At 33.5% G+C, this 115343-nt stretch carries 113 protein-coding genes, 7 tRNA genes, 2 other RNA genes and 12 pseudogenes (1 of these 134 cut by a window edge); 73 read left to right on the top strand and 61 right to left on the bottom strand.

The features are described 5' to 3' along the window. From wTpre_RS07530 to wTpre_RS04305, 5 genes and pseudogenes are all read right to left on the bottom strand, one after another. Positions 1 to 718, bottom strand: a pseudogene (locus wTpre_RS07530) (IS5 family transposase) (it extends 242 nt beyond the left edge of the window). Between the two features lie 122 nt (positions 719 to 840). Next, positions 841 to 1368, bottom strand: coding sequence for a hypothetical protein (locus tag wTpre_RS04320; RefSeq protein WP_068652244.1), 528 nt, complete (start codon positions 1366 to 1368; stop codon positions 841 to 843). A gap of 118 nt (positions 1369 to 1486) precedes the next feature. After that, positions 1487 to 2497, bottom strand: coding sequence for a tRNA (adenosine(37)-N6)-threonylcarbamoyltransferase complex transferase subunit TsaD (tsaD, locus tag wTpre_RS04315; RefSeq protein WP_068652242.1), 1011 nt, complete (start codon positions 2495 to 2497; stop codon positions 1487 to 1489). 71 nt (positions 2498 to 2568) lie between these two features. Further along, the gene (locus wTpre_RS04310) at positions 2569 to 3306 is read right to left on the bottom strand and encodes a WD_0702 family putative metalloprotease (RefSeq protein WP_068652240.1); all 738 of its coding nucleotides are present in this window, start codon (positions 3304 to 3306) and stop codon (positions 2569 to 2571) included. Between the two features lie 176 nt (positions 3307 to 3482). Continuing rightward, entirely contained in the window at positions 3483 to 4910 is a 1428-nt protein-coding gene (locus tag wTpre_RS04305) for a sensor histidine kinase (RefSeq protein WP_068652238.1), read from the bottom strand. A gap of 64 nt (positions 4911 to 4974) precedes the next feature. Here wTpre_RS04305 and wTpre_RS04300 point away from each other — a divergent pair, with 64 nt between their 5' ends. Further along, positions 4975 to 6144 (top strand): aspartate aminotransferase family protein, encoded by a 1170-nt coding sequence (locus wTpre_RS04300; protein ID WP_068652236.1) that lies wholly within the window; start codon positions 4975 to 4977, stop codon positions 6142 to 6144. A 133-nt stretch (positions 6145 to 6277) separates the two neighbouring features. On the opposite strand, the pseudogene wTpre_RS04295 reads toward wTpre_RS04300, so the two are convergent. After that, positions 6278 to 7608: pseudogene (locus wTpre_RS04295) on the bottom strand (IS4 family transposase). Positions 7609 to 7938: 330 nt separating this feature from the next. Here wTpre_RS04295 and wTpre_RS04290 point away from each other — a divergent pair. Together wTpre_RS04290 and wTpre_RS04285 are read left to right on the top strand one after the other, a co-directional pair. Then, positions 7939 to 8118, top strand: coding sequence for a hypothetical protein (locus tag wTpre_RS04290; protein ID WP_068652234.1), 180 nt, complete (start codon positions 7939 to 7941; stop codon positions 8116 to 8118). Positions 8119 to 8148: 30 nt separating this feature from the next. Next, a complete protein-coding gene (locus tag wTpre_RS04285) occupies positions 8149 to 9621 on the top strand; it encodes a hypothetical protein (RefSeq protein ID WP_068652232.1) in 1473 nt (490 codons plus the stop codon). A 44-nt stretch (positions 9622 to 9665) separates the two neighbouring features. On the opposite strand, the gene wTpre_RS04280 is transcribed toward wTpre_RS04285, so the two are convergent. From wTpre_RS04280 to wTpre_RS07525, 7 genes and pseudogenes are all read right to left on the bottom strand, one after another. Further along, the gene (locus wTpre_RS04280) at positions 9666 to 10907 is read right to left on the bottom strand and encodes a citrate synthase (RefSeq protein WP_068652230.1); all 1242 of its coding nucleotides are present in this window, start codon (positions 10905 to 10907) and stop codon (positions 9666 to 9668) included. Positions 10908 to 10986: 79 nt separating this feature from the next. Beyond that, positions 10987 to 11256, bottom strand: coding sequence for a 30S ribosomal protein S20 (rpsT, locus tag wTpre_RS04275; RefSeq protein ID WP_068652228.1), 270 nt, complete (start codon positions 11254 to 11256; stop codon positions 10987 to 10989). Between the two features lie 43 nt (positions 11257 to 11299). Beyond that, positions 11300 to 12025, bottom strand: a complete 726-nt coding sequence (locus tag wTpre_RS04270; protein WP_083495783.1) for a lysophospholipid acyltransferase family protein — start codon at positions 12023 to 12025, stop codon at positions 11300 to 11302. Between the two features lie 56 nt (positions 12026 to 12081). Continuing rightward, a complete protein-coding gene (locus wTpre_RS04265; protein WP_068652224.1) occupies positions 12082 to 13068 on the bottom strand; it encodes a tyrosine-type recombinase/integrase in 987 nt (328 codons plus the stop codon). A gap of 373 nt (positions 13069 to 13441) precedes the next feature. Continuing rightward, complete coding sequence (locus wTpre_RS04260; RefSeq protein WP_068652222.1) at positions 13442 to 14077, bottom strand: HdaA/DnaA family protein; 636 nt, start codon at positions 14075 to 14077, stop codon at positions 13442 to 13444. Positions 14078 to 14182: 105 nt separating this feature from the next. Beyond that, positions 14183 to 15256: an AI-2E family transporter gene (locus tag wTpre_RS04255; RefSeq protein WP_068652220.1), complete on the bottom strand. Its 1074-nt coding sequence runs from the start codon at positions 15254 to 15256 to the stop codon at positions 14183 to 14185. Between the two features lie 50 nt (positions 15257 to 15306). Further along, positions 15307 to 16192: pseudogene (locus tag wTpre_RS07525) on the bottom strand (alpha/beta hydrolase family protein). A 101-nt stretch (positions 16193 to 16293) separates the two neighbouring features. On the opposite strand from wTpre_RS07525, the gene wTpre_RS04245 reads away from it, so the two are divergent. After that, a complete protein-coding gene (locus wTpre_RS04245) occupies positions 16294 to 17499 on the top strand; it encodes a bifunctional 2-C-methyl-D-erythritol 4-phosphate cytidylyltransferase/2-C-methyl-D-erythritol 2,4-cyclodiphosphate synthase (protein WP_068652217.1) in 1206 nt (401 codons plus the stop codon). A gap of 82 nt (positions 17500 to 17581) precedes the next feature. Here the strand turns inward: wTpre_RS04245 and wTpre_RS04240 are convergent, their stop codons facing one another. The 3 genes from wTpre_RS04240 to wTpre_RS04230 form a co-directional block, all read right to left on the bottom strand. Continuing rightward, entirely contained in the window at positions 17582 to 18448 is an 867-nt protein-coding gene (locus tag wTpre_RS04240; protein WP_068652215.1) for a ParB/RepB/Spo0J family partition protein, read from the bottom strand. Next, positions 18445 to 19287 (bottom strand): ParA family protein, encoded by an 843-nt coding sequence (locus wTpre_RS04235; protein ID WP_068652213.1) that lies wholly within the window; start codon positions 19285 to 19287, stop codon positions 18445 to 18447. The genes wTpre_RS04240 and wTpre_RS04235 overlap by 4 nt, the downstream gene beginning before the upstream one ends. An 87-nt stretch (positions 19288 to 19374) precedes the next feature. Next, entirely contained in the window at positions 19375 to 21855 is a 2481-nt protein-coding gene (locus tag wTpre_RS04230) for a response regulator (protein ID WP_068652211.1), read from the bottom strand. A 159-nt stretch (positions 21856 to 22014) separates the two neighbouring features. Between wTpre_RS04230 and hemF the strand changes: the two genes are divergently transcribed. The 8 genes from hemF to sucD all read left to right on the top strand — a co-directional run bounded on the left by hemF (position 22015) and on the right by sucD (position 27165). Next, positions 22015 to 22839 carry an oxygen-dependent coproporphyrinogen oxidase gene (hemF, locus tag wTpre_RS04225; RefSeq protein WP_068652209.1) on the top strand — a complete coding sequence of 275 codons (825 nt, stop codon included), beginning with the start codon at positions 22015 to 22017 and terminating at the stop codon, positions 22837 to 22839. Between the two features lie 234 nt (positions 22840 to 23073). After that, positions 23074 to 23274: a hypothetical protein gene (locus wTpre_RS07405; protein WP_410543215.1), complete on the top strand. Its 201-nt coding sequence runs from the start codon at positions 23074 to 23076 to the stop codon at positions 23272 to 23274. 418 nt (positions 23275 to 23692) lie between these two features. Then, a tRNA-Glu gene (locus wTpre_RS04210) sits at positions 23693 to 23764 on the top strand. Positions 23765 to 23796: 32 nt separating this feature from the next. Beyond that, entirely contained in the window at positions 23797 to 24492 is a 696-nt protein-coding gene (locus wTpre_RS04205) for a 16S rRNA (uracil(1498)-N(3))-methyltransferase (RefSeq protein ID WP_068652207.1), read from the top strand. Positions 24493 to 24615: 123 nt separating this feature from the next. Further along, positions 24616 to 24689 (top strand) — tRNA-Pro (locus wTpre_RS04200). Between the two features lie 199 nt (positions 24690 to 24888). Continuing rightward, complete coding sequence (gene rpsU, locus wTpre_RS04195; protein WP_068652205.1) at positions 24889 to 25089, top strand: 30S ribosomal protein S21; 201 nt, start codon at positions 24889 to 24891, stop codon at positions 25087 to 25089. Between the two features lie 30 nt (positions 25090 to 25119). Then, positions 25120 to 26280: an ADP-forming succinate--CoA ligase subunit beta gene (gene sucC / locus wTpre_RS04190; protein ID WP_068652203.1), complete on the top strand. Its 1161-nt coding sequence runs from the start codon at positions 25120 to 25122 to the stop codon at positions 26278 to 26280. Positions 26281 to 26283: 3 nt separating this feature from the next. Next, entirely contained in the window at positions 26284 to 27165 is an 882-nt protein-coding gene (sucD, locus tag wTpre_RS04185) for a succinate--CoA ligase subunit alpha (protein ID WP_068652201.1), read from the top strand. Positions 27166 to 27171: 6 nt separating this feature from the next. Here the strand turns inward: sucD and dapF are convergent, their stop codons facing one another. Next, the gene (gene dapF / locus wTpre_RS04180) at positions 27172 to 27966 is read right to left on the bottom strand and encodes a diaminopimelate epimerase (protein WP_068652199.1); all 795 of its coding nucleotides are present in this window, start codon (positions 27964 to 27966) and stop codon (positions 27172 to 27174) included. Positions 27967 to 28037: 71 nt separating this feature from the next. Here dapF and wTpre_RS06925 point away from each other — a divergent pair, with 71 nt between their 5' ends. Together wTpre_RS06925 and wTpre_RS06920 are read left to right on the top strand one after the other, a co-directional pair. Continuing rightward, positions 28038 to 28304: a hypothetical protein gene (locus tag wTpre_RS06925; protein WP_245609386.1), complete on the top strand. Its 267-nt coding sequence runs from the start codon at positions 28038 to 28040 to the stop codon at positions 28302 to 28304. 345 nt (positions 28305 to 28649) lie between these two features. Further along, positions 28650 to 29033 (top strand): hypothetical protein, encoded by a 384-nt coding sequence (locus tag wTpre_RS06920; RefSeq protein WP_245609385.1) that lies wholly within the window; start codon positions 28650 to 28652, stop codon positions 29031 to 29033. Positions 29034 to 29151: 118 nt separating this feature from the next. Here the strand turns inward: wTpre_RS06920 and wTpre_RS04170 are convergent, their stop codons facing one another. Beyond that, entirely contained in the window at positions 29152 to 29724 is a 573-nt protein-coding gene (locus tag wTpre_RS04170) for a nitroreductase family protein (protein ID WP_068652197.1), read from the bottom strand. Between the two features lie 96 nt (positions 29725 to 29820). On the opposite strand from wTpre_RS04170, the gene wTpre_RS04165 reads away from it, so the two are divergent. The 8 genes from wTpre_RS04165 to wTpre_RS05850 all read left to right on the top strand — a co-directional run bounded on the left by wTpre_RS04165 (position 29821) and on the right by wTpre_RS05850 (position 35888). Next, positions 29821 to 30348, top strand: a complete 528-nt coding sequence (locus wTpre_RS04165) for a biotin transporter BioY (protein ID WP_068652195.1) — start codon at positions 29821 to 29823, stop codon at positions 30346 to 30348. Continuing rightward, positions 30345 to 30779 carry a DUF1284 domain-containing protein gene (locus wTpre_RS04160; protein ID WP_068652193.1) on the top strand — a complete coding sequence of 145 codons (435 nt, stop codon included), beginning with the start codon at positions 30345 to 30347 and terminating at the stop codon, positions 30777 to 30779. Before wTpre_RS04165 ends, wTpre_RS04160 begins: the two co-directional genes overlap by 4 nt. A 32-nt stretch (positions 30780 to 30811) precedes the next feature. Continuing rightward, complete coding sequence (locus tag wTpre_RS04155; protein WP_068652192.1) at positions 30812 to 31678, top strand: tetratricopeptide repeat protein; 867 nt, start codon at positions 30812 to 30814, stop codon at positions 31676 to 31678. A gap of 64 nt (positions 31679 to 31742) precedes the next feature. Further along, positions 31743 to 31815, top strand: a tRNA-Val gene (locus wTpre_RS04150). Between the two features lie 51 nt (positions 31816 to 31866). Then, entirely contained in the window at positions 31867 to 34569 is a 2703-nt protein-coding gene (gene gyrA, locus wTpre_RS04145; RefSeq protein WP_068652190.1) for a DNA topoisomerase (ATP-hydrolyzing) subunit A, read from the top strand. A 94-nt stretch (positions 34570 to 34663) separates the two neighbouring features. Next, on the top strand, positions 34664 to 35263 hold the full coding sequence (gene petA / locus wTpre_RS04140; protein ID WP_068652187.1) for a ubiquinol-cytochrome c reductase iron-sulfur subunit: 600 nt from the start codon (positions 34664 to 34666) through the stop codon (positions 35261 to 35263). Positions 35264 to 35455: 192 nt separating this feature from the next. Then, positions 35456 to 35653 carry a hypothetical protein gene (locus wTpre_RS05855; RefSeq protein WP_068652185.1) on the top strand — a complete coding sequence of 66 codons (198 nt, stop codon included), beginning with the start codon at positions 35456 to 35458 and terminating at the stop codon, positions 35651 to 35653. Beyond that, the gene (locus wTpre_RS05850; RefSeq protein ID WP_179945503.1) at positions 35631 to 35888 is read left to right on the top strand and encodes a hypothetical protein; all 258 of its coding nucleotides are present in this window, start codon (positions 35631 to 35633) and stop codon (positions 35886 to 35888) included. Before wTpre_RS05855 ends, wTpre_RS05850 begins: the two co-directional genes overlap by 23 nt. 337 nt (positions 35889 to 36225) lie before the next feature. Here wTpre_RS05850 and tldD read toward each other — a convergent pair whose 3' ends face one another. Beyond that, the gene (gene tldD / locus wTpre_RS04125; protein ID WP_068652181.1) at positions 36226 to 37656 is read right to left on the bottom strand and encodes a metalloprotease TldD; all 1431 of its coding nucleotides are present in this window, start codon (positions 37654 to 37656) and stop codon (positions 36226 to 36228) included. 62 nt (positions 37657 to 37718) lie between these two features. Here tldD and wTpre_RS04120 point away from each other — a divergent pair. Together wTpre_RS04120 and wTpre_RS04115 are read left to right on the top strand one after the other, a co-directional pair. After that, positions 37719 to 37803, top strand: a tRNA-Leu gene (locus tag wTpre_RS04120). Positions 37804 to 37864: 61 nt separating this feature from the next. Next, a pseudogene (locus wTpre_RS04115) lies at positions 37865 to 38370 on the top strand (hypothetical protein). A gap of 228 nt (positions 38371 to 38598) precedes the next feature. Here the strand turns inward: wTpre_RS04115 and wTpre_RS05705 are convergent. Continuing rightward, complete coding sequence (locus tag wTpre_RS05705; protein WP_157055017.1) at positions 38599 to 38739, bottom strand: hypothetical protein; 141 nt, start codon at positions 38737 to 38739, stop codon at positions 38599 to 38601. 912 nt (positions 38740 to 39651) lie between these two features. Here wTpre_RS05705 and wTpre_RS04105 point away from each other — a divergent pair. Beyond that, a complete protein-coding gene (locus tag wTpre_RS04105) occupies positions 39652 to 40047 on the top strand; it encodes a hypothetical protein (RefSeq protein ID WP_245609384.1) in 396 nt (131 codons plus the stop codon). Here the strand turns inward: wTpre_RS04105 and wTpre_RS04100 are convergent. Together wTpre_RS04100 and wTpre_RS04095 are read right to left on the bottom strand one after the other, a co-directional pair. After that, positions 40035 to 41333 carry a bifunctional folylpolyglutamate synthase/dihydrofolate synthase gene (locus tag wTpre_RS04100; protein WP_068652177.1) on the bottom strand — a complete coding sequence of 433 codons (1299 nt, stop codon included), beginning with the start codon at positions 41331 to 41333 and terminating at the stop codon, positions 40035 to 40037. The genes wTpre_RS04105 and wTpre_RS04100 overlap by 13 nt on opposite strands. Next, positions 41330 to 41914 (bottom strand): MlaC/ttg2D family ABC transporter substrate-binding protein, encoded by a 585-nt coding sequence (locus wTpre_RS04095; RefSeq protein ID WP_179945508.1) that lies wholly within the window; start codon positions 41912 to 41914, stop codon positions 41330 to 41332. Before wTpre_RS04095 ends, wTpre_RS04100 begins: the two co-directional genes overlap by 4 nt. A 115-nt stretch (positions 41915 to 42029) precedes the next feature. Between wTpre_RS04095 and ssrS the strand changes: the two genes are divergently transcribed. From ssrS to wTpre_RS04080, 3 genes are all read left to right on the top strand, one after another. Then, positions 42030 to 42191: non-coding RNA, 6S RNA (gene ssrS, locus wTpre_RS04090), on the top strand. A 17-nt stretch (positions 42192 to 42208) separates the two neighbouring features. After that, on the top strand, positions 42209 to 42658 hold the full coding sequence (locus wTpre_RS04085) for a type II toxin-antitoxin system RatA family toxin (protein WP_068652175.1): 450 nt from the start codon (positions 42209 to 42211) through the stop codon (positions 42656 to 42658). 64 nt (positions 42659 to 42722) lie between these two features. Beyond that, complete coding sequence (locus wTpre_RS04080; RefSeq protein ID WP_068652172.1) at positions 42723 to 43415, top strand: thioredoxin domain-containing protein; 693 nt, start codon at positions 42723 to 42725, stop codon at positions 43413 to 43415. A 27-nt stretch (positions 43416 to 43442) separates the two neighbouring features. Here wTpre_RS04080 and wTpre_RS04075 read toward each other — a convergent pair whose 3' ends face one another. After that, on the bottom strand, positions 43443 to 43721 hold the full coding sequence (locus tag wTpre_RS04075) for a DUF2671 domain-containing protein (RefSeq protein ID WP_068652170.1): 279 nt from the start codon (positions 43719 to 43721) through the stop codon (positions 43443 to 43445). A 248-nt stretch (positions 43722 to 43969) separates the two neighbouring features. Between wTpre_RS04075 and wTpre_RS04070 the strand changes: the two genes are divergently transcribed. Continuing rightward, the gene (locus wTpre_RS04070; protein WP_068652168.1) at positions 43970 to 44647 is read left to right on the top strand and encodes an O-methyltransferase; all 678 of its coding nucleotides are present in this window, start codon (positions 43970 to 43972) and stop codon (positions 44645 to 44647) included. Here wTpre_RS04070 and wTpre_RS04065 read toward each other — a convergent pair. Both wTpre_RS04065 and wTpre_RS07520 read right to left on the bottom strand, forming a co-directional pair. After that, positions 44619 to 45272 carry a glutathione S-transferase family protein gene (locus tag wTpre_RS04065; RefSeq protein WP_068652166.1) on the bottom strand — a complete coding sequence of 218 codons (654 nt, stop codon included), beginning with the start codon at positions 45270 to 45272 and terminating at the stop codon, positions 44619 to 44621. The genes wTpre_RS04070 and wTpre_RS04065 overlap by 29 nt on opposite strands. 35 nt (positions 45273 to 45307) lie before the next feature. Beyond that, a pseudogene (locus tag wTpre_RS07520) lies at positions 45308 to 45427 on the bottom strand (WPE palindromic element domain-containing protein); the annotation flags it as partial. 109 nt (positions 45428 to 45536) lie between these two features. Between wTpre_RS07520 and ffs the strand changes: the two are divergent. The 7 genes from ffs (at position 45537) to dnaN (ending at position 51522) form a co-directional block, all read left to right on the top strand. After that, positions 45537 to 45635, top strand: an RNA gene (gene ffs, locus wTpre_RS04055) — signal recognition particle sRNA small type. Positions 45636 to 45651: 16 nt separating this feature from the next. Beyond that, positions 45652 to 47235 (top strand): DNA polymerase III subunit gamma/tau, encoded by a 1584-nt coding sequence (gene dnaX, locus wTpre_RS04050; RefSeq protein WP_068652164.1) that lies wholly within the window; start codon positions 45652 to 45654, stop codon positions 47233 to 47235. A gap of 21 nt (positions 47236 to 47256) precedes the next feature. Then, a complete protein-coding gene (locus wTpre_RS04045; RefSeq protein WP_179945537.1) occupies positions 47257 to 47571 on the top strand; it encodes a YbaB/EbfC family nucleoid-associated protein in 315 nt (104 codons plus the stop codon). 341 nt (positions 47572 to 47912) lie between these two features. Then, positions 47913 to 48596: a P44/Msp2 family outer membrane protein gene (locus wTpre_RS04040; protein ID WP_068652160.1), complete on the top strand. Its 684-nt coding sequence runs from the start codon at positions 47913 to 47915 to the stop codon at positions 48594 to 48596. Positions 48597 to 48875: 279 nt separating this feature from the next. Continuing rightward, positions 48876 to 49769: an RNA polymerase factor sigma-32 gene (locus wTpre_RS04035; RefSeq protein ID WP_068652158.1), complete on the top strand. Its 894-nt coding sequence runs from the start codon at positions 48876 to 48878 to the stop codon at positions 49767 to 49769. Continuing rightward, positions 49762 to 50259, top strand: coding sequence for an invasion associated locus B family protein (locus wTpre_RS04030; protein WP_068652156.1), 498 nt, complete (start codon positions 49762 to 49764; stop codon positions 50257 to 50259). Before wTpre_RS04035 ends, wTpre_RS04030 begins: the two co-directional genes overlap by 8 nt. Positions 50260 to 50370: 111 nt before the next feature. Further along, positions 50371 to 51522 (top strand): DNA polymerase III subunit beta, encoded by a 1152-nt coding sequence (gene dnaN, locus wTpre_RS04025; protein WP_068652154.1) that lies wholly within the window; start codon positions 50371 to 50373, stop codon positions 51520 to 51522. A 1-nt stretch (position 51523) separates the two neighbouring features. Here the strand turns inward: dnaN and truA are convergent, their stop codons facing one another. After that, positions 51524 to 52261 carry a tRNA pseudouridine(38-40) synthase TruA gene (gene truA, locus wTpre_RS04020; protein ID WP_068652152.1) on the bottom strand — a complete coding sequence of 246 codons (738 nt, stop codon included), beginning with the start codon at positions 52259 to 52261 and terminating at the stop codon, positions 51524 to 51526. Between the two features lie 114 nt (positions 52262 to 52375). Here truA and recA point away from each other — a divergent pair, with 114 nt between their 5' ends. Beyond that, positions 52376 to 53443, top strand: a complete 1068-nt coding sequence (recA, locus tag wTpre_RS04015) for a recombinase RecA (protein WP_068652151.1) — start codon at positions 52376 to 52378, stop codon at positions 53441 to 53443. A 34-nt stretch (positions 53444 to 53477) separates the two neighbouring features. Here recA and pth read toward each other — a convergent pair whose 3' ends face one another. Continuing rightward, entirely contained in the window at positions 53478 to 54041 is a 564-nt protein-coding gene (pth, locus tag wTpre_RS04010) for an aminoacyl-tRNA hydrolase (protein WP_068652149.1), read from the bottom strand. Next, positions 54041 to 54652 carry a 50S ribosomal protein L25/general stress protein Ctc gene (locus wTpre_RS04005; protein ID WP_068652147.1) on the bottom strand — a complete coding sequence of 204 codons (612 nt, stop codon included), beginning with the start codon at positions 54650 to 54652 and terminating at the stop codon, positions 54041 to 54043. The genes pth and wTpre_RS04005 overlap by 1 nt, the downstream gene beginning before the upstream one ends. A gap of 141 nt (positions 54653 to 54793) precedes the next feature. Between wTpre_RS04005 and wTpre_RS04000 the strand changes: the two genes are divergently transcribed. Next, positions 54794 to 55093 carry an NADH dehydrogenase ubiquinone Fe-S protein 4 gene (locus tag wTpre_RS04000; protein ID WP_068652145.1) on the top strand — a complete coding sequence of 100 codons (300 nt, stop codon included), beginning with the start codon at positions 54794 to 54796 and terminating at the stop codon, positions 55091 to 55093. An 828-nt stretch (positions 55094 to 55921) separates the two neighbouring features. On the opposite strand, the gene rsmH is transcribed toward wTpre_RS04000, so the two are convergent. Beyond that, the gene (rsmH, locus tag wTpre_RS03990) at positions 55922 to 56806 is read right to left on the bottom strand and encodes a 16S rRNA (cytosine(1402)-N(4))-methyltransferase RsmH (protein WP_068652144.1); all 885 of its coding nucleotides are present in this window, start codon (positions 56804 to 56806) and stop codon (positions 55922 to 55924) included. A gap of 391 nt (positions 56807 to 57197) precedes the next feature. Here rsmH and wTpre_RS06915 point away from each other — a divergent pair, with 391 nt between their 5' ends. Further along, on the top strand, positions 57198 to 57629 hold the full coding sequence (locus tag wTpre_RS06915) for an MFS transporter (protein WP_245609383.1): 432 nt from the start codon (positions 57198 to 57200) through the stop codon (positions 57627 to 57629). Positions 57630 to 57932: 303 nt separating this feature from the next. Here the strand turns inward: wTpre_RS06915 and wTpre_RS06910 are convergent, their stop codons facing one another. The 3 genes and pseudogenes from wTpre_RS06910 to ftsA form a co-directional block, all read right to left on the bottom strand. Continuing rightward, the gene (locus wTpre_RS06910; RefSeq protein ID WP_245609382.1) at positions 57933 to 58133 is read right to left on the bottom strand and encodes a hypothetical protein; all 201 of its coding nucleotides are present in this window, start codon (positions 58131 to 58133) and stop codon (positions 57933 to 57935) included. A 119-nt stretch (positions 58134 to 58252) separates the two neighbouring features. Beyond that, positions 58253 to 59044: pseudogene (map, locus tag wTpre_RS03980) on the bottom strand (type I methionyl aminopeptidase); the annotation flags it as partial. A 109-nt stretch (positions 59045 to 59153) separates the two neighbouring features. Then, positions 59154 to 60392 (bottom strand): cell division protein FtsA, encoded by a 1239-nt coding sequence (ftsA, locus tag wTpre_RS03975; RefSeq protein ID WP_068652140.1) that lies wholly within the window; start codon positions 60390 to 60392, stop codon positions 59154 to 59156. A gap of 131 nt (positions 60393 to 60523) precedes the next feature. On the opposite strand from ftsA, the gene def reads away from it, so the two are divergent. The 3 genes from def (at position 60524) to wTpre_RS03960 (ending at position 62808) form a co-directional block, all read left to right on the top strand. Beyond that, positions 60524 to 61063, top strand: a complete 540-nt coding sequence (def, locus tag wTpre_RS03970) for a peptide deformylase (RefSeq protein WP_068652138.1) — start codon at positions 60524 to 60526, stop codon at positions 61061 to 61063. Further along, positions 61053 to 61835, top strand: a complete 783-nt coding sequence (locus wTpre_RS03965) for a uracil-DNA glycosylase (RefSeq protein WP_068652136.1) — start codon at positions 61053 to 61055, stop codon at positions 61833 to 61835. Before def ends, wTpre_RS03965 begins: the two co-directional genes overlap by 11 nt. 445 nt (positions 61836 to 62280) lie before the next feature. Beyond that, positions 62281 to 62808, top strand: a complete 528-nt coding sequence (locus wTpre_RS03960) for a demethoxyubiquinone hydroxylase family protein (protein ID WP_068652643.1) — start codon at positions 62281 to 62283, stop codon at positions 62806 to 62808. 131 nt (positions 62809 to 62939) lie between these two features. On the opposite strand, the gene wTpre_RS06905 is transcribed toward wTpre_RS03960, so the two are convergent. The 5 genes from wTpre_RS06905 to wTpre_RS07220 form a co-directional block, all read right to left on the bottom strand. Beyond that, on the bottom strand, positions 62940 to 63107 hold the full coding sequence (locus wTpre_RS06905; protein WP_245609381.1) for a hypothetical protein: 168 nt from the start codon (positions 63105 to 63107) through the stop codon (positions 62940 to 62942). A 205-nt stretch (positions 63108 to 63312) separates the two neighbouring features. Further along, complete coding sequence (locus wTpre_RS06900) at positions 63313 to 63498, bottom strand: hypothetical protein (RefSeq protein WP_245609380.1); 186 nt, start codon at positions 63496 to 63498, stop codon at positions 63313 to 63315. Next, on the bottom strand, positions 63492 to 63695 hold the full coding sequence (locus wTpre_RS06895; protein ID WP_245609379.1) for a hypothetical protein: 204 nt from the start codon (positions 63693 to 63695) through the stop codon (positions 63492 to 63494). Before wTpre_RS06895 ends, wTpre_RS06900 begins: the two co-directional genes overlap by 7 nt. A gap of 101 nt (positions 63696 to 63796) precedes the next feature. Next, positions 63797 to 64030: a hypothetical protein gene (locus wTpre_RS06890; RefSeq protein ID WP_245609378.1), complete on the bottom strand. Its 234-nt coding sequence runs from the start codon at positions 64028 to 64030 to the stop codon at positions 63797 to 63799. 10 nt (positions 64031 to 64040) lie between these two features. Beyond that, positions 64041 to 64166 carry a hypothetical protein gene (locus tag wTpre_RS07220; RefSeq protein WP_256359281.1) on the bottom strand — a complete coding sequence of 42 codons (126 nt, stop codon included), beginning with the start codon at positions 64164 to 64166 and terminating at the stop codon, positions 64041 to 64043. 248 nt (positions 64167 to 64414) lie between these two features. Here wTpre_RS07220 and purF point away from each other — a divergent pair, with 248 nt between their 5' ends. Further along, the gene (purF, locus tag wTpre_RS03950; protein WP_068652134.1) at positions 64415 to 65800 is read left to right on the top strand and encodes an amidophosphoribosyltransferase; all 1386 of its coding nucleotides are present in this window, start codon (positions 64415 to 64417) and stop codon (positions 65798 to 65800) included. Between the two features lie 737 nt (positions 65801 to 66537). Here the strand turns inward: purF and wTpre_RS03945 are convergent. Beyond that, complete coding sequence (locus wTpre_RS03945; RefSeq protein WP_068652132.1) at positions 66538 to 66891, bottom strand: TrbC/VirB2 family protein; 354 nt, start codon at positions 66889 to 66891, stop codon at positions 66538 to 66540. Between the two features lie 129 nt (positions 66892 to 67020). Between wTpre_RS03945 and wTpre_RS03940 the strand changes: the two genes are divergently transcribed. The 4 genes and pseudogenes from wTpre_RS03940 (at position 67021) to wTpre_RS07310 (ending at position 72730) form a co-directional block, all read left to right on the top strand. After that, the gene (locus wTpre_RS03940) at positions 67021 to 67836 is read left to right on the top strand and encodes a YihY/virulence factor BrkB family protein (protein ID WP_068652130.1); all 816 of its coding nucleotides are present in this window, start codon (positions 67021 to 67023) and stop codon (positions 67834 to 67836) included. 11 nt (positions 67837 to 67847) lie between these two features. Beyond that, positions 67848 to 68588, top strand: a complete 741-nt coding sequence (locus tag wTpre_RS03935) for an SDR family NAD(P)-dependent oxidoreductase (protein WP_068652128.1) — start codon at positions 67848 to 67850, stop codon at positions 68586 to 68588. Positions 68589 to 68917: 329 nt separating this feature from the next. After that, the gene (gene carB / locus wTpre_RS03930; RefSeq protein ID WP_068652125.1) at positions 68918 to 72145 is read left to right on the top strand and encodes a carbamoyl-phosphate synthase large subunit; all 3228 of its coding nucleotides are present in this window, start codon (positions 68918 to 68920) and stop codon (positions 72143 to 72145) included. Between the two features lie 271 nt (positions 72146 to 72416). Further along, positions 72417 to 72730, top strand: a pseudogene (locus wTpre_RS07310) (diacylglycerol kinase). Between the two features lie 40 nt (positions 72731 to 72770). Here the strand turns inward: wTpre_RS07310 and wTpre_RS03920 are convergent. The 4 genes and pseudogenes from wTpre_RS03920 to wTpre_RS07305 form a co-directional block, all read right to left on the bottom strand. Next, the gene (locus wTpre_RS03920) at positions 72771 to 73718 is read right to left on the bottom strand and encodes an RluA family pseudouridine synthase (RefSeq protein WP_068652123.1); all 948 of its coding nucleotides are present in this window, start codon (positions 73716 to 73718) and stop codon (positions 72771 to 72773) included. A 2-nt stretch (positions 73719 to 73720) separates the two neighbouring features. After that, on the bottom strand, positions 73721 to 74677 hold the full coding sequence (locus tag wTpre_RS06875; RefSeq protein WP_245609375.1) for a coiled-coil domain-containing protein: 957 nt from the start codon (positions 74675 to 74677) through the stop codon (positions 73721 to 73723). Further along, entirely contained in the window at positions 74674 to 75531 is an 858-nt protein-coding gene (locus wTpre_RS06870) for a hypothetical protein (RefSeq protein ID WP_245609374.1), read from the bottom strand. Before wTpre_RS06870 ends, wTpre_RS06875 begins: the two co-directional genes overlap by 4 nt. Before the next feature lie 69 nt (positions 75532 to 75600). Continuing rightward, a pseudogene (locus tag wTpre_RS07305) lies at positions 75601 to 77599 on the bottom strand (ComEC/Rec2 family competence protein). Positions 77600 to 77695: 96 nt separating this feature from the next. Between wTpre_RS07305 and wTpre_RS03900 the strand changes: the two are divergent. Both wTpre_RS03900 and wTpre_RS03895 read left to right on the top strand, forming a co-directional pair. Next, positions 77696 to 77769, top strand: a tRNA-Met gene (locus wTpre_RS03900). A gap of 81 nt (positions 77770 to 77850) precedes the next feature. After that, positions 77851 to 77924, top strand: a tRNA-Met gene (locus tag wTpre_RS03895). A gap of 133 nt (positions 77925 to 78057) precedes the next feature. Here the strand turns inward: wTpre_RS03895 and tmk are convergent. Further along, positions 78058 to 78675: a dTMP kinase gene (gene tmk, locus wTpre_RS03890; protein WP_068652121.1), complete on the bottom strand. Its 618-nt coding sequence runs from the start codon at positions 78673 to 78675 to the stop codon at positions 78058 to 78060. A 100-nt stretch (positions 78676 to 78775) separates the two neighbouring features. Here tmk and wTpre_RS03885 point away from each other — a divergent pair, with 100 nt between their 5' ends. From wTpre_RS03885 to wTpre_RS03875, 3 genes are all read left to right on the top strand, one after another. Continuing rightward, complete coding sequence (locus tag wTpre_RS03885; RefSeq protein WP_068652119.1) at positions 78776 to 79348, top strand: thioredoxin family protein; 573 nt, start codon at positions 78776 to 78778, stop codon at positions 79346 to 79348. Between the two features lie 5 nt (positions 79349 to 79353). Beyond that, positions 79354 to 81072, top strand: coding sequence for a monovalent cation:proton antiporter-2 (CPA2) family protein (locus wTpre_RS03880; RefSeq protein ID WP_068652117.1), 1719 nt, complete (start codon positions 79354 to 79356; stop codon positions 81070 to 81072). Positions 81073 to 81160: 88 nt separating this feature from the next. After that, entirely contained in the window at positions 81161 to 82321 is a 1161-nt protein-coding gene (locus wTpre_RS03875) for an aspartate kinase (RefSeq protein WP_068652115.1), read from the top strand. 15 nt (positions 82322 to 82336) lie between these two features. Here wTpre_RS03875 and recF read toward each other — a convergent pair whose 3' ends face one another. Then, the gene (recF, locus tag wTpre_RS03870; protein ID WP_068652113.1) at positions 82337 to 83416 is read right to left on the bottom strand and encodes a DNA replication/repair protein RecF; all 1080 of its coding nucleotides are present in this window, start codon (positions 83414 to 83416) and stop codon (positions 82337 to 82339) included. 8 nt (positions 83417 to 83424) lie between these two features. Continuing rightward, positions 83425 to 83892 (bottom strand): thioredoxin-dependent thiol peroxidase, encoded by a 468-nt coding sequence (gene bcp, locus wTpre_RS03865; RefSeq protein ID WP_068652641.1) that lies wholly within the window; start codon positions 83890 to 83892, stop codon positions 83425 to 83427. 63 nt (positions 83893 to 83955) lie between these two features. On the opposite strand from bcp, the gene gshB reads away from it, so the two are divergent. Continuing rightward, the gene (gshB, locus tag wTpre_RS03860; RefSeq protein WP_068652111.1) at positions 83956 to 84882 is read left to right on the top strand and encodes a glutathione synthase; all 927 of its coding nucleotides are present in this window, start codon (positions 83956 to 83958) and stop codon (positions 84880 to 84882) included. Here gshB and wTpre_RS03855 read toward each other — a convergent pair. Continuing rightward, entirely contained in the window at positions 84867 to 85889 is a 1023-nt protein-coding gene (locus wTpre_RS03855) for a UDP-N-acetylglucosamine--N-acetylmuramyl-(pentapeptide) pyrophosphoryl-undecaprenol N-acetylglucosamine transferase (RefSeq protein WP_068652109.1), read from the bottom strand. The two genes, gshB and wTpre_RS03855, sit on opposite strands and share 16 nt — an antisense overlap. 73 nt (positions 85890 to 85962) lie before the next feature. Between wTpre_RS03855 and wTpre_RS03850 the strand changes: the two are divergent. Then, positions 85963 to 86327: pseudogene (locus wTpre_RS03850) on the top strand (hypothetical protein). A 1-nt stretch (position 86328) separates the two neighbouring features. Here the strand turns inward: wTpre_RS03850 and lpdA are convergent. The 5 genes from lpdA to der form a co-directional block, all read right to left on the bottom strand. Continuing rightward, positions 86329 to 87714 carry a dihydrolipoyl dehydrogenase gene (gene lpdA / locus wTpre_RS03845; protein ID WP_068652107.1) on the bottom strand — a complete coding sequence of 462 codons (1386 nt, stop codon included), beginning with the start codon at positions 87712 to 87714 and terminating at the stop codon, positions 86329 to 86331. A gap of 669 nt (positions 87715 to 88383) precedes the next feature. Then, the gene (locus tag wTpre_RS03840; RefSeq protein WP_068652105.1) at positions 88384 to 88872 is read right to left on the bottom strand and encodes a disulfide bond formation protein B; all 489 of its coding nucleotides are present in this window, start codon (positions 88870 to 88872) and stop codon (positions 88384 to 88386) included. Positions 88873 to 89159: 287 nt separating this feature from the next. After that, a complete protein-coding gene (locus wTpre_RS06845) occupies positions 89160 to 89630 on the bottom strand; it encodes a hypothetical protein (protein WP_245609372.1) in 471 nt (156 codons plus the stop codon). Between the two features lie 60 nt (positions 89631 to 89690). Beyond that, positions 89691 to 89954, bottom strand: a complete 264-nt coding sequence (locus wTpre_RS06840) for a hypothetical protein (protein WP_245609371.1) — start codon at positions 89952 to 89954, stop codon at positions 89691 to 89693. 104 nt (positions 89955 to 90058) lie between these two features. Beyond that, complete coding sequence (gene der / locus wTpre_RS03825) at positions 90059 to 91384, bottom strand: ribosome biogenesis GTPase Der (RefSeq protein ID WP_068652104.1); 1326 nt, start codon at positions 91382 to 91384, stop codon at positions 90059 to 90061. Positions 91385 to 91776: 392 nt separating this feature from the next. Here der and wTpre_RS03820 point away from each other — a divergent pair. The 6 genes and pseudogenes from wTpre_RS03820 (at position 91777) to wTpre_RS03800 (ending at position 97593) form a co-directional block, all read left to right on the top strand. Continuing rightward, a pseudogene (locus tag wTpre_RS03820) lies at positions 91777 to 93107 on the top strand (IS4 family transposase). A 211-nt stretch (positions 93108 to 93318) separates the two neighbouring features. Next, positions 93319 to 93561, top strand: coding sequence for a hypothetical protein (locus tag wTpre_RS06835; RefSeq protein WP_083495768.1), 243 nt, complete (start codon positions 93319 to 93321; stop codon positions 93559 to 93561). Between the two features lie 10 nt (positions 93562 to 93571). Then, positions 93572 to 93733 (top strand): hypothetical protein, encoded by a 162-nt coding sequence (locus tag wTpre_RS06830; protein ID WP_245609370.1) that lies wholly within the window; start codon positions 93572 to 93574, stop codon positions 93731 to 93733. 124 nt (positions 93734 to 93857) lie between these two features. Further along, complete coding sequence (locus tag wTpre_RS03810) at positions 93858 to 95384, top strand: acyl-CoA carboxylase subunit beta (protein ID WP_068652102.1); 1527 nt, start codon at positions 93858 to 93860, stop codon at positions 95382 to 95384. A gap of 1215 nt (positions 95385 to 96599) precedes the next feature. Continuing rightward, entirely contained in the window at positions 96600 to 97106 is a 507-nt protein-coding gene (locus tag wTpre_RS06825; protein ID WP_245609369.1) for a hypothetical protein, read from the top strand. A 232-nt stretch (positions 97107 to 97338) separates the two neighbouring features. Further along, the gene (locus wTpre_RS03800; RefSeq protein WP_068652639.1) at positions 97339 to 97593 is read left to right on the top strand and encodes a hypothetical protein; all 255 of its coding nucleotides are present in this window, start codon (positions 97339 to 97341) and stop codon (positions 97591 to 97593) included. Between the two features lie 689 nt (positions 97594 to 98282). Here wTpre_RS03800 and wTpre_RS03790 read toward each other — a convergent pair. Next, positions 98283 to 98355, bottom strand: a tRNA-Thr gene (locus wTpre_RS03790). Positions 98356 to 98483: 128 nt separating this feature from the next. Here wTpre_RS03790 and mutM point away from each other — a divergent pair. Together mutM and pdxH are read left to right on the top strand one after the other, a co-directional pair. Then, a complete protein-coding gene (mutM, locus tag wTpre_RS03785; RefSeq protein WP_068652100.1) occupies positions 98484 to 99299 on the top strand; it encodes a bifunctional DNA-formamidopyrimidine glycosylase/DNA-(apurinic or apyrimidinic site) lyase in 816 nt (271 codons plus the stop codon). A gap of 15 nt (positions 99300 to 99314) precedes the next feature. Continuing rightward, the gene (pdxH, locus tag wTpre_RS03780) at positions 99315 to 99908 is read left to right on the top strand and encodes a pyridoxamine 5'-phosphate oxidase (RefSeq protein WP_068652098.1); all 594 of its coding nucleotides are present in this window, start codon (positions 99315 to 99317) and stop codon (positions 99906 to 99908) included. 113 nt (positions 99909 to 100021) lie between these two features. On the opposite strand, the gene wTpre_RS03775 is transcribed toward pdxH, so the two are convergent. From wTpre_RS03775 to trmD, 4 genes are all read right to left on the bottom strand, one after another. Beyond that, entirely contained in the window at positions 100022 to 100819 is a 798-nt protein-coding gene (locus wTpre_RS03775; protein ID WP_068652097.1) for a phosphoribosylformylglycinamidine synthase subunit PurQ, read from the bottom strand. After that, complete coding sequence (gene pstA / locus wTpre_RS03770; RefSeq protein ID WP_068652095.1) at positions 100816 to 102069, bottom strand: phosphate ABC transporter permease PstA; 1254 nt, start codon at positions 102067 to 102069, stop codon at positions 100816 to 100818. The genes wTpre_RS03775 and pstA overlap by 4 nt, the downstream gene beginning before the upstream one ends. Positions 102070 to 102273: 204 nt before the next feature. Then, positions 102274 to 102651 carry a 50S ribosomal protein L19 gene (gene rplS / locus wTpre_RS03765; RefSeq protein ID WP_068652094.1) on the bottom strand — a complete coding sequence of 126 codons (378 nt, stop codon included), beginning with the start codon at positions 102649 to 102651 and terminating at the stop codon, positions 102274 to 102276. Beyond that, a complete protein-coding gene (trmD, locus tag wTpre_RS03760; protein WP_068652091.1) occupies positions 102648 to 103346 on the bottom strand; it encodes a tRNA (guanosine(37)-N1)-methyltransferase TrmD in 699 nt (232 codons plus the stop codon). Before trmD ends, rplS begins: the two co-directional genes overlap by 4 nt. Before the next feature lie 65 nt (positions 103347 to 103411). On the opposite strand from trmD, the gene purC reads away from it, so the two are divergent. Beyond that, positions 103412 to 104134 carry a phosphoribosylaminoimidazolesuccinocarboxamide synthase gene (gene purC, locus wTpre_RS03755; RefSeq protein ID WP_068652089.1) on the top strand — a complete coding sequence of 241 codons (723 nt, stop codon included), beginning with the start codon at positions 103412 to 103414 and terminating at the stop codon, positions 104132 to 104134. On the opposite strand, the gene purM is transcribed toward purC, so the two are convergent. Continuing rightward, the gene (gene purM, locus wTpre_RS03750) at positions 104131 to 105168 is read right to left on the bottom strand and encodes a phosphoribosylformylglycinamidine cyclo-ligase (RefSeq protein WP_068652087.1); all 1038 of its coding nucleotides are present in this window, start codon (positions 105166 to 105168) and stop codon (positions 104131 to 104133) included. The genes purC and purM overlap by 4 nt on opposite strands. Positions 105169 to 105305: 137 nt before the next feature. Between purM and wTpre_RS03745 the strand changes: the two genes are divergently transcribed. From wTpre_RS03745 to wTpre_RS03735, 3 genes are all read left to right on the top strand, one after another. Continuing rightward, on the top strand, positions 105306 to 105581 hold the full coding sequence (locus wTpre_RS03745; protein ID WP_068652085.1) for a hypothetical protein: 276 nt from the start codon (positions 105306 to 105308) through the stop codon (positions 105579 to 105581). Next, positions 105566 to 105931 carry a histidine phosphotransferase family protein gene (locus tag wTpre_RS03740; RefSeq protein WP_157055015.1) on the top strand — a complete coding sequence of 122 codons (366 nt, stop codon included), beginning with the start codon at positions 105566 to 105568 and terminating at the stop codon, positions 105929 to 105931. Before wTpre_RS03745 ends, wTpre_RS03740 begins: the two co-directional genes overlap by 16 nt. A gap of 533 nt (positions 105932 to 106464) precedes the next feature. After that, positions 106465 to 107250 carry a TrbG/VirB9 family P-type conjugative transfer protein gene (locus wTpre_RS03735; protein WP_068652081.1) on the top strand — a complete coding sequence of 262 codons (786 nt, stop codon included), beginning with the start codon at positions 106465 to 106467 and terminating at the stop codon, positions 107248 to 107250. Between the two features lie 7 nt (positions 107251 to 107257). Here the strand turns inward: wTpre_RS03735 and wTpre_RS03730 are convergent, their stop codons facing one another. Both wTpre_RS03730 and mraY read right to left on the bottom strand, forming a co-directional pair. Then, the gene (locus wTpre_RS03730; RefSeq protein WP_068652079.1) at positions 107258 to 107851 is read right to left on the bottom strand and encodes a ribonuclease HII; all 594 of its coding nucleotides are present in this window, start codon (positions 107849 to 107851) and stop codon (positions 107258 to 107260) included. Positions 107852 to 107856: 5 nt separating this feature from the next. Further along, positions 107857 to 108837 (bottom strand): phospho-N-acetylmuramoyl-pentapeptide-transferase, encoded by a 981-nt coding sequence (gene mraY / locus wTpre_RS03725; RefSeq protein ID WP_068652637.1) that lies wholly within the window; start codon positions 108835 to 108837, stop codon positions 107857 to 107859. A 508-nt stretch (positions 108838 to 109345) separates the two neighbouring features. Here mraY and wTpre_RS03720 point away from each other — a divergent pair. Then, on the top strand, positions 109346 to 109849 hold the full coding sequence (locus wTpre_RS03720) for a DNA-3-methyladenine glycosylase (RefSeq protein WP_068652076.1): 504 nt from the start codon (positions 109346 to 109348) through the stop codon (positions 109847 to 109849). Here the strand turns inward: wTpre_RS03720 and wTpre_RS07515 are convergent. Next, positions 109833 to 110792 (bottom strand): annotated as a pseudogene (locus wTpre_RS07515) (IS5 family transposase). The gene wTpre_RS03720 and the pseudogene wTpre_RS07515 overlap by 17 nt on opposite strands. Positions 110793 to 111189: 397 nt before the next feature. Between wTpre_RS07515 and wTpre_RS05690 the strand changes: the two are divergent. The 6 genes from wTpre_RS05690 (at position 111190) to wTpre_RS03685 (ending at position 115126) form a co-directional block, all read left to right on the top strand. After that, positions 111190 to 111366, top strand: coding sequence for a hypothetical protein (locus wTpre_RS05690; RefSeq protein WP_157055014.1), 177 nt, complete (start codon positions 111190 to 111192; stop codon positions 111364 to 111366). Positions 111367 to 111642: 276 nt separating this feature from the next. After that, positions 111643 to 111837, top strand: coding sequence for a hypothetical protein (locus tag wTpre_RS03705; protein ID WP_179945507.1), 195 nt, complete (start codon positions 111643 to 111645; stop codon positions 111835 to 111837). A gap of 494 nt (positions 111838 to 112331) precedes the next feature. Next, entirely contained in the window at positions 112332 to 112991 is a 660-nt protein-coding gene (locus wTpre_RS03700; RefSeq protein WP_068652072.1) for a CADD family putative folate metabolism protein, read from the top strand. Between the two features lie 22 nt (positions 112992 to 113013). Next, positions 113014 to 113400: a dihydroneopterin aldolase gene (locus tag wTpre_RS03695; protein WP_068652070.1), complete on the top strand. Its 387-nt coding sequence runs from the start codon at positions 113014 to 113016 to the stop codon at positions 113398 to 113400. Then, the gene (folP, locus tag wTpre_RS03690; protein ID WP_068652067.1) at positions 113397 to 114650 is read left to right on the top strand and encodes a dihydropteroate synthase; all 1254 of its coding nucleotides are present in this window, start codon (positions 113397 to 113399) and stop codon (positions 114648 to 114650) included. The genes wTpre_RS03695 and folP overlap by 4 nt, the downstream gene beginning before the upstream one ends. Continuing rightward, positions 114647 to 115126: a dihydrofolate reductase gene (locus wTpre_RS03685; RefSeq protein ID WP_068652065.1), complete on the top strand. Its 480-nt coding sequence runs from the start codon at positions 114647 to 114649 to the stop codon at positions 115124 to 115126. The genes folP and wTpre_RS03685 overlap by 4 nt, the downstream gene beginning before the upstream one ends. 116 nt (positions 115127 to 115242) lie before the next feature. Here wTpre_RS03685 and wTpre_RS07510 read toward each other — a convergent pair. After that, positions 115243 to 115343 (bottom strand): annotated as a pseudogene (locus wTpre_RS07510) (IS5 family transposase); the annotation flags it as partial.

Raw genomic sequence — 115343 nt, 5'->3', positions numbered from 1 at the left:
CGTTTCTTTCTGAGAAGTAATCAGCTAAACAAATTTAAGTATCCTTTCTAGGGGAATAATAGGCACAACATTGTATTTTCTGCATTCTTTATACACACTTTTTATATCATAAGCCACATCTGCTCGAATAGAACAAATATTATATTTATCACTGACTTCTTCTCACATATCACAGACCGGCAAATAGTCTACAGCAACACCACTAGTGTAGTTCATGCTTATTGCTTTCTTATCATTCACGTTTAAAACAACATGTAGTTTTCTTACTTGACCATAACCACTGTATTTTCTTTTTCGAGTATTAAGCCTACTATGCCACCGTTATTATTTTAGATACCAACTCTAGTGCTATCTACGGCAATTTTAATATTTTCAAAATCATCCTTATTGGCTCTATGGTCATCAATCTTCAAATTAAGCTTTTTAAAGCTTCTGGACGCTTGTGTATAGCTGATAATCTTAAGTTTTTTTGCCTATTTGTACCATATAACCTTTTACAGAACCTACAGCTTGTCTCAAGCCAATTCTAAAAAGATGAACTATTATGTGTATTAAAATTACAACCTCATCACTATAAGTGATATTGCCACCTGCAACTTTTGGACTATTTTCATACCAATTTTCTATAGCTTGATTAACAAAATGAAAAATATTTCCTCTTTTTTTTGAGAAATTCGTTATATTCTCTTTGGTTACTTACTCTCATTTTTTGCGGCATAAGTTATACTTGTTTGGAAAATGCCTATTCTACAACTAAATTCGTTAGTAGTCATATATTGAAAAGCTTTTCTTCTTACAATAACCTCTACCAACACTAGCTATTCAACAAAGCCAGCCCGACTAAGTTAAATAATGTAGAAGTGTTTTATCATTACTATCTGCAAAATTCTCCAATTTTATAATCAATTCTCTGCCCATAACAAGAATTAGAGATACAGCTATTTCAATATGAATATCATAATTCCTATTTTTCTTTTGTTCTTTCCCAATTCTTTCAATAGCCACTATTAATAGCGAAGAACCATCATTACTTGTTATATTCCATCCATCTTGACGAAATTTTTCAGCCAATGAATCACTTATATTTTCTGCTAAAATCCTGCTTCTTATACAATCAAGATTATTAGTACGTACATTATAGTTTTCTTCTTGAGTTACTTTATTAATATAATCATATATGATTATTAGGTCTTGCTTATTGACTTTATTTCCTGAATTGCCTTGTAATGAAGAGAGGTCTATCTTGCTAATTGCTCTGACCATACCAACGTTTCCCGCAACAAATAAACCTGAACTGGATGTCTTTTCTCTTGTACTAGATTTAGCTTTGAAAACACTAGTAACTGTGTCAAATTTATTTTTGAACATAATGCACCTCATAAATAATGATGCCGGTAGTGAATAAGGCTTTAGTAGATACCACTGTAATTTCCAATCCTACAAAAACTCACCAGCGGCCGCATTGTATAGTAGATAATTTTTTGTGCTAGTAATATTTTTCTAATTCCCACTTTTGCCTTGGTGCAAAGTCAAGAGAGTCTACATAGTTTCTCTGTAACCTTTCAATCCCTGTCCATCCAACCATCACTGCATTGTCTGTACATAAATTGCTTGGAGGAGAAAGCACGTTCAAGTCTATGTGCTTTTCTAATCTCTCTTTCAGGAAATTATTTGCTGCAACTCCACCAGTAATTACAAAATCATTGATTTTAATATTTAAAGATACAGCGATACCAATAGCATTTCTGACTCTATCGAGTAATATGTCGCTAATACACTCTTGAAACGAAGCACACATATCACACACATCCTGTTCACTCATTACAAATTCTCGTGCTAAGTTTTTTACCGCTGTTTTAATTCCAGAAAATGAAAAGTCACATCCAGAACGTTTTATCATTGCTCTTGGCAGCTTAAATCTCATACCATCACCTTTTTTAGCTAACTCTTCAATTAATGGACCTCCTGGATAGCTTAGACCCAGCATCTTAGCTACTTTGTCAAATGCTTCTCCTAATGAGTCATCAAGCGTTTCTCCAAGTTTGATGTATTTACCTACATCCTGTGCAATTAAAAATTGGCAGTGACCACCTGATATCAGCAGGACTAAAAACGGAAATTTAACCTCATATAGTAGTCTAACAACTAACGCATGTGCTTCTAAGTGATTAACTGCAATAAACGGTTTTTGTGTTACGTGTGCAATTGCTTTAGCTATCATTGTACCAACTATTAATCCACCTATGAGTCCTGGTCCTGATGTTGCTGCAATTGCATCTAAATCACAAAAATCAAGGTTATATTTTTCCATAGCACTTTTTATTAAACCACTTAAATGCTTCATATGAGCACGTGATGCTATTTCAGGTATTACCCCACCGCGTTTTTTGTGCTCTTCCTGAGAAAGAATTTCGTGAGCAAGGACTTGCTTATTACTATTTACAATTGCTGCTGCAGTTTCATCACAGCTTGTTTCAACAGCTAATATAGTTTTCATATATATTTGAACTCTTTAATTGTGAGAACTGTAACTTGAAATGTTTAAGAAGTGAACTTTGTTCTGTTAAGCTAATTATCATCTCCAAATATAGAACCAATTTTTTTACTCCCAGAAGAAAATTTGTTAGTCCAGCTGCTCTGTACTTTGTTTATATCTTTAAAGGCAGTTTTATCGCTATATTCCTTTACTTCTTTATCTATTCTCTCTATTATTTCTAGATTCAGGTAGCTCTTTTTCCATTGTTTGGTAGCAAGAAATACTTTATTTAAATCTTGAGTGCGAATTAGATATTCTTTATCTTTAGGATAAACTTCCTGAGCCCAAGCAAACAGCTCAAAATAGCGTGCGAATAACTCAGACACGTGTGATTTTGGAGTTTGATAAGCTTGTATCTCTTCAAATATAATTTGACCAATAATTTTTTGTACCAGCATATTTGAATGCTTTAAGTTCTGCTCAATATCCTGATAAACTTTATAGAGAAATTCTTGCTCTAAGCTCAAGTTCAGTTCATTTTCAACCATATGTGAAAGTTCATGTACTATGATGTAAGGATTTGACCTTCTTAGCACAATAACATACTTATTTAAACCAGAAGAACGAATTGTCTTACACACTCCCTCTTCCATATTCACTAATCCTTCTTGATATATTTCAAACGAGAGTCTATTTTGCTTTATTAGTGACAAAGTAAGGTTGAATGTATTTCTAAACTTCTCAAATTGATAGAGATATTTGACATATTGTATTACGTTTTCACTATTTCCTACTTGAGTTGCTTGTTTTATTAAGTTCCTGATTAGCATGCTTCATTATTAAAGGAATTCTCTTTATGCTCAAGAATTATAAAGTGTTTTCAGGAAGTACAGCTAAAAAAGTTTAATTTACTTACATTCCGCTACTTATTATTAGCCAAGAGGTATCACATCAGTATGACTTGGGAATGTACTAGATATAAAAGTGCAATATCAAATATATTTTACTAAAAATCAATCAACTTTTCACATGTTTGCTCTTCATAAAAGAAGCTCAATGTTATTGTAGTACCAAGTTTTTCTTTACTTTGAATGTTGAAAGTCCCACCCATTAATTCTACTAGTTTCTTGCTTAGAGGTAATCCGATACCTGTGCCTTCGTTTCTATATCCCGAATCTGCTTGGCCAAAAACGGACATAACTTTATATATGTCCTGCTGCATTATCCCTATTCCATTATCATGAAACTCAATAGTTAATAAATTTTTTTCTATATTCTCTTTAATAATCATTCTTATTAAACCACCTTGAGGAGTGAACTTGATTGCATTTGATAACAAATTTATTATAACTTGCTTCATTCTTTTTGGATCGGCGATAACTAATAATTGTTTATCAGATATATCTTTCTTTAAACTAATACCTGTTTCTTTTAGTTTAGGTGATAACATTTTTAAGCACGAATCTATTATCTTATTCAGATTAAACTTCACTTTTTCTACTGTTAAACTACTTGATTCAGCTTTAGAAAAATCGAGTACATCATTAATCAAAGCAAGTAAATGTGTACCAGCATTATATATATCGTCTACGTATTCCTTGTATTCAGAGTGATCTACCGAACCTAAAGTTTCATTTTTGATCAACTTTGCAAATCCAATAATAGCATTCAGAGGTGTACGCAACTCATGTGTAACACTTGCAAAAAATTTTATCTTATTTGCGTTTTCTTGCTCTAATGCCTCTTTAACCCTTTGTAATTCAATATTAGTTTTATGCTGCTTAGCTAGCATTTGGGTGTTGGAAAAGTGCAAATAAAGCATTATTAGTATTACGATAGCCAGTAATAAGCCAATTAATATTGAAAATAGACTATATACCATAATATAAGAGTCATTATAGCTTTGAATGATCTTCAAAAAAAATGAAGGCTTAATGTCATCTTCATAAAATATAGGGAAAGTAGAGGTTAATGTATTCCCTGTAGCGTAAAATATTTCTTGATTGCTTAGCAATTTATCAATTTCATCATTTGTAAGCAACTGCTCACAGTCATGACCTTGAGTATTAAAACTACTGAAAATTACTCTGGCATTTTGATCATACAGTATTAAGCTAAAATTTCTTATTTTGCTTACTGATTGTAACAATTCAGCACGCAATTTTACCAACTGGTTCATGTAATCAAAACTGCTATACTTAATATGATGTTTTTCTATTAGTAAATAATGATGTTTTTTTATTATACTATTTTCCAATAGATCTTTTAAGTTTGCATTTGAGTCACGGTAAAAAGAAAGAAAATTACTCTTTAATGAATAATTGCGATATGTTGTGCCCAATAAAACCACAAAAATTACTAAGAATAGCGAGATAATTTTTGTATCTCTATTTGTTTTTAGTGTAGTAAACATTAATTTACTTAATTTATACATATTCTTCTCATTGTGAAATAAAGTCTTTTATGGTATTAATAAAAAATTAGCATATCATACTTTTATGACAATTTCTCCTATCTTGCCAGTTTATTCTTCTACTAACATAAATTTTTCTTATGGCAAAGGTATTTACTTGTATGATATCGATAATAAGCGCTATATAGATTTTCACTCTGGAATAGCTGTTAGCAGTTTGGGTCATGCCAACCCACGATTAACTGATGTCCTAAAATTACAAGCAGAAAAACTATGGCATATATCAAATACCTATAATATATCTACTGCCAACAAATTTGCAGAAAATTTAATAAACAACAGCTTTGCTAATACTGTATTTTTTGCAAATTCTGGATCAGAAGCAGTGGAATGTGGACTTAAAATCGCTAGGGCCTATCAAAATGGAAAAGGTAATAAAAATCGCTATAGAATTCTAACATTTCATGGTGCATTTCATGGAAGGACATTTTTAACTTGTGCAACAAACGATAGACAGAAATTTTCTGAATTACTGAATCCTTATATTGACTGGTGTGATAACATAGAGCCCAATATTGAGAGTGTAAAGAAAGCAATTTCTAATGGCATAGGTGTTATATTAATAGAACCAATACAGGGACAAGGTGGTATTAAAGTAATGAGTGAAGTCTTCATGAAAGAGCTAAGAGAACTATGTAACGAAAACGACATACTGCTATTTTTTGATTGCGTTCAGTGCGGTGCTGGCAGGACAGGAAAGTTATTTGCATATGAACACATAGGAATTAAGCCTGACATATGTGCTCTTGCAAAAGGAATAGGAGGAGGTTTCCCTCTGGGGGCTTGTCTTGCAACTGAAAAAGTTGCTAAGTACATGGCGGTTGGTATGCATGGTTCTACTTTTGGTGGTAATCCACTTGCAACTTCAGTAGGTAACGCTGTATTGGATGAATTGCTCAGCCCTGGCTTCTTAGAAAATGTTGAAGTTAGAGGTAAGTATTTAAAAAATAAACTAGAGGACTTAGCAAGCAAGTTTCCAATGATAGAAGAAGTGAGAGGGAAGGGGTTGATGCTAGGAATAAAAGTAAAAATGAATAACCAAAAATTTGCAGAAGAGCTAAGTCAACGTGGTTTACTTACTGTTGGAGTAACATCAGATAATGTTCTAAGAATCTTGCCTCCACTCATTATCACTGAAAAAGAGATTGATGAAGGCATTGAAATGCTCACTCAGTATTTATCTGAAAAGTTCTAGTTAGAAATGAAACCTTCCTGCTCACTAGTTGTTGGCTGTATCAAAATTGCAGATAAAGCAGTAGCTACAACTTTATCAGCTACTTCATTTGTACACTTTGCTTTTTCCTATTCTATAAACCATACGCGTCAAGTTAAGGGAAAATGAGCAAATTTAGTGCACTCAAATTTGATATTCTTGTTTTTCTATATTTGTCTTTTAAGGAGAATTTTGACCAGGTTGAGGCGAGTTTTTTTTTGAGGAAAATTTGTATCTTACTGACTACACAATTTAATGTTAAGAATAGCTCTCTAACTTGCCTTTTAAGCTCAATAAATTCCTTTATTAGACTAAGTTCTGTACCCTTTTTTAGTTCTGTACAACCAACCATTCCATGAAATATAATAATTGCGCGCAATTTAGCGTATAGTTTACATAATACTCTGTATGGTTTTCCTTTAAATTCGTCAAGCCTGATGTGACTCTTATACAATTTAAATAATAATTCAATCTGCCATCTTACTCGGTAAATTATTAATACCTGCTCAGCACTAATTTTATTTTCTAGAACGTTAGTTATGAATATTAACCAATCCAGCAATTTTTGATTCTTTTGAGAAGATGTATATCCATTTGATTTTGCTAACCTATTAGCACTTCTTCTAATTATAGACTGTTCTTCAGTTAATTTTTGACATATAATTCTCACTTTAATTTTTATTTCTTTTCCTAACAGCACCTCATTTTCTAGAAACAATTTATCCTCTAAACATTCTAATAACTCTATTTTTTGATTTGTTTATATACCATATATGGTGGTATCAGATTTATAACGACTTATAAAATAAGCTCCGGCTTCATTGATTTGTTTAAAGGAACTTGGCACAAAATAACCCAAATCAGATATTAGTCAATCGTTGCTCGATATATTGCTTAAATGTCTTCTATACAACTGATCTGACCTTATTCCCTCAGTTATATTAAGCTGCTCTAATGTCTGGGTTAGGTAGTCAAAAACTAATTGTAACTTTATTCCATACTTAGTATTACTTTCATAACTACTGTAGCTATTACCATAACCTTTATATATATTTTCCATACCATTAGGTATGGCTGATATAGCTACTATCCAATAGCTTAACACTTCTAAAGTGCTTCAAAGTTCTGCAATCAACCTTTTAAGCTATTTTTAAATAAAACTAAAGACTCATTATACATTCTTTTCATAAATTCCACTGCTTCCTTGGTAAATCTAAAGTCCAGAACTTGCTTTGTTATATTTATCGAGTCTCCACTCAATAATTAACAAATTATCTCTATACTACAATTATCAATCCCTATATTACCCAAGACTATGGCTTTTACAAACGATGAGCCTTTTAGCTTCCTCTTTCTTTTTATGAATCCTGTTGTGGTTGAGATTTTATCTGCTTTTTCATTAAAAAATTCTTTGAGCTTTTTTGAGATGCAAACTATTCTTTTCATTGTATAAGTTCTCCATTTTGTTTGTTAAATTTAGAAGAATTTATATCTTCTTTTTCTTTTCTTTACACCAACTTTACCTCACTTCTTCTTAACTTTACACGTATGGTCTTGAATGGGAGGCAGTGCCAACGATGTGCCATATTGGAATGTTTGTACAGTTGCGACTTAAGTCAATAAGGAAAGGTGTTATTCCATTACCTCCTCTCTTGTCATCCCAGACTGGAATCCAGGAGTATAAAAATGGTGAATAAAATTTATATAAAAAATTGCTTGTGCTGACAATTGATTCTTAATATATTCGTTACATAATAATTTAATTTAGAGGTTGATATGCATGGTAACAATGATTCAGGAAAAAGAGTATTTGATAATACTGCTCCAGGAGGAGGAAAGATTAATCTGAAAAATTTGAGGGGTGAAAATGTTACAATAGATGATTTTAGAGACAGGATTAAACGTGAAGAGGAAAGAAAGAAAAATCAATCTAGTGGTCAAGCTAGTAGTAAGTAATTATGTTAATTTAATTTAGGGGGTGGTGTTATGCCTAATAAAAGTGAAATAAATCGAGAATTAGTAAGAGCGTTTAACGTTATTCTTCACTATAATAATGCTATTGCTACTAATCTGGTCGTAGAAAAAGGTTCTTGTAGGGATCATATAGTTATCTCATTTGATGAAAACATGAATAAAGAGAAATGCATGAAATACCTGAGTCAGTTGAAAGAAAGTATAGTAGATAAGCATTATGGAGAATATGAAAAAGGCGAGAGGTATGATGTAGCTAGATTGTCTTTTGATATGGATTCTTTTCCTTTTAAAGGTGATAAAAAGCTTCTAAAAAAAGATAAAGGGAGATATAAATTTTCAATACCAATAGATAATAAGGTGGTTTTTAACTTAAAATGTTTGATAGCCAATGAATTTGTACATAGTCGAAAGAACTATTTAGTAGAAAAATATCCAGATTCTATGGATAAGTATTGGGGGGAGGAGTTAGAAGTTAGGGATAGAAAAAATTACCTATATGCTATACGTTTTGATTCCAATGGTAGGGAATTACAAGACATGTTTAAAGATTCATTGTTATCAAAGATAAGAGAGTATAGGAAGCATCCTGAGGAAGCTTTAGAAATCAAGGATAATGAGATACGTATAAAGTCAAACGTTTTTGATGAGATTCAGTTCATTAACAATATTGTAAGAGAAATCTCAATGATTGAGTATCGTGTTTTTGAAATTTCAAATGATGATAATCCACGTTTTGTAGACGGAAAATTTTCGCTCATTGATTTATGTCGCAAAGCAGTCAGGTCAGTTAATACTACAATGCGTGTCCCTTGCTCTGATAAAGAACGCCCTGACTATCTGAGCGAAGGAGAAAAGTCGATTTTAATCCCTGCTTTTCAGTATGATGATGATCATCTTATTCTTTTAGAAAAAGAGGAGGTTGATCATCTTAATAAGATATTTGGCATGGATGTATTAAATAATATGGAAGATTATATTGACGAGAGTGTGCTATCAAAGCTAGATCTTAATGGTAAAGGAATATATGCAATAGATTGTGCTAATCCAGACATTGCTTACTGTGTAATGAATAAAGTCATGGAAAGCTCTGTAATCAATGAGGATTATAAACTTTCCATTGATCCTGCGCGTGTGCCAGCTATGAAACCACAAACTCTTGCCCCTTCTGAAGAAAAAGTAGAGACGGATAAACCAAGTGCAGATACAAGTGTAGATAGTGGTTTTGTTGATTCACCTGATAGTTCAGTTATAGGTAAGTCACATACTGGAAACTCAAGCAAATTCTTTAGGGTCGACCACTATGTTGAAGGTAAAAGTAGGGATGATGCTTCGGATAAAGATAGTGGCTTTCTCCGTTCTTCAGCACGATCTTCTCCTAATAAGCCCAAAACAAAATTTAACCAACCTTCTGTATCACAGCCTGACCAATGTTCTTCAAAAAAGCGGACATCAACTAGTAAAAAATCAGTTTGTTGTGTTTTATAGCCAAAGAAAATTAGACTATTTGAGGACGAATTGTGAATGAAGGTTTATTTGCCAAGGTAGAGCTGCCTTGGCCTACAAATCTTGGTTTCTTTATCGTTTACCATTTCATACCACTGGGCAACCCAACCAGTGGTTCTCGCAAGTGCAAAAATGGGTGTAAACATACTGGAAGGGATACCAATAGCATTCATTATTATTCCTGAATAAAAATCAACGTTTGGATACAACTTACGTGTAATAAAATACTCATCTTTTAAAGCTATCTCTTCAAGTTTTTTTGCAATTTCAAGTAATTCGTTGTTTTGCTCTAGTTTGCTTAAAATCTCATGACAAGCATCCTTTAATATAAGCGCACGCGGATCATAGTTTTTATAAACACGATGCCCAAATCCCATTAGCTTAAATGGATCTTTATCATCTTTAGCTTTCTCAATGAATCTATCTACACTTCCACTTTGCTCTATCTCTTTGAGCATATTTATAACTGCCTCATTAGCTCCACCGTGTGCTGGACCCCAAAGTGTAGCAACTCCTGCAGACAGGCTTGCAAATAGATTAGAACCGGCTGATCCTACCAATCTGACAGCTGCTGTAGAAGCATTCTGTTCATGATCAGCATGGAGAGTAAATATTTTATCCAGTGCTTTTACAAAAAGGGTATTATTAACAGCACTACCAAATATCATATTCAAGAAATTCTCACTATAACTTAATTTATTATTAGCATTTATGAATTCCTGATTGTTGATATGTCTATAAATCATTGCTACAATTGTAGGAACTTTTGCTATTGCAGAAATTCCAAAATCTAAATCTTCACCATTGACATTTTTGCCATGCATTTCATGGTAAGACGCTGACAAATTTGCAAAACATGCAACTAAAATCGACATAGGGTGAGCAGTTTTTGGAAATGCTTTGATTACATTTGTAACTTGCTCTGATACTTTGGATGATTCTTGTATTTTGAGAAGAAATTTTTTGTGTTGCTCTGAACTGGGTAATTCACCATAGAGCAATAAATAAATCACAGCAGTAAAATTATTATCCTCTGCCAAATCAGCTATATTATGTCCCCTATATTTAAGAACTCCTTCATCTCCATCAATAAATGTAATTGAAGAAGAACATGAAGCTGTGGAAACAAATCCTGGATCGTAAGTGAATAATCCTGTCTTCTTATATAAATCCTTAATATTTAACACATCAGGACCTACTGTTCCACTTAATACGGGCAGATCAATCTTTGACCCATTACTCAGTTCCAATAATGCTTTTTTATCCATCACTTGAGTTACTTAATTTTATACAAAATATACAAACTGAAGATTATATATTAATACAGCTAACTTCACATTAACCGTATCAAGCGGTCATCAATGCTTTTACTTTTGCATTTAAGCGACTTATTTTACGCGCAGCAGTATTCCTATGAATGACACCTTTATTTACACATTTGTGTAAATTGGATTCAGCATTCCGAAATGCCAAGACAACATTGTCTTTATCACCAGACTTGATTATATCAACTAATCTTCTAATAGCAGTACGAGTTTTGCTTTTTCGCATCTTATTTACTAAAGTACGCTTTGCTATTACCTTCATCATTTTTTTAGCACTCTTATGATTCGCCATATATTAATACCTGTACTTTTCTCCCAATTATAAAGTTTTTTTGTTAATTTGCAATATCAGTTTTTTCTGCAATTAATCTACTACTTCTTTCTTCAATGATTTTTTCTAAACTTTGCAAGAATGCATTTTTGTTTAACCCAGGATATATGGGAGGTAATATTTCTATTACCGCCTTTCCGGGATTCTTTCTCAGAGAAAGTATGTTTTTTGGCCAAAACAAACCAGTGTTTAAAGCAATCGGTAAAACAGGAACAGATAATACGCTATATAAAGCAGCAACACCCGATTGATATTTTATATTTTGGTTTATAGTTGTTCTTGTACCTTCAGGAAATATTATTATGCCTCTATTTTCTTTTATACACACTTTTGCTAATTTCATGATATGACGCACAGAACTAATACCATCTGAGCGGTTAATAAAAATCATTTTTAACGCCATGAGATGCAAACCAATGAATGGAATCCATTTTAATTCACGTTTTAAAATAAAAACTGCTTTTCTAAAGAGTAGTATAAAAATAAATGTTTCAAATGGAGATTGGTGTTTAGATGCAATTATAAAAGGTTGCTTAGGAATGTTTTCCATTCCCCTCACTTCATATTTAATGCCACATAATAAACGCAACATGAATAATACAACTCTCACCGAGTAAACAAGGAAAATGGTTATTACACACTCAGGAAAGAAAATTACAGGGAGAGTAATTAAAGTATAGAATACTTCCCATAATATAAGGAATAAATTAAACAATAAACTTGCAATCACAAACATACGTAAACTTACTTAAAGTTAACTTTACTACAAAACTAAAAGCAATAAGTTTAATTATTTATCATCTGAGTAATAGGATGAGAATCAGCTAATTTGTCCTTTAACTTTTCGTTAGCAATATGAGTATATATTTGTGTTGTAGAAAGATTAGTATGGCCAAGAATTTTTTGTATCAGCACAATATTTGCTCCGCTATTCAGTAGATGGGTAGCAAGAGAATGCCTGACCACATGTGGAGAGATTTTATTTTCATCAATATCGCACTTTCTCGCTAATTCCTTTATTAATTGACCAACTCTTTGTCTTGTAATTGGTTTATTAGGTTTATCACCTGGGAATAGCCAATCAGATTTTTTGTTGTTAGGGAGCAGATTGTCACGAATTGATAAATAATCTTGAAGGCTTTGCAATGCTTGCTCATTAAAAAAGATTTGCCTTTCTCTACCACTTTTTCCTTTTATTATTATATAGCCTTCTTTACCTTTACTGTTTACTAAATGTGATACTTCACATAACTTCATATTAATTAGTTCAGAAATACGCATCCCGGAAGAGTAAAGGATATCTAAAATTGCACATAGCCTTTTACTGCTTATCTTTTTATTCGATCCTCTTGCTGATTTTTTTACTGTTTCCATGAGCAAAAATATTTCTTGGACACTTAAATGCTTAGGCAAAGGACGGGAAACCTTTGGATTTCTTAACTCATTATCACTAGCCGGTGCTGGATTAAAGTCTATTATTCCATCATTAAATAGGCACTTATAGAAATTTTTGATAGCAGATATTTTTCTTGATATAGAGCTAGTTTTATATTTATTTCGTGTATGTAAAAAGTTTACATAACCTTTAATATCAGCTTTACTTGCACCAACTAGGGTAGTGCCTCCTTCTAATAAAAATTTTTCAAGTTGGTGTAAATCTGAACGATAACTTTCCAAAGTATTTTGTGTAGAAGATTTTTCGGAAACCAAAGTATCTATGTAATACGTTATGTAAAGATTCTCTTTTTTATTTTGTAGTTGTTTATCTTTCATTATCTGCTCCTATATTTATTTCTTTGACTACAATTTGATTGAAAGTATTTTTTGTCTTTTTTATAAGAAAATATGAGATAAGCAAAGCATTTATCAATAAAGCAAGTACTACAAACCTTTGTTTTAACCTTTTTTTTAAATTTGATCTTATCTTTACCATGTTTTAATTATAACATCAAATCTATAAAAAACATCCTATAAAGGAAGTTTTACTATCGTATAAAATATCCCTTAGCTATGTCTGTTTATTCTTATTACATCACAGCATTTATCATAGTTTTAACATAAAAGAAAAAGTGATTTCAACTTCATTATTGTATGGGTACTAATAAATATCCAATATATAGAATAAACACTTTACAAAAAAAAGCAATCAATTGGCACTTTTTTTTAATAAAGTGTTAATAAAAGGAATGGTTAAATTTGATCCCATAGATTCATTGTCTATTTTTTCTATAACTTTATTAATGCTGTGGAAAGAACGTTCTATTCTTGCTAGAATATAATCAATTACCTTTAGATCAATTTTTAACTGTTTATCTGAAAATTGTTTTATTAGCATAATTCTTAATAATTCCTCGCTTGCAGGTAAAATTTTTACGCTGATAGTTGATAATATTCGCGAGCTTAAATCCTTTAGTTTAAAATTAAGCTTTTTCGGTAAAATCGAAGAAGTAATTAGCAGTCTCTTATCATTTTCTTTCATGTAATTATAACAATGTAATAACATTTCCTCATCTTTAATGTTTTGTACATCTTCTAAAATAAACGAATCGCTGTACCTTATTTCGCTTACAAAATTATTTACATCAATGAAAATAGCATCGTTTTTTGATTGCCAGATATGAGCAAGGTGAGTTTTCCCAGAGTTTTTAGGCCCAAACAGAATTAAGCATTTCCAAGATAAATCATTAATTATCGAGTTATATATGTGCTTGTTTTCGTCTAAGACGATATAATTTTGCCAACAGTAATCAACTTGATTATTGTTAAATAAATTTAATTGCATGTAAAGCCTCTTACATTACTACTTTTTGATAATAATTTTTGCATAAAAATTTACTTACATCTCTCAAATGTATCAGAGGTCCTTTTTCTTTTTATCGTGAACTAATTAGCCATTTTTATAAAGATCACTTTCAAAATATTTATTAACTGTATATTCTACTAATACACTGAACATTGCTATTATTGGAATAAAAAATAATATACCTATAAACCCAAAATATGAGGTGCATATGACAACTCCTAAAATAATGATAGTTGGATGTATATGAACTTTTTTTCCTATTAATAAAGGCACTAATATGCTTGAATCTATTAATTGACCAACACTAAATAATAGCAAGACAGCAGCACTTTCAAACCATCCACTAAATTGAGTAATGGCGCTCAAAAATCCGATAATAGTGTATAATAATGGCCCTATATAGGGTATAAATGTTAATGTCCCTGATAAAATTCCAATAGCTACAGAATGTTTCAGCCCAATTATGCCAAGGCCCACGGAGTAAAAGATCATCATAACTATACATACGTTTAGCTGTCCCTTTAGGTAATTAGATATAATGAAATCTACTTTAGAAAAATAACCTACAGCTTTTTCTCTGTAAAGAATGGGAATTAGTTTACTAACCTTTTCTACAATTGAAGGCCAATCACGTAATACATAAAAAAACACCATAAGCGTAATAGCTATTAATGATACCATGTAAATCAAACTAAAGCTTGAACTTAGTACTTGAATTATAAGATTACTGCCCATGCTAAGAGCATTTATAAAATAAGATATATAATCACTGTAATTTTCTACTAGATTTTTAGACAAGTGATCAAATAAACTATCTTCAGTTTTTATATTAAGAAATTCTAGCACAGAAGGAATCACTTTAAGTTTTAGTGAAGGTATCTTATTGACTAAGAAATTTAATATTAAAGTAATTTGAAAATATATAATAGGTAAAACAAATGTAATAACTAATATAAAAGCTATCAATAAGGAAAGTGTTATAAAAAATACAGAACATGAACGCGGTATTCTGCATTTTTCAAACTTGGTTACTAGAGGGTTAAACAAATGTGCAACAAAAACGGATGTTAGACACGGAGCAATTATAGGACGCATCAAAAACAATGTCCCCATTATAAAAAGTAGTACACAACAAATAGTTATATGACGTTTTTGCATATGTCTAACATAGTCAATTTACCAAAAAAATATACAGTTTTTTGTAAGTACTATCTATGCATTGTTTTATTAAGTATCAGATCAGCTAAATTTTCATCCAATTCACAACCAGATAAAACTCCGTTGTGCGGGTCATATTCAAAGCTTTTCAAATTAACGATTTTGGTCAAGTTTTTATTTAACGATTGATTATCTTCTAGTCCTTTTGCTAATTTTGCAGCATATGGTATTAAGATATCTCTTTCATGATTAATGATCGCTATTAATATATCATTTTTGTAGCTTTTGTATATTGCTTACTATATAAAAGTCTAAATTTAGGACCTTAAGAATTTTTTAACAAACAAGAGGGTAGTATGATTAGAATTTTTGTCTGAGAAATTGGAAAATGCTTTATTGAATTGTAAAAAGAGCTAAAAGTGATGGTAAAAATAATACCTCCGAGCTTAATATCTCTGTCTGTAAAATATTTCAGCACTTCTGATGCAATTGCTCCTCCAAAGAAATGGCCAAGAAGTATAATGTTTTCAGGCTTCACACCATTGTCAATTAATTTACTAATTTCTTTTACTGAAGGCTGAGACAAGCTTTGATTCTTATTTATAAACGTAATCATGAGTGGTGGTACAGATAAAAAGGTGCAAGTTAAAGCTGCTAAGATGGCTAAGCTTGCTGTCCTAGATGTCATTGGATTAGTAAGTAATATTAAAGTTGGTAATAGTATTGATGTTCCTAAAAACAAGAAACTAGCTATTGCATAAGTTATATAGTTTTGAAATGCAATTGGGTGTTTATGTGCATGAGTGTGAAAATTAGACCTATGGAGATATGTAGATCTATCTTGTATATATCTGGCAACATTCTTATAATTATCACCTATTCCATGAAAAATATAAGATGTACCTCACTTTCTTTATTATAATTAGCAACGTGTATTATTTTCCTCTAGCATATATTACACCTAGTAAAAGAATATTCTTTTTTGAGAATTGGATCAACTTTTTTAAAATGCTAGATAACTAGTATTAACAACGAAAATGGTAAGCATGTACACTAACAGACTTGAGGAATACAAGATAGCAGCATTAATAGTTGCAGCAGGAGTAGGCAGTAGATGCAATGCCAAAACCCCTAAACAGTATATAAAATTGGCAGGTAAGTCCGTTTTATTTCACATAATTAGGAAATTCTTAGCTAATCAGCACATAAGTTACATAAGAGTGGTAGTGAATGAAAGTCAAAAAGATTTCTATAAAGAAGTTACGTCATCAACTATAGATACTAAATTGCTGAGTCCAGTATGTGGAGGAAAAAGCAGGCAGAGTTCAGTTGAACTTGGACTGGAGAGTTTGCAAAAGATCAATCCAGATTTTGTTATTATACACGACGCTTGTAGGCCTTTTGTATCAAATATTCTAATAAACAACTTGATTGAATCTATGATTAATGGTCAATATACAGGAGTAGTTCCAGCAATAGAAGTCGAGGATACTATATCGTTGGTGAGTAATAATTTCATTAAATCCACGATTTCAAGAGAAAAACTTAGAGCCATGCAAACTCCTCAAATTTTTAATTTCAGAGAATTATTATCGTGCCATCAATCAGTCAAAGAATTTACTGATGATTCATCACTAATAGTGGAGCATAAAAAACATGTTGCGATTATTGAAGGTGAGAAAAAGAATTTTAAGTTAACTACAAAAGAGGATATCAATATGGCAAAACTTCTCTTTGGAGAGCCAAAATTCCGTGTCGGAACCGGTTATGATATACATAAATTTGTTAAAATTCAAAATGATGCTAAGAGCTTTATAAAAATTTGCGGTGTGGAAATTGAGCATAATATGGCAATAGAGGCACATTCCGATGGTGATGTTGCAATACATGCAATCGTTGATGCAATACTCGGAGCACTAGGATGTGGCGATATAGGAGAACATTTTCCTCCTAATTCCTCTAAATGGAAGGATTGCAATTCATCTCATTTTCTTGGCTTTGCTGCTAAAAAAGCACAGGAAAAAGGATATAGCGTGTCTAATTTAGATATTACTATAGTTTGTGAAGAGCCTAAAATATTGCCTTACAAAGCAGGAATGAAGGAATTCATATCAAAAATATTAGAAATTAATGGTGAATTCGTAAGTATCAAAGCAACCACAGCGGAAAAATTAGGTTCTATTGGCAGAAATGAGGCAATAGCAACGTATGCTTCTGTGCTATTGCGTGCAAATTTTTATTGAAGGTAAAAACGAAACAACTTACTTGACAAACTCCACCATTCACTGCCATTACAAGGAAAGTGAGAAGTTTGTCAAGAAATTTCTATGAGCTACTTTCGACATTAATAGCTGATTCAAGTCTTCTATTCAAAATTTTCAATATAAAATCCAATTCATTTGAGTTGTTATAACGTATCATGACTTTACCCTTAGAATTACTTTCATTAATTTTGATCTTTAAACCAAGCTGAGAAGATATAGCTCCTTCTAATTCTGCCATATCTTGATTTTTAGTACACTTATGCTCTTTTTGGTCGTTATTTTGTTGTAAGTCTTTTATCAATTTTTCAGTTCGCCTAACGCTCAGGCCCTGAGAAACTATTCTTTCTGCAATACTTTCCGCATTTTTAACATTAATCAATGCTCTTGCATGACCCATAGACAATTTTTTCTCGTTGATCATTGTTTTTACTCCATTAGGGAGTGACAGCATTCGTATCATATTGGTTATGTGACTGCGGCTTTTACCTAAAGTTAAGGCTAATTCTTCGTGTGTATAGGAGAATTCATCTATTAGTTTTCTGTACGCCTCACCTTCTTCTATTGGATTAATATCTTGCCTCTGTATGTTTTCAATTATCGATACTTCTAAGCATTCCTTGTCATTTAAATCTTTTATGATAACCGGCACACTATCAAGATTTATGACCTTACTTGCTCGCCAACGACGTTCCCCTGCTACTATTTCATAACCTTCATTATTTGGATCTTTGCGCACCACAACAGGTTGTATTATACCATTTTTCTCTATCGAACCTGCAAGTTCTTTTAATGACTCCTTATCAAAATATTTTCTCGGCTGAAATTTACTCGGGTGTAGTAATGAAACAGGTAACCGATCTTCTTTATTACCATAATTATCGCCTATGAGGCCAGCAAGACCTCTACCTAATCGCCTATTGTCCTTCACGCTGCACCCTCACTCATCAGCTTTTCCTCTTTACAGATGCTCATGTGTTTCTTTAAAATTTCTTTTGCTAAACTTATATATGCTTGTGCACCAGGACACTTAAGATCATATACAATAGCAGGTTTTCCATGAGAAGGCGCTTCTGATAACCGTACATTACGTGGAATAATGGTCTCATACAAGGGGATAATAGTCTTATATACTTTATCATCTAAATATTGGCAAATATCATTTTTAATCTGCTCACTAAGTTTATTGCGTCTGTCATACATTGTGAGCAATATTCCCTCTATTAACAGGAAAGGGTTTAGGTTATTTCTTTTTATCAGCTCTACAGTCTTAACTAAATGGCTCAATCCTTCCAGAGCGAAAAATTCACACTGAAGAGGAACAATAATCGAGTCAGCAGCGGTCAGAGCATTGATAGTAAGCAGACCAAGTGATGGAGGACAATCGATAATTATGTACTCATAATTATTACGTACTTTCTCTAGCGTATCTTTTAGTACGAATTTTCCCTGCTCAAGTTGTGATAGCTCAATTTCTGCAGCTGATAAGTCAACCACCGATGAAATCAGCGACAGACTTGGAATTTCCTTTATATTGAAAATTGCCGATTCCACCAATTCACTTTCTCTGCTCAGCAGTATTTTATATATATTTTTTTCTTCCCTGCTACGATAAGAAATCCCAAGTCCTGTACTAGCATTTCCTTGAGGGTCAAGATCTACCAGTAAAGTACTTTTTCCCACAGCAGCAAAGGCTGTTGATAAATTTATACTAGTTGTAGTTTTACCAACTCCACCCTTTTGATTTACTACTGCAATGATCTTGCTCACGCCTTTTATCTTATGTATGAAATAATTCTATTGTATATATGCAAGAAATTTTTGCATTAGAAAAATTTTTTTTGTTGCCAATCATACTCAAAGTAAACTGCCTTTTTTTGTCTTGTGTAACACACTTTGAACCTTATTTCCCAACTCATTCAGAGTAAATGGTTTGGGTAAAAAATGGAAGTCTTCTATATTGATTTCATCACTCTTTAAGAAAGCATCCTCTGCATACCCAGAAATAAAAATAACTTTGATGTTTGGCCTATGTATCAATGTTTCTTTAACTATTTCTGGACCACTCACCTCTGGCATGATTACATCAGTGATTATTAGATCTATGTGTTGATTTTTTTTTCTAATGATCTCTAGTGCCTCGCTGCCTATACTCGCTTCTATTACATTAAATCCTTTTCTTGTAAGAGCCTTAGCAGTAAATTCCCTTACTGAATCTTCATCTTCAATTAATAAAATTATACCATTACCTTTAGTCTCTACCGGTTTCTCTATTTCTTTACTATCTTCCTCTTTATCATTTTCATCCGATATGTAAACTATGGGCAAAAATATGCTAAATTTAGTTCCATGATTCACTTTGCTAGCAACATAGATGTATCCTTCGGTTTGTTTAATAATGCCATATACAGTAGAGAGGCCAAGACCTGTACCAGAAGTAATATCTTTGGTAGAAAAAAATGGATCAAATGCCTTTTCAATTATATCACTCGTCATTCCACATCCAGTATCAATCACTTCAATCACAACATAATTCCCATGTTCAATCGTTTCCTTATCTGGAGAAAACATATCCTGAGGTGTAGAATTTAATGAATCAACCTTTTGATTAAAGGTTCGTATAGTTAACTCTCCCCCCTTTTCCATAGCAGCACCAGCATTAACTGCTAAGTTAAGCATAACTTGCTCTAATTGTCCCTGGTCAGCCCTAACAGCACCCAAATCGCTACCATAATAAATATTAAATTTTATATTTTCACCTATTAATCTTTTGATCATTTCATAAAGATTAGCTATCGTACCATTTACATTAATAATCTTTGGCTGCAAAGTCTGTCTTCTTGAAAAAGCAAGCAGTTGCCTTACTAAATTTGAACCACGTTTTGCATTTTGCTGTATCTGTATTATATCTCCAAAAGATGGATCGCTAGCTGAGTGCTGGAGTAAAAGCAAATCACAAAATCCTATTATTCCGGTTAATATATTATTGAAATCATGTGCAATACCACCTACTAATTGCCCTATAGCTTGAACCTTTTGATAATGCTCAAGTTTTATCTCTAGTTTTTTACGTTCAGTATTATCAATAAAATAACAAAGTATGAACATCACTTTATTATGAAGAAACTTATTAAAATATATTTTCATGTTATTACCGCCATTGAGCTGCACATCAAAGGAGGCATTATTTATCCTATTACTTGAAAAATATTCACGCACTTTCATGTGATAACCATCTGATATCAATGTAAAGATAGAATCATTATTTGACCCCGCAAGTTTTACTAATGCTATATTTTTCTTTATAAAATTGCCATTTATGTCGCATTGTGCAATAGCAATTGACGAATTTGTAAAACAAGGGTGTAGTTGATAATCAACAATATTTGATTCAGTTGGTGTTATAAAGCCATGTATATAGCTATGATTGTATTTATCACAAAATATAGCAGTACTCATATAAGCCTTAAATGGAGCACCGCTTATAGTAAAAAACATAATTTCATTTTTGGTTATTGTATCGTCATACTTAGATTGAGATATAAAATCATTGATTGAGCTACCTTTTTCCAATTTTTTTAGTTCAAACATGTCTAAAAATCTTTTATTTACAGATAAGATACCTCCTTTTGTATTTGCAACGTAAGTTGCTATATTGTGTTTCTCTATCAACTCTTCATATACCTGCTCTTTGTTTACCTGTGTTGCCTTCAGTACAAAATACCCATTCGGTCTTGCTATTGGGGCTAATGATAAATTTAAAGTCTTGTTACTATTTATAGCAATTTGTGGATTATCCGGTATTGGTTCAGAGAGCAAAAGAAAGTTAGATATTCTACTCTTCTTGCTTAAGGAGATGCATACTTTTACGGAAGTGTTATTTCTTAAAGCATGATAGAGTGATTTTCTGTCTTTTTCTGACACATCTCCTGCTTCAAGAATTTTATCTAGCGTAACATCATCGTTTATGTGATCTTTAAACCTTGCGTAGAACCTCGCATCAGCATAAATAATACCCTCATCTTTATGTAAAATGAGACAAAACTCTGTATTATGATTCAGCGCATTTGCAAATATCGCATTTTGAAACTCTATGATATTAAGTAGGTACTTGCAACGTTTTATATTATATACCACAAAGAGAGTCATTAGAATGCTAATTAATAAATTAATCTCTATATTAACATGCTGACTATATACATTAGAAAAATAGAGCAGTGATATTGCTATTGGAGGTAAGAACATAATGACTGCCATCACAATAATTGATATCTCATAATTTCTTAGTATGAAGTCAACTCTGTTCTCTTTTTTCTTATCTATGTATCTTTTACCCATTATTACTGCTTGGCATCCTTGCACATATAAAAATACTCTACTATATTAATTTAATTATTATAGATTTATTAATATCCTTGATAGGTAGTTGCTATCCCAATCTAATTAAGCCCTGTAAACATAGAGTACAGTAATATTAATAAGCAAACAGAAGGCATTATGGAAAAACAAAAGACACAAGCATTTGAATGGTTCTGCGCACTGAGAAACAAGATCACCGAATCTTTCTTATCAATTGAGGTACAGTCATTCACACAACCAAAAATCGAAAAAAGAAAGTGGAACCGACCAGGTGGAGGAAGTGGTGAATCTACAATTATCTTTGGTAATATTTTTGAAAAAGTTGGAGTAAACGTTTCAAGAGTATACGGAAAGCTCGAAGACTCAGCCATTAATGAAATTCCTGGTGCAAGTGAAAGCAATGGAGAGTTTTGGGCAAGCGGTATATCTTTAGTGTCTCACATGCAGTCTCCCCTTATCCCTGCAGCACATATGAACACAAGGCTGATATATACCTCAAAACAATGGTTTGGTGGAGGAATGGACTTTACTCCAATTTATAAAGATGAGGGAGATTGCAAGTATATTCACGAATCAATTAAAACAACTTGCGATGAGTTCAACATCGAATATTATCCGAAATTTAAAAAGCAATGTGATGATTACTTTTTTTTACAACATAGGAAAGAGCCACGTGGTATTGGTGGAATTTTTTATGACAATCTAACTTCTGGCAACTGGAAAAATGATTTTGAGTTCACAAAAGCAGTAGGTGAAGCCTTTTTAGAAATTTACTTACACATCATACGCAAACATATGCAAAAATCTTGGACAAAAGAACAACGAGAAGAACAATTGATAAAACGTGGCAGATATGTGGAGTTCAATCTTCTCTATGATCGTGGTACAAGGTTTGGTTTAATGACTAATGGCAACCCCGATGCAATTATGATATCGATGCCTCCTCTTGTTAAGTGGGTGTAAAAAGCAGTTATTAATATAAAATAAATCGTTATAGTTTAAGATTGTACCAGAATGGTAAGCTTTTGTATAGAGGGGTACAATCATGGGTTAGTAGATAGTTTTTTTTAATTAAATCCTCTAGAAGTAGCAATATTAAGAGGCATGAGGCTAGCTTCAAGTCTCCATAATATAGTAAACAGCTTTGAAAAACTCTTTTCTAAAATTAATCCTTTTAGGAACAAGTGGTGATTTGGCTTGAATAATAATCAAACTCTAAATCGAGCTTTAGAGTATGCAGTAACAAATCTTGATCATAATGTAATGACGTTACTTATTAGTGCTGAAGCAAATATTAATGAAATAAATAATAGTATAGGAAATGTAATCCTTCAATACAAAATAGCATCAGAAGATATGCAGTACGGAGATAAGGACAGTCTCAAAGATCATACCTAAAAAACCTACTAGAATTTTTGAGCATGATGATTTTTTCTTTTAAAAGAGCCCATTTATGATGAGGTATATGACGCTAAGGTTAGCAACTAATTAGAAAAGTTGAGAGTATCGGAAGAATCCATTTATGCTGAAGTATATGATATGCATAAAGGGTCTGCTGAATTTATTATTGAAAGATAGTGGTTGTTCTAGTATATCAGGATAACCTGTTTATGAAGATGTATCAGATACAAAAGTTAAACAAATTAGAATTAGGATCTAAAGCTCCTAAATCTGAGATAGGTTCAGTAAGCATTAAACATGGGGTAATAGGAGACTGTCGATATAAAATCACTGATATATCACTCTAACTGTGTGATTCAAAATAATTGAATTGACTTTATATGTATAATCGATATAACTCAGTTAGATTCAAGTTGACTCTTTCGTCTAGTGGTTAGGACACCACCCTTTCACGGTGGTAACACGGGTTCAAATCCCGTAAGAGTCACTCAAACAGAATGCAAATAACTAAAGTTTTCAATGAAAAAAATTAGGCTTTATGTTGAAGAAGCTTTATCAAAAAATGTAAGTTCGGTGCTTCATCCACGACAAAGTCACTATATTTACAATGTAATGCGGCTTAAGAAGCATGATAAAATCTATCTTTTTAATGGAAAGGATGGAGAATGGTTAGGAGAAGTAGTGAATATATCAAGCAAATCGACAAAAATTATAATAAAAGAACGCACTAAACAACAACAACATGAAAAAAATCTATATTTGTATTGTGCTCTGGTAAAAAGCGGCGCCTTAAGCAACATAGTAAGACAAGCAACTGAAATGGGAGTAACCTGCATTCAATTTATTTCAACAGAACGTACAGTAGTAAAAAACATTAACCTAAGTAGAGCGAAATTACAGGCAATTGAAGCTGCGGAACAATCCGGTAGGACAAGTATACCACAGATTTTTCTTCCTATTAATTTTTGTGAATTATCCGATTCTCAGAATAAAAATTTTGTTTTGTGTGATGAAACAGGTGAAGGACAACCTCCTAATAAAGTTCTAAAAGGCAAGAAAAACGTTGCTATTATTGTTGGCCCCGAAGGGGGTTTTTCATCTTGCGAACTTGATTCTGCCAATAAATTTTGTCAGAAACTGAGTCTAGGAAAAAGAATTTTGAGAGTTGATACTGCTGTAGTTGCTGCATTAACCTTCACCAATTGGTATAGCTAGATTTTTTTAATATGGCTAGTGCAACTTGACACTCTATATAAAGAAATCTGAATTATATTTTTCCTAAAAGAAATAAATGAAACTTGCATTTTTCCGAACTATAGATACTCTTAGTAAAGAAGTCGGGGCGTAGCGCAGCCTGGTAGCGCATTTGGTTTGGGACCAAAGGGTCGGGAGTTCAAATCTCTCCGCCCCGAGATTGGAAAAATTACAAGAGCACTGTAGCCCAAGAGCAATTTTTATCAGCAAGTAAATGATTGACAGCAAAATGAAGCTTTTTTTCATATAAATCACTGCATATCATATTCTATCGCTCAAGTTTATAAAATAATTGACAATGTTAATTTTCTAATCTATAAATGGATTTTGAAGTGATTACCGAAGGAGGTATAGAGTTTGATTGAAGTATCAGTCCATTATGGTGATGTAGATAGAGCTCTTCCGGTGTTGAAAAAAATAATTCAGAAGGAAGGAAGAGGGGTCAAAATGAAAAAAAAATATCACGAAAAGAAATCGGAGAAAACAGCTAAAAAAAAAGCTGAAGCAAGGAAAAAGAGGTATCAGCAGGAATGCAGGAGACAGCGTTATGGTTGGTAGCTTTTACTAAGGTTAATAATTAGTTATCTTATGAATATTCACGAATATCAAGCAAAGGAAATTTTACACAAGTTTAATGTTCCGGTACCAAAGGGTTTTGTTGCCACATCTGCAGAAGAAGTAGAAACTCAAATAAATCAACTGAAATCTGACGTGTATGTGGTTAAAGCTCAGATTCATGCAGGTGGTCGGGGTAAAGCTGGTGGAGTAAAGCTAGCAAAGTCAGCTAAAGAGGCTCAACAACTTGTAAAGGACATGCTTGGCGTAGCTTTAGTTACTCATCAAACAGGGCCAAGCGGACAGCAGGTAAAGAGAGTATACATTGAAGAAGGTTCAAGCATTAAAAAGGAATACTATTTGAGTCTAGTAGTCGATCCAAAGCTTAGTAGACTAGTATTTATATTTTCTTCGGAAGGTGGAATGGATATCGAAGAAGTAGCAAAAAATTCTCCTGCAAAGATTGTGAATTTTGATATTGACCCTGCTACTGGTTTTACAAGTTTTGGTAACAATGAGCTTTGCAATAGCTTTAATCTGAGTTCAGAACAAATAGGAAAGGTAACTAATATTGCAAAAAATATATATGATGCGTTTATTACAACTGATGCGAGCCAGATAGAAATTAATCCCCTAGTTGAAACGAATGCCGGGGATTTTATTGCACTTGATGCTAAAATTAATTTTGATGACAATGCTCTGTACCGTCATTCAGAAATCGTGAGCCTACGTGATTACGATGAAGAAGTCAAAGAAGAAATAGAAGCTTCAAAGCATGGTCTCAGTTATATAAAAATGGATGGCAATATTGGTTGCATGGTGAACGGTGCAGGTCTTGCTATGGCAACAATGGATATAATAAAGTACTATGGAGCAGAGCCTGCTAACTTTCTAGATGTTGGTGGTGGAGCAAGTAAGGAAACTGTCACTGAAGCATTTAAAATTATATTGTCTGATAGTAATGTAAAAGGAATTTTGGTTAATATATTTGGCGGTATAATGCGTTGTGATCTCATTGCAAATGGAGTAGTTGAAGCTGCAAAAGAAATAGATATTAAGGTCCCTTTAGTGGTTAGATTATCAGGCACTAACTTCAAAGAAGGAAAAAGAATTTTAGAAGAGTCGGGGCTAAATATTATTGCTGCAGACGAACTTGACGAGGCTGCACAGAAAATAGTACAAGAGGTGAAGTAGGGTATGTCTGTTTTAGTAAATAAAGATACAAGATTAATATGTCAGGGCTTTACTGGTGCACAAGGCACATTTCATTCGGAACAAGCAATTAGCTATGGAGTCAAAATGGTTGGTGGTATAACTCCTAGCAAGGGTGGAAGCACTCACCTTAATTTACCAGTTTTTAATACCGTAGTAGAGGCTAAAGAAAAAACTGACGTGAATGCTACTGTTATATATGTACCTGCTAGATTTGCAGCTGATGCGATACTTGAGGCAATAGATGCAGAGATAGAATTAATAGTTTGCATCACAGAGGGCATTCCTATACTTGACATGGTAAAGGTAAAGCACGCTCTCTCTGGTTCAAACAGTCGATTGATTGGCCCAAACTGTCCAGGGGTTATTACACCCGAAGAATGCAAAGTAGGAATTATGCCAGGACATATTCACAGACGTGGACATATAGGAATTATGTCTCGCTCTGGAACTTTAACTTATGAGGCGGTAGCACAAACAACTGCTGTTGGTCTTGGTCAGTCAACATGTATAGGAATTGGAGGGGATCCTGTTCATGGTATGACGTTTGTTGATTGTATGGAATTGTTTTTGAAAGATGATGACACTCATGGTATTGTGGTTATTGGTGAAATAGGTGGAAACGAAGAAGAGGATGTATCACATTTTGTGAGAACAGAAAAAACTAAAAAGCCAATCATTGGTTTTGTAGCAGGTCAAACAGCACCTCCAGGAAGACGTATGGGGCACGCTGGGGCTATTATCTCCTCTAGTGGAGGAAGTGCTGGTGCAAAGTTAGAGATTATGCGTAGTGCTGGAATTGCGATTGCAGAAACCCCTGCTGTGATTGGTAAAAAGGTGTTAGAAGTAATGAGTGTCAGTGCCTAGCATAAGTCATAAAAACCCTATATCCCCCGTCATCAGTATATTTTTCGACCACTCAATCAGTAACTGACCTCCTGGTAAATGCACTGAAGTTTGTTTGGTAGCCAAGCACTTACGAAGTATAGATGCAACAAGTGCTGCACAAGCCGCACTACCACATGAAGCAGTAATACCCGTTCCTCTTTCCCAAACTCTTAAGTTTATTTCTCCAGATTTTTCTATTTGTGCAATACTAACATTTGTTTTCTGAGGAAATAATTCGTGATTTTCTAGCTTTGGTCCTAAATTCTGCAATGGTATTTCGCTTATGTTATCAACAAAAAAAACTATATGAGGGTTACCAATATTTACTGAAACTGGCTCTTTCAGCATTTCAACCTCTATAGGTAGATAAAGGGGATCGCATTCACAAGAAAGAGGAATTTCATTCCATTTAAGAAGTGGTTTACCCATATTGACCTTTATTGATTTATCACCTACTTTAAAACATTCTAAGATACGATTATTTATCAGCTCAATAGTGATATATTCAGTACCTTTTTCTGACATTATCAAATATCCAACACAGCGTGCTGCGTTTCCACACATTTCAGCTCGACTACCGTCAGCATTGTAGATATGCATAAAGCAGTTTGCAGCATTAGACATTGTTATAATTATCACTTGATCACAACTGCCTTGATCAGCAATTTGTCTATAATTCCAGTCTAAATTATTTGCTGAACGTGAGTCTATGATAACAAAACTATTACCAGTACCATGCATCTTTACAAACGGGATCTTGTCTGTTAGGTTACTTATCATTATAGCAAAATTATATAAGTGAAATTTTTTTTCTAATTACAGCTGTTTTGTATTCTATAGTTTTCTGTAATGTGAGTGCTAAGTCAATACCGGAGAACAGCAAAATGCTCTTTTGGCAAACTGGAGTTAGAAAGGGAGCAAATGTTTTAAATAGAAAAGTTGATAGTGACTTAATCAAAGCAGCAAAGGAATACAAAATTGGTTTTATTCGTCTTGCTCCTGACAAATTTAAAACTACGCAACGTGACTCCCTCTTAGGCAATGCAGACAATTATCCGGGCCTGATTTCCAAAGACCTGAAAGGTCTGAAAGATGTTTTAGATGCTTTTCATCAATAAAAAATAACAGTAGTGTTAACGATGCTTAGCTTACCTGGATCTAGATGGAAGCAAAATAATCACGATAAAGATGATTTACGTTTATAGTCAGATCAATCTTTTCAAAAACAAGCAGCAAAATTTTGGCAAGATCTTGCGAAAGAGCTTAAAGATCGTCCTGCTATTTTAGATATAATATCTTAAATGAACCACATCCAGAAAGGCTTTATAATACTGCAGACTCGGCTATTTCTAACCTAGAATAAAGCAAAGTTCAGAAGAATCTATTTGGCTTTTATAGCAACGTGGTAAACAGTATCCGCCAAGTTGGCTCAGATACCCCAATAATACTTGATAGCAGCAGTTATGCTGACTCTAATACTTTTAAAAAATTTGAACCAGTTAGTGATAAATGTTCTTTATTCATTTCATATATGTGAGCCCTTTGCTTATACAAACTTAAAATTAAACCAAGGTAACTTCGCCTACCCTGAACATGTTCAATCTTTTGATGCAAAAAAAGTAGAGTATTGGAATAAAGATAAGTTAAAATCATATATAGAACCTGTAAAAATTTTCCAAAAGAGGTATAATATAACAGATTATAAGATCCTTGCTGGAGAGTTTGGCGGGCACCGCTGCTCAAAAGGATTAGAGCACTATTTTCGAGATATTACTTCTATTTTTAATGAATATAATTGGCATTTTGCTGTTTATGGCTTTCGAGAAGATATATGGGATGGACTATGAACTTGGAAGTAAGAAATTATCGTGGAAAGATTGGCAAGCAATTGAAGAGGGTAGGATGAAAAAAAAATTATTTGCCAAATAATTCATATATTAAGATATTAAGAGAAGAATGGTCAAGTCAGCTCGCTGGCCATTCGTCATAAAAGAATATTTCTTTTATTGGTCTTCTTTGTTTTTCTTTGACTTCAGTACCCTCTTTTTCATAACCAACTGCTATCACTGACATTACATTAAAATCATCAGGTATATTGAATCTCTTAACTATTTTATCTCTATTAAACCCACCCATTTGATGAGCTACTAAGTTCATAGCTGCAGCCTGCAGCATAAGTGCATAATTTGCTGCACCAGTATCATGCTTAGCCCAAAAATTTTCTCCTTTACCTTGTTTGCGAAAGTTCTTAGCGCTTAGAGATATAATTAGTATTTGTGCATCTTTTGCCCACTTTTGATTAGATTCATCAAGACAACCGAACAATTTTTTCCATGCGCTTTGATTGTTCTGTTTGTTGCATATCACATATCGCCAAGGTTCATCACCAAAACATGAGGGTGTGAGCCTTACAGCTTCTATTAAAATATCCATTTCTTTCTGAGAAATTGCTCTTGTAGGATCGTATGAACGTCCGCTGTGTCTTTCTTTCATTAACGATAATAGATCTTGTTTACTCATCATTTTTAAATAGTGCATAAACAATTCATTATAGCGCAATATAAGCAAAATTTAAATTGCAAAACCTCTTATACACATATATTACATATAGTAAGTTATTTTTATTGGGAAGATATGTTTATAACACAATCAAGCAGTAGGTCAACACTGGCTGAAATATTGTCTTGTGTTTTACTTTTATTCTTGATGGCTCAAATAAGCATACCATTGCAGCCTGTGCCTATCACATTGCAAACTTTAGGATTAATGATTGTTGGGCTTAAATTTAACCGCAGAACAGCATTCTATTCTGTGCTTACATATCTGTCACTTGGTGTAGCAGGATTTCCTGTTTTTGCGAATTTTTCTGGTGGTCATCACATTTTTCTCGGGCCAACAGGTGGATATTTGATTGGCTGTTTAGTTTCTGTTGTAGTAATGAGTAGAGTAAATGAATTACTGAACTCTAAATATAAATCATTTATGTGTAATTCTTTAAGTTGTCTGGCGGGTACAGTCGTAGTCTTTATTTATGGTATCAGTTGGCTTACTATTTACGTGGGTCTAAAACAAGCAATAATGGTAGGTGTTTTACCATTCATCCTTCCTGGTTTAGTAAAAATTTTTCTACTTGTAGCAGCTTTGCATTATTTGAAAAAGTGATAAGGTTTCGTCCTCATCATTTTATGTGCACTCCTGCATTTCAAGGGTATGGATATTCTCGGAGCTTTGTAGAAAATTACAAAAAGATAGCAAGTAAAGTAATTAGTGATCCTAATACTAAAATCGAAGTAGTTGATAATCTTGACAATATTTGCAGTGTTTGCCCAAACCAGACTAAACAAGGTAAATGTACCACACAAGCTAAAGTTTTAGAGCTAGATAGAAGGCATATGGAAATATTAGGAATAAAAATTGGCGAGATTTTGACCTGGAGTAAAGCAGTCAAAAGAATTAGAAAGAAAATGTCTTTAGAGAAATTTGACTACGCATGTGAGGAGTGTAATTGGCAACCATATGGAATGTGTAGAAGTGCTCTTTTAACTCATTCTAAATATTATCTGCCAATTAATAATATCTTTATTATTAGATAAGATAAGTAATTTAGCATTTATGAATTTGTAATGTGTTGCGTATAGTTCAAAGAAATAAGATTTACTGGTTACGCGCTGCAGCCAACGCCACAACACTAGGATCTATGTTTGTCTGCATGTTAATTTGCGTTGTGATTTTATGGAGGTCTTCTGTTACCTATGCTAGTGAAAATTTGGAGATACAGAAGGTCTTTGATAGTGTTATCAAGCATATAAAAGATGATAAAAAATATAAAGATCTTGATGTTCTCGAGAGAAAAAGTGACAAATTTAATATCAAAATTTCGCATAATTCTGGTAAGAATTTTGATATACACTCTATTTTAAAAAAAGCAAAAGATTCCTTTGAGTTAGGAGATAGTGAAACAGCTACTTCTCTCCTCAATCAGATTATTGCAAGATTTCCTTATCATGAAAGTGCTTTAATTGGACTAGGGAATATCTATTACGCTAACAAAGAATTTAAAAAAGCTGTAGAGATTTACACAAGACTGTTAAAAGAATATCCTAGCAACCCTTATGTATTAAAGAATTTTCTGACGATAATCTCACAATATGATCCTAATTTAGCATTGAGTAAAATGTTGAAATTGTATAATACACTCAGAAATAGCGCCCCTTTATCAGCAAATTTAGGTTTGATCTATATGAAAAAAGGGGATTACGTAAAAGCTAAAGAATATATGAAAGCAGCAACTTCTTTAGATCAAAACAATGTTTTTTATACCTATAATTTAGCTGTTATTCTAGATAAGCTCTCAGATTTTAAAAATGCCACAGCATGTTATTCAAAGTTGTTGAACATGTCAAAAAATGCAAGTGAAAGAATACCTTTATACAAGGTAGCAGCAAGACTAAAATTTATACAACTCCATAGTGCACACCCAGCGATTCCATAAGAGTTGCTTGTATCGCTATTTTTGTTTACAACAACAACATTGAGCTATAGAATTGTTTCTAGAGGGGCAATTAGCTCAGCTGGTAGAGCATCTCGTTTACACCGAGGAGGTCGGCAGTTCAAGTCTGTCATTGCCCATTAGCCTAGCTGAATATTAACATTACGATTATTTCAATCAAAATATAGGAAATGCAAGACAACATAGTACCAGTTTCAATAGTGAAAGAGCTAGAGGATTCTTATCTCTCCTACGCAATGAGTGTGATCATAAGTCGAGCTATACCTGATGTGCGAGATGGATTTAAACCTGTTCATAGGCGCATATTATACGCAATGTCGAGGGCTGGGTTCGATGCCGGTAAACCGTATAAAAAAGCAGCTCGTATAGTCGGGGATGTAATGGGGAAATATCACCCACATGGTGACATGGCTATCTATGATTCCTTGGTCAGGATGGCTCAAGATTTTTCTCTTCTTTTACCACTGATTGATGGGCAAGGTAACTTTGGTTCAATAGATGGAGATCCGCCAGCTTCAATGCGATATACAGAAGCAAGGCTCCACAGAGTGTCGCATTTTTTACTAAATGATATTGACGAAGATACAGTTGATTTTAGGCCAAACTATGATGGAAATGAAACAGAGCCTGTTGTACTGCCTGCAGAATTTCCGAATCTATTGGTAAATGGTGCAAGCGGTGTTGCAGTTGGTATGGCAACCAATATTCCTTCTCACAACCTTGGAGAAATAATAGATGCTTGTATGTTATATATAGATAATCCTGAAGTTACTTTGGATGAGTTACTTGAAGTGATACCAGGTCCGGATTTTCCAACTGGGGGAACGATTCTTGGAAGGTCTGGAATAAGATCAGCATTTGCAACGGGTCGTGGATCAATTGTTGTGCAAGGCAAGACTCACATGGAAGACCTGACACAAGATAGGCAAGCAATAGTGATTGATGAAATACCTTACCAGGTAAATAAAGTAAAATTAATTGAGAAGATAGGTGAGCTTGTAAAAGAAAAAAGAATTGATGGCATAACAGAAATTAGGGATGAGTCAGATCAGTCTGGTATTAGGATAGTAATTGAACTCAGAAGAAATGCTGAAGCGAGTTTTATACTTAATCAAATATTGGGACTAACTCCACTAAGAAGTAGTTTTAGTGTTAACACTCTAGTCCTCAACAATAACAAGCCTGCTTTGATGTCATTAAGGGAAATTATAGCTGCTTTTGTTGATTTTAGAAAAGAAGTATTAATCAGGAGAACAGAATTTCGTCTAAGAAAAACTAGGGAAAAAGCTCATATATATACAGGGCTCTACATTGCGGTCTTGAGCATAGATGAAGTGATAAAAATCATCCGTGGTGCAAAAGATCCTGCAGAAGCAAGTAGAGAGCTTTTAAATAAAGAATGGAAAACTTCAGCTGAGATAAACACAATTATTGGATTAATCTCAGACAGCATGAGCTTTTTGAAAGACGGAGTGTATAGATTAACTGAGTTGCAAACGAGAGCTATTCTTGACATAAAATTGCAACGTTTAACAGGCCTTGAAAAAGGCAAATTAGAAGCTGAGCTAAGTTCAATGATCAACCTGATAAAAGAATATATCGCTTTTCTTGGCTCAAGAGAGAAGTTGATGAAAGAAATAAAAAACAATCTACAAGAAATAAAGAACAGATTTGCTGTGCCGCGAAAAACTTCAATAGAGGAATCAGATACGGACATTGAAGCTGAAGATCTAATTCCACAAGAGGATATGGTGATAACCGTAACTATGAATGGTTATATTAAGCGTGTGAAGCTTTCTCATTATAGAACTCAGCGTCGTGGTGGAAAAGGAAAGCTAGGACAAGGATTAAAAGAAGAGGATGTAACCACAAAATTATTTGTTGGGAATACCCATACTAGCCTTTTATTCTTTTCTAATATTGGCCGAGTTTATAGATTAAAAGTTTATAAGTTACCTCTTGCAGAGCCAACTGCACGTGGAAGAGCACTTGTTAATATATTCCCGCTTAGTGATGGTGAAACTATGACTAATATAATGCCATTACCAAGTGAAAATGACGAAAATCAAAACATAGTTTTTGCTACTGCTCATGGGAACATAAGGCGCAATTCTTTAGCGGATTTTCACTATATTCCAAGCAATGGAAAAATAGCAATCAAGCTTGATGAAGGAGATAAGTTAATATCAGTTAAAGTATGCAATGAAATTGATCATGTTTTTCTTTCAACAAGATTCGGCAAAAGCATCAGATTTGTTGTGAGTGATGTGCGTCAATTTAAAAGTCGCAATTCAGATGGCGTAAGAGGTATCAAACTTGCAAAGAATGACGGCGTGATATCTATGACCATATTAAATGGGATAGGTGTAGCAACAGAAACAAAAGAACTTTACTTAAAAGTTCCACTTGCAAAAAGATTGGGGGCTGCGATTAATAGCTCCATTGATTCTAAATTGGAAAGGACTTTGAATGATTTAGGGATAGATAACGAATTATTCTTAAAACTTGTAGTGAATGAGGAGTTTATATTAACTATTACCGAAAATGGCTTTGGTAAAAGAACTTCTGCGTATGAGTATAGGATAACAAGTAGAGGTGGTGTTGGTATTACAAATATCCTTACTACCGATAGAAACGGTAATGTTGTTGCTAGCTTTCCAGTTGAACAGGGTGATAATATCATGCTTATTACAGATAAAGGAAAGTTAATTCGTATTTCAGTAAATGATATCAGAATTGCAGGACGTAGCACTCAAGGAGTCACTCTGTTTAAAACAGAGAGTAGAGAAAAGGTGGTGTCAGTCGCGAAAATTGAGGATCCTGATTCCACTGAAGATAGTATTTCCGAAATTGAAAACTCTGTTTCTTCTTAACTGTATAGCAAAGGTTAAGCAAATAGTGCAAATTTCTATTGATTAATCTATAGTGTTTAAATTAAAATGTATGTCTATGTTCAAGTAGAGATTGATGGATAAGAAGTTAACTAAAAATAAAAAATCATTGACGAATGAGAAGAATAAAAAAACATCTCTTGTTAAAGATTTTGCCAAAAATAAGAGTAGAAGAGATTTTATCACATTAACTACGTGTGCCATGGCAGGTATAGGAGCTGCAAGCGGTCTTTGGCCATTGGTTAAGTCTATGAGTCCTTCTGCTGAGGTTTTAGCGATGTCTACGGTTGAGGTTAATCTATCTGATATTCAAGAAGGACAAGGAAAAAAGGTAAAATGGCAAGGTAAGCCAGTATTTATCCGCAAGCGCACAAAACAAGAGATTGAGGCTGCAAGAGCCATAAATGAAGAAAATTTGAGAGATCCTGAATCAGATGAAAAAAGAGTATACAAAGGGAAAGATGAATGGTTAATTATGATTGGAATATGCACCCATCTTGGATGTGTACCAGTTGATCACGCTACGAAAGACGGCAACGGTTGGTTCTGTCCTTGTCACGGTTCATATTATGACACATCAGGCCGAGTAATTGGCGGTCCTGCACCAAAAAACATGGCCATACCTGACTACTTTTTTCCAAGTGAAAATATTGTAGTAATTGGCAAGAAGGCTTAACGTATTTTTATAATTAAAGTAATAGGACTATACTCCATTTTAAGAAGCACACTGACTTCATAGGCAAAGCTCTTGAAGTCTATCAAGCTAGTTTTATACTATGCACATATTCGGGTGATAATTAAGAAACTTGCCTGCCAAATCTTCAGAGTTGATAGCTAAATTTAAAACTTGTTCCTTTGCGTCAGAAAAATGCTGACTAACTTGCTTAAAGTTATTTTCCAACTCTTCGAGGATGGAGCTGAAATTAAAAAAAACTTTTCTGCATTTTATCAAGATTTTGAGTTATATAGCTTAATACATAAAGATAGAGACAAGAGGGGAAGAGATATGGTAAAGCAAGAAAAAGTTAAAAGTGAGGGAATAAATGGAGTCAACATATCAATATGAATTAAGGGAAAGAGTGATTTTAGTGGAATCGGGAGTCGCAATAGTAAAAGTGAAAGAAATCTTCCCCCTAAAGCTGCACATGAACATAGAATATCTTTTATCAGGGATTGACGTAAACATTGAAGATCTTCCTCTAGAGCTGGATATAGATATAAAGTCATTTATACCATTCCCTATATTCGGGAAAAATATCATATGCCAAGAACCTTGTCAAAATTATATAATCTATCTCTAGAGCAGGTTATTGAGAATGTCAATTAACATAAAAGAGCCAGGTATTCCTAACACCACTAAACTCACAAATTCATTTGCTAGAGTTTATAAGTTCTTGTTTATAATAATTTTATTATATCGTAAAACCATCTATATCGGCCTATTTAAACAGTATTTTACTTTCCTTAAGGATTTTGAAAGACCACCTATTGAATTCTATGATATTATTTTTTGTGAGATTGTTATACACGTTATGGCAAGGAAGGCAGAGAAATTTGTTAAGTAGTTTTTGCATCTATATGAGCTACTTGAATAATGGTCACAATATTGTACAATCGTACAGTATGAGCTGAGTTTGCTTAGGCCCTATCTACATGTTCAGTTCCACCAACAGTTATTGCATCAACCTTGAGTGTTGGCTGACCAACTCCAACAGGTAGATTTTGCCCGTCTTTTGAGCACGTACCAACACCAGGATCTAACTTTAGATCATTACCAATCATTGATACTTTTTTTAGCACTGTTGGCCCATCACCAATTAGCGTTGCTCCTTTGACTGGTTGTGTAATTTTACCATTTTTTATTAGGTAAGCTTCCGAAGATGAGAAAACAAATTTTCCTGATGTTATATCAACTTGTCCACCACCAAAATTTACTGCATATAGGCCTCTCTTTACACTGGATATTATTTCTTCTGGTGTATATTTTCCTGGCAACATATAGGTGTTTGTCATGCGTGGCATAGTAACTTCTTTGTAACTTTCTCTTCTACCATTACCAGTTGGATTTACACCCATAAGTTTAGCGTTCATATGATCCTGCATATATCCTCTTAGAATTCCATCTTCTATAAGCACATTATAGCCAGGTAAAGTACCCTCATCGTCTATGCTAATAGAACCACGCAAATTAGGTAGAGTTCCATCATCAATTACAGTAATGTTACTGGCTGCCACTTGTTTACCCATAGAATTTGAAAATGCCGAGATTCCTTTACGGTTAAAATCACCTTCAAGTCCATGACCTACAGCTTCATGCAATAATATTCCTGGCCAACCTGAACCTAAAACAACTGTCATCTCTCCAGCCGGAGCTGGAATTGCCTCAAGATTTACTAGTGCTTGCTCTAACGCTTGGTTTGCAACTTCTTTCCACTTCTTCTCAGAAACAAATTTACTATAAGAGTCTCTTCCACCGCACCCTGCAGAACCTCTCTCAGCCCGGCCATTTTTCTCTACGATGACTAGTACATTAAAACGTACCAAAGGCCTAATATCGCTTAACCTGTGATCATCTTTTATTATTTGTACAACTTGCCATTCTTCATTTAGAGTTATTTTTACCTGCTTCACGCAGTTATTCTTCGACCTTACATACTCATTAATCTCATTGAGTAGTTTAATTTTTGAGCTCAGATCCATTTCATTTATGGGATTAATCGTTGAATACAGGCTTTTTGCCTCCTCATTTAAGTTTACTGAATTTGTTTTGCTTAAAGATGCTGAACTTTTTACCATAGAAGCAGCTTTACTAATTTCTTTTTCGCTAATCTCAGAAGAGCAAACAAAAGACGTACTATCTTGACAAAAAGACCTTAGACCAAATCCTCTTCTGATATTTAAATCCATATGTTTTAATATATTATCATCAAAAATTAGGGATTCTGATTGGCAAAACTCTAAAAATAGCTCACCACCATCACTATTGCTCAAAGCGTTGTTGACTATTTTATATACATTATTAATATTAACGTTGTTCTGAGTAAAAAATATTTGATCTAGATTTGGCATAACCTTTGAGCTAAAAACTACTTGAGTATATTATTTTATTTTAACATGGTAAATCACAAAAAGCCCGGGTGGCGGAATTGGTAGACGCGCTAGCTTCAGGTGCTAGTAACTTTTCAAGTTATGGAAGTTCAAGTCTTCTCCCGGGCACTCTATATTGATTTTCAAGTCAACTAATGTTATGATAGAATGTGCGTTTGCTGCTGAGTTTGTGAGTTATGAGGAAGAGAGTCTTATTTACAGAAAAAAAATACGAACTTATTCAAAACACTTGGTTGCTGCACTATCTATTGTTTCTTTGATGGGTATACAGTAGCATTAGCCCTAAATATTTCTTCCTTAAGATTGGAATGTACTATTGTCAGCACTATGCTAGGTGAACTTTCCCTTGCTTTAAATATATGGTCATTAAATGATCATTTTAGGCAGTGTGGCCTTAATAAGCAACTCGATACCTCTTGGCAAGATAAATTAATGAAGATCTGCCTCGACATTACATCTAACGTTTCATTTTTAATAGGAGAAATTACATCTATATTACCTCTTGAATTTCCTATTATCCCCTTTATTTGTATTGCTTTTTTTATTCTAGGCTGTGCCTTTATGGCAACCAATTTCATTCGAACTATGATTAGTCAGCCGCAAACAGATGAAACCAAAACCTCAAAGCTAGTGAACATTCAATCTGCAATAGCTCCCTGCATTATTACATGTTAATAACTTAGCTTATTTAACTTGACAAATTACGCCATCTCCCTTACCATAGTAGCGAGGTTATTTATCCTTGTTTTTAATATTCACGGATTTAACAGCAAAATTCAGTAAAAATCAGATATTTATTGGTAAATTACATAAACATTATAGCGGCTGTATGTCTTTTAAATTTTTCTACATTCAGCCAAATCACTCCTAAAATAAGAGTTAGCACATTATTATAACGCCAATTTACATTATCATAGGGTCAAAACTCACTGCTGGAGGGGGTTTTTGCCTTTTTTTTGCTTGGTAAATTTCTTCTTCTTTATTAAGAAAGTAATTTAAAAAGGTGTCATTCCAGCGCGTGGCGCTGGAATCCAGCTTTTTCATAAGCATCGGAAACATTGTATTTTAACATTACTTTTATACTAGTAAATTTCACTAGATCCCAGTGTCTAGCACTGGGATAACAGCATCATAAAGGAATCAATGTCAGATACTTGAATGACATCACTATGAAGTAGATTCCTGTGCTGAAATAGAGGCTACTTAAGTGACAAGATAGATAGAACTGGCATTAATCGGATTTGAGTTACTCAAATGACTAATGAAAACTGTAACCCTAAACATTGAAGCGCTATTATGCACTAAGTGATAACTTTCATACACTTATCATGGTAGTCGTGAAAGAAATAATTCATACAATAAGCATGAATGAAATGATTTGGAAATTTATATATTATAAAGCATTAATAGTTAGTTAATTTATTAGGTGGGGATATGGGGTATAAGTTAAGAAAAAGAGAATACAATTATAATGAAAGTTTATTTAAAGAGATAGGCATTCAGGTATAAGAAGTAGAAGGTCGTAACTTCTTAGAAATATCTAATATAACAGTAAAAATTATAGAAGGTTATCAAGAAAGTGTCACTAATATAAACCAGGAGGTAGCGATAAAAAATGGAGGCCTTTAACAGAAATCAAGCAGCACTTTTGCAATATATTAAACCACTAAGTGGAAGTCAGGGATTAATCATTCCTGAAGAATGGAAAAGGTGTTTACAGTCAATTCAGCAAGGTCAGAATGATAAGCGTACAAAGTATTATTTTGTTTTTAGTTTGGTAAGATTCCTACTGTCCGTCTCGTCATTAGTGTCGTATATTTAATTGGGGTTAAAGCTATATAAGGCTGCTAATTTTACTGATGCACCTGGCATTTTGTTTAGTGCGAGCCTAATAAAATTAGTTACAACTTTTTTTTCTTATCTGGTTATTTGATAGCTTCTGTAGTTAAAGAAGCTGTGGACTTGCAGAATTCTCAACGTGAACAAGGTGAAAATTTAGATCAAGAAGAGAGACGGGAAGAAATATTAAAAAGCAAAAGATTTAAATATTTCATTTTTACTTTCCAATGTCCGAGTTATCTACCTCCTATTTTATTAATAGCAGGTTTGGTGTTACAGTACCAATCTAATTGCTTAGACAGTAAAATACTCATCGGATTCGCTGCATTATTAGGTTGTAGTTTATTACTACACTTAGCAAGTGAAATCTACGAGGGAAAAGTTGTAAATCTTGTAAAAACTGAAGGAATAGGTGATGAACAAAATGTATCTATAGGAGTATTAACCAAAAAGCCAAGCAGCATTGTAAATCCTTATGGTGCTTTTAACGTCTCTGCTCATCAAGTAGGTTGATTATTCTCCATACTCAAATCTCTGGCTAAAAATAACGAGCCACAGATTAGTATGGTTTTGATGTTTTGTATAGAAGCTTTTAGTATGTGATTTGATATAGCATCTCTGATTGATTCACATTCAACAGCATTTACTCCTATATTATGAGCTACTTCTCTGATGAAATCTGTACTTGTTGCTTGAGGTTCAGATTTAACACAAACGGCGCATAGTAGTTTGATGTATGGCTTTAAGTGCTCTAAGAACTCTGCCACATTTCTATTGCGAGTGACACCAAAGATCGTATAAACACCTTCAGAAAAATTGTCTTTTATCCACCCAGCTAACACTCTGGCACCATCATTGTTGTGTGCACCATCTAGAAATAATTGCCAATCTTTTGGTAATAAAGAAATTAAATTACCTTCTTTTATAGACTCTAGCCGTGCAGGCCAATAAGTGCTCTGTAAACCTGAAGCAATATCCTCTTCTCCAATATTAAATCCATACTTCCCACTCAAAATGCTACATGCTGCAATTGCGTTTCCTGCATTGATTATTTGATGGTCTCCTTTTAAAGATGGCAAAGAAAATTCTATTGATTGAATAGTCGATTGAAAGACCATCCTGTTATTCTGTTTTTCGCAATTCCATTCAAGCCCTCCTCTATACAGAGGAGATTTCTTATTTATTGCATGATGTTCTAATGTGTTCGTTATAGATTTTTCTTGTGGTGCTATTACGCAAGGAACATTGGGTTTCATTATTCCAGCCTTTTCACCTGCTATGGTTTCTACGGTAGGACCAAGATATTCTGTATGGTCAAGTGCAATGGAAGTGATGATCGTTAGAATCGGATTATCTATAACATTTGTTGCATCAAGCCTTCCACCCATACCTACCTCAACTAAAGTAATATCCGCTTTATGGCGAGCAAAAGCTAAGAAAGCTGCAATTGTTGCGGCCTCAAATAGAGTGATAGGTTGTTCCGCAACTGCTATACGGCATTCTTCCAGTGAGTTATGTAATTCACTATCATCGACATCATTGCCTGCAACAACTATTCTCTCATTAAAATTCACTAAATGTGGAGAAATGTACGTATGAACTTTATACCCTGCTGCTTGCATTATATATCTTATAAACGATAGCGTTGATCCTTTGCCATTAGTGCCAGCTATGTGAATTATTGGCGGTATTTTTTTCTCAGGATTACCCAATTTATTTAGAAAGCTTTTTATGCGATCAAGAGAAAAATCCTTTGGCCTACTGCCAACCAGCTTAGGCCAATGAGGCATGTATATCATAAATTATTGTTACGTTTTAATTCATCTATTACACTTTCCATGCCATTCGTGTCGATCTTTTTACTAAATTGAGAACGTTGATTAATAGCAATACTTATTCCACTCATTACAACATCGTTTATTGAGAAAGAACCGTCACTTTTAGTAACTTTAAAGTCAATATTTGTAAACTCCTCATCACCATAAGAAAATCTTGTTCCTATCAGACAAGTTTCATCGTCAACTACTCTTGTACTCATTATGATCATTTCACTATTATTTATGTATTTATACAAAATTTTAGCGCACAAACGCGCGAGATATACTTCATATTCTTTTAGAAACTCTTCTTTTTCTTTCTGAGTAGATAAATTCCAATATTTCCCCATTACAAATCGAGATATTTCTTTGAGGTTAACATTATTCTGAATGATCTTCCGAAGCTTTTCGTGTATATATTCTGAATTGTTTCCATTCCCTTTCATAGACGAATTATCTACTTGCTGCTTCATGGCAAGCACAAAAGTTTTGTGACCTATACAACTCGCGTAAGCACTTGAGGATATTAAAATAAAAATGGTTAAGAGCGCAATAACATTCATAAGATATATTTATTAGCTATGATACTCAGAATGCAAAATTTAACAAAGGCAAAATAATAATCGCTAGCTCTAATATATCTATAGACATACCCTATATAAATAATCTATAATTGAAAGGGTTCTGTGCTATACGTTATGAGTTAAGTTAAATTTCCCGAGCGATAATTTCTGATCAAGGGAATTGCCTCTGCTAATTTCATTGAAATTGGTACGTGATGCCCACCTTAACTTTAGGTCTCAGGAGTCTACTAAGACTGACGGTAGATATGGATCCCATTTTTATTATTCAGATTTATGTTACACCAATATAAAGAACAAGGTGTTTTTTTCTGTTCATCTCGTAGGGTGTTTCAAGTTGTAATTGACGTTGAGAAGTATCCTGATTTTGTTCCTTGGTGCAAAGCTGTTTATATAAAAGAAAAAACTGATAGCCAAATGATTGTGGATCTCCTTGCGGCTTTTCATGGCATTAAAGGAAGTTACACATCAGAAGTGACCTCCCTTGCTCCAAATGGAATAAGTGAAAGTTGGATAAAAGCTGTCTCTTCAAATGGAATATTTAAAAATTTATACAACGAATGGAAATTCACTCCTATGAGCGAAAATAAAACCATGGTAGAATTCTATGTAGAATTTGAGTTTAAATCCAATTTGTTTTCTACTTTATTAAACTCGGTGTATAAATATGCACAAAATAAAATAATTACTGCATTCAAAGACAGACTAGAAAGTCTTGCTGAGTAAAAGTTATCTTGACATCATTTATATAAATGCATAAATTTTTAATAAGTTCAGTATTTCCATTGTAATGATTTTTAGATTATTATTCTTACTTATTTTTATAAGTGTTAGTTCTCATGCAACTATTGAACAAAACTTACCCAACACTCAAAAAACTGATGAAATAACGCCAAAAGAACTACTGTCGCTATTGCCTGATGATAAATTATTAGGAGATCGAAAAGCACCAATTTTAATGATAGAATACGCCTCGCTCACTTGTTATCACTGTTCTCTTTTTCATAAGAAAGTTTTTCCTAGAATCAAAGAGAAGTACATAGATACAGGTAAGATGTTATACATATTCCGTCATTTTCCTCTAGATTACAGAGGATTAAAAGCTGCAATGCTAAGTTATTGCTATGAAAAAGAAAAAGACTATTTTAATTTTAACAAAGCTGTGTTTAATGCAATAGACTCGTGGAACTACTCTAATTTTAGTGATTTAAGTGTACTACAAAAAATTGCTGCACTAAGCAATTTGAAGCGAGATGTATTTAACCAATGCATTAACGATAAAAAGATGATGGACAAAATTATAAATGATAAATCACTCGCAATTAATAAACTTGATATCAAAGCTACTCCTGTATTCATCATCAAGCTTAACAATGACAAATCATACGTAGAGAATGGCAAAATCAAACATGAAGGATATAGAGATCTGGAATACTTCACTAATGTAATAGATGAGTTATATGGAAAAGCTATAGTGAAGTAATAACACCGTAGCTTACCATATAAAAACCTATACTGAATCAGTATTTTTTGATACTGTTTGTTGTTTTTTGCGCTCAAACTCTCTTTTTTTACTGTGCCAAGCATAATAATACATAGCAATTTTATTCTCTATTAATACTATCGTTCCATCATAAAATTGGACCATATCCATAACTTTTTTCTGAGCTTCGTTAAAGCGTTCTTTGTACTTCTCGCGATAAGCTGGATTGTGCAGTAATTTCACTCCTTCATTATTATTAGATTTCTTGCTTAACCTTTCAAGTTCGTTAGCAATGTTATAAGACATATAACCCCCCTCTAATCGATCATAAAAATTACATTTAAGAGAGATGTAAATAAACGATCCCTTAATTCTAGTATAACAATTGGTTGTTATACTAGTTAACTATGGTAGAATATATAATAATCTTTGTCACTTAAAATTTTACTTTATAAAATAACAACTTAAAATAAAAATTTATTATTCTTAAATCTATTGTTATCTTTATATATCTTATATAGATTAAACCTCCTTGGTTTATATTATAAAACTTAATGCGTCATAACTTTAGCAGAAAATCGTTGTACATAAGAAGCTTATTTGCAAAAGAGTATAAAAAAATAGAAGAACATTGTACTCTTGATAAGAAACAACGCATTCAAATTACTCCTGAAGAAGGAAAATTATTAAATTTATTTATCAAAATCCATAAAGTTAAAAGCATAGTTGAAATTGGCACGTTATATGGTTATTCGTCAATTTGTATGGTAAAAGCTTTACCGAAAGATGGTCATATATATACAATAGAAAATAATCCTCAACACTCAAGAGTAGCAAAAAAAAATTTTAGTGCTTTTAATCTAAGTGATAAAATTACTCTAATAGAAGGTGATGCACTGGAAAAAATTAATGAATTATCAGCAAAGGCACCATTTGACATGATATTCATCGATGCTGACAAAAGTAGTTATCCTAAGTATTTAGATTGGGCAGAGTCATACATTAAACAAGATGGGCTAATCGTTGCAGATAACACTCTATTATTTGATACAGTATTTTTAGAATCACCTCCAAAAGAAGTATCAGAAAAGTCATGGCATGCTATGAGAGAGTTTAACGATAGATTATCAGATGAAAAAAAATATTTCTCCATATTGATCCCTACTGACGAAGGAATGACTGTAGCTTTAAAACTAATGCAAGTTAAAAATCAAGGTCAGCGTAATGTCTAGGGGGAGTTAAGCCAAAAACTCTCTCTAATAATATTTCACGAAAACAAGGCCTTGATTTAACAATGGAGTACCATTCTTTTAAAATCTTACTTTTTTCCCATGGGAAACTATTTACGTAGTCTATTATAGAAATATGTGATGCTAAAGCAATATCGGCTAAAGTGAACTTATCGGTTGCAAGCCAAACGTTCTTGTTAATTAAGTGTTCGATGTATTCCATATGGCAAGGCAGGTTATGCTGAGCTGCATGAAGAAATCTAGAGTCAGGGCTGCGGTTAGTAATTACTTTTTCATTCATAATATACTTAGTAACTTCATTGTAAAATTTGCTATCGAACCAATTGATTAAAGCGCGTATTTTAGACTTAATAATAGTTGATGAACCAAGTAATTTGACGTCACTATTGTAAGTCTCTTCTATATATTCACAAATGGCATTACTATCCGCTATTACAAAGTTATTATCTATTAATACTGGTACTTGTCCGATTGGATTGATATCCATGAATTCATTCCGCTTTTCCCATGGATTTTCATATATAAAATCACAGCTCAGCTTTTTTTCCTTGAGAAGAGCTCTAACTTTTCGTGAAAACGGACAAAGAGGAAAATGATATAAAATCATAATATTCCTCTTTTGTTATTACAATAACTATATATTGTCATGCCAGTACGTAACATTGGAATCCAGTTCTTATTATACAATAGCCTAATGTATTCATTTAAAATTAAGTTTTCCGGGTCCCAGTGTCTGGGCACTGGGATGACAGAAGAAGAGTATTTTAGGTAACAGCTGTTTACTCCAAAGTAATGTTGCAAAAGGTCTAACATATAAATTATAAGGCTAATATAGAATATACCTTGCTAAAAAAAAAAAAAAGTATAACCTTTTATAAGGTATGCAGGCAAAAATTCTGTAACTTGGTCAGGTCAGAAATGAAGCAACCATATCAGAATCTTTTTGGGTTGCATACCTATTTGTACTATTTGTTTTATTCTGGGCTATGAACATAGCATTAAAATATCGTCCTAGTAGCTTTAAAGATTTAGTAGGTCAAGATATATTGGTGCGTATACTAGAAAATGCTTTCACTCTCAACAAAATTCCACAATCTATGCTGCTTTCTGGTAGAAGTGGAATTGGTAAAACCACCACTGCAAGAATAATAGCTTTATGTTTGAACTGCTCATTGGGGCCAACTTTTGAACCTTGTGGATCATGTACAAGTTGTCTGGCAATAAAAAATTCAAGCCATCCAGATGTGGTTGAAATCGATGCGGCAAGTCACACTAGTGTTGAGGATGTTAGAGCGATCTTGGGAGATATTTGCTATTTACCAATAAGTTCTAAGTTTAAAGTTTACATTATAGATGAAGTACACATGTTATCTAGCAATGCATTTAATGCATTGCTTAAAACTTTAGAAGAACCACCATCTAGCGTAAAGTTTATTCTAGCAACTACAGAAATAAAAAAGATACCAATAACTGTTATTGCACGTTGTCAAAGGTTTGACTTACATAACATTCCTTCAGCTAAGATAATGGAGCGTTTAAATGATATTGCACAAAAAGAAAATTATTTTATTGAAAAAGAAGCATCGGAATTAATTGCGCACCACTGTAGCAATTCAATGCGTAACGCTTTGTTTTTGATGAATCAAGCAGCGCTGTATAGCAAAGATGGTACAATATCCACTCAAAGTGTTACAGACATACTTGGTCTAGTAGATAGAAACGTTATATTTGATCTACTGGAAGGAGTATTAGACAGTGATTTACAGAAGGCTTTGTTAGTATTTGACAATGTGGTAAAAACAGCAAATCCACTCAATATTTTTGAAGATCTACTGCAAACAATCCAGTTAATATGCCGTTTTTTAATTACAAAAGAGATTGATACAGAATATGAGAAGAGCAGAGTAAAAGATTTGAGTACAAAAAAGTCTTTAATATTTTTTTCGAGATTGTGGAAGGTGCTGCTTAAGGGTATTCAAGATATAAAGGTTTCAACATGTAATGAAATTGCCGCTGAAATGATATTAATTAGCCTTTGTTATCTTTCTGATTTGCCTTCTCCGGAACAGGTAATTAAAAAAATTCTTTCACAGAATGTGGAGCAAGGAAATAGACAGGGCAGACCTGTTGCACCTTCCCCTACTGTCATTCAAGTAGCTGGCCACTCTGATCCAAAAAAATATGTGGAAAAACCCCACTCTGTCATCCCAGTGTGTGACACTGGGATCCATGTGAAAAACAAACAACAAAATTACGATTTTGATAAGATTTTGCAACTATTAAAGCGTAGTAACCAAATTTATCTTTACAAACAACTGTGTAGCAATCTACAATTAGTAGATTGCAGATTTGGGTATTTAAGATTAAAAGCTGTATCTAACTTAAACAGTAATTTTTGTAGTGACTTGAAAAGTTACTTAAATCAAGCTACTAATCACGAGTGGGTTATTATAGTTGATACGAGTTATATGAATAGGGAACTGAGTAATTTAAGTTATGCACCTGCGGTTAAGGATATATTAAATACGTTTAAAGGTGCTAAGGTGGTTAATGTAGAAAATAAGGAGTAGGTTGTGGATTTCAGTCAAATAATGAAGCAAGCGCAAGAAATGCAGAAAAAGCTTGCGGAAGCTCAAGAAAAGTATATTGGAAAAGAGTTTCAAGGTATTTCTGGTGGTGGTAAAGTTTCTGTATTAGTGGAAGTGATAAAAATAGGTAGCTATAAAGCTAAAAAGGTAAATATAGACTTAGAACTTATGAGAGATGAAGAAAAAGATATAGTAGAAGATCTAGTGACAGCGGCATTCAATGATGCTATCAAAAGAGCAGAAGAAGATATGGCAAGTGCAACCTCTGATCTTGCAGGCATGATGGGGTTACCACCTGGATTTAAACTTCCTTTTTAAATTTACTACTGAAGTTTGCCTTAGTGCAGTAACATAAGTGTTTTCCTTTTATACAAGTAATTTCATGAAGTACATTCATATTACTTCATGAATACGCAGCAATTCACAATGATGAATCCAGATCAGGAGATAAAAAGACATTAGTGAAATAGGTGTCAGAAGATCAAGAGTGAAAAAAAAAGTAGAGTAATTCTATTTATTAATTAATAAAATCTTTGTATTTTCCTAAAAGTTAGTTAAGATACAGAAGGTTTTGTGTTATTAAGTTAGCACTTGACTTAACTTTAGTTATTATTTAGACTGCTAAAGTGGAATTTTAATTTTTTTTAACGAGGGCAATTATGTATTATAAAAAGTTTTTTTCGGCAGCTGCTTTAGTGACGTTGCTAAGCCTATCAAACTCTGCTTTTTCATCTGACCCTATTGGTCCAATAAATGATGAAGAAACTAGCTACTACGTTCGTTTACAATACAACGGTGAAATTTTACCTTTTTATACAAAAGTTGATGGTATTAAAAATGCAGCAAATAAAGACAAGGATAGTACCTTAAAAAGATCTTTTATAGCTGGTGGTGTTGCATTTGGTTATAAAATGGATGACATTAGAGTTGATGTTGAAGGGCTTTACTCACGATTGGCTAAAAATAAAGACGTGATAGATGCTTCTGAAGCAAGTGTTGCAGAAAGTTTAACAGCATTTTCAGGATTGGTTAACGTTTATTACGATATAGTGATTGAAGATATGCCTATTATTCCATACGTTGGTGTTGGTGTTGGTGCAGCATATATCAGCAATCCTTCAAACGTTGCTGAAGTTAAGGATCAAAGGAGCTTCGGTTTTGCTTATCAAGCAAAAGGTGGTGTTAGTTATGATGTAACCCCAGAAATCAAACTCTTTGCTGGAGCTCGTTACTTCGGTTCTTATGGTGCTAGTTTTGATAAGACAACTAAGGGTGATGCTGGTATCAAAAATGTTGTTTACAACACTTTTGGTGCAGAAGCTGGAGTAGCGTTTAATTTCTAGTCTGTCTCAGACTTGTCATCCCGGTGAGTTTTCCTTGTTATTCAAGTGGCTGGGATCTAGAAAAAAAAACAAATGTGGGTTCCAGTGTTTGAGCACTGGAATAACACATTATTCATTTAGTGAAGTTTTTATCGTTACGCTTTAGCAACTTTGATGCCACATTTAAGTGGCTGTTGTTAAAATCTCAGCCAGGTATAAAGTTGTACTTTTTTAATTAGAGCTTGAATTTTTTGCTGAGAGTCAATATGTTATGTACGTGGAGTTTTAATTTAGGTTGTTATGTTGGCCCCAGTAGCAAATTTATCTGTTAATAGTAGCACTAATCTCATGCAGTATATTGCTGAAGTGCGAAAATTTCCTATGCTTTCCCAAGAGGAGGAAGTGCGATTAGCAAAAAATTGGCAAGAATACCAGGATATTTCTTCTGCTCACAGGTTGATTACTAGCCATTTGAATTTGGTAGTAAAAATTGCAATGAAATTTAAGAATTATGGTCTACTGTTGATGGACCTGGTCATGGAAGGAAATATGGGTTTAATGCATGCAGTGAAAAAGTTCAATCCTAATTTGGGATTTCGTTTTTCAACTTATGCAGTGTGGTGGATTGAAGCTTCAATGAAAGACTTTATATTAAAATCTTGGTCACTTGTAAAAATAGGTACAACGCAAGCACAAAGGAGATTGTTTTTTAGTTTACGTAAAATAAAAAAAAGAATTTTACAATACACAAACAGAGAAACTTTGAGTAACGAAGAAATAAAAGCAATATCAAATGAGCTTTCTGTATCTGAAGAAGATGTTGTACAAATGAACTATCGTTTGGCTTGTAAGGATCAGTCGTTAAATAATTGTGTAAAAATAGGTGATGACTCTAAAAAGGAGTTACAAGATATGATTCCGTGTAATTTAGTTAGTCAAGAAGTAGCTTACCAGAATCATGAAGAAAAGGCATTAAAAGAAACAATTTTAAGCAATGCGCTGGCAAGTCTTAATGAAAGATCAAGAGACGTTTTCATTAGCAGATATTTATCTGAAAGTACTCAGACTTTGGATGAGCTTAGCAAAAAATATTGTGTTTCAAGAGAAAGAATAAGGCAGTTGGCTGAGCAAGCAATGAATAAGGTAAAACAACATGTAAAATCAGAGAGTTTGAAACTCGGTTTACATGCGTAGTCTTTTTGTATTTCTGATATTTTTTTCAATAGGTACCCTTGCATCGGTTAGTAACGTACAACTGAAGGAAAAATATAAAGATTGGCTTGTGTACACTGCATTGGAAGATGGTGAAAAAGTGTGTTACATTGTAACTCATCCTAAGAAAAAAAGTGAACATTATACAGCTGACCGCAAGCCGTATGTAATGGTCAGTTACGTTGATAAAAAAGCAGATGAGGTGAGCGTCACTTCTGGCTTTAAGTATAATAATGAGCCTGTAGTTCTCAATATCGATAAAAAAATTAAATATCAATTGCCAATAATACAGGGAAGTATTGCGTGGACAGATGATACAAAAATGGACCAAGATTTGATTCTAAAAATGAAGCAGGGATTATCAATGGTAGTTAATGGAAAAGTCAAAACAGTAAATGTTGATGATACTTATTCCTTGATTGGCTTTCAAAAAGCGTACCAAAAAATGCATGACTTATGCCATACAAAGTAAATGATTGATCACTAAAGTATAAGATAGGCTGTTTTGTCTCTCAGACAAAAATATGGATATCACTTTACATAGAAAGTAAATATCATTTAAAATATATTTTTGAGAATTAATATGTCAAAAATTGTAGATATAGGAATCAAAGAACAAAGTTCTATGTGTGAACAAATGCGTTTTAGTGTGAGTCGTGCAAGCCTTTTAAATACGCTATCCAGAGTAAGTGGAGTGGTTGAAAGGCGCAACGCGATAGATGTTTTAGCGTGTATAAATATCAAAGCACAACATGGCAGCATAAAATTGAAGGCTACTGATCTTGACATTTCAATATTTGCCTCACTTACTGCAAATGTATCAGCAGAAGGAGAAGTGAAAATCTCAGCACATACTTTACATGACATAGTGAAAAAATTGCCAACTAATTTGGATGTCAATTGCGAAATGAATAATCAAGGAAAATTATTGATATCCTGTGGAAATGCAAATTTTTCTTTACCGAACGTAGTTTCAAATAACTTCCCTGTTCTTGAAGAAGGTGATCATCAATACGATTTCACTCTACTAAGTACAGATTTGGTAGACTTGTTGACTAAAACGAAGTTTGCTGTGTCGCTGGATGATACAAGGTATAATTTAAACGGGATATATCTGCATACAGATGAGCAATTTCTGTACTGCGTTGCAACTGATGGCCACCGTTTATCATGTATAAAAAGGCCTAAACCTGAAGATATCAACGGAGAATTTGGGGTGATCATTCCACGTAAAACTATCATGGAACTGTTGAAAGTATTGGGTGATTGTAATGAGATAAATATAAAACTTTCAGATAGAAAAATCAAATTTACATGTGGTGAGTATATTCTAATATCAAAATTGATAGATGGGACTTTTCCAGATTACAAAGCTGTCATTCCAACGTCTCAAGATAAACAAATGATTGTTAAGAGTAGCGAACTTGCTAGTGTTATAGACCGAGTTTCCGTTGTTGTGTCCGATAAAATAAAATCAATTAAATTTTCATTGCAAGAGAATTTATTAACTCTACATTCAAATTCCCAAGAGTGCAGTGATGCAACTGAGTCTATAGAGGTGGATTATGATGGAGCTCTTATGGAAGTAGGATTTAATTCTCGTTATTTGCTTGATGCTTTATCTTGTATAAAAAACAAATGTAAGATCAGCCTATCAGATGGTAATAGCGCTACAATTATCACTGATGAAGATGATCCAAGTGCACTATATATAGTAATGCCAATGAGGACTTAAGCTAGTAATCTATCTTTACTAAGTATAAGCCGTGAGAAGGCGCAGTGACCCCAGCGGCGTTTCTTCTACATTGACTTAATATGTTTAGCATTTCTTGTGGATTAGTTCTATTTTTTCCAAATTCAACTAAAGTACCAACAATAATCCTCACCTGGTTATGTAAAAAGGAAATCGCAGATATTTTGATGTATATGTGACTTCCGTTTTGTACTATATCAATATCATCGATTGTTCTGACCGGATTTGTAGCTTGACAATCTTTTGAGCGGAAGCTTGAAAGATTATGCTTTCCAAGCAGGTGTCTAGCAGCTTCACGCATGATGTTTACGTCAAGTGGGTAAAATACTTGCCACACATAACCGATTTCCAGAGCTGCAGGAGCGTAACGATTAATTATTCTATATTCATAATATCTTTTTTTTGCTGAAAATCGTGCATGAAATGCATCATCTACAGCTTCTGCACTAAGCACAACTATAGGAATCGCTTTTAAGTGATAGTTTATTCCATTTCTTATTCTGTAAAGCTCGAATTGCCTTTCCATATTGAAATGAGCAACTTGCCCTAAAGAATGAACCCCTGTGTCAGTTCTGCCACCACAATGCAAAGAGACTCTCTCGCCACTGAAATTAAATATAGCGTTTTCTATGGTTTCCTGAATTGAGTTAGCAGAGTGTTGTTGCTTTTGCCAGCCAGAGAAACCACTACCATTGTATTCTATCGTTATTTTGTATCGCACTACAAAGTGTATCTATCCAATTTTCGGTAACTAACGTTCTTCGTTATTAAAAAAGCCTTGGCAGATTGGTTGCGTTCAATTACCATGGAGACTACACAAGTTAATAAATGATCCATGGCACATAATCCAGAAGAAAGAAATAATGATAAGCAAAAAGCACTAGATAATGCAATAAGTCAAATTGAAAAAGCATTCGGTAAAGGTGCAATAATGAAGCTAAAGCAAAACCCTGTAGAAAAAATAGACACGATATCTACAGGGTCGATTGCACTTGATTCAGCTCTGGGTGTTGGGGGATTGCCAAAAGGACGTATAATTGAGATATTTGGCCCTGAGAGTTCTGGTAAAACCACCCTTGCTTTGCAAGTAATTGCTGAAGCACAGAAAAAAGGAGGTTTATGTGCATTTATCGATGCGGAGCACGCACTGGATGTTATATATGCTCGTAAACTTGGAGTAAACACCGATGATTTAGTGATTTCACAACCAGACACTGGCGAACAAGCGTTGCATATTGTTGAGTATTTAGTATGTTCTGGTGCAGTTGATGTAATAGTTATTGACTCTGTTGCAGCACTAACTCCAAGAGTTGAAATTGAAGGAGATATGGGCGACCAGCACATGGGACTACAAGCGAGACTTCTAAGTCATGGGCTACGAAAGCTCACCTCTGCAGTTTCAAAAGCAAACTGTATATTAATATTTATTAACCAAATTCGTATGAAAATAGGAGTAGTATATGGAAATCCTGAAACTACCACTGGTGGTAATGCATTAAAGTTCTATGCTTCTATAAGACTTGATATAAGAAAAGTTGGTGCGATAAAGGATAAGGAGAATGTTACGGGCAATGAAACGAGAGTTAAAGTTGTAAAAAATAAAGTTGCTCCTCCATTTAGAGAAGCAAAATTTGATATAATGTACAATGAAGGCATATCAAAATTTGGAGAAATAATAGATATAGGAGCAAAGCTTGGTGTGCTTGAAAAGGCAGGTGCTTATTATTCATATAACAATACGCGTCTTGGCCAAGGAAGAGAAAATGTAAAAAGTTACCTCAAGGCAAACAAAGAAATTGCAAATGAAATAGAAACAAAAATCAGAGATTTATTTAAAAATCATGATAATTCTATTGCAATAGAAGAGGAACGCGAACAACTTCTAGAAGAATCAGTATTCTAATCTAAATTAGTTTGTATTGGGCAGTATTCGTTTGCTATACTAAAGTTTCACTCTCAACCGAGTTGATGAAAGCTGCGTTATTTCCTTGCAGCATTAGGTGTATATTCCTTGCTATTTTTTCCACTAAGAGGATAGCGTTATCAAAATTTTCAAATTTTGATAATACATAATCTGCTAAGCTTTTCTGATTTTCAGGCCTACCTACTCCAAATCTCAAACGCCAATAATCGTTACCAATAAAGCTATCTATAGACTTAAGTCCATTGTGTCCAGCAGAGCTACCGCCTTTTTTTACTTTTATTCTTCCGAATTTTAAGTCAGCATCATCATGTATGACAACAATATTGTCTAGCGATAATTTGTAAAAATTTTTTATTTTTGCAATAGGAATACCTGAATTATTCATAAATGAGTAAGGTTTTATCAGCATAATTTTATTATTATTCGTTATGCCAGAGGTTATCAAGTAACCATCTTTATTAGAAAACGACTGAAAATTCCAATATTTGTGAATTGCGTCAATAACTATGAAACCAATGTTATGGTGAGTTAGTTCATATTTACTACCAGGATTACCAAGCCCAGCTATTAAATGCACTACTCTTCTGTTTTTGTTTGAGGATCTTCAACATCACTATCAGCAGCAGAGATTGTTACAATGGTGAAATTTTCTTCTTCATGAGCCACAAATTTAACACCTTCTGGCAATTTTACATCATTGATATGTATAGACTGACCAATCATTTTGCCAGACAAATCAATTTCTATGACTTGAGGTATTTTCTCAGGAGAGCATTTGACAGTAACAGAACGACACAAAACATTGAGCACTCCACCTAATTTAATTCCTGGTGATTTACTTTCATTGATGAATGATAAAGGTATATCTATTTTAATTTCACTACCTTTATCAACAAACTGAAAATCAACATGTTGCACAGTATCCTTTACTACATGCCATTGAATATCACGAACAAGAGCATATTCTTTTTTTCCTGAAATATCTAGTTCTATTAAATGTGCAGAAAGAGCACCTGATTTATATTGTTTAGTAAATTCCTTTGCAGACAATGTCAAATTTACGTTATCATGCCCTTTACCATATATAACTGCAGGTATACTTCCCTTCTCCCTTAGAGCCTGAATCGCTTTCTTTTTTTTTACATCACGTAACTCTGCATTAATTGTTACTATTTCTTGCTGTTCCATTGATTACTCCTATTCAGCTAATCCTTTTTGTATAATTTAATAATATAACATAAAAACATTTATTTCAAACTTCATTCTTTCACACTAATTCTTTGTGGAAAATTTATTTAGATATATACTTAAGATTATGTAGTAAGGACTATGAGTATTGACGATCAAATAGTTTTTAAGATTTATAAGCCAACAAAAACTGCAACACAATCTGGTTTAGGTAATACAAAATTCTGGCACCTAAAAATTGAGCCTTGTTCCTACTATATTGAACCTTTGATGGGGTGGTTTGGATCAAAAGATCCCCAAAAACAGATTGTATTAAAGTTTTATTCTCTTGAAAAAGCAGTATCTTACGCAAAGAAACACAACACAAAGTACACAATTGAAATGCCAAAAGATGTTAAAAGACTGCCAAAATCTTATGCAAATAATTTCGTATCAAAGTAAGTTTTATCGTAGTGTGTTTATCTAAAAGCCTAAATTTAAGAACATATCTTGAAAGGGCTTAAGTGGTTGAGCGTATATTAAAGAGTTCTTGAAGTAAGGAGAGAACGCTTATACGTCAAGCAAACAATGTTTACCTAAAATTCTTTGACATTAGCATCTTTCTTGTCCCATTTTCAGTAACAGTGATTTTGTAATTCTTCTATATATTAGAAAAATTTTTATTTTAATTAGCCATAGGCGACTATTGGTTTTTAGCTAAAGTAAAGGTCAAGTATCTGGAATACTGGACATAAAATCCTCCTGTGTAAAAAAGATTAGAAAAAAGTTCAGCGCACATATGAAAGAAATTAAGCACACTTACATGCTCTGAAGAAGACACGCTACGCTTTTCGATTAAAAATTTGACTGAAAAGTCTTCAGACAAAGATAGATTTGAGCTCTTAAAATATCTCTAACTGTAGTGATAATCAGATTTAAAATATATGGAAGAAATTTTTTACGTTAATATTTCAAATTTCCCTTTCAAGATAGGTTCTAATTGTTACTCTAGGTTTTAAATTGTGCTAACGCACTGCGGCTATTTAGAGAGTTGAACCTGGATAGCTAGTATCAAAGAGTTATTTTTTATATACTTCTCCATAAGCTTTACAAGCCCCTTTTGGATTACTCAAATAACTTCATTCTGCTTGAAGAACTTTTATGTTGCTTTGCACTAAATTAATTTCACGTTCTATTTGTGTTAGCTATTTATTTAGTGAGTGGACATGTAATTTTACCTTAAATGACCCTATAACAAAAACATAGTTATTGAAATAATACAGAAGGTTCTCATGATAACCTCTGTATAGCTCTTAACTTTGCTGAACGCGCACGCGGATTTGCATTTATTTCTTCCGCACTTGCTTTAATCACTTTTTTGTTTAAAAGGGAGAATGTCTTGGTATGTCCTGGTTCACACAAATCTTTAAAAAGGGTTTTAACTATACGATCTTCTAGAGAATGAAAGGTAACTACAATTAATTTGCCGTTTTCACTTAAAATCTCAGATGAAGCTTTAATACCCTTTTCAAGCTCTCCTAGCTCATCATTTACCCATATTCTGATTGCCTGAAATGTTCTAGTTGCAGGGTCAATCTTGCTTTTTCCACGAAACACTACAGAACGTACAATATCCGCAAGTTCAAATGTAGTTTTGATAATTTTCTTCTTCCGCGCATTTACTATCGCTCTTGCTATTTTACGAGAATGATACTCACCCCCATAATTATATATAGTGTTCGCAATCTCTTCTTCACGTAAAGCGTTAACAAACGTCGAAGCATTCATATGAGAATAGTTATCCATTCTCATGTTAAGTGGGCCATCACGTAGAAATGAGAATCCTCTATCTCCATTATCAAGCTGCATAGATGAAACTCCAACGTCGAAAACTATTCCATTGATACCTTTAATGCTATTACTATCTAATATATTTTTAATATTACTAAATTTCTCAATAAATAGATTTATTCTATCAGGGTATTTAACGTTCAGATCATCATAAAATTTGGTAACTGTTTCATCCCTATCAATTGCATACACTTTGCAATCAGCGGATTCCAATATTGCTTTGCTATATCCTCCAGCTCCAAACGTGGCATCCACATATATACTACCACTGTGTGGTGACAATTGCAGTAGCATCTCTCTTAACAAAACTGGAATATGTGTCATATCAAGAGACTTTGTGCACTTAAATTAAAATAACTTTCTCGCCAAAAAATATATGGAAATATATAGGTATAGTATAAGAATATTTAAGTATAATCAACGATATAAAAATATAATAAGATAATATTATTAATATAACATTTACATAATTCACGTTTGAAAAAGTAAGTAATATTACTATAATGTCAAACAAATTACGGAAGATTTCGTGCAACAAATAACAAAAGTAATACTATCAAGTTTAATTTGTAACACTTTGTTATAGTATGATCACATGCTTTTCAGCCGTCTAATAAGCATAATAGGAGATGTGTTTTTCCATCAGACGACAAATTAGTCAGCATACTTAAAGCTTTTGGAGTGTTTGTAGTGGGTTCCTTAATAAGACCAATTGGTGCTGCTAATATTTGGCCACATTGGCGATAAATATGGAAAAAGGATTGCTCTATTTCTCTCTATCATACTGATGACTCTATCAACCGTACTTATTGCATTTGTTCCAGGGTATCAGAACATTGGGGTACTCGTATCAGTACTGGTAGTATGTTTAAGATTATTGCAGGGTATATCTCTTGGAGGAGAGGCAGGAAATGCCCCATTTTTAGAGCATGCTCCTAAAAATAAAAGAGGATTCTTTGGCAGTATTGAAGTATTGAGCGCAATTCTTGGCTCAACATTAAGTCTTATAGTGGTGCTTATATGCAAAAAAGTATCAGATTTTGAATCTTGGGGATGGAGATTGCCTTTTATTTTCAGTTTTGTAATAGGATTAATCATTATATATATGAGATATATACTCGATGAAAGCCCAGAATATAAAAAGTAGGAAAAGCCACATGAATTACCTTTAAAAGAACTGTTAAATGGCTATAAAAAAACCTTTTCTAATATCAGTTGGAGTTGACATAGTTGAGAATGCATCTCTTTACATATATTTAGTGTTTTTTATCTACTTGCATCAACAATAGAAACTCACTTTAATCACGCAATAGAAATATTGAATCAGGTTGCACTTAGAGGAGTGACTATACTATTTGCAATACTTTCGGATAAGGTAGGGAGAGAAAGAGTCATGAAATTTGCATTTGTGACTTTTATAGTAGTAAGTTATCCAGTTTTTTTAATGATACTAAGTGGTAATAATTTGCTTACCATAATGGCGCACGTTCCTTTTTATAATCCCAATAGCTGCTTCTCTTGGTACTGTTAGCGCGTTTATGTGCGAATTATTCCCAATAAAGGGACGATAGAGTAGATTTGGTTTATCAAGAAATATAGCTTCGGGATTTTTTGGTAGTCTTGCACCATTTATATGCACAACTATTATCAAAGTTACAGGACAAGGAACTTTAGCAAGTTTTTACATGATTTTCTGTGCACTAATCGGGTTAGTTGCTATATCACAAGTTAAGAGTTAGATTTTTTTTTTAAAACCAAGTGTTTAAAAAACTAATCATAAGGTGGAAAATGCCAATTTCTAGGTGATAGTGTAAATATTTCAACTCCATCTTTTGTGACTCCAAGCGTATGCTCAAACTGTGCAGAAAGTGAAAGATCACGTGTTGTCACTGTCCAGCCATCTAGCTTGCTGAGAAGAGTTTCATGTTTTCCAGCATTGATCATTGGTTCTATCGTAAAAAACATACCTTCTTTTAAGATAAGATCCTCACCTTCATCATAAAAATGTACAACATTTGGTGGAGCATGAAAAATCTTTCCTATGCCATGTCCACAATAATTGCGTACGATAGAATATCCAAAATCTTCAATATATTTTTCTATAGCAAATCCTATTTCATTTAACTTATTGCCAGGCTTAACTTGTTTTATCGCTTCCATTAGCGCGTTGTAGGCAGCATTACACAAACGCTTTGCTTTTATTGAGGGTTTACCAGTCCAAAACATGCGACTTGTATCACCATACCAGCCATTTAAAATCACTGTAACGTCAATATTTAAAATGTCTCCATCTTTAAGAGGTTTATCATCAGGAATACCATGACATACAACAGCATTTTCCGAAGTACAAATTGATTTCGGATATCCCTTATAATTCAGTGGTGCTGGAATTGCACCTGCATTGATTATAAAATCGTGACATAGATCATTTAATTCATTAGTTGTTACACCTACTTTGACGTATGGTGCAATAAAATCAAGGGTTTCAGCTGCAAGCCTGCCAGCTTTACGCATAAAGTGAAAATCTTCTTGTGAATGTATAGTTATGTTCATGTTTCTTACGTTTTTATTGTAATTTTTTGCTTTCCTTACGGATACATCAGTGTCATTATACTATAAAAATAAGCTCCTAGATCAAGCCATTTTTATATTAAGAGATAAAGACAGAAATCTAGACTGTGACTTTTGATTTAACCCAATGGTATAACTTGCTTATTTTGCCATCGTGACCAAGCATTCCAGAACTATTTGTATAAAAGGTGTCAACTATTAGCTTTATGGAGCCTAAAGCAGCAGAAAATACAGGATTTTTGTCGTATTCGCCATCAAGACCGCTACAAGATTCAGGGCATCCGATACGGACTTGTTTATTGAATATATAGCTTGCAATTTCTTTCATGCTTGTGAGTTGACTGGTTCCACCTGTGATCACTACTTTATTAATTGGATCTTTCTGTTCTTGAAATTGTTCTCTTATCAGATCAAGTATTTCCTCAATCCTTGGTCTTATGATGTTAACAAGTTCAGACTTAAACACTTGAGTTGGTTCATCGCTTTCATTACTTTGCACTGCAATACATTCATTCTCATCTATTGAAGTTACAATAGTGCTACCGTATAGTATTTTTATGCGTTCAGCATGCTCTATACTTGTGCATAGTCCATAAGCTATATCTCGGGTAATGTGAATGCCACCAATTGGAATGCTGCTTGTGTACACAAGTTTTCCTCTCTTAAAAATTCCAATTGCAGTGCATCCACCTCCTATGTCAACAACGGCAGTTCCTAGCTCTTTTTCATCTTTACTTAGACAGGCAAGGCCTGCAGAATATGCAGAAGCAACACAACCAGCCATACTTATCCCACTATTATTAGTTATACAATTTTCGATATTGGTAAGCGCTGGACGCGAAGCAGTGACAACATTAACATCAGCAGATAATCTTTTTCCATATAATCCACTGACTTCCTTTATGTCAGTCATATCATCTAAGTGATATTTCAATGGAATATTGTGAATGATGACATTTTCTTCGATATATTTCTCAAATGTCTGAAAGACTACACGTTTTATGTCTCGGTCTGAAATTTCGTGATTAGCTGCAATTATTTCGTTATGTACATAAAAAGATGAGATTCCACATCCGGCTACATTCACATATATCTGGTCTATAGTCTCTTCTGATACTTGTTCAGCTAAACCTACAGTTGATGAAATAGAGTAACTTGCATGCTTTGCGTCAGTTATTGATCCGCCACTTATACCTTCTGCACTTTTATAACCCGTTCCTATTATTTTATAGCTGAAATTGCTATTGATCTTAACGATAAGGCAGATAATTTTTGTTGTACCTACGTCTAAAACAGCAAAAACATTCTGCTTTGGTTTTGTGATTACTGCAGAGTACATTAGTTGACCTTATGACGCGATTCCATTTAAATTGTAGCTTCTCTGAATGAATTTATACTTCTATCATAAATGTAGCAACATTTTAATATACCTAGACAAAAAGAAAAATAAAACACAGAATTGCAATTTTTATGTCTAAGTTACCAATTGTAATTGCTCCTGACGAAAGATTAACTACACGCGCCAGTGAAGTAATAGATGTGACCGATAAAATTAAAGAATTAGTAAACGACATGTTTGAAACTATGTACGATGCAGAAGGTCTTGGTCTTGCTGCAGTACAAGTTGGAGTACTGAAGAGAATTTTTGTCATGGACGTTAGTCCAGAGAAGGAAGAAGATGAACTAGCAGGGTATGACTCAGTTGGTAAGTTTTGTATGATTAACCCTAAAATTAAGGAATTATCTGATGAACAAGTCATTATGAGTGAAGGATGTCTTTCAATTCCGGAGCAAAGGCATGAAATCAAGCGTCCAAAATATTTAACTGTAAAATATAAAAACTTAAACAACGAAGAACAAACGCTAAAAGCTAGTGGTTGGCTTGCAAGGTGTATTCAGCATGAACTGGATCACTTAAATGGTATATTATACATTAGACATTTATCTAGGTTAAAATATGATTTGGCTATGAAAAAAGCACAAAAGGTTAAGAGGCACTATGAGCAATGAAGATCTAGAATTGTTGAAGTTCTATTATGAAGTGGGAGTTGATTGCACACTGACTGAAAGTGAAGAGGAAAAAAAAATGGAAAATGAGAGAGCTGCACAATCTTCTGTCATCGAGCAGAAAAAAGAACAACGAACCATGTTCCCAAGTGACTGGATCCTTGAAGCAAGGAAGCTTGCAAGTCAATGTAGTAGTGTAGATGAACTAAGAAGTGCAGTTAAGTCATTTGAGGGTTGTGAAATAAAAAAAACTGCAACTAATACTGTTTTGTCTGATGGTAATCCGAATGCAAAAATTATGCTTATTGGTGAAGCACCAGGAGCAAATGAAGACCTGAAAGGTATACCATTTTGTGGTGCAAGCGGAATGCTGCTCGATAAGATGCTCGGTGCAATTAGTCTGGACCGGACTAAGGTGTATATAAGCAACGCGGTGTTTTGGCGTCCACCAGGTAATAGAAAACCAACTGACCTAGAGCTTGATATGTGCAGACCATTTGTTGAGAAGTACATTGCTCTTATTTTACCGCAAATTCTGATTTTTGTCGGAGGAATTGCATGTTATAGCCTTCTTGATAACACAAAGACTATATCGAACTTGCGTGGCAGATTTCATACTTATACTAACCAATATTTATCTCATTCAATTACTACAGCCGCTATATTTCATCCAGCCTATCTACTTCGTCAACCAGCACAAAAACGCTTAGCTTGGGAAGATTTGAAGAAGATTAGGGAATATCTTGATAATACCAATAACTACAAGGATGTTTAGCTTACTACTCGTTATCATCTTAGTACCGGCTAATTGAATTAAATGTTGAAAAATCTACTAAACAGAGAAAAAGGCAAAAGAAAATCTATCAGCTACTACCTATTTTTTAATTGGAGTTTTCCATTCTGTTAAATCCTTCGATAAGCGCATTTTAGGTTGTGTGGGTAAAAGTTTTATAAAGACATAGAGTGCACATAGCACAAAAAATTAAACATCAAGTATACTGAGCTTTTTGTCGCTTTATTTGCATAGACTGAAGATAAGTAATATATCTTCACCCTTATTTTAAAGAGAATGGCGAAGTTCGTCAAGTAACTCTTGCCGTTGCTATAGCTGCTTGAGTTCCTATAATCACAATGTTGGTGCAATGCACACATGGAATTTTATTTACTCTATAATATGTTGGTTTATAGTAGTACCAATGCAGAAATAAGTGGAGGAGACATTGGAAAGCAATATAAAAAAATTGAAAGGAAGTTTTTTAGAACAAGTAATTAGAGTAAATCATGCTGGCGAATATGGAGCCATTTGTATTTATTCTGGTCAAAAATTTATTCTTAAAAAATCTTCCATAATTGACAAAATAATTGAAATGGAGGAGCAGGAAAAAAAACATTTCCACTATTTTAATGAGAAAATCAAGGAGCAAAGAGTTCGTCCTACTGTTTTGTTGCCGATTTGGCGTGCTTTGGGGGTGTCACTTGGTGTTGTAACTTCTATGATGGGTAAAAAAGCTGCTATGGCTTGCACTGCTGCAGTTGAAGAAGTGATCGGAGAGCACTACAAGGAGCAAGTCTTACATTTAGAAGATAGGGAATTAAGAGAAACCATAAGTAAGTTTCGTGATGAGGAGTTAGAACACAGAGATATTGCAATTCAGCACAATGCCGAAAGCGCACTTGGCTACAACGTTTTATCTTTGTTCATAAAAACAAGCTGCAAGGCTGCTATTTATCTCTCTAAATTGATTTAATCAATTACTATTTGACAACCAACCACATTTGCCTTTAGTTCTTGTGCTAGTTGCTACCCCATATCCTCTACTCTAATCGAATGCGTATGAATGTTTGTAATTAATTTCTTAATTATTATCCTAATAATACATTAATTTAATTCCCTATTAGAGTTTTCTTGTTGTTGTAAACATGTTTGCATAAGACTAGTAGATGGAACGTTTTTAATAGTCTGAGTTAACTCCTCAGGAATATTTTTAAAACTCTTGCACATAACTTCTAAAACACTTTCCCCCTGTATTAAGACAATTCCATCCAAAGCTTGATTTATTTTCCAACTTGCTAAACCTTATTTAGCTTTTCTCATCAATTTCTACTACCATTTTATTACCATTTTTCCGTAGATAAATACTAATCTCTCCTATTTTAATAGTGAAAAATATTTCAATACTACCTTTTAAGATATCTGTGTAATTTCTTTTTCCATCTTGTGTAATTTTAACTTTTACTATACTTCCCTCAATCTAAAATATGCCAACTTCTAAATCCTTAGCTTTTTCATTATTTAAAGTTCTTGCAGTTTCAACAATACTACCTTGTGGATACTTAGTATGAAAATATTTATTATCTACTTCTACTTCAAGATCATATTTATCAATTTGCTTGTTATTTTCTTTCACAATACCTTCATATGCTATACCCTCTAGCATTTTTTCTTACTCTTACATTGTTCGTTAAGATCGTTTAAATAATTAGATCCGTAATATCCACCTTCAATATCGCTATAAAAAGATAATCCTTTTTCTACCCCACCTTTTAACACTAAATTACGAGTGATCTTCTGTATGATATTTTTTGTAGTTGAATTGTGTGGATTTGCATGAAAGCGATTAATTAATTCTTCCATTTTTCAAAAAAAATATGTTACAGTCTTATTATCCTTACCGTAACATGAGTTTAATCTTATTCCTTGATTTAAATAATCCTCTATTATGCGTTCCATGTACTTTAAACGCTTTCTTGCTCATCGTGTTCTGTTATACATTTTATCATCTCATCACAAAATTTTTTAACTAGAATTTGTTCATCTGTAGTCAATGATATTTGCAATTTCGTAGAAGATGGTTCTCGCTCAAAAAGATAAATTATTGACAATTCCTCTGCTCTTTTAATAAAGTCACAACTCCTTAGATATTCTGCAACATCTTTGTTTTTTGCGTACCTTTTCTTGGTTAAATCCATATGCCTATCTTTACGACTTATAGTCGTTGTTTGGATTTGATGAACTACTCTGTTGACTATTGAAGAACCTGTTAGAGAACTGTTCAGGCTCTAAAATAAGATTACTTTCACCTTGTTTACCTACTTTCTTAGACATATTATATACCATAATCACTAAAACTTTTTAGTGATTACTTCAATACATAGATAAGTTAATAAAATATCTTTTTCTCTTCAGTGCTAAAAAATTGTCAAAAATCTCAAAATTGGTTAATTACATATAACCTACTTTCTAGTATACATCAAAACTAACGTAGCAAGCTTCAAATTTGAAAAGGATTAACAAATAAAATTCTTGTACTTTGCCTCTACTAAAGTACAATCAGGCTTTATTAAATATTTTTCATGCTTGATGAAGTACATGAGGAGTGTGGGGTATTTGGCATAAGTTACAACCAAAGTGCTGCTTTTAACTCTATACTTGCTCTCCACGCTTTGCAGCATAGAGGTCAAGAGTCTTTTGGCGTAGTAACCAGTAACAACGATAAGCTGCTCTCTTATCACTTTCAAGGCCAAGTGAGCAGTGTATTCTCTGATATAGATGAAATAAAGAAATCCTTACCTGGGGATTGTGCAATAGGTCATGTTCGATACTCAACAAGTGGTAGTAAATTTGGAGTGCAACCCATGTTTGGCAAAAGTGGCAAATTTGGGGATTTTGCCATAGCACATAATGGTAATTTAATTAATATTTCTCCGATACGCGAACAATTAATTAAACAAGAGTGCGTTTTTCAGTCAGATATTGATACAGAAGTAGTAGTGCATTTGACAGCAAGCAGTGAAAAAGATAGCTTTTTAGAGAGTTTTATATATGCATTAAAGCAAATACAAGGTGCTTATTCTTTTGTGGCAATCAATCAAGAAGTAGTTATTGGAGTACGTGATCCATCTGGAATTAGGCCTCTTGTTTTAGGAAAATTAAACGGTTCTTACGTTCTTGCATCTGAAACTTGTGCTCTTGATATAATAAATGCAGAGTTTATTAGAGAAATAGAACCGGGCGAATTAGTTACCATCAGTGCGGATAGTAAGCTAGCCTCAATGTTTCCTTTCCCACAGCAAAAATCAAGTTTTTGTATTTTTGAATACGTTTATTTCTCGAGACCAGACAGCATAATGGGGAAGAGGTCCATATATGATATAAGAAAAGAAATAGGAAGAATACTTGCAGAAGAGAGCCCACCAAAAAACAATGTAGATATGGTTGTACCAATACCTGATTCTGGAATACCTGCAGCTATTGGATATGCAAAGCATTCAGGATTACCTATGGAACTGGGGATAATTCGTAATCATTATATAGGAAGAACTTTTATACAACCCACCGCTGAAGTACGTAAAGTTAGAATAAAATTAAAATTCAATGCTAATAAGCACACTTTGAAAGGCAAAAACATAATTTTAATAGATGATAGTATAGTGCGTGGTAGTACGCTCAGAAATATAATAGTTATGCTAAAGGATGCGGAAGTAAAAGAGATTCACCTCAAAATTTCAAGCCCACCAATTAAGCATTCTTGTTTTTATGGAATAGATACGCCAGAGAGCAAAGATTTAATTGCTGCAAATAAATCTGTAGAGGAAATTAAGGAAATTATAGGAGTAAATAGCCTGGCCTTCTTGAGTATTGATGGACTATACAGGGCTGTTAAAGAAGAAAAACGTAACAACGCTACACCGCAATATTGTGATGCTTGCTTCACTGGTGACTACCCAATTGGTAAGTAATCTATTATTAGTGAAGGTGAGGTTTTTTCTATGTTATATTAACAGTTTTAAAAATAGATTTTTTGCATAACCATATAGTTTTTGCCTGGGCGTCATTTGAGTAAAAACCACTTTACAAATTTCGTCATTCCCTTTACTCTGATACTCCGAGTATTTATCCTTGTTTTTGACCTGCAGTCTCAATCAGAAAATTCAGTAAATCAATGTTTATTGGCAAATCACAAAAAAATTATAGCGTCTGCATGTCTTTTAAGTTTTTTCTACATTCAGCTAAACCGCTCTTAATTTAAAGCGTTAGCACACTATTACAATGCCAATTTAAATTATTATAGGGTCAAAACTCGTTACAAGGGGACTTTTTTGCCTTTTTTCTTCATTTAGTAAATTTCTTAATATTTATAACTAAAGTAATTTTAAAGAGGCGTTATGTAAGTAGCTGACACACAGTCGTACGAGCATTCATTTTTGAAGATATCAAAGGTGTCATTGAAGTAGCTGACACTGGGATCCATCTCTTAATACAGCCTCATCAAAAATGTTGTGTTTTAACATAAAATTAGCTGCTTCTATGCTCATAAACTTAACATCCAATCAATTTCCTGGATCCAAGTGTCACGCACTGGGATGACAAGAGAGGGACTACTCGAATAACACCTTTATGGTGGCTTAAGTCACAAGTTCGTCAATGATGGCGCTCCTTAAAGAAGCACCATTTTGTTTTGAAGCTTTAATGCTTATTATGCGCATGTATTTTTTGCTGAATCCCATCTTTTACCATCAGGGCAAGCAGTTGTACCATCTTTACAAATCACACCACCTGGTACTATTTTTGAAACAACGACAGGTGCACCAAAAAACACAGCAGTAAATGCACCAAGTGCAAAAAGCGCTGGCCATGGCATTCTGCCAAATATTGCCAGCAAAGCTGCACCTATTATCACTATTGTAATCATAGGTCCTCCTATACCGTGAGTATAGCCTACTATTTTGCATATTGTATTGGTTGTTACATCATCAGTAACATCAGCAGCAAAAGCATTATCAAATGTAAAGGAAAGAATTAAAGATACAAGTAGAAGAAAGTTTTTCATTATGCCTCCGTATTCAACGCTGTATTATCTATCATTTTAATTAAATTTAAGTAAACGTTGAGGATTTTTTGCTTAAAATTATGCTTTGTTTCATTTAGAATACTTTTCTTAGTTTATTTACATATACAAGTGCTACAGAAATTTTATAGTATCGTTTATTGCCTTTATCGTGCTTTAATTGACACAACTTATAATGATGGAGTGGAGCATGCAGGGTACCTATCATTTTTAATCCTGTTATCAATATTTCCTTTTCTTATTGTTTTAATAGCCATGGCATCAACGTTCGCAAATTTCTTAGATCAATACAATGTCGGCTGGGCATTTATTATTGATAACATGCCACAGGATATTTTATCATCTTTGATGCCACGTATTAGGGAGATAATATCAGGCCCTCCGCAAAGCTTATTAACCTTGGCAATTGTAGGCGCTGTTTGGACTGCCTCATCAACAATTGAAGGATTTAGAACGATACTGAATAAGGCCTATAAAGTTCCGGTTTCATCGCCATATATATGGAGAAGGGTGCTCAGTATATTACAATTTTTAGTAATTACGCTTGTTACGACTCTGACTATAACATTTTTTACATTAGTGCCAATGTTAATTGATTTTTCTTACCAAGGGCTAAGTTATACTAGATATTTACTTATTGATTTTTTGCTTTTTACTATAGTATCTTGGCTATATTTTACATTGCCAAATATAAAGCAAAACTTATCAGACGTATTTCCCGGATCTTGTGTAGCTGTTATTCTTTGGACGATTTCTGCTTCAGCTTTCAAGCAATATTTAAAAGCTTCCTTTGATCAACTGAATTTGATATATGGAAGTTTAGGTGGTGTTGTGATGTCGTTGCTATTTTTTTATGTGCTAAGTTTGATTTTTATATATGGAGCAAAATTTAATTTTCAGCTAAAATATTTCAATAAATCTTACTAAAGAGAAAGAAAATGGGTAAGTTACAAGGTAAAATAGCTTTAATTACCGGGGCTTCAGGTGGAATGGGCTCTTCTGTTGCAAAAAGATTTGTAAAAGAAGGTGCATGTGTGATTCTGATTTCCAGATCTCTTGATAATCTCAAGCCATTGTATAACGAAATTGAAGAGCTTAAAGAAGGCTCTGTGAAACTAATTCAGCTTGATCTTTTAGACTTTGAAAACGTAGAAAAACTGGCAAATATGATAGAAAGCCCAAAATTATCAGAATCTGGAACACTCGATATACTGATTACATGCACTGAAATTTTAGGTAAGTTGAGCTCTGTTCATGATTGTGAGCTTGAAGATCTACAGAACGTAATGGATACAAATTTTACTGCCAGTTGGTACTTGCTAAAAAATTTGGGTCCAATACTAAAAAAGTCTAATGCTGGAAGAGCGATATTCATGACCTCAGAGATAACACTTTCTCCTTCCTCTTATCCATATTGGGTGCCATATGCTGCAAGTAAGACTGCACTAGAAGTAATGGTGAAGATATATGCATCTGAGACAAAGCATACGAACTTATGCATAAATGCCGTGTATTCGGAAGGGCCTATCGATAGTGAAATGTATAAGCAAGCATTTTCGGGAAAAGATATATCTGAATTAGTATCGCCTGAGAAGTTAACAAATAAATTCGTAGAGTTAGCTTCTGATGACTGCAGTATATCAGGACAAATCTTGCCACTTAGCAAATCTACCGAGTAAATTACCATAGTATCCGTAAAGACACCGTTAAGCCCATAAGTGTATGAACGTTGCGATTTGAGTCCGCTAGGAAGGATGTCATCCCAGTCTGGGTCTAGCCTTTATTGTCTGGATCGCAGATTGGGATGACACCTCTGGGCGCCGCCGTCATAAAGGAACAAGTGTCAGCTACTTGAATGAAATCATTTGCTGTGCAATTTACCTTCAAACATGAAGGTTTGTACACCTGTGTGTCAAGCCTAAAAGTAGTTAGCTAATAGGCTTAATAAAAATTCACATACACAGGAAAGATTGGTAACATTATTTGAGACGAGACTATTATTGTAATTATGCCGAAACGCACAGATATAGAATCTATATTAGTAATAGGAGCAGGCCCAATAGTTATAGGTCAGGCATGCGAGTTTGATTATTCCGGAACGCAAAGCTGTAAAGTACTAAAAAGTGAAGGTTATAAAGTAATTTTGGTTAACTCCAATCCTGCAACTATAATGACAGATCCTGAATTCTCTGATGCGACTTATATTGAGCCGTTACTGCCTGAAATCATAGAGAAAATTATAATCAAGGAGATGCCAGATGCAATATTGCCAACAATGGGCGGGCAAACAGCACTCAATTGCGCAATAAAACTTGCAGATGATGAAGTATTAGACAAATACAACGTAGAATTAATAGGGGTAAATAGAGAAGCAATAAGAAAAGCAGAGGATAGAGAGTTATTCCGTAAGTCCATGGATAGAATAGGACTGAAATACCCCAAAAGTATCATTATAAAAAATCAAGAACAAATAAAAGAGGCTTTGGACTACATTGGATTACCAGCAATCATCCGCTCATCATTCACTCTTGGTGGTGCAGGTAGCGGCATAGCATACAATAAAGAGGAGTTTTTTAATATTGCAGAAAGTGCTCTCAAAATTTCGCCAATAAATGAAGTTCAGATAGATGAATCAATTATCGGCTGGAAAGAATATGAAATGGAAGTTATCCGTGATTGTAAAGATAACTGCATAATAGTCTGTTCAATAGAAAATATTGATCCAATGGGAGTGCACACCGGAGATAGTATCACGGTTGCTCCTGCTTTGACTCTGCGTGACGTAGAATACCAACAGATGAGAAATGCATCTATAGCAGTGCTAAGAGAAATTGATATTAGTGCCGGTGGTTCAAATGTTCAGTTTGCAGTGAATCCTAAAGAAGATGGAAGCCTCGTTGTGATTGAAATGAATCCAAGGGTTTCTCGCTCTTCTGCACTTGCTTCAAAAGCAACAGGTTATCCTATTGCAAAAGTTGTAACTAAACTTGCTATCGGCTATTCACTCGATGAGATACGTAATGATTGCGCTCCAGTTATACCTGCTGCATTTGAACCAGTGATTGATTATATCGTCACTAAAATTCCTCGTTTTGAATTTGAGAAGTTTAAGGGGACGAAGTGTGAACTATCAACTTCCATGAAATCGGTGGGGGAAGTGATGTCTATAGGCCGCACTTTTAATGAGTCACTGCAGAAAGCTTTTCGTTCACTTGAAACTGGTCTTACAGGACTTGATGAAGTATTTCCTGAGAACATTGATATTGATCACGTAAAATCTCAATTAGCAAAATTGCTACCAAACAGATTACTGATTGCTGCTGACTCAATGCGTCACGGAATTAGCATAGAAGAAATAAATTCGATTACAGGATATGACTTATGGTTTTTGCAGAATATACAGCTAATTATATTAGCTGAACAAAAAATCAAGAAAAACGGCCTTCCTGAGACTGCATGTGAAATGTTAGAGCTGAAAAAAATGGGGTTTTCAGATGCAAGATTGGCAAAATTAAGCAATAAGAAAGTAGAACAGATTGAAGCAATGAGAAAAAAAACTGGTGTTAATCCAGTTTATAAACGTGTAGATACTTGTGCAGCTGAATTTGAATCAAGCACTGCTTATATGTATGGCTGCTATGAGGGTGATGTTGAAAATAAAAAGGAATGTGAGGCGAATATTTCGGACCGAAAAAAAGTTGTCATTTTAGGAAGTGGTCCAAATCGCATTGGTCAAGGTATTGAGTTTGATTATGCATGCGTACATGCAGCTTCTGCCGCCAAAGAAATGGGGTATGAAACAATAATGATTAACTGTAATCCGGAAACCGTTTCAACTGATTATGATACCGCTGATCGTTTATATTTTGCCCCACTGATTGCAGAGGATGTGCTTGAAATACTAAGCAAAGAGCAAGAAAATGGCACACTGGTTGGTGTAATGGTTCAAATAGGTGGTCAAACACCTTTAAAGTTAGCCAAAGTGCTTAACGAGAGAGGTTTTAAAATTCTGGGAACTTCGTTTGATTCTATTGACCTTGCAGAAGATCGCATGAGATTTAAAAATCTTGCTTTGCAACTTAATTTAAAACAACCTGAAAATTCTATCTGTCATTCAGTAAAAGAAGCGTTAATCAACGCAGAAAAGGTGGGGTTTCCACTAGTAGTTAGGCCATCATATGTCCTCGGCGGTCATTCTATGTCGATTAGACACGATACTCAGAGCTTTAAAGAGTATGTCTTGAATCAAACCAAAATTTTTGAACACGGGTCACTGCTTCTTGATAAATTTTTAGTCAATGCAGTTGAGGTTGACGTTGATGCTGTATGTGATGGGAAAAAAGTTTTCATTGCAGCAGTCATAGAGCACATTGAAGAAGCTGGTATCCACTCTGGCGATTCAACATGCTCAATACCGACAAATACATTGAGTGACAAAGTAATAAAAGAGATCGAGCTCCAAACTGAAAGAATAGCTCTTGCACTAGAAGTGAAAGGTCTGATAAACATTCAGTTTGCTGTTCAAGAGAGTGATGTATACATACTTGAAGTGAATTTAAGGGCTAGCCGTACAGTTCCTTTTATTTCCAAGGTAATCAATATTCCTATTGCAAAGCTTGCTACTCAGGTTATCTTGGGTAAAAAATTGAATCAGGAAAACAAGCCTTTCAATCATTTTGCAGTTAAAGCTGCTGTTTTTCCATTTACGCGTTTTTCGGGGATTGACACTTTACTTGGTCCTGAAATGAAATCAACAGGAGAAGTGATGGGAATTGACTTATCTTTCGGAGCTGCACTTGCAAAAGTGCACATGGCTGCAGGATACAATTTACCAACAGAAGGAACAGCTTTGGTTTCAGTAAAAGATGATGATAAAGAGTATATATTGCCTGTTGTACGAATGTTGAAAGAACTGAGTTTTGAAGTATATGCCACCAAAGGTACAGCTTTGCATCTGAACAATAACGGCATTGCTGCAAAAGCTGTAAATAAAGTGAGAGAAGGCAGACCCCACATAGTTGATATGCTCAAAGATGGAAAAATAAATCTAGTAATCAATACTTCAAAAGGTGTGAAATCAGTCTCAGATAGCAAAGATATCAGGAGAACTGCTATTTTGCAAAATATAGCTTATAGCACCACAGCTTCTGGGAGTAAAGCGTTAGCGCTTGCAATTCAATATGTAAAGAATAGCAAATTGGAAGTAAAATCATTACAGCAGATACAAAATGTTTAAATATCAAGACTACAATAAATTATTACTTATTTCAAAATGAGGATCGTGTAAGCTAAGGCGAGAGAAATTTAATTAAAGGATTTTTTGTGTCAGTATCAATATATAACTGCCTTGAGCGTTTGTTGAAAGGCTTTTTACTAATTTTCTTGATTCAAACAATATGCTAGACTTTAACTTAAAAATCTTTGTAAGTGATCACGACTGAAAGGTGTTTTCATGCATTTTTACCTGAGTGCAACAAGTGTAATTCATTGAGTTTCCAAAATTGATAATGAAGAAAAGCATTACTTGTCTAATAAAAGCAATTCGATACTCTTGTGAAGGAATAAAATCAGCTTTTATATCAGAAATTGCGTTCAGACAGGAGTTACTACTTTTTATGGTATGCGTTTCAACTTTGTTTGTTTTAGATGTAAGTAATTTAGAACGTACAGTAATGGTAAGCAGCCTATTTTGGTGTTAATTGTAGAAATTATTAACACTGCTTTTAAAACAACAATTGAGCGTATTTCAAGTGAACAACATATACTTTCAAAAAAAAGTGAAAGATCTAGGTGGTACAGTAGTTTTTCTCTCATTAATTAACTTCTTGATAATATAAATGATAATATTGATATGAATGTTGTTAAGATATATTTTCAAATTCACCGATTAAGACTTGCATGTCTTGTGGTAAATCAGAAACAAATTCTATATATTCTTTACTTTTTGGATGATATAAGCCTAGAGTGTGAGCATGTAGTGCCTGTCTATTGAAATTACGGATAAAGTCAGAGTTTTTAGCATATTTTTCACTTTTACTACTATTTTTTCCGTAAACTTGATCACCAACTACAGAATGTCCTATGTGGCTCATGTGTACTCGAATTTGGTGTGTTCTACCTGTCTCTAAAGTACATTTAACCAGGCTTGCTTGCCCTATAATTTTCTTCACTGAATAATGAGTGATTGCTAATTTACCTGCTGTTTTTGTGACACACATCATTTCTTTATTACTGCGTTTTGGAGTAATATGGGTTTTTACTGTTCCTTGCAGATTAGGTAATGCTCCCCAAATTACTGCTAAGTATTCCCGTTTTATTTTACGATTTGATAGCAGTTCAGACAAGAAGCTGTGGGATTGTTCATTTTTTGCAATTACCATGAGTCCACTAGTATCTCTATCAAGCCTGTGAACAATTCCTGGTCTTGTATTTGTATATGGAATTTTGCCAAGGTGAGCGATCACTGCATTCAGGAGTGTATCATTGTTTGTTCCAGCACCTGGGTGTACTGTTAATCTACTTTGTTTACTCAGAACTATAATGTCCCCATCTTCGTAGATGATATCAAGCTTTATATTATAGTTAGGTTCAATTGATGTGGATATGTCAGGTTGAACACGATGTACTATATACTCCTCACCTGGTTTTACTATGTGGTCATTATTAATTATTGGTGTGCCAAGTAATGTTACCCGCTCATCTTGTATCAATCTTTGTGCTTTACTGCGTGATATGTTACACTTTTTAGCTATGTAAATATCTAGCCTTAATTTTTTTTCGTCACTATTAACATTTAAGGTTATATCCATGGTCACCACCCTGCGCAAGCTACTTTGAATGCTGCATGAATATCTGGATTCACAAATTCAACTTTTGTACTAGGTTGAATTTGAGGGACGTCTTGTTTTTTAATATGGCAAATTGTTTGAGAGCCATCTTTCCAGTAAATTGTTATTTTATTATCAAAATCCCGTAGCGTTAACTCCCTCTTTTCTTCTTTTTTATCTTTTTCTTCTAGCTTAATAGACTCTAATAAACAATATAGAAAGCCACTTGCTTTACCGTTAACTTTTTTTCTCCATTCATCCATTTTTTCTTGTTCAGATAATTCTTTTTCCAATTGTGCATTTTCCTGCTCTAGCTCTTTCATCCTTTTTTTTGATTTTAATAATCTATGTTTTTCTATTGCTTTTTTCTCTTCATCTAGCTGTTTTTCAAGAGAAGTAGCAGTAATACTGCCTTCACTGCTATTAGGTTCGGTTGATTGAGTTTGTTTATTCTTTAATTCTTCTAGTTCATCTTTTACTTTTTTTAGCTCTTCCTCTAATTTCTTCCTTATCTTTTCCGCCTCTTCTTTTTGCTTTTTCAACATATCTATAAACGAAAGATCATCACTAACTGTGCTTTCCATAGATTTAAAATAGCCAATCAATCTGCTTGGTTCAAATCGCTCAACCTTATCTTTAGCGATTTTAATAGCATTATCTAAACTAGAAAAAATACTTTCAATTTTTAGTGAACTTGCTCTTTTTACCAGCCCTTTAGCTTCATTTAAAATGGGCGAGATTTCCTTGCACAACCCATCCAAATCTTCTTTGATGTCTTCTCTGACTCTTCGTAGATGAACAAGTGTTTCTTTAATTTCATCATTTTCAGGCTTTAGAAGCTTATTATCGAGTAGAACTTTAACTTCATCTAACTGCTTATCAAGTGAGTCAACAATTTTATCTGTAAAATCAGTCAAGTGCTTATCAAGTAATTTTATCAATCGAAATGTAGAATCATTTTCTTCCTCATCTTTTGTCTTTTTTCCATTACTGATACAACCCCACCTCTTCTGAATGGAAAGAGAATATCCAAATTGTTAAACTTTTTAACAATATTATGATTATTGTTTATCTCATTGTTTTTTAGCTTGCTGAATGTTATACATATCCCATCAATAGCAATGATACCAGCCAGTGTAACTATGGCCCATTCCAAATCCTGAACATTGGCAAAGCTAAATCTATTTTGTATTAATGCACCAACGATGATTGCAGTACTAACTACATATGGTATGGCAAGAAAAATGCCCTCATTCTTATTCGCTTGTCTGTGATCATCTAATATTTCTTTTTGATTTTTAGAGATTGGTAAAATTATTGAAAAGCTTGCTTTTTTGTGACTTATAAAACTTAAATTTGGTTTTATCTCTATTTTCAGAGCATTTTCAACGATTTCACTTATCTCGTTATCTTTGCCACCTCTAATTTTATCATTTATTAATTCCTCTATCGACTTTTTTCCTTCTTTTATCTTCTGCTTATTCATATATCTCATAGCAGAAGAGGCTACAAAAGTTGTTAAAAGAATAACAGAAACCAAAGTGTAAGTTGGCATGAATGTTGGGTTAAAAATATCTGTAATAAAGCTTAAATTATTACTAGTTATTATTATTGCAGCTACATAAGCCAAAGAAAATTGAAGCCAAGTATTTACATCTGCTATAGTTAGAGTGTTACTTACAGAATATTTCTCTGCTGCACGCCATAACATAGGAAAGAAACCAATAGCATCATCTATTTTGGCAAAACTATGATCTACTTTAACATTGAAACGATTTGTTGTATCTAAAGGCATAAATCTCCTTATATACTAATTAAGCAATTGTATATAAATGATACTTTAAAAACAAGTTTTTGACTTATGTCAAGGACGATTAGAACGCACTTTACTAACCTTTATAACACTATCTGTTATCCAAACAGAGTGTGTGTCATATGCCTCTAAGTCAGCATATTTGATGATTTTAGTGTTGCAAGCTGGATAGTTAAACTTGCTTAACTGAGTTACTAGATCAACATTGTTACAATTTTCTAAAATATCTTCTCTTTTGTGAGCTGGCAACACTGACTTATTATTTCCTTTATTACATATGCAGTCATAATCATTACATTCTAGCCTTTTATTTGAATTACTGAATTTAGTATGATTCACAATTTGATTCTGCCCGTTTTGCTTTGCCCACGTTTTGACAACAAAATTTCTGTTTTTTCTAGTAAGAGAATATAGTAAATTGTCATCTTCTTTTACAGCAAGATTATCAGCACTGACTAGAATATCAGGAGTTGTATACATATCCCTAGAGAAAATACCTAGCACAATAAAGAAAATTCCAAAGAAACGCCAATCCTCTCCCACAAGCATAACCATAACAGCCCAAGCGTTATTATAATAATGAATGAGGCAGGAAAAGTGCGAATAGGAACAACCAAATACTAAAAACTGGTAATTGCGTTTGTTATATATAAAACGCTGTCAATTGGGCGTTCCATGAGAGGCGTTATAATCCACTGAGCACCTAAAGTAATCAATAAAACATAGATTATTCCAAGTGGAATAATAATGAGTGTAACTATTGGTATAGCAATCAAATTTGTGACAATGCCACTGATTAAAAAATAGTTAAAATTGTATATTGTGTACGGAATAGTTGCTAAACTTTCTATTATTGAGCTGATCATTATCGACACAAAATATTTTATTATTTTTATTTTGAATAACTTATTAGCATTGATCTGATAGCTGGCAACTAGTGCAAAAAAGCAGAAATGACATTTGAAAACCTGGCTTTAAGATTGTTTCTGGCTCCACTGTGAGTATCACCGAAGCAGCAAACGCAATTGCTATTAATCCTCGATATTTCCTTTCTATGATTATTGCAACAAGTACCAAGATCACCATGATGTAGGCACGCTGAGCAGAAATTTGCATATCGGCAATCAACAAATAAAAGGTAGTTGGCAAGATAGTAAAGAATGCAGATATTTTTTTAGTGTTATATTTAAGAGTCAAAGTTTCAGACATTGCAAATAAATTATGGAATACTATAAAAAATAGACCAGCAACAAACGATAAATGTAGACCAGATATAGCGAATAAATGTGCTATACCTGAATCTCGTATCGTATTCATAGTTTTTTGATCTATCCCGTCTTTTTTTTGCCAATTAATAATGCAGAGATTATGTCCCCGTGTGGCTTTTTGGTATTTTAATGTAGGTTTTCATAGATATATTGACGGAAAGATTCTATATACTCTTGAAATTTTCTTGCTTCAGCTTTTTGTACAGGACTATTTTGCTTATTGCAAAGCCTGTTGCACTTATTTTCTGATAATATGCTATTCTTGCAAAATCATATGCATATTCCGAAGGTGCAATTTTTGGAGGCAAGAGTTTTGCTGATAATTTTACTTGATCCCCTGTTTTAATGACTTCTTCCGCTTTGCTTCTAACTGATATTCTGATGTTATCCAGCTTGAACTTCGTGTTTTTTATTTCATAAAGCAAAAATTTCTCATACGAGCCCTTGTTATTAATATCCTTCACTGTAGCAACAATATTTTTCACATACCTTTCCTTATCAAGAAGGTGAGTATTAACTGAATCTGTTCTGAATTTGCTGGCTGTAAATCCTATGAGCACTGCAATTAAAGAAATGCATAATATTACGTATTTCCTGTATAATATTGCAATAAGAATTAGTATGAATGAAAGCAAGAGAAAAATAGATATAGTGAAAGCACAACTTGGTTCAAAATTTAATGAGAAATAGGTTAAAATTCCTGCACACTGAAAAACAGGGAACCACAATATCAAGTTATATTTTTCATTGCACAGATTGTTATGTATATAATTTACTATTATGTTAAGAAAGGTTAATAGATATATAAATATATATAATAGTGTGATTTTATTCTTTTATTTATTATTATTACGAATATAATAATAGATAAGCAACGACGCGGGGTGGAGCAGCTCGGTAGCTCGTCAGGCTCATAACCTGAAGGTCGTAGGTTCAAATCCTACTCCCGCAACCGTCTTTCAATCAGACAAACATTTGTGATTTTATTCTTTTATTTATTATTATTACGCATATAATAATAGATAAGCAACGACGCGGGGTGGAGCAGCTCGGTAGCTCGTCAGGCTCATAACCTGAAGGTCGTAGGTTCAAATCCTACTCCCGCAACCGTCTTTCAATCAGACAAACATTGCGGTTTCTCTTATTATAATGGCAGTGGTGTTTCTAACTTAAAGCTTGTTTTTTACCTATAGGCTCAATCATAACATTCAGTAAAAACTCAGGGTATTTATTGACAAAATTATAGCGGCTGCATGCATTTTTTCTTTTTTCTTATTACATCAAGAATTTCACTATACACTTTATTGTTGTCCTTATCTGCAATTACAGTAATAACATTACATCTATTAGGTTCTTTTACGGCTATTTCTTGAAATCCTTTTCGAATTTTGTGATAGAAATCAATGCTCATTTCTTCATACTTATTTTTGTCCTTTGCTCTACTGAGTCCAACTTGAACATCAATATCTAAAATAAATGTGATATCTGGATATTTAATTTCCACTAATTTGTGTAAGTCTCTTATTATACTCAATTCAACACCTAGTCCATACCCTTGATACGCAATAGTTGAATCGATAAATCGATCACAAATAACTATCTTTCCCTCTTCAAGAGATGGCAATATTAATTTTTTCATATGTTCGTGCCTCATCGAGATAAGCAGCAAGAGTTCAGAAATAGGATCAATATTATCCTTAAGTAGTAATCCTCTTATTTTTTCTGCAAAATCAGTACCACCTGGTTCTCTAGTCAATACGACATTATTTTCACCGTGAATTTGCTTGAAATAATTTGCAAGTAACTCAGACTGTGCTGTTTTACCAGAACCATCTATTCCTTCGAAGGTTATGAACATAAATTTTATAGTTACAATGCTAAATGAAAACAGTGTACATAGAAACCATTTGACATTTAAGCAATAAGATCATAGATTATGGTATACAATACTCTGTGGTATGGTTAAGCTAGACACTCCTAAAATAGATTTAGACTTTAATGCAAAGAATTTTAATCTCCTGGGAGTGGATAACAAATATTATACATTAAGTGACTGCTATGGGGAAAATGGTCTCATTGTAATGTTTATATGCAATCACTGTCCTTACGTTCAATCAATTATTAGCAATCTAGTAAGCGATGTTAATTTGTTGAAAAAAGATTATCAGGTAAACGCCGTTGCAATCATGCCAAATGATGTAAATGAGTACCCAGAAGACTCCTTTAAAAACATGATTAATTTTGCGAGGGAAAATAAGTTTACATTTCCATATTTGATTGATAATAACCAAGAAGTAGCTAAAGAGTATGGTGCTGTTTGTACCCCTGATTTTTTTGGCTTTAATTCCAAACTAGCCCTCTGCTATCGCGGGCGTTTTAACAACACAAAAAAAGAGAAAGTTCAAAATTACGAAGTAGGAAGTAGTGATCTATTTCAAGCCATGAAATTTATTGCAGAAACTAGCAATCCTCCAGTTGACCAAAAATCAGGCATTGGTTGTTCGATAAAATGGTCTAATTCTACAGGTTAAATATTATGCACAGCGGCTCTCAGCATTTGTTTGATATTATAATTTTACTCTCTGCTGCTGTGTTTATAGTCATAGCGTTTTGGAAAATGAATATTAGTCCAGTACTTGGTTACTTTGTTGCAGGTGCATTGATTGGTTCTCATGGATTTAATCTGATAAATTCAGTTGAAGTAATGGATAACTTTGCAGAGTTTGGCGTAGTTTTCCTATTGTTCATTATAGGTCTTGAATTGACATTTGAACGCCTTATAGCTATGCGTAGGCATGTGTTTGGGTTTGGTTCCCTTCAAGTTATAGTTACCATGATAGCAATATGGTGCATTGCTCTTGCCTTTGGAGTAAATACAAACATGGCAGCAGTTATCGGTGGTGGACTTGCACTATCCTCAACAGCAATAGTGTTGCAGGTCCTGCAAGAAAAGGGTTCCCAAGCAAGCCAAGTTGGTAGATTATCAATAGCAGTGCTACTAATGCAGGACTTTGCAGTGGTACCTCTAATAGTACTAGTGCCCCTGCTTACTGGCAATTCTGAACACAGCTTAATAAGCTCGTTGGCAGGCTCATTAGTGCAAGCAGCTATTGCATTGGTGTTGATATTTGTAACTGGTAGGTTGTTACTGAGGCCATTGTTTTCGGTTATTGCCAAAATGGAGAGTAATGAAATCTTTATATCAACAACACTTCTGATAATATTAGGATCAGCATTTATTACTGAACAATTTCATTTATCAATGGCATTAGGCGCATTTGTTGCTGGGTTACTAGTTGCAGAAACAGAACACAGGAATTCGGTAGAGCATGCAGTATTGCCATTTAAAGACTTATTTCTTGGTTTATTCTTTATGACTGTTGGCATGTCTATTGATATTGACCTTTTACTCAATAAGTTACCACTCGTTACTTTATTATCAATTATCCTTATCATTTTAAAGACGTCCATTATATATACATTGTGTAGATTTTTTGGATTTAGAAGTGCACCTGCAATACAAGCTGGATTACTTCTTGCACAAGGAGGTGAATTTGCATTTATTTTATTCCGTTTAGCAGATGAATTAGATGTACTATCAAGTGAAATCGCTCAAGTGCTTATGATGGTAACTACAGTAACTATGGCTTTTACCCCCCTTTTATCGGGAATTGGAGACTGGATAGCAAATTCATTTAGCACTGAAAAAATAATACTAGACGATGAAGCAATCGAAACAGACACACAAGATCTTTATAACCACGTAATAGTTGCCGGTTTTGGTAGAGTGGGATATATGGTAACGAAAATGCTTACTGCGGAGCATTTAAGTTATGTTATTGTGGATATTCAATCAAAAATAGTGAAAGAAGGAAAAAATGACAGTTTCCCTATATATCTTGGGGATGCTACAAGATATGAAATTTTAAAATCAGTAGGAATAGAAAGAGCTCAAGCTCTTGTGGTTTCAATAAAGAACGAAGTCACTATAAAGAAAATAGTTTCTCTAGTTGCAACAAACTTCCCGCATGTAAATATTATAATACGTTTACCAGATTTGAATAATGTGGAGGTTTATAAAGATCTAGGGGTTAGTAAAGTTATTCCCGAAACGTCTGAAATTGGATTGCAGCTAGGTGGAGCAGCATTAAGTTTAAGTGGTATTAGCGACAGCGGAGTTACATCTTTAAAAGGTAAATTTAGAAAAGGCAACTACAGTATGTTAAAAGACCTTGGTAGTGATAAAGATGAGTAATCCTCTATTACTTTAATTAGTGATCAGAAAAACACATTTATTAAGCAACTATACTCTCTAGAAAGGTGAAATTGACCTTATTGTAACTATGAACAAAATAATAATAAAAAAATTTGGTGGTACTTCGCTAACTGACTTAAATCGAGTTGCAAATCTAATAAAAAACGATATTGAAAAAGGTTATAATGTAATTGCTGTTGTATCCGCTGCTGCAGGATTCACTGACCAAATGGCTTTTCAAGCCAGGCAAATTTCAAATTTAAACTGTAGACAAGAGTTATCAGAGTATGATGTCCTGCTTTCAGCAGGAGAACAAGTCTCTTGCGGGTTATTAGCTATCACTCTTCTGTCTATTGGAGTTAATGCTAAATCATGGCTCGCCTGGCAGTTACCAATTCTAACGGATAATTTTTATTCTGAATCTAAAATAAAAAAGATAAAAATTGACCATATAAAAAGATCTTTTGCTGAGGGTTATACTACTGCAATCATTGCTGGTTTTCAGGGTATATACGATGATAGAATCACTACTTTTGGTAGAGGAGGATCCGACATCTCAGCAATTGCCTTTGCTGTAGTTTTTGGTATCAGGACTTGTGAAATTTTTACTGATATTGACGGAATATATACAGCAGACCCAAAAATTATTCCAAGAGCACGCAAGCTTAAATCTATCTCTTACAATGAAATATTGGAGATGTCGTCATCTGGTGCTAAAATATTGCATAATCGTTCAGTACAACTTGCAATGAAGCATAATATTAAGGTGCAAGTGTTATCCACTTTTGAGAAAGGAGAAGGCACTACAGTACTACACGAAAAAGATGTACTGGAAAGATACTTAATTACTGGAATAACTTATAGCACTCACGAAGCTCTTGTAACTTTTACTAACTTTGTAAATACTATGGATACTTTAAGAGATATAGCAAGAGCAAACGTTAAAGTTGACATGATACATGGGTCAAGCTTTTTGATTTCTAAATTTGATGTTGATTTAATGACAAAGTTATTGAACAAAAATGAAAATTATGTCGTAAATAATAATATAGCTAAAATTTCAATAATTGGTATTGGTGTTATGTCTAACACTGAAGTGATGTACCGCACACTCAAGGTTTTAAGCGAAAAAAAAATAGAAATACTTGCTATCACAATGTCCGAAATCAAGATCAGTATAGTTGTTCAAAAAAAACACGCTGAGGCTTTAATTAGAGATTTACATACCGAATATGAGCTTGATGTATGACAGCACGCTTGAAATTTATTTACTTGATAATTCAAAAAACTTGAAAGAGCAAAGATAGTTATTGAAATTATCTTGATTTACATCGGTTATCCAAGTTTGACATTGAATGCTTAACACCTCCTCAATTAACACCTTTCTGTAATCTTTATCCAGATGAGACATTATATCGTCAAGCAGGAGAAGAGGTGCTTTATTGTAATGAATACACCTTGCTTTTACACTAGATAAGATGATAGAAAGCAGTAATAGCTTTTGCTCTCCAGTAGAACAAAGATTTATTGGCATGTCCCCTTTTTGGCAAAAAACCCGAAAATTATCATTATGTACAGAAAAGGTTACTCTACCAGTTAATGAGTCTTTTTCTCTATTTTCCTTTAGACGATTCTGAAAATATTCAGCAGTATCGTTCAAAGTTAGCTGACTACTAAATTTCAAACTTGCCTTTGGAAAAGACTCACAAGAATGGTTATCAATTGTGTCCTGTAGTATTTTTAAAACAGAAAAACGCATACGTAAAATATCAACTGCATTGGTAGCCATGACATTTTCAAGGCTAGAGAGCCAATTTTCTTCTAAAATATTCTCTCTAAGCAGTTTACTTCGCTCATGTTTAGCTTTCCTGTATTTCATATAGCAATAAGTGTAATTTTCTTCAAACAGTGAGACGATACGATCTAAAAATTTTAATCTGTCACTCGGAGAATTAAGAAGAATATAGTCCATTTGTGGAATGAGCCATATTACATTGGATATTCTATATAGAGATGAATAACTTGATTGTGTTTTTCCATCAATTTGTATTAGTTTATTATTAAGATTCTTTCCTATACCAATTGAGTTAAAGTATGTTCCATTAAAAAAGTCATAATGCACTGCCCAATCTTCATTACTGAGTCTATTTTGCATCTCACTAATTTTTACTTTTTTCATGCCATTACTTTTAGCAAGCAATGAGATTGCTTCAAGTATATTAGTTTTACCAATACCATTTTGACCAGTTATTACAACCGATCTATCGTCTAAATCCAGTTCGAAATTTGAATGACTACGGAAATTATGTAATTTCAATTTTTTTATATAGCAATGGGTAGCCATTCTTTAATTTATATTCTGCTTACTTCCTCTAAAACCTCATCAACATGTCCACTTACTTTTACATTTTTCCAAATCTTCACTACTTTACCTTTTTTATCTATTAAAAAAGTAGTACGCTCTACTCCTATATACTTTTTGCCAAACATACTTTTCTCTACCAAAACACCATACTTTTCCAATATTTCAGCATTTTCATCAGAAACTAAAGAAAATGGAAGAGAATATTTTGCTTTGAAGTTAGCGTGGCACTTAACACTATCTTTTGATACACCAATTATCACTGTGTCAAGAGAAGAAAAATTTTCTATATTGTCTCTAAAGCCTTTTGCCTCCATTGTGCAGCCCGGAGTATCGTCCTTAGGATAAAAATAAAGAACTACATTTTTTTTATCAAAAAATTCACTCAGTGATAAAATCACACCAGAGTCTGTTGGCAAGCTAAAATCAGGTGCATTATTTCCTATTGTTAATTCCATACTTTTCTCCATTATCAACACTTTTATGTTACTATATTATATAGTAATAGGAAGAGAGGATAAATGAAAGTAGCTTTTCAGATGGATGAAAGTATAAATTTTGAAGCTGATACTACATTTTCATTAATAAAAGAAGCGCAAAGAAGGAGGTACGAAATTTTTGTTTATGTACCTAATAATTTAGCACTAAAGTTAAATCAGCCAATTGCCCTTGCTCAGAAAGTAAGTGTTGATGATTGTAGCTTCATTTCAAAAGAGGATGTAGTAATCAACCTAAATGAAATGGATATCATATTTATCAGACAAAATCCACCATTTGATATGCGGTACATTACAACAACCTATATCTTAGAAAAGACTACTGCGTTAGTAATAAATAATCCAACAGAAATAAGAAACTGCCCTGAAAAATTAATTACTTTACTGTTTACAGAGCTAATTCCTCCAACTTTGATCACTGAAAATATATTGATGATTAGAAATTTTTATCACGACTATCAAGATATCATCTTGAAACCACTATATAGCTATGGAGGAAATGACGTAATAAGAATACAAGATCAAAATAGCATTCAAGTGGTAGTCGATCTCATGATTGCAAAACATGAATGTCCTATAATTGCACAAGCGTTTTGTAAAAAGATAAATACAGATAAAAGAATACTGCTATTGGATGGAAAGCCAATAGCAGTAATGAAGCGAGTTCCAAAGTCTAGCGGAGAAATAAGAACAAATTTGAGACTCGGAGCAAGTTTTGAGCCTGTCCAAATGAATGATAGAGACAACGAAATATGTAATAAAATTGGTCCTGAGCTAAAGAAAAGAGGGCTAATATTCGTTGGCATTGATATTATAGATGACTTCCTTCTTGAAATTAACACAACTTCGCCTACGGGAGTAGTTTATATCAATAAGTTGTATAGTAAATCACTAGAAAAAGAACTATGGGATGTATTTGAAGAAAAAGCAATTCGTCAACTAAGTTCTTGAGCTATTTCCTTAATAAATTCAGCAACTCCATTCCTTATTCTTGTTTTCTTAGTATTATTAGCCATATCAAGCAATTTTTGACAATTTTGTAATAAATCAACTAGCAACTCTCCTAGATTCTTTTTTGCGTTACTATTTTGCTCAACCATTACAGCTGCTCCCGAATCTTCAATATGTTTTGCATTATAAAATTGATGGTTATCTTTTGAATGAGGATAAGGAATATATACAGCAGGACGCTCAGCAAGAGTAATCTCTGCTATTGAAGTTGCCCCCGCTCTGCTAATTACTAAATGAGCATTGGCCAGTTTATTTTCCATATCATTGAGAAACTCACTTAACTCACAATCAATTCCTTCACTTTTGTATAGACTCTTGACCTTGTTTATATTTTTCTTCGTACATTGCTGCGTTACTCTAATCCTTTCTTTTACTTCAACAGGTAGATCACAAATTACACTGCTCACTACATCATCAAAAAAATTTGCACCCTGACTGCCTGCTATTATTAACACGTTTAAAACTGTTTCAGCTCTAGAATAGCCTTGTGCTTCTATATCGACAAAATTTCCTGTAAAAACGCATTTACTACCTTCTGCATACTTAGTCTCTGGAAAGCTAGTTGCAATTAATTTTGCACTCTTGAAAAAGAATCTATTTACTCTCCCTAAAACTATATTTTGTTCATGTAAAATTATAGGTATAGAAAAAATCTTTGCTGCAAAAAGAGTTGGAAAAGAAGCGTAGCTACCAAAACCAATGATTAGCTTTGGTTTTAATTTTCTTGTTTGATACAGTGCTAATAGAAAACTATACATTAATAAAAAGAGAAACTTAAATTTGTTACCACTTGGCTTGCACAATGGTAAAATATAACTTTCTGTGTTGATGGTTTTTTGATCAGTGAATAATATACAATTGTGCCCTTGTGCCTTTAGTGCTTTTGCTAAGGTTATAGCTGGAAAAACATGCCCACCTGTACCGCCTGTTGCTAGAATAATATCCATCTGTGAATAGCAATGTGATAATAGATTATTAATCATTTTTTAATAATCTGCATGTAAAATTTTATTAAGCTTTGTGATAGTTGAGTCTAAAATGCCTGAAAGTAGCAACAGTAAAAACGTAAAAACAAGCCTCAAGAGCAAAGAGAAGGCGAAAGAGGAGGTTTTATAGGATTGTTAAAAAGCATAACAAAAGCTCTTTTTAACTCAGTTGTTGATCTACCTCAGCAAGAACAACTCAATAAAAATATTGATAGACAACAAGGTTTAGACAGTAAAAGAACAAGCCCAGAGGATCTTAATCAGGAAAAAAAAACTTGAAGTGAAAGAAGCAGCTGAAGGGTTAAAAGAAAAGTTAGAAAATCCGATATTGGTAATCAATCTATTAGAATTCAATCGCCTAATCAGGATAATTGTAGCTCTAAAACAATGAATCATTAGCTTAACTATTTAACGATTCATCATCTGCAGAAAGTACTGATTCGTGTATAATTTCCGAAACAGTTGGATGAGGAAAAATAGTAGATTTTACGTCGCAGTCTGTTCCCTCTAGTTGCTTTGCAAGAGCGAAATTGCTAATTAACTCTGTTACTTCCGCTCCTATCATGTGAGCTCCAAGAAGTTCGCCTGTTTTTTTGTCTATAATTGTTTTCACTAAACCTTCAGTTTCACTTAGCGCAATAGATTTACCATTAAAGTTGGAGTGAAATTTTCCTACTTTTATATCGCATCCACTTTTTATTGCCTGTTCCTCAGTAAGGCCAACGCTTGCTACTTGCGGATGAGAGTAAGTGCAATTTGGCATGCACTCTTTTTTTAACTTATGAGCATTTTTACCAGCAATTTTCTCAACACAGATTACAGCTTCATGACTTGCTTTATGCGCTAAACACGGGGGACCAGCTACATCACCTATTGCATACACACTTGATTCACTTGTTTCATACCACTCATTCGTTTCAATAAAACCAGAAGGACTAAACTTAATTTTTGTATTTTCTAAACCTATATTTTCAGTGTTTGCTTGAACGCCAACTGCAACAATTACTCTATCGAATTCTTTATTATCACCACTACTTAGCTGCACTTGAACAGAGTCTTTATTTTTAGTAAAAGTTTTTACACTATTGCTCGTATATATTTTTATTCCTTGTTTTGTAAATATCTCTTGTACTAAATTTGAAATGTCTTTATCTTCCAGCGGCAAAATAGTGTCTTTTACTTCTATAATTGTTACATCAACACCCAAAGTACTATAAAAACTTGCAAATTCTATTCCTATCGCACCAGAACCTATGATTAGTAGCGATTTTGGTAACTTCTTTGGAGTCATAGCGTGCTGCGCATTCCATATTAAATCTCCATCTACTTCTATTCCAGGTAGATTTCGCGCTCTAACACCTGTTGCTAAAATGATATGATTGGAAAAAATTTCCTCCTCCTTTTTGTCATTAAGAATTTTTACAGTACGATTACCTACAAGTTTACCAAAGCCTTGATGAACTTTGATGTTATTTTTTTTCATCAAATATGCAACACCGCTTGACAATTTATCAACAACGTTTCTTGAGTATTTCACTATTGATTGTATATCAAAACTTGCATCCTTTACTTTTATGCCAAATTCTTCTGATCTTGTTATTAACCTATAAATTTCAGATACTCTAAGTAGCGATTTTGTTGGTATACAACCCCAATTTAAGCATATACCACCCAAATTTTCTTCCTTTTCAACAATTGCAGTTTTCAATCCAAACTGTGCCGCTCTAATTGCTGCTATATAACCACCAGGACCGCTGCCTATAACTGTAATATCATACTCATTCATCAGATTTCTTCGTATTCAAAAAGATTATATATAACATATGGAACCCGTATGATCAATGCTCAGGTGCATAGAAGCGGCTTGACAAAGCTTCCCACATTTCTTCTTATACTAATAAGAGTATTTATCCTTATTTTTAATCTCCGCGGGTTTAACAACAAAACTCAGATATTTATTGGCAGATTACATAAAAATTATAGCGGATGCATGTTTTTTAAATTTTTTCTACTTCAGCCAAAACATGCTTGTTAGCACATTATCAATTTACATTATTAAAACTCGCTATATAGGGATTCTTTTGCCTTTTTTTTATTTGGTAAATTTATTAATATTTATAGCTAAAGCTTCAGAACAGCACTTGATGCTGAAATCTTTACTATAAATAGGTATATTGAGCACAAAATTATGCTAAAACACAACGTTTTGGTGAGACTATGAACAAACTTAATCCCAGTATCTGGGCACTGGGATGACAAGAAATAGGCTACTTGAATAACAACGGAAGGTTGTTTGGATGATAGTTACACTTCCAGTGTCAGCTACTCGGATGACAAGAAAGAGGGCACTGACATGCTGAACCATAATGCTCGTACAGCTGTGCAAGAATCAGTGGGTGTGACTTGCAAAATTTTTAAATTACGGACAGAACCAAGTAAAGTACAAGTACAGCGTCTATACCAGTTGTTGTTGTGCCTTATTTCTTTCTCTACAATACATTTTACCTGATAAGAATAGAGCTACTATAAGATAAATAAGATTCCATGTTGCTAACGAAACACCAAAGATATAATGAGGTCTGTCACAAGACGGAGAGTAATTAGGGTTTAATAGATTATTTCTTAGCTCTTCTATGCTAACGTTACCACTTACTTGCTGTGTACAGCCTAAAACATCATGAAATAAGTGGAGTTCAAGACCTACATGATAAAAAGATATTATTGCACCAATGAGATAGCTGCAAAACATCGCATAGATTAGGATTTTGTTTTCTTTGAACATGTACGCAACTGCAAGTAGCCCTGTAACATAGTAAGCTACTCGCTCATATATACATAACTTACACGGTATCATATTGAAAAAATACTCTAGCACATATGCAAAAATTAAAGCGACAGCGCTTGACAGGAGAAAAATTATAGAACTGTTATTTACATCTGACATAGTTGATGGATTACTACAATATCTGCGAATAGTCAACTCTTGTTTTACAACGTTCCATGTAACGATAGAACACTAAGTACTATGTTACCACTTTTACACCCTATAAATATGCTCGCCGTTATATATTGGTTTAGTAATCAGACCTTTCATATCAGTTGCAACTCTAGTATCACTATCTATTTTTGCAATTTCTTCTTTGGTATACAATACATCCTTGTTTTTCGTCCAGCTATTGTCATATTGAATATCAACTTCTCCTCCATTTGTTTTGAAGACGAATATTTCTTCTATAAATGATTTTTATCAAATGAGTATTCATTAGAAAGAATGTGACATATTATAACATCTGTAATTGTGTAAACATAAGATGATGCTGATCTAAACATAGGATAATATGTTTTAAATATTCTCTTAACTTCATTATAAATTTTCTTGATCTTTATTCTACCAGCATCACTTACAGCAATGATAGCGTTCTCAATATCTATCATACCGCTGTAGCTGTGACCTGTTACTTCATTTTCAGCAAGTAGAAAGCCCTGTTTAGCATGAATCTCACCAATTTTCCTGTCTTCTGTAGGTAAGATATCAAAATCAAAATAGATCATAGGAAACTTCAGTGCCAACAACATAAATATACGTATACTGTCTATCTCAAAACCAAAAGATAATCTTTCATCTTCTGGAGTAGAGTATAGATCTCTAAAATATTGAGAAACCTTGTATAAAGAACATTTAGATTTTTCAATTTGCCACATTTTTTGTAAATGAAAGCTAAACTCATATTCCCCTAAATCCAGTTCATTAAAATCTATAAGCTATATATTTTTATTTGGGTTAAATTTTCTGTTTGATATTTTATTCTCCAACTCTTTACGTTGCATAGTAGTAAAACCAGATCCATTTATTACTAATTTCACTACACGTATACTTTCCCTCTTTGCCCATTCGATCAATCTCTCCACGTATTTTTCTGGAATTAGATATCCATATTTTCGGGGAAGCCAATGAAACACTAAGGGTGTATCAACCGTGAAAGCATGTGGAGATCCAGGACTTAAATCTTGTCCTTTATAATTCATAGCAAAAGTACTAAATAAGTTAATACTTTGCTATATAATATTAATTTATCAACTACTTATTTAAGTAATATTTTTAATAAATAATATTACTTAAATAATATTACCTACTTTACATAGGGATTTTTGTTCTTTTTCAAAAGTAATCTGACTGGTACGCCTTCAACAAAGAAGTTTTTTCTAAGACCATTAGTCAAATAACGTTTATAACTCTCATCAATACTTTCCGGGACGTTGCATACCAAAGAAAAAGCTGGAGGTTTGGTGCCAATTTGAGCAATATACTTCATTCTAATTGCTCTACCTTTTATAAGTGGGTGAGAATGTTTTTCCACAGCATCTATTAGCCAATTATTCAGTTTTGCAGTGCTGATCTTCTTGTTTAAGGATTCACTCACTTCAAGACACTTATCTATCACATCACCACAGCGCATACCTTTCAATGCAGAAATTGTTACAGTTGGCACTTCCAAAAATAACCGAGTCACTTCCTGTTGTTTGACAAATTTTATTAACTTACTTCTGTCATCCTTACCTATTAAATCCCACTTATTTAAAACAATGATAATTCCCTTACCCCCTTTAATTGCAGATTCAGCAATTGATAAATCCTGCTGCTCAACGCCAAGTAAGGAATCTAGCATTAAAATCACTACATGAGAGCGCTTTATTGACTCTATACTTTTTTCAACAAATCTTGATTCTAAGTTATCAACAACATTTGCCTTTCTGCGGATTCCCGCAGTATCGATGAGAGTGATTAATTTCCCATTATGGTCGTATGAAATATCCACAGAGTCACGCGTGGTACCAGGTTTTGAGCTTACTATTAGTCTATTTTCTGCAAGTAAACTGTTTAAAAAAGTTGATTTTCCAACGTTTGGGCGACCAATGATTGCAATCCTCAGTCTAATGGACTCACTTTCAGGCAGCTCAGTTTTTTTGTTAAAATCTTCAATAAAACCAGCTAATATATCATAAAGATCAATCATACCGAGGTTATGTTCGGCTGAGATGTACACCGGACCTATGAAGTTGAAGAACTGCAAATAATCAACATTTTCCGATTTATGACTTTCGCATTTGTTTGCTATTAGTATTACAGGCTTGTTCGTTTTTCTCTTCAGCCACTTTGCAAACTCTTTGTTCTGCTCGTTTTGCACTTTTGCATCAACAAGAAAAAAAATTACATCTGCGCTTAATAAAGAAAACTCTATTTGTTCAATAACTTGTAGTGAAAAAGCGGTTTGGTCATTCCATCCTCCTGTATCTATAACTTTAAACTCTAAATCACCAATTCTTCCAATTCCTTCACGCCTATCTCTCGTTACTCCTGGGATGTCACTAACTACAGCTGCTTTTCTTCTTACTAGCCTATTAAACAGAGTTGACTTACCTGCATTTGGAAGGCCTATTATGACTATTTTCAGCATAGTTTAAGAGCGTATTTTATACATAGTAAATTATAATCAAAATTTTTCATTTTAACTATTGACTTGATAGATTATACACCTACTACTAAAATTAGTATATTTTATCTTAAGTTTATTAAGTAGAATTGGAGGCACTATGCATAATGAAAATGAAACTTTAATAATGAATTTCGATCAAGTTGCTCAATTAACTCCTCAAATTTATAAATTAGGGACACCTTATAACAAAAGGACACGTATATATAACTATATAACTTTAGCTAAAGCATTGGAGAATCTCAATGATCAATACGTGTAAAGTTAAGAAGAAGTGAGGTAAAGTTGGTGTAAAGAAAAGAAAAAGAAGATATAAATTCTTCTAAATTTAACAAACAAAATGGAGAACTTATACAATGAAAAGAATAGTTTGCATCTCAAAAAAGCTCAAAGAATTTTTTAATGAAAAAGCAGATAAAATCTCAACCACAACAGGATTCATAAAAAGAAAGAGGAAGCTAAAAGGCTCATCGTTTGTAAAAGCCATAGTCTTGGGTAATATAGGGATTGATAATTGTAGTATAGAGATAATTTGTTAATTATTGAGTGGAGACTCGATAAATATAACAAAGCAAGTTCTGGACTTTAGATTTACCAAGGAAGCAGTGGAATTTATGAAAAGAATGTATAATGAGTCTTTAGTTTTATTTAAAAATAGCTTAAAAGGTTGATTGCAGAACTTTGAAGCACTTTAGAAGTGTTAAGCTATTGGATAGTAGCTATATCAGCCATACCTAATGGTATGGAAAATATATATAAAGGTTATGGTAATAGCTACAGTAGTTATGAAAGTAATACTAAGTATGGAATAAAGTTACAATTAGTTTTTGACTACCTAACCCAGACATTAGAGCAGCTTAATATAACTGAGGGAATAAGGTCAGATCAGTTGTATAGAAGACATTTAAGCAATATATCGAGCAACGATTGACTAATATCTGATTTGGGTTATTTTGTGCCAAGTTCCTTTAAACAAATCAATGAAGCCGGAGCTTATTTTATAAGTCGTTATAAATCTGATACCACCATATATGGTATATAAACAAATCAAAAAATAGAGTTATTAGAATGTTTAGAGGATAAATTGTTTCTAGAAAATGAGGTGCTGTTAGGAAAAGAAATAAAAATTAAAGTGAGAATTATATGTCAAAAATTAACTGAAGAACAGTCTATAATTAGAAGAAGTGCTAATAGGTTAGCAAAATCAAATGGATATACATCTTCTCAAAAGAATCAAAAATTGCTGGATTGGTTAATATTCATAACTAACGTTCTAGAAAATAAAATTAGTGCTGAGCAGGTATTAATAATTTACCGAGTAAGATGGCAGATTGAATTATTATTTAAATTGTATAAGAGTCACATCAGGCTTGACGAATTTAAAGGAAAACCATACAGAGTATTATGTAAACTATACGCTAAATTGCGCGCAATTATTATATTTCATGGAATGGTTGGTTGTACAGAACTAAAAAAGGGTACAGAACTTAGTCTAATAAAGGAATTTATTGAGCTTAAAAGGCAAGTTAGAGAGCTATTCTTAACATTAAATTGTGTAGTCAGTAAGATACAAATTTTCCTCAAAAAAAAACTCGCCTCAACCTGGTCAAAATTCTCCTTAAAAGACAAATATAGAAAAACAAGAATATCAAATTTGAGTGCACTAAATTTGCTCATTTTCCCTTAACTTGACGCGTATGGTTTATAGAATAGGAAAAAGCAAAGTGTACAAATGAAGTAGCTGATAAAGTTGTAGCTGATATGAGGTTGAGAGGAAAAGAAGATAAATCATTTACTGCATGGGTATCGTTAAAAGAGGGCAGAGGTGAGTTAAATTTGATAACTCGTTTCCTGGTAAGGCCTTAAGGGATATTAATCTAAAAATTGGAGCTTTTACATTGGTATCTCTAGAAGATAAAAGGTTGGTGCGTATTTCACAAAGTGATGATTGTATAAGGCTTTATCAAATACTAAATGAGTCTTGTATAATTAGATTTAACTGCAAAGTGGGTGATAGAGATTGCAGTATTGCTTTAAATATTAGTGAAAATGGTAACGTATTTTGTACTGATTTAAGTGATAATATAAGTCCTGAGGACTTCAAGGAAAACAAAACTGTAAAAACAAATTGGCTATTATGAGAATAAGAAGATGGATAAATATAATGACATGACTCTAGTAAAATTGGTCTCATTGGCTTCAAACTTACAAGGAATTGAAAAAGAAGTTATAACAATTAATCCATCAACAGGTGTAACAAGTGCAAGTGCACAGAATGTTAGTGAGTCTCAGCATTCTCAAAATATTAAATAGAAATTGCTAGCGCATTAATTATCGTACACATACACCGTTGCATGCAGCAACGGTGTATGTATATAATCAATAGGATTTGTAAGCTCAATAAAGTTTACAACCACTTTGAAAGTTATTTTACTACATGCAAGACTCTGAAATACTAGAAACTCTAAAGATCAAAACATTAGAAGCCGAAAAAGGAGGAGGTCCTGATAGAGTTAACAAGCAACATGAAAAAGGAAAGCTAACCGCTAGAGAAAGGCTGAGTATATTGCTCGATGAAAATTCATTTCAAGAGTATGATAAGTTTGTGAAGCATCACGCAACTGATTTTGGCATGCAAAATGCTGATTTTTTAGGTGATGGAGTTGTAATTGGCCATGGTACTATTTATGGGAGAAAAGTTTTTGTTTATTCTCAGGATTTTACTGTCTTTGGTGGATCACTTGGTGCATCACATGCAAAAAAAATATGCAAAATTATGGATATGGCAATTAATGCCAGAATTCCAATTATCGGACTAAACGATTCTGGTGGAGCCAGAATCCAAGAAGGAGTAAATTCCCTTGCCGGTTACGGAGAAATTTTTCAAAGGAATGTAAATGCATCAGGCGTGATACCACAAATCTCTCTAATCATTGGCCCATGTGCTGGCGGTGCAGTTTACTCTCCAGCGCTAACCGATTTTATTTTCATGGTAAAAAATAGCTCATACATGTTTATAACCGGACCAGATGTAGTGAAAAAAGTTACATACGAGAACGTAAGCCACGAAGATCTCGGTGGAGCAAAGATTCATACGAGTAAAACAGGAGTAGCAGATTTTGCATTCAATAATGAAGTTGAAATGCTACTAGAAATGCGAAAATTCTTTACCTTTTTGCCAGCAAATAATCAAGAGTTGCCAAGAACTGTACCAATCTGCGACTTAATTGATGATGTTGATGAATCTTTGAACACTCTAGTTCCTAGTAATCCTAATACTCCTTATGATATGTATGAACTCATTGAAAAGGTGTGTGATGAAAGGAAATTTTTTGAACTAAAACCCAATTTTGCTCGCAACATCATAGTTGGCTTTGGCAGAATTGGAGGAAATACTACTGGTGTTGTTGCAAATCAACCTATGCACCTTGCAGGATGTTTGGATATTGACTCTTCAAGAAAAGCTGCGAGGTTTGTAAGATTTTGTGACGCATTTAACATTCCCATCATCACACTTATTGATGTTCCAGGGTTTTTACCTGGCACGAATCAAGAATACAATAATATAATACAACACGGAGCAAAACTGCTTTACGCTTACGCTGAAGCGACCGTGCCGAAAATTAGCCTTATCACTAGAAAAGCGTATGGTGGTGCATATATTGTTATGAACTCAAAGCATTTAAAAGGTGATATAAATTATGCTTGGCCAACCGCTGAGATAGCTGTAATGGGCCCTGAAAGTGCAGTTGAAATTATATTTAGGCATGAAAAAGACCAGCAAACGTTAATCAAAGAATATAAAGAGAAATTTGCTAATCCATTTTTTGCCGCATCACATGGATACATTGATGACATTATAGTACCAAGTAAAACAAGGCATCACTTTCACAAAGCATTAGAGCTACTTAAAAACAAGAAAGTAGAAAGAATATGGAAGAAGCATGATAATCTTCCTTTGTAACTTCCTCTCAGTCTTTATTGTAAGGTCTTCACTGCCGTTACACCAAGACTAGTGCTTGGATTACCAATAACGCTATTTCGGGTTCTTTTTTTTTCTAAAATATATTCTTACCTTAGCTAAAATTTACTTCTGCGTGTTTTAAATCTGATTATAATTACAATTAGGGATACTTTTAGAGCTCAAAAATTGATCTTTGTCTGCAGACTTTTTTTTATCAAACAATCGAACTCATACAAAAATGTAGCATTCCTCTTCAGCGTATGTGGGTGCATACACACATACTTAATTTCTGTCGTATATGCACTGCATTTTTTCTAATCTTTTTTTCATAGGGGGATTTTATGTTCAGTATTCCAGATACTTGACCTTTACTTTATCTCATAAAAACCAACTGGTACCTGCGGTTTTTATAGACTCAAAATTTCAATCAAAATTCAACTATTATTCAAAGAAACTTATAGTTATTCTTAGTGTTATTACTATAGTAACAGCGCTATGATGATAAGAATACGGAATCCTTTATAACTTTCTTCTCAGTCTTTATTATAAGGTGTTCCATAATATGGAAAGAGTAAAGTTTTAGAGAGATAATTAAAATTATCCTTATCACCTACTTAGCAATAAATTATATTTGCTTAATCGTAATTACTTACACATTCTTCAATGTCCTGTTTTATTTATGGTAAACATTAAGCTTAAAAATGTACACAGTCTATTAAATTATATTATTTGTTTTTTTTCCTTATATACATTCTGCTATTGCTTTAGATAACTCTTCATCACATTTAAAAAACTTACCTGATTTTTACCTTTTAGAAAACCTTTTGATAATATAGGAAAAATTATTAGAACTGACAATTTTAGAAGTTTTGATCTTGATAAAAGAAATAAGATTTATACCAATGCTCATAATAGTATCAGTCTTGTAAATATTATTAATAAAATTATCTTAGCTCAAGATAACTTATTCATACTAGAAAGTAAGCCGTATAATATAGTACTTGTTGATAATCCCAATCTTAGTAGAACTACAGGTGCTGCAGGAAAGGACTATGTGATTATTGAGGGAACTTAAAAAAATATCAAAGATTATACTAGAGTGATATCACATGAATTAATTCACAGATATATAGGACATATAATAGAGCAAGACAACGATAAGAAAATGAAACAAAATATAAGTGGTTTTTTGAAGGATTTACGGAATTTTATGGAGTGAAAACCTTACTTGACACGAAACTTATTGATAAAGATGAGTACTTAAAAATAAGTAATACTTCTTTAAAAGAATATTTTAATTCTTTAATACCTAATATTGATTTCGAAAAAATAAACCAAAAGCATTTACTTGATCAAAACATAAGCATGTTGAACTCTAATAGAGGTTTTACTCTTGCAATGATAATTGATGAGAAATTAAATGAGGTTAGTAATGGAAGGTGCGACTTATTAACTATTGTAAATAGTGTAGTAAGTGAAATAACTTCAAAGCAAGTTAATTTTAATGTTGACTTATTTGCAAGTCATTTAAAACATTACTCACCAGAGTCTCTTACAAAGGACATCATAGCCTCTATAAGGGATCCTGGCATACTTCTCAGTTTGTTACCTAGTAGATTACTCAATAAAAATTTAACTTTCCAAGATACTGATAAGTATAGTGATATATGCTTTAATTTAACTAGAAGCCTAGAATCACAAAAGATACGTGGGTTAAATTAGGTAGTGACTGCCATAATATGGGACTCCAGGATGGTCAAGAACTAAAATGCTATAGTATTGACTTTAATGGTGGTAATATTAAGTTAAAAGTCCTTGAAAACAAGATAACGAAAGTTATACATTTGAAAGCCAACAAAATAACGAGTAGCACTCCGATATATAAATAGCTCAGATAAATGCTTGATAAAAGCTATAGTAAACCTAGACTTTGCCATTTGAAGGCGAAATAATTATGAAAAACAATAAAGAAAAACAAGTGGATTTATTATTAGAGCTTCTTAGAGCTAATATCGTTCAAGTTAGTAGTAGTGTCATACTTAAAAGAATAGAAAAGCTTTCAAGCAATTTTCATGGTAGAAATAATCATAGTAGCCATTGTCAGTTTGATAGAGATGGTGGAGGGTATGGTAATATATGCTGGGCAGATAAGATTACAGAAAACCTGACTGACAATTATCATAAAAAGGATAAAGAGATTTCTATATAACTTTTACGGTAAAAATAACTACTTTGAACATATTGTTAATTTGATAGGTATAAAGTGAGCGTCCAATACATGTTAGGTTGCTGCGATAAAAAGAGCTTAATTAGAGGTAATTATGAAACCCAAAAAAGCTGGTACTATACTTAAAACTATATAAAGGTGTAATATTAATTACACCTACTGTTATTACTTTAATAAAGCTGACCAATCGTGGCGCAATCGAAAGCCTCATATATCGATGGAAATGATTGATAAGTTCAATGAACTTATTTCTCAAGGAGAACATGTGTCCCCCATAAGTTTGTTGAATATAACATAAGCAATACTAGTTGGGCTAAGTTCTTATCAGATAAATTTTTTAATAACTTTTTGAGTGATATGGAAAATATGCCTGACGATTGTAAGCAGTGTTGTTATGAAAATATTTGTGGTGGGGGAAGTTATGGTAACAGTTTTAACCCTACCAACGTAAATTTTAATAATCCTTCAGTATATTGCGAGGGATTTTTGGTAAAGGATTATACAAATTCTTTTAATGCATGGATTTTCTAAAGAAAATTACGGCAGTTATTATTGAATAGTAATACTGAAAAAGCAGCTTAATGGTAGTGTATAAAAGGTATTTACTAGACGTTTTTCTATAATTTAATTAGCACCTAGAGGGTTGACTTTATGAATATCGTCCCCTAAACTGCCGTTACCAAGATTCGAACTTGGGACCTCGTCATTACCAATGACGTACTCTACCACCTGAGCTACAACGGCAAGTTCACTTATTATGATAATGAATAACATGAAAAGAAATAAGGAAAAAGAAGAAGAGAGAAAAAGATTGGCAAAAGCTTTAAAGCAAAATATTCTAAAAAGAAAAAAACAGCAACAGAGTAGACAAGATGCCAGAACTCCCAGAAGTGGAAGTAATCTCTAACTTCTTATTTGATAAAATCAAAAATAAGAAAATAAGCAATGTGACAGTCAATAATTGTAATTTGCGTGTACCAACGATGAAGAATATTGATGATTTGCTAAAGGGCAAAGTTATAAATGATATCAAGCGTAGAGGTAAATATATAATCTCGAATATAGATTCTAGTATGGCTGTAATCATACACCTTGGCATGAGCGGAAAGCTTATATATGCTGAAGACAATCAAGCACAGAACAAACATGATCATTTGATATTCTTATTTTCTGACAACACTTCACTAATCTTTAATGACCCAAGAAGGTTTGGATTAGTGATTGTTTTAAACAGAGAGCAGGAACTAAATTTTTTTAATAACCTAGGAATAGAACCCCTCAAAGATGAATTTGACGGACATTATTTACAGAAGTTGCTAAAGAACAGAAAAGCAAATATCAAATCAGTATTAATGAATAATAAGCTAATAGTTGGCGTAGGTAACATATATGCTTCTGAGAGCTTATTTAGAGCTCGCATATCACCACTTAGGCTAGCACAAGATTTAACATATATAGAGTGCGAAAAACTTGCTATCGAAATAAAAAATACTCTGAGTGATGCAATTGCTGCTGGTGGTTCAACACTGAAAGATTATGCAAAACCATCTGGATCTGCTGGATACTTTCAAAATAACTTTTACGTATATGGTAAAGTGCAAAAACCTTGCAGAATCTGCAACAATATCATAACACTTATACGACAAAATGGTCGCAGCACTTATTTTTGCAATGCATGTCAGAATTAAATTTTATTTTTGCATATGATGCTCTTACCTGAAAAAGATCCTTTTGATTTGTTCTCAAAGTGGTATCAAGAAGTACTTAATTTTCCGTGTAAAGAGTCAACTGCAATGATGCTAGCAACGTGTAGCAAAGACTGCATTCCATCTGCAAGAGTAGTATTACTAAAGGAATATAGTAAAGAAGGTTTTGTGTTCTTTACTAACGTAAACAGTAGAAAAGGAAAAGAATTGACTGAGAACCCCAAAGCTGCACTCGTATTTTATTGGACAGAATTTTCTAGACAAGTACGAATTGAAGGAGAAGTTATGCTTCTAAGCGGCAAAAAGGCTGACGAATATTTCTCTTCTCGAGCACGTGATAGTCAAATTAGCGCGTGGTGCTCAAAACAATCAAGAGTTCTGAAAAATTGGCAAGATTTTAAGCAGGCTATAGAATTGAAAGAGAAAGAATTTCACAATACACAAGTTTCTCGTCCTGACTTTTGGGTGGGATTTTGTGTAATTCCAAAGGTAATTGAATTTTGGCAAGAAGGTGAATATAGGAGACACACTAGGTTTAGATATTCTCTTGTTGAGAAAAGCACTTGGAAAGTGGAGCAATTATATCCCTAACGTTAGAGAAAGCTACTCTGCAAATCAAAGATAAGGATTTATTGTCGTAACAGGACCTGATCAAGTAACTTTTTATGGCTTAAAAACTTGTTGTATGTAACGTATTGTAATACTTACGCAAAATATTTTAGTGCATTCTCAAATATGAGCATTCCATCACCATATTTTGGCATAGCTACTCCTGAACGTTTACATTTTTCTTTTTCAAGAGGCCAGTTATCCTGCTGAGTAAAAAATATTCCTCTCTCTGGGTGAGGCATTAAAGCTAAAACTCTACCACTTTTGTCTGACAAAGCTGCCAGGTCGTATATAGATCCGTTTGGATTGTAAGGAAATTGTAAATTTGCATATTCACCATTTTCATCAACGTAATGCAGTGCAACGGAATTATTTTCAATCAATTGATTTAAAATATCTTGATCCATAAAAAACCTGCCTTCTCCATGAGCAACAGGAAGATATAGCTCACTCAGGCCCCGTAGCCAAACAGAACTACTCTGCGGATTAACTCTCACTCTAATCCAACGACATTGGTAATTACCTATATCATTAGAGGTTAAAGCTAGATTAGAGAATTCTGGAACCAATTTTACTAATATCTGGCAACCATTACATATCCCTATAATAAGCTTATCCTGAGATAAGAAATTTTGAAATTCGTCTAACAAGTTGTTTTTCATACGCAAAGCAAATGCATTACCAGCACCAGTATCATCACCATAGGAAAAACCTCCTGGAATTGCAAGTATATTGCTTAATTTCAGTTCACTCGGATTATCTATAATATCATTAATGTGAACGATTTTTACTTCAATAGTATTAATACCAAGCTTTCTGCTGCATTCCATAAATGCAAATGCAGTTTCTTTTTCGCAATTTAAGCCATAACCAGATAGGATTGTAATTTTCATGAATCAAAAAACTCGAACTTTCTTTTTACAAAATTTGCTATTAAATTCAAAGCAAATAGCATTAACAATAAAGCTATAATTGCAATGGCAGCAAGCTCAATAAATGCAATTTCAGGACTACTTGACCATATGTATATTTGTACAGGTAAAACAGTTGCCGGATCGAAGAAGGATGTAGGTGTATCAGCAATAAATGCTACCATGCCTATCATAAGTAAAGGGGAAGATTCGCCTAAAATCCTTGCAATTGCAAGCACTGCACCATGTATTATCCGTGGCAACGCAATCGGTAAAGCGTGATCCAATATCACCTTGATGTGAGGTGCACCTAGCGCAAACGCTGCATCTTTTATTGCAATAGGAACGTTTGTAAAGGCATTTTTTGTTGCAATAATAATATTAGGCAGCATCATAAACGAAAGAGTCATCCCACCAACAAGCGGTGAAGAACGTGGTAAACCAAATATGCCCAAGTAGAGAGTCAGTCCTACCACACCAAATATTATAGAAGGCACTGCAGCAAGATTATTCATGCTAATTTCTACAATATTTGTGATTAGCCTATTTCTAGGCATAAATTCATAAAGACAGATACCTGACATAATTCCTATTGGCAATGCCAACGCTAAACATACTATAATTATCATTAATGAACCGATAAATGCCCCTAAAATCCCTGCATTCTCAGGCTCACGAGAATCAGACTTAAGAAACAGAGACTTATTAAAAAACTTTCTTACTCTTCCCTTATCTTTCAACCAATCAAGTAATTTAGCATAATGATCATTCAAACATTTATTTTTATATAGTGAATTGATCACACTCGATGCGGTAAACCAGATCTCATATTCACCACTATCTTTCACCTTCTTACGAAAAAAATTCTCTAGTTCTTTGTAAGAATCACGACTTAAAATTTCGTCACTGTCTTTAAAATCAGTTTCTTTAAACACCTTACGTAAAGAATCGTTAAGTAAGCCAATGAACTTATACCGCAAATCACTAGAATTATTCGTTAAAGTAAGATCAGCATTTATTTCAACTGGCAATAAAATTTTCGTTACTGTTAAAGCACTATAAGAGTTAACTAATATACTTAGTAATATACATATAGGACACCCAACTGAGACAATCAGTGCTGTAAGAGAGCAAAAGCATAAAATGCTATTCTTTTTATTTTTTCTTTTTACACGAGCATGTACGCGCTTAGATTGAAGTAACTTAAGGAAGTTTTTCTTTATTATACCCATTTACTTTTCTTTACATGAGGATTTGAAAAGACCTTCCCCTTTTCCAGTGCTCGACACTTAGATCTAACAGGCTTTGCCTGCAAATAATTTTTATATTTCTCATGAAAGCACAAGCCAAAAGGAGAATATGAAGCCCAGTGTCAAACATTGGGATAACAAGAGAGGGTTCTGAGATGATACAATCGACATCACTCCCTATTGTATCTACTTAGATTTTTTTTTAACATAAGTAGTACGTTCTTTGATCCTTGCAGCTTTCCCAAATAGCTTGCACAGATAATATAATTTTGCTCTACGGACCTTTCCCTTTCTCATCACTTGTACTGAAATTAATGCAGGAGAGTAAACAAAAAATTGTGATACTATACTTTCTCCATGACTTACCTTTCTAACTGAAAAAGAAGAGTGTAGTCCACGATTTCTTTTTGATATACATACGCCCTCAAATATCTGTGTACGCTCACCCATACTATCAACTACCTTAAAAGTGACCTTCAAATCATCGCCAGGACAAAAAGCTGGCATCTCTTTGGATAATCTTTGTATTTGTTGTTCGTTAAATTTTTCAAGCAAGTTTGTCATTTATCATCTCCATTCAACAATTCAGGTCGACGTTCCTTCGTTCTAATATATGACTGTCGCCTTCTCCAATCACTTACTTTTCTGTGATTACCAGACAACAGAACCTCAGGAACTTTATACCTATTCCACTGCTTAGGCCTAGTATATTGAGGATATTCAAGCATACCGCCACTATAACTAAAACTTTCTTCAGTAACGCTATCGAAATTATTTACTACACCTGGAAGAAGCCTAATACATGCATCGATAACCACCATTGCAGCTGGCTCACCTCCTGAAAGGATATAATCTCCGATACTTAACTCATAAGGAGTATACACATCAATTACTCTTTGGTCAACACCTTCAAATCGACCACACAATATTGTTACATGAGGAATTTCTGTTAGCTCCTTTGCAATGCTCTGATTAAATTTTGTACCAGATGGAGTCATATAAATAAATCTAGTATTTTTATGAGCAGAAAGCACATTATCAACTGCATTACCAATCACATCTGGGCGCATAACCATCCCTGCTCCACCTCCATATGGAACGTCATCCACAGTTGAATGTTTATCTTTAGCAAAAGAACGAATATTTACTATTTCAAGATTCCATATTTTTTTTTCCAACGCTCTTCCAGCAAGAGAATAGTTCAAAACCCCGGGGAACATTTCTGGAAATATGGTTAACACTGTGACACTAAACGTCATTAGCAAACTTGTAGTAAACTAAGCAGCAGTTTGATATCATCTTATAGTATACAGCTAAATTAATCATGTCACCGAATAAAATCATTTACGAAGGTAAAGCAAAATCCATTATAGCAACTGAAGACTCGTTAAATGTCATACAGCACTTTAAAGATGATGTTACAGCGTTCAACAAGGAAAAATATGAAATTATTGAGGGCAAAGGAATAATTAATAATCATGTTAGTGCTTTTATCATGGAAAAGCTCGAAGAAGCAGGAATTAGCACGCACTTTATAAACACTCTAAACGAAAGAGAACAGCTAGTCAAAAAACTCAAGATAATACCTCTTGAGATAGTGGTTAGAAACATTGCAGCTGGCAGCTTTTGCAAACGTTTTAATATCAAAGAAGGTGAGACACTTACATCTCCTATAATCGAGTTTTTTTACAAGAATGATGACCTAGCTGACCCAATGGTGAATGAAAATCACATACTATATTTTGGTTGGTTATCCAACAAAGAAATGGAAGAAGTTAAAACTACAACTTTAAAGATCAACAAAATCTTAGTCGACCTATTTTCAAATGCAAATATATATTTAATTGATCTCAAGTTAGAATTTGGCAAATTGATAAACAACAGCACTAAAATCATTTTAGCCGATGAAATCAGCCCTGATAATTGTAGGCTATGGGATAAAAATACGTATAAAAAGCTAGACAAAGATGTTTTCCGTTTAAACCTAGGAAACTTAAAAGAAGCATACTTAGAAGTTGCAAAAAGACTGTCAGTAAAGTTAGACTAACTAAGTACTACTCTATCAAGTGGAGGCTGACATGCTTCATCAAGTTTTCCAATAATCTCAATTTTTTCTCCACGCTTTTGGAAATGGCTTTCCACATCCTTCATACTATCGGGATCTACAATCAGTACTATACCTATGCCGCAATTAAATGTTTTTAACATTTCTCTCTTTTCTATTTTGCCTTCTTCTTTCAGCCATAAAAATATATCTGGCCATTTCCAAAAATTAATATTTATATCTACAAATAAATTTCCTGAGAGAATTCTTGGAATATTGTCTATTAACCCGCCACCTGTTATATGCGCAATGCCTTTTACCTTTGGCATAATAGGCAACAGAGAATCAACATATATCTTTGTTGGCTTAAGCAATATTTCACCCCAAGATTTATTATTCCATGGAGATATATCATTATAATTTATATCTAAGCTTTTAAAAATATGGCGCACCAAAGAAAATCCATTTGAGTGAATTCCATTTGATTCTAAACCAACTACACAGTCACCTGCTTTCATCATACTACAGTTTGGAAGAATTTGCTTTCGATCAACAATACCAACCACAAATCCTGCAAGGTCATAGTGATTGTTACCATACATTCCAGGCATTTCTGCAGTTTCTCCACCAACTAATGCTATTTTAGATTCCTTGCACCCTTCTGCAACACCCTGGATTACAGACAATAAAACGTTTTTGTTTAAAACGCCTGTTGCAAAGTAATCAAGAAAAAATAAAGGTGTTGCTCCTTGTGCAAGTAAATCATTTACACACATTGCAACTAAGTCTATACCTATAGTATCATGCTTATTCACCTCTTGAGCTATTAATAGTTTTGTGCCCACTCCATCAGTTGAGGAAACAAGTACTGGATGGTCATATTTCTTACTCAGCGAAGAAAAGTCAAACAATGCGGAAAATGATCCTACTTCACTAATTACTTCTTCTCCTTTAGTCCTTTCAATAATAGGTTTAACTTTTTTTATTAGTTCGTTATATAGTTCAAGGTCTATTCCAGATTTAGCATAAGTATTCATAACGCCTTCATAAATCTTATAATTATTAATACTATATTAATGCTTTGACACAAAAAGCGCAACGAAACTTTCTCTTAAATTGACTACCACGTGCTTACCAATATAGGGTTAACTCAAGTCATTTATACTTTTATCCAATGAATAAAAACATAATGTTAATAACAGAATGCCTATCAGGACGAATTCTTCATGATTTTGCTAGTTCTATGCAAGGAATAATGGGTGGATTGGAAGAGCTTGAAGAAGACAATCCCTATATGCAAAACGAAGCATTGTCATTACTTAAAGAAAGCTCAGACGATTTAATATATAAATATAAAGTTATGAAGCAAGCGTATTCTCATTCATCAGATAATTTCAGCTTTGTTAAGACTAAAACCAATATAGAAAATTATTTATTAAAAAAAAAGTAAAGCTTCAGTGGAGAGTAAGTGAATGTCCTACAGAAAACTTAATTGAAAAAATAAATAAGATAATTTCCAATGTGGTGATAACTATAATCAGTGCAGTGGCGCAAGTTGAATTAGTGTCTATTTTACTGACTAAAACAGAAGATAAAACACTACTCACTATAAAAGTAGTAAATGAACATAAGTCAATAAGCACATTATTAGTGAGCAAATTAACAAAAAAAAATGATATTCGTTTGGATACAAAAGACATTATCATCTACATGACTTCTTTACTGTTAGAACAGTATAACACTAAAATCAATTGCACTTGTGAAAGTAATTCACTGAATATAGGCTTAACTATAACTTGAGATGGCTTCATATTTCATAAAAAGGAATCGATACTATAAATTTTAATCTTGGATAGGGAAAGGAAAAATTTTGTGGAGTAACTTAGACATAAAATCTGTAGTTAATTTGCAGGAAGTGTTAAATAAATCATACGCGTCAAGTTAATGAAATATCATGAAATATAGCAACATTTGAGATAGGTATTTTATTTGTTACATGTATTTTTTTAGGGAGTTCTTATCTAGAAGAAGATAATTTTTTCAGAATAGTCTATAAATTAATAACTTTATTACTTAATATATAAAATAGTTTTTTTCGTTTCCTTTCTTCCTTACACCACTTTTCCTTAACTTGACACGTATGGTTTATTCAACACCACCTAATTTACCTCACAACTCATTTTAACACATATGAAAATGATGTTTAAAGAATTTTTCCTGCAGTAATGAATTATTATGAAGCTTCCATTTTCTGTCGCTTACTACTGGGATAGTTTGATAGTTGCAGTACATATCTATCAATGATAAAATAAAGATTAGTTTATTTTGATACTATGATTAGGGTACTCTTTGTTACACTATTATTTTTTTGTGGTGGTTATGTACTTGCAAAACAGGAACCAAGACCAATAGCTGGTGATAACCACATAAAGGTAATGAATTATAATCCACAGGCTATACATAAGTACACGGGCTTTTATGGTTATCAATCCAGCATATTGTTTGAGCCAGGGGAGGTAATAGAGAGTCTTTCAATGGGTGATGCAACCGGTTGGCAACTCCTTCCTCAAGGTAATAGATTATTTATTAAGCCTATAGATGACATTGCCGATACTAATGCAACTATAATTACCAATAAAAGAGTTTATTATTTCGAATTTCATGCTGAAGAAGCAAAAGGTATAGATGATCCAAGGTTAGCATATGAAGTAAGGTTTCTTTATCCACTGTTCAACAGTGATGAAATTTATTCAACGAGTAATGGTGATATTCTAGAGCAAGCTATTTATACCAATATCCCTGATATAAGTGATATTGAGGTTATAAAGAAAGGCTTGAATTTTAACTATTCCATATCGCACGTTAAAGGCAGTCAATCAATAATACCAATTAAGGTTTTTGATGACGGAAAATTTACATATCTACAATTTGATAAAATAAAGTCTGATTTCCCGGCAGTTTTTATGGTTGATTCTGGAGGATATGAGTCCTTGATAAATTTTCGTACAGTTGATGACTATCTGATAATTGAAAGAGTAAACTCGGTATTTACCTTAAGAAACGGATCAAGTACAGTCTGCCTGTTTAATGAAGACATACCTTTCAAAAAAGGTAAGTGATTAAAGGCTATAGTATTCTTATAGGTGCAAAATTCTTTCTATGGTGCTTCGTAATTCCATGAAGGCTAATAGCGCTGAGGTGTTCTTTTGTTCCATATCCTTTATTTTGATACCAATTATATTGAGGATATTTATTATGCAATTCTTCCATAAGTCGATCTCTTGTAACTTTTGCAACGATTGAAGCGGCTGCAATTGATATACTTAAACTATCACCATTCACTACAGACTTTGTTTGCCATTTCACTTCAAGTGGTTGGTTACCATCAACTAACACATAATCTAGTTCTAAATCTAAATTTACCAGCGCACGTTTCATTGAAAGCTTTGTTGCTTGCAAGATATTGTATGAGTCTATCTCCTCTACACTTGCCATTCCTATACCAAATTTTGCAACAGACGTTATTTTTTCGTATAGAACTTGCCTACACTTAGGGGTTAGCTTTTTTGAGTCTTTTATTCCATCAATAACCGTATCTATATCAGTAAATATTACAGCTGCAGATATCACTGGACCGGCAAGCGGACCTCTTCCAACTTCATCTACTCCTGCTATAATTCCTGATAATGTATTTTCTAATGTGAAATCTGGATATTTCATAGTTCCTATAATAAGAAAGTTAAAGCAAAAATCGAACAAACGATAGAAATTATCCAAAATTTTATAACTATTGTATTTTCTGACCACCCTTTCTTTTCAAAGTGATGATGTATTGGCGTCATAAGGAAAATTCTTCTTCCTGCTCCATATCTAAATTTTGTATATCTAAAATATGATACCTGAATAATCACAGATAAAGTCTCTATCACAAAGATTATTCCAATAATGGAAAAAAGCATTTCTTTTTTAATTAGAACACTAGTGAGTCCTAAAGCTGCACCGATTGATAGGCTTCCAACATCACCCATAAATATTTTTGCTGGATGTGTGTTAAACCACAAGAAACTTAAAATAGCTCCTATAAATGCAATGCAGAATAAAGTAATGTTTACATCTGCTTGAGTTACGTATGAAATTAGCCCCAAAAAGGCAAAGGAAGTAATGGCTTGAGTTGCAGCAAGGCCATCTAGGCCATCTGTAAGATTCACAGCATTAGAAGAGCCGATAATTACAAATGCAACAAACGGAAGATATAGATAGCCAAAGTCGATTGCTACTTCTCTAAATAGAGAAATTTTTGTAAAACCTTCAGCAGATTGTAGCTTAAGTATAAACATACAGACCAGAGTAACGACAAACTGAATAAGTATTTTGGTTTTTGCACTTAAACCTCGGTGGTGATTTGTCTTCAATTTTAAATAGTCATCAATAAATCCAAGTAGAGCAAAAAATAGAGTTATAAATACCAGCAATGAAATTTCTGGTGTTAATTGAGTCCAAAGCAGGATTGGTAATAAAGCAGAAGTTAGTATTATTATTCCTCCCATAGGTGGTATATTCTTTTTTGTTATTAAATGACTTTCTGGTCCATATGATCTGATTGGTTGTCCATCTTTACTTATCTTTTTTAGAAGTTTTATAAAATAGGGAAAGAGAATAAACCCAAAAATAAATGAGATAAGAAACGTCTTTGTAGCTGAGTTCACCTGCCTATTCAAAATTAACTAGGTATTATACCAAAAGCTTTACCTAATCTCAATTTATACCTTTTTATCAGCTCATTTTATTTGGAGTAAATTTAGTTATTGATTGGTTATAGCAAAGTTTGCATACTGATGTTTAGTTAATGGTAAGAGGTGGCATATGTTGGATTATACTAAAAAGCTTTTGTAGTCTACTACAGTACCTGATAGTGAGAGTAGAGTTAAAAATTCTTACACGCATATAATAGAGAAACCTTCTTTTGGTGATGTAGCTTCAAAGTTGAGTAAGGAAGAAAGGTCAGAAGAGCATCTTGTTATATGAAGAGTTAGTACCGCAATTGCAACAAAAGAGCTCTGAATCAGTCAAGGTTTTACAGCAGCCTTCAACAGATGTAACAAGTGTGACAACAACACCAACGTCTACTTCTCAGAGATGCCCTTGACTAAACAAATCAGAAAAAGCAAAAATAGTATAACTTGCTTACAAATGTAAGTAACTTGTACTTCTATGATGAATAACACAATTCTACCAAGAAATTTCTATGAACGGCCAACTTTAACCGTAGCTGGGGAGCTGCTAGGGAAGATGCTGAAATTTGCTAATTTTAGTGAAATAATAACTGAAGTTGAAGCGTATATAGGAATGGATGACCCAGCTTGCCATGCAGCAAGAGGCTATACTAATCGAACCTCAGTAATGTTTGGTACGCCAGGGTTTTCGTACGTATATTTTATGTATGGAATGTACTATTATCCAAATATTGTGACAGAAGTAGAAGGATTCCCAGCAGCAGTGTTAATACGAGGATTAAAGCTCACTGAACCGCTTGAAGCAAATTTAGGCGGGCCAGGCATACTGTGCAAAAAATTAAACATTACAAAAGAACATAATAAACAAGACCTTACTATAAGTCATGAATTTTGTCTCTATGAATATCACCTTAAACCAGAATGGCTTTATTGCATAGAACTGATAGTGCATGTAAATCAAAGTAAATTTACGCAGCTAATTTAAATTTAGCCACACCTATATCAGTAAATTTATTCAATAAGTAGCACTTAATTAACAGCTCTTTTTCACGATTTACCTCTGATTTATTTTTCAAGTTAAACACAAATATTTGCTTCAACCTATAGAAAAAGACTTCAATATAAGAACGTGCTCCATACTTAACTTTTTTCTTCCATTCATTAATACCATCTTCATAATTCTCATATTACCTAATTCTACTAATGTACTCGTTTCTTTCTGAGAAGTAATCAGCTAAACAAATTTAAGTATCCTTTCTAGGGGAATAATAGGCACAACATTGTATTTTCTGCATTCTTTATACACACTTTTTATATCATAAGCCACATCTGCTCGAATAGAACAAATATTATATTTATCACTGACTTCTTCTCACATATCACAGACCGGCAAATAGTCTACAGCAACACCACTAGTGTAGTTCATGCTTATTGCTTTCTTATCATTCACGTTTAAAACAACATGTAGTTTTCTTACTTGACCATAACCACTGTATTTTCTTTTTCGAGTATTAAGCCTACTATGCCACCGTTATTATTTTAGATACCAACTCTAGTGCTATCTACGGCAATTTTAATATTTTCAAAATCATCCTTATTGGCTCTATGGTCATCAATCTTCAAATTAAGCTTTTTAAAGCTTCTGGACGCTTGTGTATAGCTGATAATCTTAAGTTTTTTTGCCTATTTGTACCATATAACCTTTTACAGAACCTACAGCTTGTCTCAAGCCAATTCTAAAAAGATGAACTATTATGTGTATTAAAATTACAACCTCATCACTATAAGTGATATTGCCACCTGCAACTTTTGGACTATTTTCATACCAATTTTCTATAGCTTGATTAACAAAATGAAAAATATTTCCTCTTTTTTTTGAGAAATTCGTTATATTCTCTTTGGTTACTTACTCTCATTTTTTGCGGCATAAGTTATACTTGTTTGGAAAATGCCTATTCTACAACTAAATTCGTTAGTAGTCATATATTGAAAAGCTTTTCTTCTTACAATAACCTCTACCAACACTAGCTATTCAACAAAGCCAGCCGGCATTACTGCTATTGTAATTCTAGCAACATCTAGTGTAACTTTCCTCACAGCTGGTGCTCTTATTACTTTGGTTCTGCTGGCATCATCCTACGTTTCAGTCTATACTTTTACTGCTTTAGCCCTATTATTATTGCCTTATTTGATAGTTTGTTTTCCCGTTGTAGTATCTGCATCTATTGTTTTATTTGTTGGAGTTGCAGCTCTAAAAGCATGCTATCTGCTATTCAAACGCTATGACATATTTCTGCTCAGGCGATAGCTCTTAAAGAAGTATATATGTATAGAGAGGAGGTATATACAGCATTGAAAGTGGCATTTATATCTGTGAAAAGTGCATTAAGTGATGGTCGTGCGCTTGATCTTTTTAAGCGTGACATTTTATCACCATTAGAAAATGTACCTACAGCACTTACGAATACTGCGTGGAGTCTAGTAGAAAGTCTGAGAAAGTAAGTAAAAGTATCTGCAAAAATCCTTATGTAATCTAGGGCCAAACATGGCAAAGCATCAGATTGTACTTTGGTATATTACTTTATCGAGTAAGAAATATATTATATGTCTTTTGTTTTGCTACATTTCCTAAAACTATAAATAGTTGTTGATACATGTAAATTTTGGTATTATACTCAATATTTTAAGTAATGATTTTACTATATTAACTAATACTAACTGTAAACAAAAAATCTCAACGTTATTATATTAATGAACACTACACTATCAGTTATCTGTATGGATATCATATCAGGGAAAAGTTTAACTATGAGAAATATTGAAATAATATTCCATGGAAGTGTTTCTATATTGTTATCGGTCTTAAAATTGCTTACCGTTCTCAATAAAAAAATTAGAAATAATCCAGAACAAATGAGTAGTATTTCTAGAATATGGAATTTTATTGAAGGTTATATTATGGAAGATATTTAAAAAAAAAGTTTTTCATTAGAATATTACTTATCAGAAAATGTATCAATAGATGATAAACTTACTAAGTCGCTTGATAACATACTATATCAGTACTACAAACTTCTTACGAATGAACGCACAAAACAAATCTTTGCATGCCATTCAGAAAGTGGAACTAGCATTTATAGTAGTGATTTTGTAGGAGATTCAAAACCTTCCTACTATACTTAGTATACTAAATTTACAAATCATTTTTCAGTTACAGATACATCACATTGTCAGAACTTCTATACCAGATAGAACTTAATTTTATAGATAAGACTGAACTGACAAATGGCTATGAACTCAATCTTGTTAAACTTAACATTTTATCACCATTAGAGAATATATGTGGAATAAAAAATTAATTTACAGCGTATCTATCTTTGTATTTATTGGAATTAAGGTAGTAATGAGAAATGTCTCTTGACATTTGATAAACCCAAACGTAGCCTGAGATAATTTAGTGTTTATTTATGAAATTTGTTCAATCACTTAACAATCAATTAGATAGTTTATACTTATTAAAACACCCATTTTACGAGTCATGGAATGAAGGTGGTTTAAGCCTGCAGGTTCTGCAAACCTATGCTAAGGAATATTATCACCATGTTGCTGCTTTTCCTCGTTATATCAGCGGTATACATTCCTTGTGTCCGAATTTGAAAATACGGCAAGTTTTACTTGGTAATTTAATAGAGGAAGAACAAGGTGACGAGAATCACCCAGAATTATGGCAGCGTTTTGCTGAAGGACTGGGAGTAGTACGTTCAGAACTTTGTGAAAATGTACAAATTAAGGAGACACGAGAATTAGTTGATGGTTATTTTGACATTGTAAAATCAGATTTTGCAGCAGGTCTTGGAGCTCTGTACGCTTATGAACGTCAAACTCCAGAGGTTTCTAAGTCTAAAATTGAAGGTCTGAAAAAACACTATTCAATAAACGACGAACGTTCTCTCAAATTTTTTACCGTTCATATGGAAGCTGATGAGTGGCATTCTGAAGAGTGTGCAAGCCTTATTGCAGATTTAAGCGAAGAAGAGCAAGAGAAAGTTATGCAAGGTGCTAAAAAAGGAGCAAAACTCTTATGGTATTTTCTTGATGGCATGATGAATGTTAACGTTTGTCATTAATTATAAGTAGGTACTAGATTCAGTGGTAGCATGTAATCTTCTTATATCTGATTTACGGCTTTGGGTTCATTTGGGATGTAGTACAGAAGAGAAGTTTTCTCCCCAATTGGTGAGTATTGATGTTGATTTCACTTTTAAATCTCCTCCTTCAGGGCTTACAACTGATCAACTTAAAGATACTATCTGCTATTTGGAAGTAGTGCAGAATATTCAATCTCTTGTTCAGGGCAAGCAATTTGATTTAATCGAGCATTTAACTCATGAGATATACAGAGCCATCAATAACCTTTTGCTGCAAAAGAAGCATATTATTTCTTCTGTCAGAGTGACTACTCACAAAATTGCACCACCAGTTCCTGGTGTACATGGGGGAGTTTTTTTTACTTGCTGTAATGAATTGCAAGAATGATCTATATTTCTATTGGATCAAATATAGGTAACCGCCTTTCCAATTTACAAAGAGCTACTGAGTTACTAAAGAATCTCTATTTAAAAGACTTAAAATCTTCAATCATTCTAGAAACTAAGGCTATTTTACCAAATGGTGCTCCACCTGATTGGAACAAGCCATTTCTCAACATGATTATCTATGGAAGTTGTTCTTCTTCTCCTGAGGATCTACTAAAAGGCTTAAAACAAATCGAATGTGATATTGGTCGTCCACAAGTCTACGAAAAATGGGCACCTCGTGTTATTGATTTAGATATTTTGTTATGGGATGATCTAACGCTTGATATACCTGATCTTAAAATTCCTCACCCAGAATTAGTAAAGAGACCATTTTTGCTCCACTTGATGGCAATGGTTAACAAAACCTTTGCTTTCAATGTTCAAGACTGTTTTTCAAAGAGTTTTACGCTTTCACCAAAGCTTATGGGTATCGTCAATATTACCACTGATTCATTTTCAGATGGTGGTCTTTATTATGATGCGAATCGAGCAACCAAGCAGGCATTGCAGCTGGTATCAGATGGTGCAAGCATAGTTGATCTTGGAGCTCAATCAACAAGGCCTGGAGCTTCAATAAAGACGCCAGAGGAAGAGTATGAACGTCTAAAACCAGTACTTGATAATCTTAGCGACTATATGAAAAATGGTGATATTGAAGTTAGCATTGATAGTTTTTGGCCAGACGTTATTTTCAACGTTTTGAAGCACTACAATATTGCCTGGGTAAATGATCAGAAGGGAGATCTGAGTAGTAATACCTTAAAAGAAGTTGCTAGAAGTGGGTGTAGTGTCGTTATTATGCATTCACTTTCGATACCACCACATAAGGACAATATTATTCCACATGACACTGACCCAATTGATATCATAAATAATTGGGCAGAGAAGAGCATTAACAAACTACTAGGCCTGGGTTTTGATGAAAATTCAATAATTATTGACCCTGGTATTGGTTTTGGCAAATCTATGTATCAGAATATTCAGATTTTACGCAGTATAGAAACTTTACAAAATTTTGGCTGCAAGGTTTTAGTTGGCCATTCCAGAAAGTCATTTATTTCCTCTTTTTCCATAGAATCTCCCTCGAATAGAGATTTAGAAACAATCGCTACATCTGCTGTACTGCAAAATAAGGTTGATTTCCTTAGAGTGCATAATGTACGTGACCACATGAGATTTTTTGTAGCCCAAGCTGTCTTAAAGGAATGAAGATTATTGGAATTATGGCTGTTGACCCTAATGGGGTAATTGGAATAAATAATGATTTGCCCTGGCGTTATCCAAGTGAATTCAAACATTTTTGTCAAGCAACCGACAAGCAAGTTATTGTGATGGGAAGCAAGACATTTGAAACCGTGCCTCAGAGCATACTAAAGAATCGTACACCTATTGTTTTCTCCCGTAACAAGTGTTTTAATATAGGCCCAAAATGTACTATTGTCTCTTCTATGAAAGAATTTCTGTCAATTCAAAGTAGTTCTCAAGTCTTTGTGATTGGTGGGGCACAAATAGCACACCTTTTTTTAGAACATAACCTAATCTCAGAATTTATTATGACTGAAATTCACAAGCCCTATAAGGGTGATACATACCTCAATTTAGCATTTTTTGATAGATGGAGTAAAACTATTCTCGTCAGAACAGAAGACTATACTATATTCAATTGTATCCGTTCGGCAGAGTAGTAAAATAAGAAAAAGAGAAAAAGACGACTAGAGGAATAAATGATGTCATGCAAGTAGCTAACACTGGGATGGCTTTGTTGCATCACTCTTCGGATAATAGGCAAGGTGGAATAAATTCATGAAGCTATCTCAAATTTAGCCATGCCTATATCAGTAAATTTGTTAAGCAAATAACACTTGAGAAGCAGTTCTCTCTCACGATTAACCTCAGATTTAT

It is taken from the genome of Wolbachia endosymbiont of Trichogramma pretiosum, from assembly GCF_001439985.1.
GTDB lineage: Bacteria > Pseudomonadota > Alphaproteobacteria > Rickettsiales > Anaplasmataceae > Wolbachia.
Note: the sequence above shows the minus strand (reverse complement) of the source record. Positions and strands in the feature narration are given on the sequence as shown.

Excerpts from the sequence above, each read along its gene's own strand:
- wTpre_RS04320 (WP_068652244.1), bottom strand. The coding sequence starts at position 1,368 with ATGTTCAAAAATAAATTTGACACAGTTACTAGTGTTTTCAAAGCTAAA.
- tsaD (WP_068652242.1), bottom strand. The coding sequence starts at position 2,497 with ATGAAAACTATATTAGCTGTTGAAACAAGCTGTGATGAAACTGCAGCA.
- wTpre_RS04310 (WP_068652240.1), bottom strand. The coding sequence starts at position 3,306 with ATGCTAATCAGGAACTTAATAAAACAAGCAACTCAAGTAGGAAATAGT.
- wTpre_RS04305 (WP_068652238.1), bottom strand. The coding sequence starts at position 4,910 with ATGTATAAATTAAGTAAATTAATGTTTACTACACTAAAAACAAATAGA.
- wTpre_RS04300 (WP_068652236.1), top strand. The coding sequence starts at position 4,975 with ATGACAATTTCTCCTATCTTGCCAGTTTATTCTTCTACTAACATAAAT.
- wTpre_RS04290 (WP_068652234.1), top strand. The coding sequence starts at position 7,939 with ATGCATGGTAACAATGATTCAGGAAAAAGAGTATTTGATAATACTGCT.
- wTpre_RS04285 (WP_068652232.1), top strand. The coding sequence starts at position 8,149 with ATGCCTAATAAAAGTGAAATAAATCGAGAATTAGTAAGAGCGTTTAAC.
- wTpre_RS04280 (WP_068652230.1), bottom strand. The coding sequence starts at position 10,907 with ATGGATAAAAAAGCATTATTGGAACTGAGTAATGGGTCAAAGATTGAT.
- rpsT (WP_068652228.1), bottom strand. The coding sequence starts at position 11,256 with ATGGCGAATCATAAGAGTGCTAAAAAAATGATGAAGGTAATAGCAAAG.
- wTpre_RS04265 (WP_068652224.1), bottom strand. The coding sequence starts at position 13,068 with ATGAAAGATAAACAACTACAAAATAAAAAAGAGAATCTTTACATAACG.
- wTpre_RS04260 (WP_068652222.1), bottom strand. The coding sequence starts at position 14,077 with ATGCAATTAAATTTATTTAACAATAATCAAGTTGATTACTGTTGGCAA.
- wTpre_RS04255 (WP_068652220.1), bottom strand. The coding sequence starts at position 15,256 with ATGCAAAAACGTCATATAACTATTTGTTGTGTACTACTTTTTATAATG.
- wTpre_RS04245 (WP_068652217.1), top strand. The coding sequence starts at position 16,294 with ATGGTAAGCATGTACACTAACAGACTTGAGGAATACAAGATAGCAGCA.
- wTpre_RS04230 (WP_068652211.1), bottom strand. The coding sequence starts at position 21,855 with ATGGGTAAAAGATACATAGATAAGAAAAAAGAGAACAGAGTTGACTTC.
- hemF (WP_068652209.1), top strand. The coding sequence starts at position 22,015 with ATGGAAAAACAAAAGACACAAGCATTTGAATGGTTCTGCGCACTGAGA.
- wTpre_RS04205 (WP_068652207.1), top strand. The coding sequence starts at position 23,797 with ATGAAAAAAATTAGGCTTTATGTTGAAGAAGCTTTATCAAAAAATGTA.
- sucC (WP_068652203.1), top strand. The coding sequence starts at position 25,120 with ATGAATATTCACGAATATCAAGCAAAGGAAATTTTACACAAGTTTAAT.
- sucD (WP_068652201.1), top strand. The coding sequence starts at position 26,284 with ATGTCTGTTTTAGTAAATAAAGATACAAGATTAATATGTCAGGGCTTT.
- dapF (WP_068652199.1), bottom strand. The coding sequence starts at position 27,966 with ATGATAAGTAACCTAACAGACAAGATCCCGTTTGTAAAGATGCATGGT.
- wTpre_RS06920 (WP_245609385.1), top strand. The coding sequence starts at position 28,650 with ATGCTGACTCTAATACTTTTAAAAAATTTGAACCAGTTAGTGATAAAT.
- wTpre_RS04170 (WP_068652197.1), bottom strand. The coding sequence starts at position 29,724 with ATGCACTATTTAAAAATGATGAGTAAACAAGATCTATTATCGTTAATG.
- wTpre_RS04165 (WP_068652195.1), top strand. The coding sequence starts at position 29,821 with ATGTTTATAACACAATCAAGCAGTAGGTCAACACTGGCTGAAATATTG.
- gyrA (WP_068652190.1), top strand. The coding sequence starts at position 31,867 with ATGCAAGACAACATAGTACCAGTTTCAATAGTGAAAGAGCTAGAGGAT.
- petA (WP_068652187.1), top strand. The coding sequence starts at position 34,664 with ATGGATAAGAAGTTAACTAAAAATAAAAAATCATTGACGAATGAGAAG.
- wTpre_RS05855 (WP_068652185.1), top strand. The coding sequence starts at position 35,456 with ATGCTGACTAACTTGCTTAAAGTTATTTTCCAACTCTTCGAGGATGGA.
- wTpre_RS05850 (WP_179945503.1), top strand. The coding sequence starts at position 35,631 with ATGGAGTCAACATATCAATATGAATTAAGGGAAAGAGTGATTTTAGTG.
- tldD (WP_068652181.1), bottom strand. The coding sequence starts at position 37,656 with ATGCCAAATCTAGATCAAATATTTTTTACTCAGAACAACGTTAATATT.
- wTpre_RS05705 (WP_157055017.1), bottom strand. The coding sequence starts at position 38,739 with ATGAAAAAGCTGGATTCCAGCGCCACGCGCTGGAATGACACCTTTTTA.
- wTpre_RS04100 (WP_068652177.1), bottom strand. The coding sequence starts at position 41,333 with ATGATATACATGCCTCATTGGCCTAAGCTGGTTGGCAGTAGGCCAAAG.
- wTpre_RS04095 (WP_179945508.1), bottom strand. The coding sequence starts at position 41,914 with ATGAATGTTATTGCGCTCTTAACCATTTTTATTTTAATATCCTCAAGT.
- wTpre_RS04085 (WP_068652175.1), top strand. The coding sequence starts at position 42,209 with ATGTTACACCAATATAAAGAACAAGGTGTTTTTTTCTGTTCATCTCGT.
- wTpre_RS04080 (WP_068652172.1), top strand. The coding sequence starts at position 42,723 with ATGATTTTTAGATTATTATTCTTACTTATTTTTATAAGTGTTAGTTCT.
- wTpre_RS04075 (WP_068652170.1), bottom strand. The coding sequence starts at position 43,721 with ATGTCTTATAACATTGCTAACGAACTTGAAAGGTTAAGCAAGAAATCT.
- wTpre_RS04070 (WP_068652168.1), top strand. The coding sequence starts at position 43,970 with ATGCGTCATAACTTTAGCAGAAAATCGTTGTACATAAGAAGCTTATTT.
- wTpre_RS04065 (WP_068652166.1), bottom strand. The coding sequence starts at position 45,272 with ATGATTTTATATCATTTTCCTCTTTGTCCGTTTTCACGAAAAGTTAGA.
- dnaX (WP_068652164.1), top strand. The coding sequence starts at position 45,652 with ATGAACATAGCATTAAAATATCGTCCTAGTAGCTTTAAAGATTTAGTA.
- wTpre_RS04045 (WP_179945537.1), top strand. The coding sequence starts at position 47,257 with ATGAAGCAAGCGCAAGAAATGCAGAAAAAGCTTGCGGAAGCTCAAGAA.
- wTpre_RS04040 (WP_068652160.1), top strand. The coding sequence starts at position 47,913 with ATGTATTATAAAAAGTTTTTTTCGGCAGCTGCTTTAGTGACGTTGCTA.
- wTpre_RS04035 (WP_068652158.1), top strand. The coding sequence starts at position 48,876 with ATGTTGGCCCCAGTAGCAAATTTATCTGTTAATAGTAGCACTAATCTC.
- wTpre_RS04030 (WP_068652156.1), top strand. The coding sequence starts at position 49,762 with ATGCGTAGTCTTTTTGTATTTCTGATATTTTTTTCAATAGGTACCCTT.
- dnaN (WP_068652154.1), top strand. The coding sequence starts at position 50,371 with ATGTCAAAAATTGTAGATATAGGAATCAAAGAACAAAGTTCTATGTGT.
- recA (WP_068652151.1), top strand. The coding sequence starts at position 52,376 with ATGGCACATAATCCAGAAGAAAGAAATAATGATAAGCAAAAAGCACTA.
- wTpre_RS04005 (WP_068652147.1), bottom strand. The coding sequence starts at position 54,652 with ATGGAACAGCAAGAAATAGTAACAATTAATGCAGAGTTACGTGATGTA.
- wTpre_RS04000 (WP_068652145.1), top strand. The coding sequence starts at position 54,794 with ATGAGTATTGACGATCAAATAGTTTTTAAGATTTATAAGCCAACAAAA.
- rsmH (WP_068652144.1), bottom strand. The coding sequence starts at position 56,806 with ATGACACATATTCCAGTTTTGTTAAGAGAGATGCTACTGCAATTGTCA.
- ftsA (WP_068652140.1), bottom strand. The coding sequence starts at position 60,392 with ATGTACTCTGCAGTAATCACAAAACCAAAGCAGAATGTTTTTGCTGTT.
- def (WP_068652138.1), top strand. The coding sequence starts at position 60,524 with ATGTCTAAGTTACCAATTGTAATTGCTCCTGACGAAAGATTAACTACA.
- wTpre_RS03965 (WP_068652136.1), top strand. The coding sequence starts at position 61,053 with ATGAGCAATGAAGATCTAGAATTGTTGAAGTTCTATTATGAAGTGGGA.
- wTpre_RS06900 (WP_245609380.1), bottom strand. The coding sequence starts at position 63,498 with ATGCTAGAGGGTATAGCATATGAAGGTATTGTGAAAGAAAATAACAAG.
- wTpre_RS06895 (WP_245609379.1), bottom strand. The coding sequence starts at position 63,695 with ATGGAAGAATTAATTAATCGCTTTCATGCAAATCCACACAATTCAACT.
- wTpre_RS06890 (WP_245609378.1), bottom strand. The coding sequence starts at position 64,030 with ATGGATTTAACCAAGAAAAGGTACGCAAAAAACAAAGATGTTGCAGAA.
- wTpre_RS07220 (WP_256359281.1), bottom strand. The coding sequence starts at position 64,166 with ATGTCTAAGAAAGTAGGTAAACAAGGTGAAAGTAATCTTATTTTAGAG.
- purF (WP_068652134.1), top strand. The coding sequence starts at position 64,415 with ATGCTTGATGAAGTACATGAGGAGTGTGGGGTATTTGGCATAAGTTAC.
- wTpre_RS03945 (WP_068652132.1), bottom strand. The coding sequence starts at position 66,891 with ATGAAAAACTTTCTTCTACTTGTATCTTTAATTCTTTCCTTTACATTT.
- wTpre_RS03935 (WP_068652128.1), top strand. The coding sequence starts at position 67,848 with ATGGGTAAGTTACAAGGTAAAATAGCTTTAATTACCGGGGCTTCAGGT.
- carB (WP_068652125.1), top strand. The coding sequence starts at position 68,918 with ATGCCGAAACGCACAGATATAGAATCTATATTAGTAATAGGAGCAGGC.
- wTpre_RS03920 (WP_068652123.1), bottom strand. The coding sequence starts at position 73,718 with ATGGATATAACCTTAAATGTTAATAGTGACGAAAAAAAATTAAGGCTA.
- wTpre_RS06870 (WP_245609374.1), bottom strand. The coding sequence starts at position 75,531 with ATGCCTTTAGATACAACAAATCGTTTCAATGTTAAAGTAGATCATAGT.
- tmk (WP_068652121.1), bottom strand. The coding sequence starts at position 78,675 with ATGTTCATAACCTTCGAAGGAATAGATGGTTCTGGTAAAACAGCACAG.
- wTpre_RS03885 (WP_068652119.1), top strand. The coding sequence starts at position 78,776 with ATGGTTAAGCTAGACACTCCTAAAATAGATTTAGACTTTAATGCAAAG.
- wTpre_RS03880 (WP_068652117.1), top strand. The coding sequence starts at position 79,354 with ATGCACAGCGGCTCTCAGCATTTGTTTGATATTATAATTTTACTCTCT.
- wTpre_RS03875 (WP_068652115.1), top strand. The coding sequence starts at position 81,161 with ATGAACAAAATAATAATAAAAAAATTTGGTGGTACTTCGCTAACTGAC.
- recF (WP_068652113.1), bottom strand. The coding sequence starts at position 83,416 with ATGGCTACCCATTGCTATATAAAAAAATTGAAATTACATAATTTCCGT.
- bcp (WP_068652641.1), bottom strand. The coding sequence starts at position 83,892 with ATGGAATTAACAATAGGAAATAATGCACCTGATTTTAGCTTGCCAACA.
- gshB (WP_068652111.1), top strand. The coding sequence starts at position 83,956 with ATGAAAGTAGCTTTTCAGATGGATGAAAGTATAAATTTTGAAGCTGAT.
- wTpre_RS03855 (WP_068652109.1), bottom strand. The coding sequence starts at position 85,889 with ATGGATATTATTCTAGCAACAGGCGGTACAGGTGGGCATGTTTTTCCA.
- lpdA (WP_068652107.1), bottom strand. The coding sequence starts at position 87,714 with ATGAATGAGTATGATATTACAGTTATAGGCAGCGGTCCTGGTGGTTAT.
- wTpre_RS03840 (WP_068652105.1), bottom strand. The coding sequence starts at position 88,872 with ATGTCAGATGTAAATAACAGTTCTATAATTTTTCTCCTGTCAAGCGCT.
- wTpre_RS06845 (WP_245609372.1), bottom strand. The coding sequence starts at position 89,630 with ATGTGGCAAATTGAAAAATCTAAATGTTCTTTATACAAGGTTTCTCAA.
- wTpre_RS06840 (WP_245609371.1), bottom strand. The coding sequence starts at position 89,954 with ATGAATTATAAAGGACAAGATTTAAGTCCTGGATCTCCACATGCTTTC.
- der (WP_068652104.1), bottom strand. The coding sequence starts at position 91,384 with ATGCTGAAAATAGTCATAATAGGCCTTCCAAATGCAGGTAAGTCAACT.
- wTpre_RS06830 (WP_245609370.1), top strand. The coding sequence starts at position 93,572 with ATGGATAAATATAATGACATGACTCTAGTAAAATTGGTCTCATTGGCT.
- wTpre_RS03810 (WP_068652102.1), top strand. The coding sequence starts at position 93,858 with ATGCAAGACTCTGAAATACTAGAAACTCTAAAGATCAAAACATTAGAA.
- wTpre_RS03800 (WP_068652639.1), top strand. The coding sequence starts at position 97,339 with ATGAAAAACAATAAAGAAAAACAAGTGGATTTATTATTAGAGCTTCTT.
- mutM (WP_068652100.1), top strand. The coding sequence starts at position 98,484 with ATGCCAGAACTCCCAGAAGTGGAAGTAATCTCTAACTTCTTATTTGAT.
- pdxH (WP_068652098.1), top strand. The coding sequence starts at position 99,315 with ATGATGCTCTTACCTGAAAAAGATCCTTTTGATTTGTTCTCAAAGTGG.
- wTpre_RS03775 (WP_068652097.1), bottom strand. The coding sequence starts at position 100,819 with ATGAAAATTACAATCCTATCTGGTTATGGCTTAAATTGCGAAAAAGAA.
- pstA (WP_068652095.1), bottom strand. The coding sequence starts at position 102,069 with ATGGGTATAATAAAGAAAAACTTCCTTAAGTTACTTCAATCTAAGCGC.
- rplS (WP_068652094.1), bottom strand. The coding sequence starts at position 102,651 with ATGACAAACTTGCTTGAAAAATTTAACGAACAACAAATACAAAGATTA.
- trmD (WP_068652091.1), bottom strand. The coding sequence starts at position 103,346 with ATGACGTTTAGTGTCACAGTGTTAACCATATTTCCAGAAATGTTCCCC.
- purC (WP_068652089.1), top strand. The coding sequence starts at position 103,412 with ATGTCACCGAATAAAATCATTTACGAAGGTAAAGCAAAATCCATTATA.
- purM (WP_068652087.1), bottom strand. The coding sequence starts at position 105,168 with ATGAATACTTATGCTAAATCTGGAATAGACCTTGAACTATATAACGAA.
- wTpre_RS03745 (WP_068652085.1), top strand. The coding sequence starts at position 105,306 with ATGAATAAAAACATAATGTTAATAACAGAATGCCTATCAGGACGAATT.
- wTpre_RS03735 (WP_068652081.1), top strand. The coding sequence starts at position 106,465 with ATGATTAGGGTACTCTTTGTTACACTATTATTTTTTTGTGGTGGTTAT.
- wTpre_RS03730 (WP_068652079.1), bottom strand. The coding sequence starts at position 107,851 with ATGAAATATCCAGATTTCACATTAGAAAATACATTATCAGGAATTATA.
- wTpre_RS03720 (WP_068652076.1), top strand. The coding sequence starts at position 109,346 with ATGAATAACACAATTCTACCAAGAAATTTCTATGAACGGCCAACTTTA.
- wTpre_RS05690 (WP_157055014.1), top strand. The coding sequence starts at position 111,190 with ATGTATAGAGAGGAGGTATATACAGCATTGAAAGTGGCATTTATATCT.
- wTpre_RS03705 (WP_179945507.1), top strand. The coding sequence starts at position 111,643 with ATGGATATCATATCAGGGAAAAGTTTAACTATGAGAAATATTGAAATA.
- wTpre_RS03700 (WP_068652072.1), top strand. The coding sequence starts at position 112,332 with ATGAAATTTGTTCAATCACTTAACAATCAATTAGATAGTTTATACTTA.
- folP (WP_068652067.1), top strand. The coding sequence starts at position 113,397 with ATGATCTATATTTCTATTGGATCAAATATAGGTAACCGCCTTTCCAAT.
- wTpre_RS03685 (WP_068652065.1), top strand. The coding sequence starts at position 114,647 with ATGAAGATTATTGGAATTATGGCTGTTGACCCTAATGGGGTAATTGGA.